The following is a 113,822-nucleotide window of genomic DNA, read 5'->3' on the forward strand; positions in this document are numbered from 1 at the left end:
AAACGAGACTAATTGCATCCAGTTTAAATTCTTTGGGGTATTTCTTTCTTATCGTCATTACTTTCTCCAGTTAAGTGCATTATCTCTTAACTGGGGTGGTCAAATCTATTAAACCACGTCATAGTGCCTCCTGAGGTGACATATACACCAAATCCGTTTAGGCTGTCATCGTAATATTTTTTTGAGCGCTTTGCCTGGTTTTTATAGGTTGGGAAATCGCTAAGTTCTCAGTATTTAAATTTACCGTGTCGTAACATGTCGAATATGTGTCGAAGAATTAGGTAAAACTGATTAAAAGAAATTCATATAGTGTGGAAATAGCTAAAACCCACAATTTTTTAATTCTTTATAAACAAGCCGTCGTTGTGAACGAAGTGAAGCAGTACAACATGTTAGCGAAGATTCCATCAAGATTGCTTTGCTTATGCTCGCGATGACGTTCCTTTATGCAATAAATAAATTGGGATCACAGACCTGAATCCGGACGCAAAAATTTTTTTACCGGCTCAGAGGATGGCCTAACTCCATTCCAAATATAAAAGGCTTCTGCAGCTTGTTCGACTAACATGCCCAAACCATCAACCGCCTGACATCCCATCGATTTTGCGTACTGAACAAAGGGAGTGATGCCTTGTTGAGTGTAAGTCAGATCATAACACAACGGACTGTTTCTCATGACGTCATCTGGCAAAACCAACCCATGTCCCTCAAGGCTGGCTGAAGTTGCATTAATAATCAAATCAAAAATCCCGCTCACATCATCCAGACTACTCACTCTGATTTGCGGGAAAGCTTGCTGCAGCTCTTGGGCTTTTTCAACAGTACGATTGGCAACTGTTATTGAATTGGGGTTCATTTCCAATAAAGGATAAAGAATGCCTCGAGTCGCCCCACCTGCTCCTAAAATTAATATATTTGTATTTTGCAGTTCAAACATGCGGGTTAAATCACAAACCAAACCAATTCCATCCGTATTATCTGAATGCAGAATGTTATCCTTCATCCACAATGTATTCGCTGCACCAGCTAATGAGCAACGAGGGGTGCGTACTTTTGCCAATTCAAATGCTCTTTGTTTATAAGGCAGCGTCACGTTAAGTCCTTTACCACCGAGGGTAAAGAACTCAATGACCTGTTGCTCCAATGAAAAATCCTCTCCTTTAATTTTTTCATAAGTTAGAGATATCTTCATTTGTTGAGCAAATTGCTGATGGATCACTGGCGACAAACTGTGTTCGATCGGATTACCTATAACTGCAAATCGTTGTAGCATTATTTGGCCTAATATTATTGTTCAATCTAATTAACCTACGACGAATTCATTGTTGCATCATGAATCTTGAATCCATCAATATCTTTTTTATTACATCAACTTTAGGTATTTATTGGCAGATACCCGTAGTCAGGGCCTCGTACACTCTAGAGTACCGTCAAGACCCTGAATCAATTACTGCTTCAAATTTGAACAATAACATACCAAAGCCTATTATTAATAATACCATAGAAAAAAAGGCTGATTTAAACCATGCCCAGTAAAATGAGCCAGCTGACCCAACATGCATTACTATACCAGTTGATCACAAGTGAAGAGCGTTATCAAAACTTCATGAATGCATCTTCAGACGCCATTTTTGTGCACGACTTAAATGGCGTTATACTGGATGTTAACAATGAAGCGTGCATCTCTTTAGGATACTCTCGTCAAGAACTCATCAATTCTTTTGTCTGGGAAATAGAGATTGCTATTACACAAGAAACAATCAAACAAAATATTATAAAACTAACTTATGGACCTTTTAATCTAGAAGGTCTGCACAGAAGAAAAGATGGCTCTACTTTTCCTGTTGATGTGCGATTAAGTATGTTTAGCACTATGGGGAAACAATTTGTATTAGCTATCGTTAGAGATATATCAGAGCAAAAACGAGCAGAAGCGACGATAAAAAAATTAACCCGTGCACTGGACCAAAGCCCGTTATTAATCGTGATTACCGACAAAGCAGGTACTATCGACTACGTTAACCAGCAAGTTATCAAGAGAACAGGTTATAATAATCACGAAATTGTCGGCAAAAATTTCCTGAATTTTAAATCAGAAAATGCGCCCCTGGACACGTATCAATCGATTTTAGAACATTTAACGAAAGAGAACGAATGGCATGGAGATTTATTAATCAAAAATAAAAAAGGTGAGCTTCTTAAGTTCACAGGAGTTTTTTCACCATTACGTGATGAAACGAATAACCAAATTATTCAATATTTAATTGTCATCGAAGAAGTGCCAAAGAAAAAGAATTCGAAATAATGCTTTTCAGAGAATATTGGGCCAATTTCCTGTCCTGCAATTGAACACTGATCAAAAAAAAACGAGTTTAATCCATTAACTATAAGAATCAACCCGATACTAGGGTCTGTTGACCATTCAAGTTTCGACGTCCCGCGACTTCTTCGCGGGATCCAATCCAATCTTTATAGGCGCAATATATTCTTGTTTTGCGCAAGATCTATCGATTCCACGAACAAGTCGCGGAAAGTAGGCTTGAACATAATGAAATATAAACAGCCCCTAATAATGGAAAATGTCTTAATCCATGGAGCAGTTTTATCAATAATTGAAAATAATGATTATTTTATGTAGACATAATTCACAAGCTTTGTTACAGATAGAACTGATTTAGCTCATCATCAACAGAGGATGTAAGTACAGGAGGACTTCATTTTTTCTTAAGTATTTTATGCATATAATCCAATTATTGATCTAGTCAAGCATTTAAATGGGGTTGCCTAATGGCTTTAAGTGAGAAAATAAAACTCGAAAGTTATAATACTCTGGTTCATTTATACCAGAGCAGATTGAATGAGACAGACAAGGAGCTACTGAATCATATAAATAATTATGCTGCAGATAATGATATACCTTTACATCTCCAAGGAAAGGCTATTACTGATTATTTAGTCAATCAAATCAAACTGGCGAAATCAGAACATAATGAAGATTTACCTGGAACGGCCAATCTGATCTATGGATTAGTTCTTGAGCACATGGATTCTCTCTCAAAATCAAATAGAAGCAGGCACAGCAACCAAGGGAGGTTTGATCTGTCAGGGCTTCATACGCGTTCTCCCAGAGATCAAATGCAAGATCATGACATGACCTTACTGATGCCCAAATCGACTGGCAATATTTCAGTTATGGCAGTACTTAATCGCTTTGATCACAGTTCAGCATTGGCTATCCAGGATGTTCTGGCCAGCGAACTATTCAATGAAGAAATTCAACACATCATCATCCCGGTTGGTCCAGGGCACTGGCGTGGTGCGTATTTAACCAAACCACCAGAAGATGGAGTTATATACGACCTTGAGCTATTTGACCCTTATGGCCGCTCCGGTGCATCAGCAATCAAAGACTACACACTAAACTTGTTAGAGCGATGTGGGATAAACAGAGAATTAATACGCATAAACTATTCAGGTCCTGCACACCCACAGGGAGATGCTTATTCCTGTGGTGATTTTACCTGTGCGTACAGTCACAAAAAAATGCAAGAATTAGGAGCACCAAAAGGCTCGTACAATAATAATCTCATTGCAACTCTTGATAACTTAGGTAATCAATATGATGCACTCCGAATGGCAACGCGTGCAGAGATTCAACTAATACTTGAAGGTCGACGTGTTAATCCATCACCGGTAGAGCCTGTTGGTTCTTCTGATGAAACGATAAAAAATCCGGAGCAGCCTGAATCTCCCGTAGTTCCAATATTGCCTCATTCAAGAGATGATGCAGTAAAACCTGAAATGGATCAGGGAACACATACAGCCAAGATCAAACCAGCTATTAAATCGAGTTCGGATGGCATAACAATTGAAATCACTAATTTGTCTTCTGGTGCCCGTATTGGCATTGAGGCAGGCAGCGTAGCCGGAGCCACTGGAATCGGAGCATTGATTGGTGGATTGATTGGTTTTTTTGCCTTACCAATAGTGGGCGCTCTCGTAGGTTCATTGGTAGGTGCCGGGATTGGTCTATTGTTGTCAACTGCAGCAGTCGGTTTAGGCCGCCTTTTATGGAGTAATGATGCAGGCAACCATCAAAAATCCTCATTAAAATCAGATAATAACGAGGCAGCAGCTTCCAAATCCAACTCTTGTGCAATGAGAGATCTCCCCAAACAGGAACTCGCTGCGGATCAAGAACCGATAATTAGCCCCCCTCTGTTTCAACCCTCATCCCCCCAAACACCCAGGGACGCAGACAACACGGTAGAAAACAGTCCAAATGGCCCAAAGTAATAGATATCACGGCTGTCCCATTAAAAATATGACGTCTTTCCGAGCGTAGCGAGGAATCTCCTGCAAGGTTGCACGATCCCATTACAATGCGGCCATTAAAATCATATCAAGAGTTGAGTCTGCCCAGCCAGCCATTTTCTGCAGGCGCCTAATGCTCATATCCTTAAATTTCTTTTTGGTATTTTATAACATGCTCCTGAAATATGCCGAACCATCGCCATATTTTCAGGAGCATGATCTTTGCGTACGCGAGAATCATCTTCACGTAATATAACGTCCAAGACCCAATGTAGACTGTTCTCGACAGCCTAGTAACTACGAATAGTCTGAGCAATTTGTTTAGCATTTGCAACCAAGCTGCTGATAAGGTAATGATAATTAATGCATTAATTCAGATTCTGCCAATTTGCAGGAGATTCCTCGCTACGCTCGGAAAGACGTCACATTTTTAATGGGACAGCCGTGTAATAGATATTAGGGGCTGTTGACTTTTCATTATGTTCAACCTACTTTCCGCGAGTTGTTCGCGGAATCGATAGATGGGGTGCAAAGCAAGAACATATTGCGCCTATTAAGAGTGAATTGGATCCCACGAAGAAGTCGCGGGACGTCGAAACTTGAATGGTCAACAGACCCTAAAATGGCTCAACGAATATTGTTCCGTTGAGCCGTATATCTACAACTTTTTACCCGTTAATAATCAGCGTTTTAGCTGATTACCAAACTCTTGTCGACCACTTCGCGCAAGTCACGAGACAAATCTTGTTTTGCTAACTGCTTTAATTGCTCGCTCATTAATACTTGTCTTGATTTATCATAACGCTTCCAACGTGTGAAAGGCGTTGCCAATCGAGCGGCGATTTGAGGATTTAATTTATCAACAATCAATAGCATATCGCTCAAAAATTGATAACCACTTCCATCAATCGCATGAAAATTACGAGGATTGGCCATACAGAATGCACCTATAAGTGAGCGCACTTTATTGGGATTTTTAATACTGAATTCAGGATGATTCAGTAATTGTTTGACATGATTTAGTGCATCAGGTAATTCTGAGACAGCCTGGAGAGCAAACCACTTATCCAGCACTAAATCATCCTGAGACCATTGCTGATAAAACTCATCAATAGCCTTGATCCGACTCCCCTCATCAGCTGAATTCACCAGTAAAGCAAACCCAGCAATTTGATCCGTCATTGTTTTGGCTGATGCAAATTGCTGTTTGCAGAACGACAGATTGTCCTTTTCATTCGCTTTCATCAACAGCCACAAACAGACATTTCGTAATTTTCTTCGTCCATAAGCCTGGCCATGCATTTGATGATCTTCTGCTTGCCATAATTGGTTATAAGCCTGTGTCAAAGAATCATACAAACGAATACCTAACTGTTTGCGAAAATAATCGCGTACTGCCTCAACCAGACTGACATCGACTTCTTTTAAAGAGGCAGCAACCTCTTCGAATCCAGGAGGAGTTAATAATTCAGCACGCAAATCGGCATCCAGTGATTCATCAACCAATACATGCTCAAATGCAGAGATTAACGGCTCAGGAATATGCCATTGAGTTGAGGGCCGGTTTAAACAGTCATCAATACAATTCAATACCAAACGCTGCGCGGCATCCCATTTGGCATAACCGTCAGTTTCGTACCGCAGTAAAAAGATTAAATCATCCTGAGTTAATTCATCCTTTAAACGAATAGGCGCGGAAAATTCACGTAATAGTGAAACCACTGGTTCTTCACTTAATCCAGCGAACACAAAACTTTGTTCATGTTCTTTCAATTCTAAAATATCCTTTTCAACAGGCATCATGTGCCCTTTTGAATCAAATAATGCAATCCGGATAGGAATATGGAATGGTTTTTTATCATGACTATCGGGCGTAGGCTGGCAGCTTTGCTGCATAGTCAATGTTAAACGTCCATTAGAGTAATCCGATTTAACCCGTACTTCAGGAGTGCCAGCCTGGCTGTACCAATGTTTAAATTGAGTCAGATTGACGCCATTTGCATCTTCCATGGCCGCAACAAAATCATCAATAGTGACAGCCTGGCCATCATGTCGTTTAAAATAAAGATCCATGCCGCGTCTGTACCCTTCCTTTCCTAACAAAGTGTGCTGCATGCGAATGACTTCCGCTCCTTTATTGTATATAGTGGCGGTATAAAAATTGTTGATTTCCTGATACGACTCCGGTCTTACTGGATGAGCCATGCTACCCGCATCTTCAGGAAATTGTTGGCTTCGTAATGCTTTTACATCCATAATTCGATTAACATCCCTTGAATTCATATCTCGGGAAAATTCCTGATCACGAAATACCGTTAATCCTTCTTTTAAACTTAACTGAAACCAGTCTCTGCACGTGACCCTGTTTCCTGTCCAATTATGAAAATATTCATGGGCAACGACTCCCTCTACATCAGCAAAATCCTGATCCGTTGCAGTATCAGGGCGGGCAAGAATGTATTTTGAGTTAAAGATATTTAATCCCTTATTTTCCATGGCACCCATGTTAAAATCGCTTACTGCGACTATCATAAAAATATCCAGATCGTATTCTCGACCATAGACCTCTTCATCCCATTTCATTGATTTTTTCAACGATTCCATGGCATGAAAACATTTATCTTCATTGCCTGGTTCAACGTAAATGCGCAAATCCACTGTTCGACCAGAACAGGTGATGAACTCATCACGAATACTTGCCAAATTACCAGCAACCAAAGCAAACAAATAAGATGGCTTCTTGAAGGGATCCTGCCAAACCACCCAATGACGGCCATCGGGTGTTGATCCTGAATCAACCAGATTTCCATTGGATAATAGAACGGGATAATGTGTTTGATCAGCAGTTATCCTGGTCGTGTAAGTAGCCAAAACATCAGGCCTATCTGGAAAAAAGGTAATGCGTCTAAACCCTTCCGCTTCACATTGAGTACAGAATAAATGATTGGAACGATAAAGACCGGATAGCTGAGTGTTATTTTGAGGTTGAATTCGTGTCACTATCTCAAGACTTACTTCATCAGGACACTGTTCAATAATCAATGCCTCATCATCCAGGGTGTAATCAGAGGGTTCTAGCAAACGGCCATTCATCTGTATCTGAACAAGTTCTAATTCATCACCATACAAGACCAGAGCGCCTTCATGTTGACGATTTAATGTGATGATGCTTTTAACTAAAGCATGGTCGTCATATAAGTCTACATTTAAATCTACAGTCTCAACTGAAAATACAGGGGCTTGGTAATTTTTCAAGTAAATGGTAGTGTCTGGCATAGTCATTGCATTCCTATAAAAATAACATATAGTTTATTGATTTATGTATCAAATTAATTTGTTTAGTCTACTATACTAAGAAATAAAAGATGTTATTAGTTGGTTTTACCAGCGATAAGAATAAAATGCAAAAAATAATAATAAAGAATCACGTTATATCCTAAACAAGGATAAGTAAAAGGGGATGGCACATGAATACACAAGATTTTTTAGCCGGCTATACCAAACGCTTTGTTGAGAACAAAGAAGAGGACATGAGTCTGGACGAGTACCTGGAACTATGCAAAACAGATCCTTCAGCATATGCCAACCCGGCAGAACGTTTACTTATGGCCATTGGCGAACCCGAATTGATTGATACACGCCATGATCCAATATTATCGCGTATATTTTCCAATAAAATAATTCATCATTACTCTGTATTCAAAGAATTTTATGGTATGGAAGAACCCATAGAACAAATCGTTGGTTTTTTAAAGCACGCGGCTCAAGGGCTTGAAGAAACCAAACAGGTTCTTTATTTACTCGGCCCTGTCGGTGGTGGTAAATCCTCTATTGCTGAGAAGTTAAAGGATTTAATGGAAAAAACTCCGTTCTATGCCATCAAAGGTTCCCCCGTATTTGAATCCCCCCTCTCATTGTTTAACCCACAGGAAGACGGAGAATTACTTAGAGAGAGATTTGGCATCCCGACACGATATTTACGCTATCTGATGTCCCCATGGGCAGTCAAACGGTTACAGGAATTTAATGGAGACATTAGTAAATTCAGGGTAATTAAAGTCAAGCCCTCCCGTCTGAAACAAATTGCTGTTGCCAAAACAGAACCCGGTGATGAAAACAACCAGGATATTTCTTCTCTGGTAGGTAAAGTAGACATCCGAAAACTGGAAGAATTCTCTCAGGATGATCCGGATGCATACAGTTATTCAGGTGGACTTTGCCGGGCGAACCGTGGTTTATTAGAATTCGTTGAAATGTTTAAAGCGCCCATCAAGGTGCTCCATCCTTTATTAACGGCAACCCAGGAAGGCAATTACAATGCAACCGAGGGATTATCTGCCATACCGTTTGAAGGAATAATTTTGGCTCACTCAAACGAATCGGAATGGCAAACCTTCAGAAACAATAAAAATAATGAAGCGTTTATCGATAGAATCAACATAGTCAAAGTTCCCTATTGTCTTCGCGTTTCAGAAGAAATCAAAATATACCAAAAACTCATAGACAACAGCTCTTTGGCTAAAGCCCATTGCGCCCCCGGCACTCTGGACATGCTGGCTCAATTTTCTGTATTAACTCGATTAAAAGAACCACAAAACTCAAGCATTTACTCTAAAATGCGCGTTTATAATGGAGAAAGTTTAAAAGACACGGATCCCAAAGCAAAATCCTATCAGGAATATCGTGACTTTGCTGGCGTCGATGAAGGCATGAGCGGAATTTCCACTCGGTTTGCATTTAAAATACTGTCTAAAGTATTTAATTTTGATCACACTGAAATTGCTGCAAACCCCGTGCATTTGATGTACGTCCTGGAAAGACAAATCGAGCAAGAACAATTTCCTCAAGAGGTTCACGAAACCTACCTGAGCTACATTAAAGAATATTTAGCCAGTAAATACGTTGAATTCATCGGTAAGGAAATACAAACGGCTTATCTCGAATCTTATTCTGAATACGGACAAAACATTTTCGACCGTTACATTACCTATGCTGACTTCTGGATACAAGATCAGGATTATAGAGATCCGGATACCGGCGAGATTTTCGATCGAGGATTATTAAATCTTGAGTTGGAAAAAATTGAAAAGCCGGCAGGTATTTCAAATCCTAAAGATTTCCGTAATGAAGTAGTGAATTTCGTATTAAGAGCAAGAGCCAATAATAGAGGCAAAAATCCTGTATGGAACAGTTATGAGAAATTAAAATCGGTCATCGAGAAAAAAATGTTTACGAATACCGAGGATTTGTTACCCGTAATTTCGTTCAATGCAAAAGCCTCTGAAGACGATAAGAAAAAACATGAGGAATTTATATCTCGCATGGTAGAAAAAGGCTACACACGAAAGCAAGTTCGGTTACTTTGTGAGTGGTATTTACGTGTACGTAAATCGCAATAAGGGTCTAATCCATAACTCAAATGTTATGAAACCAGTCAAGGTTGACGGTCTGAGAAAGAAATAGACTCAGACGACAGGAGAGCACTATCTCTCTCAGCCTTGACCAAAATAAACCTTACCCTGTGCAAGGTGTGGAGCAACTATTATGTCGCAACTGATTGATAGACGACAAAATGCCGGCAAAAAAAGCACGGTGAACCGCCAACGTTTTTTACGCCGCTACAAAAACCAAATTAAGCGAGCCGTTTCTGACGCCGTTGGCAAACGCAGTATTACTGAAATCGACCAAGGCGAACAAATTACCATTCCGGCCAAGGATATCTCTGAGCCCATGTTCCATCGCGGCCAAGGTGGACATGTAGAACGCGTCCTGCCCGGAAATGACAACTTTATTACCGGAGACCGCATAAAAAGACCTAATGGAGGCGGCGCTGGAGGAGATGGCGGCAATGCCAGTGATAGCGGTGAAGGCGAAGACAATTTCGTCTTTGAGCTCTCCCGTGAAGAATTTTTAGAACTCTATTTTGAAGATTTGGAATTACCTGATCTGGTTAAAAAAGAATTAGCCCGGATCAGCACCTATAAAACCGTCAGAGCAGGAGTTACTACCAGTGGGATTCCTAACAATATCAACATACTGCGTTCCATGAAGCAGGCGACTGGGCGACGAGTCGCTCTGGCCTCACCCTATAAAAGACAATTGCGAGAAGCAGAAAAAGAATTAGCGCACCTAAAATCACTTTCCAATCCCGATAAAGTTGAGGTATCCAGACTGGAAAGAGACATTGAGTTTTATAAGAAAAAAATACAAAAGGTTCCTTTTATAGACACAATTGATCTTCGATACAACCACCGCGTACGCATAGCAGCCCCCTCAACACAAGCCGTCATGTTTTGCGTGATGGACGTTTCAGGTTCAATGGATGAAGCAAAAAAAGATATAGCCAAACGGTTCTTTATCTTGTTGTATATGTTTCTCACCAAAAATTACGACAAAATTGAATTGGTATTTATTCGTCACCATACCTCGGCAAAAGAAGTTAATGAAGAAGAATTCTTTTACTCTCGTGAAACCGGAGGAACGGTAGTTTCCAGTGCCCTGGAATTATTAAATACCATTATAGAAGCACGCTACCCACCCCAGGCATGGAATATCTATGTGGCGCAAGCTTCCGATGGCGATAACTGGAATGCGGATTCACCTTATTGCCAGGAATTACTGCAAGAAAAGATTATGCCTTTACTCCAGTATTTTGCTTACATTGAAATTATGCCGCGCCATCATCAAAGTCTGTGGGAAGTATACCAACAGGTAAAAGAGCGATATCCTAACTTTGCAATGGAAAATATTGATAACGTAGCCGATATTTATCCAGTATTTCGCGAATTATTTAAGAGGAAAACGGCATGAAAAAAAAGCCTTTATCAACTGGTGCAGAATGGACTTTTGAGTTAATACAGGCTTACGACCGTGAAATTGCTCGAATCGCCAAAAGTTTTAATCTGGATACTTATCCAAACCAGATTGAGATCATTACCGCAGAACAAATGATGGATGCTTACGCTTCAGTAGGTATGCCTATAGGCTATCATCACTGGTCCTTTGGCAAACATTTTGTCGGGGTCGAAAAAAGTTACAAACGCGGACAAATGGGACTTGCCTACGAACTGGTAATTAACTCAAATCCGTGTATTTCCTACCTGATGGAAGAAAATACCATGGCAATGCAGGCACTGGTAATTGCCCATGCATGTTATGGACATAATTCATTTTTTAAAAGTAATTATTTATTTAAAATGTGGACCTCTGCTGATGCCATCATTGATTATTTGGTCTTTGCTAAAAAATACATCAGTGACTGCGAAGAACGACATGGTATCGATGAGGTTGAAGCGGTCATTGATGCCTGTCATGCCTTAATGAACTATGGTGTGGATCGCTACAAACATCCGACTGCATTATCCATTCAGGAAGAAAAAATTCGCCAGCAAAACCGGGAAAGTTACATGCAATCCCAGGTTAATGAGCTATGGCGAACAATCCCTCAGAGTAAACAAATTGATGAAAATGGGCAAAAAAAACGCTTCCCGGAGGAACCCCAGGAAAATATTTTATATTTCATTGAAAAAAATGCACCTCTTTTAGAACCCTGGCAAAGAGAAATTGTGAGGATAGTAAGAAAACTAGCCCAATATTTTTACCCTCAAGGGCAAACCAAAGTGATGAATGAGGGTTGGGCCTGTTTTTGGCACTATACAATTTTACATGCCTTATACGATGAAGGATTAGTGACTGATGAATTTATGCTGGAAATCCTGCAAAGTCATACCAACGTCATCATGCAACCTGCCTATAACAGTCCCTATTACAATGGCATTAATCCCTATACCTTGGGGTACCACATGATGCAGGATATTAAACGAATTTGTGAGAATCCAACTGAAGAAGATAAAAAATGGTTTCCTTACCTGGCCAATACTGATTGGCTTACCAGTCTGGATACCGCAATGAGAAATTATAAAGATGAAAGTTTTATTGCTCAATATCTGTCACCAAAACTGATACGAGACTTAAAATTATTCCACATAGTCGATGATGACCGCAGCCCAGAGCTCTATGTACATGCAATTCACAACGAACCTGGCTATCAACAAATACGCGAAGCCTTATCCAGACAATATAATTTGGGTTATTTAGAGCCGGATATCCAGGTTTATTCCGTAGATCTGCAAGGAGATCGTTCTTTAACCTTAAGGTACACCCAGCAAAATAGAGTACCGCTGGGAGAGACAACAGCGGATGTTCTAAAACATCTCCATAGTTTATGGAAGTTTCCTGTCATATTGCAGGCTGTAGATGCAGAAAACAAAGTAACCTCTGAATATACCTGTCCACCAACAACCGCCAAAGTGCCGAATTAGCAAGCACCACCGCATCAAACCGGTTTTTCCCGACCATGCTATTTGAGGAAAAACCGGTTTAAAAAATCCTGAATTCAGAGTGAACGCATATTTAGACGATGTTACTCAGTGCCAGTAAGCAGTTCAAATGATGCATCCAGGACTTTAATTCACCCCTGGTAATCCAAAGGAATGAATGTTCGCAGGAGAATCGTTATCTTCATCAGAATGCTCGCCAAAAAAGGTCTGAATTAAAGGCTTTTGAACATCTTTTCGGGGCGTTACATTTCCTTTTGCTTTAAAACTCAACCCTGAAAACTGCTCCTGCTGCAACAGATCATTAAGTTCTTTTAAACATTCTGTAATATCAAGAACACTCTTGCTTTGTGTCGTTGTATCTTGTGATTTTGCAGCAATGCTGTCAAGGCAAAGCTCAGTTAAAATCATCTGGCCAATTGTTTCTCTTATTCGAGGATCCTTGGTAACTGGAGCAAAAATCATATCCTGCAACGATTGTGACTCATCGTCTGTCCTGCTTTTCATAGAAAGGGGCGAAGACAGAGATTGTATTGCAGTAGGAAGAATTTTTAGATACCACATCTTCATAGTGGAATCGGTCAAAAGCTGAGCTTGTTCATAAATGATAGGATTAATGAACCGCAATAAAATTAAAGCCAACAGTTTACGTAACCGAGGCTCCTCTGCATTAGACTGTTCTTCTCTTCGTAACAAATCGAAATAACTTAAAGATAAAACTTTCTGAAGCAATGAAGGAAACATTTTGGGTGATAAAATTGCACTGACTACACTTGCAAATTTACTCTGAACCGTCTCAACATCCATGGGTTTTGCATCAAAACCTTCAGGAGTCAGGAGCATAGACTCTCGTTGTTTTACTTTTATTTGGGAGAAGAAAGAAGAAAGAGACAAAACAGATTCCCAAATCTTTTTCTTAAATTCATTACTCTTCTCATGGGCTAAGAACTGTTGTATCAGCATGGATAATAGTTTATTACCCCGACACCAGCTTTCATCCGTTTCTTCCTTTAATAATTCAGCAAATACTGCAAGAAGTTCTGTCTCTGAAAGATGAGCCGTTAAAAGAGCAGCGATCTGTTTATTGGATTTATGGCAGGCCTCATTAAGCACGCGCACTCCCCAGATTAATTTCTTTTTATCTTTAGCCTTAACCAGTGACAGTACAAAATGAGTTGCCTTTTCAAAATCGCAAGAAAAAAGCTCTTTAAAATAATCGGCTAATGAGACGTCATTCTGCGACGTTCTGCTCAAGGGTAACTTGGAAATTACAGCATGACTTGCTCTGCGTTTTGCAACTTTATTATCCTCTATGCCGGCATCAGGAGGATTTATTGATACGGACTCAACCAAGGAGGCTTTTGACGATGAAGCAGAACTGCTGGCGCTGCTGATTTTATTTGAACTATAAAAACTGATTGGCCGTGATGTAGAATAAAAACGTCTCTTGGACGAGATTAAATCATCTGATTTTTTAGGCCTTCTTTCAACTGAACTCTCAGATGCATTCGTTGTTCGTTCAGAACCATCTCGTTCTATCCGTCTCCTACGAGGTTGACTTGAAGTGTCTTCTAATTCATCCCCTAACTCAATGTGTTTTAATTTAACACTGCATTGATGATCACTATCGGATGCTCCAACACCTGCAAAAATCCGTGTTACTTTTTCCTGAATGTCACTGCCAATCACAAGATCGAGAAATACTGAGGGTTGAGCTGTACTATTCGCTCGAGGTACTGCAGGACTCATTCCAAGTAAAATATGAAATGCGCGTGATAACTCAAGTCTTAATTTTTGAAACTCCAAATCCGGCCATGTGCGAGATAATTTTAATTCTATATCGATAATTTCTAACAAAGGTGAAATAAAACAAAAATAAAATGCAGATCTCAAGTACAAATCCGGACTTGAATTTAATTCGTTAATCTTATCCTCTCTGACCGCGATATTGTTCCTGGCTACTGAAAGTATGTGTCTGAATTGAACAGCCAGATCCAGAGCCGATTCAAAAAGATCCTTAAAGAGCGGCATAGCGCGATTTACCTTGGCCTCCGACGTTAATGAATCAATACTGGTGATGCTGGTGTCCTCAATAAGCTTCGAAACAAACTGATCACTGATGTCATTGCATTTTTTATCTTTTTTAACCATCAATGACAAGATTTGAACCAGCATAGTCGAATTACGACAATATACCTGTGTTTGTTCATTTGCAAAAAATGCAGTCATTACCTGACGGTTGTCCTGATTATCTTCAATAAAAAAGTGTAACAATGCACTGGCCAATCGTTCATCCTGAATGCCATTAATGATTTTTATAAATTTATACAGGCCGTTAATATAAATGCCATGATAATTAAAATTTTGTAACGAAGGACTGTTTAATAATACTTGAGGTAATTTAGAACAACTGACTATTGTTGACTCAGCACTTCCAGAATCAACGGATAACTGCTCTGCCAATAAAGCACGAGAGCTCATAATGTCCTTTCTGGTCACCCCAAAAATGAGTTTAATCTGTGCATTAACTCTGGCTCTCACCGATTCCAAAACTTGATTTATATCAATCGATCCATCCGGGAGCCTAGGTATGTTTTTAAATTCCTTATCAGTGAGTATTTTGCCAAACTCTTTGGTTTGATAAAAAACGTCCGGTTCGTTAGAAAAAACACTGCCTAATAGTTGAATTAAATGAGCTGTGCTTTTTTTATAAGTTTGCTTAAATTGACTTCCGCTCATCGGCTTCTTCTTTTTCATAGAAAACTCATTCTCGGAAAGTTCCGCCAGCTCAAGCAAGCTTTTTGTTCCCGTTGACAGTTGAATGGAGTTTTTGAATTCTTCCAGTGAGAAGGCTCCGTTATTTAATCCAAATTTGATCGCTAAACGATGCGCTTCTTCGATCACAGCGAGTATTATTTGATATTTCTGCCTGGGGGTTAGTTTCATAAAGTACAACTCTTAAAATAAAAATTTTTAAATTATCAAACCCAAGTCAGCTATAAGACCAATAAATCTTATAAAGTGACTCGTGCATGAACTGTTTAATCCAACGGATACCACCTTTAATTTAACGGAAAGAATGAGCCTCCCGGAGTTAAAAAATTTCCGGGAGACCACAAAAATACAGCCTTAAGATGCCAATTCAATTGCCAACGCAACAGCCAGTTTGGCAAAGTTAGTCATATGATTCAGGTTTAAAAAATCCATAGTATCGGAAGAGCTGTGGATGTGAGGATTACGTGCCTCAAAATCAGACTCCGATGAAAATGCAGTAGAAATCCCCTCTTCATTCCAAGAGGCATGATCACTACACTCATAACCGCAGCTAGAATAATCTACCGGCACGTGAATGTACGTACTGATTAATTGAGCAATATACCGAGATAAACTTTTGTCGGTGTAATCAGTGTAAACCCACATTGTCGGATCGTCTGGATTGGCGCGATAACCGGTCATATCAAATTGAATTGCCGCATGCACTGGAATGGATTTTTCCTGAAAATACTCTACTACATATTGCGATCCAGCTAAATTACGAGTTCCCGCAGCGTACCAAATAATGTAAATTGGACGTTTAAAGGTCAACTTGGAAGCAAGTAAAACACGAGCGGCTTCCATAATCGTTGCAGAACCACTGCCATCATCAGCGCCAGGCATACGACCATCTGGGGTATCCATATGAGCACCGATGATTATTGCGGGAGCCTTGATATTCTTCCCAATGACTGTTACCAATGAAGGTTGCTTGTACCAGCCGGCTTTAACGAAGTATGTTTCGATATCGGTACGACCGTACTCAAGTGCCATGGCGTCAAAAGTAGCTTTTAACCAATTTGCCGCTTCAACTCCAGTATCTTTGGTTGCTGAACGATTAGTATATGAGGTCAGATGATTTAATGTAAGCCAAATATTATCTGGCACGACTGCTTTCAAAGCCGTATTGACTTCTTTTGTATGATTAATTTCGAAATGATTGTGTTGTGTTTTATCCGCTTCGCGAGACTGAGTTACTACTGACTCTTCCTGAGATGATTGAAACTCTGCAAAAATTGGATTACTTACAAATACTAAACTTGCAGCGATCGATAATATGAATTGACGCATTTCCTCTCCCATTTAATTGTTAAACCCATTGTGCCGCAAAATAAATGAACTCATCCCAAAATCCTTTCAAGAAAAACCTGTACCATCAAAGACTTATATGTGTTCTCAATGGCTATTAACAACCATGATCCCGGTAATTTCGTTTGATTTTACAATTACATGAGCAAATATACTACAATAAACCCAAAAAATATACCTAATACCCTAAAATAGTTACGTTCTATTTTCGAGGTAAAAAACAATAGCTTAAACAGCCAACGGGAGATATTTTAAGATAAGAGGATGACCCTATTGGGCCTGTAGATCGGTTATCCCCGCTTAACGGGGATAACATTAAAGTAATTTAGGATGTTCTGATTATTCTGAAGCCAGTTCGATCACAAACGCCAAAGCTAATTTAGAGAAATTAGTCATGTGTTCAAGGCTCAATAAAGACATGGTGTCAGAAGAGCTATGAATATAGGGGTTGTGTTCTTCAAAATTGGATTCACATGGGAATGCAGCAGGAACTCCTATATCTGTCCAGGATGCATGATCACTACAACCGTAGCCACAGCGTGAATAATCAACAGGAACCTGTACGTAGGTATCAATCAGTTTTGCAACATAATTACTTAAACCCCGATCAGTGTAGTCGGTGAATACCCACATGGTAGGATCATCTGCTTTCACACGATAACCGGTCATATCAAATTGAACGGCTGCTTTAACCGGAATAGAATGGTCCTGAAAATATTCCACTACATGCTGCGAACCAACCAATCCTCTTTCTTCAGCAGCATACCAGATGATATAAACAGGACGCTTGAATGTTGTTTTAGAGGCCAACAGAACACGCGCTGCTTCCATAACACTTGAAGAGCCGCTACCATCATCACCAGCTCCTGGCATACGACCATCCAGAGTATCCATGTGAGCACCAATAACAATACCTGGTGCCTTAATGTCTTTACCTATAACCGTTACTAAAGAAGGTTGTTTATACCAGCCTGTTTTCACAAAATAGGTTTCTGTATCTGTACGACCGTATTCAACAGCCATCGCTTCAAAAGTAGCCTTAAGCCAATTGGCTACTTCAACACCGGTATCCTTTGTTGCGGAACGATTGTGATAGGAAGTTAAATGGGTTAGCGTTTGCCAGATGTTATCTGCGACGACTTCCTTCAAAGCCGCGTTAACCTCTTCCTGATGTTTGATTTCATATACATCTTTTTTTAACTTACCCGGAGAAAGGGGTTTTAAAGCGTCCTGCTCCAGCAGAGTTTGTGCAGACTGCTTTTGAACAGCGAATTGTGTACCGGTAATTTTATGGCTGACGTTCACAAAGTGACCGCATTTTACTTGATCTGCTAATAAGACCAGTTTCTCAACATCACTGGATTGGATATCAATAATTTTAAATTGTTTGTTTTCTGCTAAGACATCATAAGGTACCGCAATTTTTGCAGCCAGGCATTGAGGTACTTGTAATTGCTCATGTGCTGGAATGCTTGCAGCAAAAAGTGAGTTTCCGGCAAATACTAAGCCTGTTGTTATACAGGTCATCCATTGGTTTAAACGCATATGCTCTCCTAATTTAATTTCACAAGACTTAATAAAAAATCCCGATTCAAGGCAAAAGGAATTTTTAATAATGAAGTTTAAATTAATTAAGTGACCTAATTAAAAATTACAAATATCCAAGAAATTGGGCATTTTTCCTAAGTCCTGTTTCAGTGACGATACTACATGATGAACAAAATGATGCAAGCAAACTTTTCAAAATCGTACAATTCACCTGACTCTTTGTGCTCTATTTTTGCACTTAATGCTATTGATAATCATTTTCATTTGATATACAGTTCAACTTCAAACAATTATGAACAAAGATATCGCAATGAAACTAAAAAAATCATTTATTGATCCCCAAAAAATTCCACTTAACCTGGCCTTGATACTTCTGACACTTGGAGCCAGCTTAAATCTTGGCCTTTTAAGCTTTAGTGGCATGTACGCTCTTATACCAGTCTTATCATACGCAATTGCAACATTCGGACTGTCTGTACTCTACGAAGGGGAAATATATCAACAAAATATCAAAGGCTCATCCAACAAATTGTTAAAAAAAAATTATCTTGAGAACAAGCTGGCAAAAGAATACTTGCTCAATCACCTAAATGAAGATGCCCATGATGAAGACTATCCTCAATTCTTCAAAGACTATAAAACGCAGCTCAAACTTCTTCGCTCCTTTGGCCACAAAGAATTGGATGAAGAAAGTAAAAAAAGCAAAAAACACATTGAAAAAACCCTTGCCGACATGGAAAAATGGTTTGCACGGCAGTTATTCTCGAGTAAAGAAAAACACAATGCAGCCGAATCCGAATATGCTTTAAAATTACGGCTTTGGCTCGCGAACCACCATCAAAATGAGTATCAACAACGACTGGAACAACGCCGCTTTCACTATAATATTGTAAAAGCGTTTAGCCTCCTGGCTGGTTTATTCATGGGTTTAGGCAGTACGTACCTCATTGTTGAAGCATTCACTATTATCCCGTTTTTTACTGCGATTCCCTTCGCTTTATGGCCAATAATGGTTCTTCCCATGGCAGCTATCGCTGGTGCCGCCTACGCTATGCTGACTTTTAATGCCATTACCGACATGATCAATAATAATACTGTTGTCAAATGGTATAACAAAATCAGCCAGGATTTAAGCCAGGGCTTAACTCTACGAAACGTATTCATTGCTTCAACCGCAGTATTTCTTGTTGGGTTGGCTCTAGCGCTTACAATATGTACTGCCGGAACCTGGTGGACGATAGCGACTAACGCACGCCCACTGTTTGACTGGATGAAAAAAATGCCCAGCTTTATCATGGGGGTTATTAATCCTGTAATTACCGGTTTATCCGCTATATTTTTCAACATACAAAATTCCGCTGAATCCCTGGAAATGGTTGACGAAGCATCACGGAGTAAAACACATTTTTTTGCAGGACTGTACGATTATTTTGTCAAAGGATTTCAAAATCTTATCAAAACCGAAAATTGGTTACAAATCATTAACCCATTTCGGATCATACTTAAATTAACGGTCACGCCATTACGTATCCTGTTTTTTCTAGGTCATCTGGTGAGCATTGCCTTGACATCGGATCGCATGCCTGGGGTTCCTCAAATAGTGTCCATTCTGATCGCCATAATCAGCGAAGGTTTTGAAGACGCACATTATTTTCTTCCCCAGCATCATGATCCTGATGATGAAATGGATGAACATGGGCACAAAGACATTAATGAACTACTTCAAGAACGAATGGATGAACATGGCGGACACGATCATAATATGGATATTCCGACCTGGCTTCTCAACACTATTGCATCACCACTTTATGCTCTGGCGGCTCTATGGGATTCGCAAGCCAGTCGACTGAATCAATCAAAGCAGAATGAACCATCCGACAATGAGGTTACCAGTCCGAAAACCAGAACTCCACAGGTTTTATCCTTCCAGCAAGCCTGGAACAAGCAACGAGGCATTGCCAAAGAACACCACGTTGAAATTGATCCTCAAGCCAAACGCCCTTCAAAACAATGGCAAGAAGAACATGCTATTGAACGAATTGAACGGTTTAAAACAAATCATCTCAAAAATGTTCTTATCGGTCATGATCAAGCAAATGCCAAAATCATTGAACTGGATAAATTAAAGGATGCTATTCGTCATCCCCAAAATGGTGAATCTCTGGCGGAAATACTAAAAGAAGCCAAAAACCAATCGGCTTATAACCAACACCGAATGTTTGCTCAAAAAGATGAAAAAACAAGAACCCAGGAATTTATTGAAGAACTACCAAAAAGAGTCAATGCGTTATAACAACCTTAAGTCATATATCCCGAGCAAAGCAAAAACACTCGCGATGCTCAGGATAATAGTTTTGTGGTCATTCTTCCCTTAATGGCCACAATCCCCATCAAGTCAGCAGGCTTTTTAAACCGGCTAAATGAGATTTGGCAATATGTTTAGATTTCTCTTCACAACGCTCACCCCCCTTACCAAACCACTCAAGATTATCTTGCGGCAATTCATCCAAAAAGCGGCTGGGAATGCAATCCTGAAGCTCACCAGCTCGACGCCGTTGTTTGGCCAGAGTAAAACAAAGGCCTTTTTGCGCTCGTGTAATGCCAACATAAGCTAATCGCCGTTCTTCCTCAATCTGATCATCATCGATACTGACTCGATGGGGCAACAATTCCTCTTCCATTCCTACCAGATAAACATAAGGAAATTCCAGACCTTTTGACGCATGCAAAGTCATTAATTGAAGGGTATCGTTATCTTGTTCATCTGACTGTTCCAAAATATCAATCAAGATTAATTTGTTCACTACATCAGCTAAAGTGTGCTCAGGATTCTTTTTCAATAACCTATCGACCCATTCAAGTAATTCCCATACATTATCCATTCTCTTTTGTGCTTTGGCAGGAGTATCACTTTGTTCGTAAATATGCGCTTCATATCCACTGTCCTCAACCATTTGCCTTAAATGCTCAAGAACCGATCCAGAAGACAAGCGCCCTTTAACCTGTTCTATCCAGGTCTTAAAAGTCTGTAAAGCCGCCCTGGGTTTTTCTGAAAGATGTTCACTCAAAGCCAGATGATCCGCGCCGGCATAAAGGCTCAATCCTCTTGATTGAGCATAGCGACCCAAGGCATCCAGAGTGGTGTCGCCAATACCTCGTTTGGGGGTATTGATCACGCGCACAAAAGCAGCATCGTCGGTTTCATTACAGAGTAATTTTAAATAAGCAAATACATCTTTTACCTCAGCCTTGGCAAACCAGGATTGTCCGCCGCTAATGCGATACGGAATTCCATAATTGCGTAATACTTTTTCAAAAATTCGGGATTGGTGGTTTCCCCGATATAAAATGGCATAATCACCGTAATTAGTCCGGGAACGCATTTTATGACTGATTAAATCAGCAACCACATGTTCCGCTTCATCTTGATCATCCCTGCAACTGATGACTCTGAGTAATTCTCCATGCCCCAAATCACTCCACAATTTCTTTTCAAACAAGTGTTGATTATTAGCGATTAAATGATTTGCTGTATGCAAAATTCGACTGGTCGAACGATAATTTTGCTCCAGTTTAATGATTTTAAGTTGAGGGTAATCTCGTTGTAATTGTTCCAGATTTTCAGGCTTGGCACCACGCCAGGCGTAAATAGACTGATCATCATCTCCAACTACCGTAAAATGGGCTCTAACGCCAACCAGTTTTTTAACTAATAAATACTGACTGGTATTTGAATCCTGATATTCATCAACCAATAAATGACGTATTTTATTTTGCCAATACTCCAATACGTCCGGATGCTCTGTTAGCAGACTCACCGGCAATCGAATCAAATCATCAAAATCTACGGCATTATACGATTTTAATGCCTGTTGATAGCGAGGATAAATCAATGATGCTTCTAACTGTACAGGTGTATCCAGGGGACAATTTAAGACCGATTCAGGGCTTAACAAATCATTTTTCCATCGCGAAATTTGCTGCTGAATTTGCAGCATGTACTCGCGTTCATTCGCTTTATTAGCAGTGAGAAAATGACGTAAAACCTGCAAACAGTCCTCACTGTCAAAAATAGAAAAACCTTTTCTTAACTCACATAAAGCGGCATCACGTTTGATCATACTTAAACCTAAAGTATGAAACGTAGCAACTTTCAACCCACGACGGCTTGATGACGGAAGGACTGTAGCAACCCGGGCGCGCATTTCATTTGCCGCTTTGTTAGTAAAGGTTACGGCACAAACAGATTTGGCGGAGTAGCCACAGGTATTGATTAAATAGCCAATTTTTTGAGTAATAACTCGTGTCTTACCACTTCCAGCGCCAGCAAGAACCAACAAAGGCCCATCAATATAATGTACTGCAGCCATTTGTTGGCTATTCAACATACTTTAATCTCGTGCAAAAAGAGGGCATTATCGCTTACCCTGACTTTTCGAATCAACTGTTAATTGCTGGATCGCTCCACATCAAACTCTTCTTCATTATCCGAGTCAATAAATTCATCCTTTTTTTCGATTTCATTGATCTCGGTAATCCCAAACAATAGTTTATCTATGGTCTTAAACAGTGGCATAAGCATGCTATTATTTTTCATAATAATTCCTCAGGTGTATTTAGGGGGTTTTTTAAGAATAGATCAAGACCACCGAATTTCCAGGAAATACTCAAAAAATAGTTTCAAAATGTATCTTAAAAAGAACCTAAGTAGCCATATAACGTCCTGGCCTGCAAATAAATTAAATCTCAGACTATTCCGCTCCTTAAAGCTCGCTGCACGGGTGTTTTTAATCACAGGATTGGCTATGAATACTCTGACCATATTATGTTATAATAGGCAAATTTGTGTAACGAGCTTTTCCAATGAAAGAATCAGATACATTACAACGATTCATTTTTGAACATGCCAATATCCGTGGCGAAATTGTCCATATTGAAAAAACATTTCAAACCATAATGAATCAACGTACCTATCCACCTATGGTTAAAAACTTATTAGGTGAGGCTATTGTTTCCTGCCTCTTGTTAGCCAGCAGTATTAAATTTGAAGGAAGTTTGAGTTTACAGTTTCAGGGGGACCATCGATTACCATTGCTGCTTGTGCAATGTGATCACGAATTAAACATAAGGGCTTTTGCCAAGTGCGCCGAAGATCTGGAAATTATCGATTACGCAACAGCATTTCTTCAAGGTCAAATGGTACTCACCATCAGTCAAAATAATCAAACCCAGGCATACCAAAGTATGGTACCGCTTCAATCGACATCGATGAGTGAAAATCTGATGGGCTATTTTGCGCATTCGGAACAAGTAGCGACACGCGTCTGGTTGGCAGTAAATAATGAGATGGCTGCAGGCATGCTGCTTCAGTTGATGCCAGGACAAGACACGCTGCAAAGAGAACAGTTTTGGGAATACGCCGTACAATTGGGACAAACGGTTAGCGAAGAAGAATTATTAACCCTGGACAATCAAACCCTGCTCTATCGGCTTTATAACGAAACTGATCTCAGAATATTTGAATCTCGATCTACTCGCTTTCAATGTCGGTGTACGAATGAAAAGATGAAGCAGGTGATTACTACTCTGGGCAAAGAGGACGCCGAAGCCTTATTGCAAGAACAAGGTGCGATTGAGATAAACTGTGATTTCTGCAATCAGAAATATACCTTTGATTCCATAGACGTTGCCCTGTTGTTTCATCAATAGACTGGTATCAAATTACATGCAAAACCAGCATATTTATATTAAAGTCATCTAAGATAACCACCATTAGTCTCAGTAGTGATTTCAGTCGGAATCAACACTGAGACTATAAATTGCTTCAATCAGATGATTACTGTAGTGTTAAGTCAATTGAAGATAAAATACCTTTGTCTTTTGGACTAAATTGCACGTATTCTCCGCGCATAGCCTGTAATATTTGTTGTAATGTAATGAATTGCGCGCTTAACTGAAAATACAAATCGGCTGACTCACTTTCCTGCAATTCACCTGCTGTTAAATAGGCAGCTTGCCCCATATCAGAAAAATAACTCAGGCTCACATGACGCTTTTTCGCAATCCCGGGAAAAAGTCCACAGAACAGAAGACTCTTATCCCCTACATCGCGCAATAATTCTAATTGCAGCTGTCGTGGTTTACGCATGGAATCAAGGAAATCAAGAGCCACAACCGATTCAATCAATTTGGGGCCTTGGGAAAAACGCATTAATAAAAAAACGAGATAACTTTCCGTGTTTTCGTTCAAAATTAATCGTGTAGACGCTTGAGCTTCATTAACCAAAGCATGCCATTGACTAATATCGGTGGGATGTAAAATTAGTTGTTTCATAAACTCCCCCTTTTTTTACTTCCTAATATTAGTCTAGCAAAGCTTGTACCAAAATATCAGAGAGATCATGGAATAAATGGTTAATATGCTGTAACTACGTGTAACGCATCAATATTTTATCTGCGATAAAAAAATGACGGGACTTTGTCATCATTTTGACAGAAGCGGGTTGCTCGGTTGAAGCGAACCCGCAGAGGATAGAATGACAAGAATTCCAAATTCAAATGGATTGATGCAATGCCTTCCATTCAGTCCAGGTTCCAGAATATCCCATCAAGGACTGACGAGAAAACTCATAGAATTTCTTCAGGAATGCAATTCTCTTGATATAATAAGGAGTTAGCTCTGGATCCCCACGATAAATTTCCAAAAGGTTATAATATGGAGAAATGGAGGCCTGACGTTCTATTATTTCCTCAAAACTGGCCTTGTCTGCGTTATTGAGCATATCAAACATCGCCAGGATAGTTGAAGTGCGTCCTTTGCCACCACGACAATGAACATGGAACCAGGTTTTTTTAGGCTTGCTACGGACCAAATTCAAAAATGCATCGACCTCCGAATCCCGGGGAGCACGGTGATCGGTAATAAACAGGCGATGGTATTCAAAACCCCATTTTGAAACATAGTATTCTTCATTTCTAACGGTTCCGACAGCCATGGATTTCCCATTGAAATACTGCTTCTGTCGATATTGAGGCACTGTTAAAATTCCGGGTATGGTTTTTCTAAAGCGTAAAGTCGCCAGCCAATTTTCTTGATCCTGCGCACTTTGGGCATTAGTTTTGCCAAGATTGAGCCAGTTATAATCACTAACAAGAGTAATCGCCCTTCCGTTTAAATAACCATGACTTTCCTGTCTTAAATCCAGTACGATGACCGGTTTGCCATTTTTAGGCCGGCGCATCGCAATATATTCAGCGATAGTCCGCCATCCCTTTTCGCTCGGTTCTTCACTTCCTGATAAATAAAGGTCATGAATACCCTGAACATTGCCGTTATAAGCATCGGCAATTGTTGCGACATCACGCATCCATTCAACGGAGGAAAATTGGGTTTTACTGTCTTGCACAATGCAAGGATTTTCTACGGTGGATTCACAGACAGCGGGTAATGGGGCAGAAAAAACACGTCCTTGTATTAAAAAAAACATCATTAATACAACTTTAAATCCTTTAAAGTCATTCATATTAAAGCCTTAAAAAAATGCAACTTCTCAATATCCATGAAATCATCATCCATAACGCATAACGTTCTTCCGGGCGGTGATACAGTGCTTTTTTAGGAGATCCTTCACTGAGCTCAGAATGGACAGGATTCTCAAAGGTACTGAGAGATTACTACAAAAAAACTCAATTCATTCTATTTAAATGTTTTTTCATCTTCAACATAATTTTTAGCCACTCAATTGAAAAAAATCCAAGGTTGAGACAAAAGAAATTGTTAATGAAGGAGTTACAACAACTTAATGACTTAATAAAAAATTTCTTTTAACGAAGGGATTGGGCGATTTCAGTAAGTCCTGATAGAATTAACACCCAGTATCGGATAGGATTTAGTCAGCAATTCGTGTATAATGTTGAAACTATGAACAAATACCCAGCTATTCCTTAACATTAATTCCAGCAATTCCCAACTAAAGGTTATTTATGATTGAACAGATTCGCAATATTGCCATTATCGCACACGTTGACCATGGCAAAACAACTCTTGTAGACAAACTACTTCAGCAAACTGGTACTTTAAATGAACGTGCGCCCAAGGTTGAGCGAGTCATGGACTCTAATGCACTTGAAAAAGAAAGGGGAATCACCATTCTTGCTAAAAATACGTGTGTTTATTGGAATGGATATCAAATTAATATCGTTGATACCCCGGGGCATGCGGATTTTGGTGGAGAAGTTGAGCGTATTCTCTCTATGGTTGACTGCGTTCTTCTATTAGTCGACGCTGTTGACGGCCCTATGCCTCAAACTCGATTTGTAACTCAGAAAGCCTTTGCCAGAGGCTTAAATCCTATTGTTGTCATTAACAAAATAGACAGACCTGGAGCAAGACCTGACTGGGTCATGGATCAGGTGTTTGATTTGTTTGATAATCTTGGGGCCAACGACACCCAATTGGATTTTCCTGTGGTCTATGCTTCCGCCCTCAATGGTTTTGCCAAACTCAATCTGGAAGACGAAGCAACGGATATGTCAGCGTTACTGCAAACTATTGTTGATAAAGTTGCGCCGCCAGATGTGGATCCGAATGGTCCCTTCCAAATGCAAATCAGCTCATTAGCCTACTCTACTTACGTAGGCACCATAGGCATCGGACGAATCACCAGAGGTCAAATTAAAGCAAAATCGCCTGTAAAAATCATAGATAAAGACGGCAACATGCGTAGTGGCCGCTTATTGCAATTACTTGGTTTTAAAGGGCTGGAGCGAGTTGAAATCGAAGAGGCTGGAGCGGGTAATATTATCGCGATAACGGGAATTGAAAACCTGAATATCTCCGATACCATATGCGATCCCAATACAGTAGAAGCGTTGCCTGCATTAATGGTCGATGAACCCACCATCAGCATGACGTTCCAGGTTAATGATTCTCCATTTGCTGGCCAGGAAGGTAAATTTGTCACCTCCCGTAAAATTCGCGAACGTCTGGATACTGAATTATTACACAATGTGGCTTTACGTGTTGAGGATTGCGAAGATCCCGATAAATTCAGAGTGTCTGGTCGAGGGGAATTGCATTTATCCATTCTGATTGAAAACATGCGCCGTGAAGGTTATGAGTTAGCCATCAGTAAGCCGGAAGTCATTATTCGGGAAGTAGATGGAGAACTGCAAGAGCCTTATGAGCGCCTGACAGTAGACGTTGAAGAAAGCCACCAGGGCACCATAATGGAGAAACTGGGTGAACGTCGTGGCGACATGCAAAACATGGTTCCGGACGGAAAAGGTCGAGTCCGATTGGATTATATTATACCGACTCGAGGCTTGATTGGATTCCACAATGAATTTTTGTCATGCACCTCAGGTACTGGATTAATGTACCACGTTTACGATCATTATGGCCCCGCGATTAAAGGCCGAATCGGCAAACGCACCAATGGCGTGATGATCGCAAATTGCCAAGGTACAGCACGTGGCTTCGCTCTGTTCAACCTGCAAGAGCGTGGACGCTTGTTTCTCGATCCTCAAGCTACCTGCTATGAAGGAATGATTGTAGGGATTCATGCCAGAGATAATGACCTGGTAGTGAATGTGACCAAAGAAAAGCAATTAACCAATATGCGTGCTTCCGGTACTGACGAGAACATCATCCTTACTCCGCCAATCAAGTTAACTCTGGAACAGGCTTTGGAGTTTATTGATGATGACGAACTGGTTGAAGTAACACCAAATTCAATTCGGTTGCGTAAGAAATCCTTAAAAGAGCACGACAGGAAAAAAGCATCACGTATTGCCAATAGTGAAGAATAATAACGAAATGAAACAAAAATTTAAGCGAGTCATACTCTATGCTCGTCAGCATAGAGCCAATCAAGGTGTAAGCGAAAGCTTACACCGACTGGTTGAATTTTTAACAAATCAGAACATCAAAATCTATCAGGATCAAGATACTACTGCCGGTTTCATGATGAACATCCCCATATTAGCTCGAGAAGATATGGGAGAAAAAGAGGATCTGATCATCGTTGTTGGTGGTGATGGCAGCCTGCTTTCTGCAGCACGAATGGCAATCCAAGTAAATACACCTGTAATTGGCATTAACCGAGGGCGTCTGGGCTTTTTGACGGACATACTGCCTCAGGACATAGAAACGCAACTGGGTGCTGTATTGAACGGTTCTTATGAAGAAGAACAACGGTTCTTGCTGCATACCCGAATTTACGATCAGGATAAAACCTATTTTGAGGGAGATGCGCTTAACGATGTGGTTTTAGGCAGGGGAAATGAAACCCATCTTATCGAGTTTGATGTGTACGTTAATCAACAACTGGTTAGTCATTATCGCTCCGATGGCATGATATTATCGACTCCTACTGGCTCTACTGCTTATGCTCTATCAGCCGGAGGCCCTATTATGCACCCCCAACTCAATGCTATTGTGCTAGTACCCATGTTTTCGCATAGCCTTAGTTCCCGGCCTCTCGTGGTTGACGGGGAAGCTAAAATTGAACTGCACATCAGCGAGTTTAATGAAACTGAATTACGGGTCAGTTGTGATGGCCATGAATCACGAATGGTTAAACCAGGTCAACGTGTGTCAATATACAAAAATGGCAATCAACTCCGCTTGTTACATCCACTGGATTACCATTATTATGATACATTACGTAGTAAACTTGGATGGGAATCAAAACATCAGGGATAAATCATGCTCACAACCTTGCGCATTGAACATTTCGCTATTGTTAAACAACTGGAACTGGATTTTTCAAAAGGCATGACCGCCTTCACAGGTGAGACCGGAGCAGGCAAATCCATCATGATAGACGCCTTAATGCTTGCATTGGGTGGTCGTGGTGATGTCTCAGTTATTCGCCCTGGTCAGGAGAAATGTGATATTACCGCTGGTTTTATTTTTGACCAATTATCAGAGCCTGCCCAGTGGTTGGCAGAACACGATATTTCCTGTGATGAAGGCGAACTATTTTTAAGGCGCATTATTTACGCTGAAGGACGCTCTAAATCCTATATTAATGGCCAACCTGTTCCACTGCAAAAGGTAAAAGAACTCAGCGAAAAACTGGTTCATATTCACGGACAACACCAGCACCAGACACTGATGCAACATCCAACACACAGACAGCAATTGGACCAATACGCCAATCACCCCAATTTATTGGATGAAGTATCTCGCTTATACAAACAGTGTCAGCATATTAAGCTGGAAATAGACCAGTTACAAAACCAGGAACAACAAGCCGACAGAATCAAATTATTGCAATTCCAAATCGAGGAATTAGCAGCCCTGAATCTACAGGAAGGTGAAATTGAGGCATTGCATCAAGAACATCAGATGCTGCATCACGCCAGAGAATACCTGGAGCACAGCCACCATATCAATACCCTGCTTAATGGCGATGATCAGCTGAATATCTGCTCAGGATTAAACCAAGTTATTCAATTAATCAATCAACTTCCTCAGGAACAAACTCAGATTAAGAATTCACTTGAACTGATTAACGGCGCCCTGATTCAATGCGAAGAAGCATTGGATGAAATGCACCAATTTAGCGAACGCGTCCAATTAGATCCACAGCGGCTGCACGAAGTAGAAGAGCGAATGAGCGCTATCCATCACCTGGCTCGCAAATATCATATTGACAGTCATGCCATAGCGGAACATGAACGCCAACTGCAAATGGAACTGGAACATTTACAAAATGCTGAGTGTCAATTAGCTCATTTACAATTGCAATTGAGCCAATTGACTAAATCCTATGATATTGCAGCACAAAAACTTACCGAATCTCGACAGCTCCATGCTAAAAAATTAGCTCAGGAAATAACTTCCAGCATTCAACAATTGGGTATGCCAAAGGGCTGGATAGAAATTGACATTTCACCACTGGAAAAGATGCAGTCTCATGGCCGTGATAAAGTTGAATATAAAGTATGTACTAATCCGGGCATGGAGCCTGATGTACTGGGCAAGGTTGCTTCTGGTGGAGAGCTGTCCCGTATTGGTCTGGCCATTCAAATGATCACCGCGCAAAGAGGATCGACGCCAACCCTGTTATTTGACGAAGTGGATGTCGGTATTGGCGGAGCTACTGCCGCACTGGTTGGAAAGATGCTCCGGAAGCTTGGAGAGCGATTACAGGTTTTCTGTGTGACTCACCAACCACAGGTTGCAGCATCAGCTCACAATCACTTCAGAGTAGAAAAACAAAGTGACAACAAACAAACAGTAACTCAAATTACACTTCTGAAATCAGATGATAAAGTTGACGAAATTGCCCGAATGTTAGGGGGATTAACCATCACCGAGCAAACTCGTTCGCATGCAAAGGAACTTTTAACTCAGAGCAATGACTGATTTTGTTGATCAATCATTGCACTTTTACTTTATTTTTGTGCCAAATCACCTTAATTTTAAAAAATATTAAAAATATTTCATAAAAAAACAGCACAAATAATAAAATAATGCTACAATGGTTGGGTAACAATTTAGGAAAATAACATGTCAGATAAAATTCGCGGTACAGTAAAATGGTTTAATGAGTCCAAAGGTTTCGGTTTTCTAGAAAGTGGCGGTAAAGATTATTTTGTGCATTTCAGCGCAATCCAAAGCAGCGGTTTCAAAACTCTTGCTGAAGGTGCAACTGTAATGTTCAAAGCTAGCAACGGACAAAAAGGTCCTCAAGCTGAAGAAGTTGAAGTAGTCTAATTCATTTATTTTACGCCTTGTTCGTGTTTAGATATTCTTATCTACTAATGAACAAGGCGTTTTTTTTGCTCTAAATTTCATAGCTCCCCAAATTCACAATATTCTGATATATTTTAATCTGCAACAATATGCGAGCCTTTTACTACAAAAAGCTTCAAACTATTGATTCTGTCAGGTGAGCAGAGCAGCGTTCTTTTAGCCCTGCCCGTATCAATATCACCAACCATTCACTTTCAGGAAATTGTATGGCGTTAAATAATTCAACTGTACTCATGGTGCCTCCGGCAAATTTTCAGTTTAATCATGAAACAGCCACAAGCAATACGTTCCAATCAGCAGCTCATATTGATGATAGCGAAAAAAAGGCCATGGATGAATTTAATGCCATGGTACTCAATTTAAGAGAGCAAGGGGTTCGGGTATTAATCCTGAAACAAAATAAACTATTACCCGATGCTGTTTTTCCCAATAACTGGTTTTCCACTCATGTTGATGCCGAAGGCCATAATATCCTGATAATTTATCCCATGCTTACCCCAAATCGGCAGGCAGAAGTTAACATCACGGGATTAACTAAAGTATTCAATGAGGCTCAGTACACGGTGGATAAGATCATTGATCTGAGAAATCATGACAATAACATTCTGGAGGGAACTGGAAGTCTGGTCTTAGATCGCAATAATCAACTGATTTATGCTGCTCTATCTCCCAGGACATCGCCCGTCATGGTCAATAAAGTTGCCGAGATTTTGAATTATAAACCGATTGTGTTTAGCAGCGTTGATGAACATGCTCATCCTGTGTACCATACTAATGTCATTCTAAGTATTACTCAAAATTACGCTATCGTCTGTTGGGAATCGATTAAAGATTCCCTTCAAAAATCTGCTCTGTTGCACAGTTTTAAAATAACCCAAAAGCACGTAATTGAACTATCGTATGATCAAACTCGGCATATGTGCGCAAATGTACTGGAGCTGATTAACAACAAGGGAAAAAGCATTTTAGTCTTATCCAATCAAGCAATGAATCATTTTAACAAAAAGCAATTGGAAACCCTGCAGCACTTTTCAGAGTTAGTGCCGGTTGATATTGAAACTATTGAAACTATTGGCGGTGGAAGTGCCCGATGCATGATGGCGGAAATTGTTTACTAATTAATTCAGCGCGAAGAATACCTGGAATAACATTCTTGTCAAAGAAATATCGAACCCCTACAATCCCAAATTCAGTGAACACTCTGCAATCTACTCAGTGAAGAGCGTTACCAATCTTATGAGGAGCTTACTTAATTTTCTCCAATAATAATCAAAGTGAGAATATTTTCATGATGAATAACAATTATTTCGATAGTCCCTTTAAAGGAATACCCTTATCAGAGCAAGTTACAAATCCCAACATTATTGTTGGACGACACAGTTACTATTCGGGGTATTATCACGGTCATTCCTTTAATGAATGTGCACGATATTTGCTGCCTGATGAGCCCGGTGTAGATAAGCTGATAATTGGCAGTTTTTGCTCAATAGGTACTGGCGTTTCCTTTATAATGGCAGGGAATCAAGGACATCGAATGGAGTGGGTTAGTACCTTCCCGTTTTTTTACACAGGCGATAAATACGCGCAAAATGCCATTGATGGCTTTAAAAATGTTGGGAATACAGAAATAGGGCACGATGTTTGGATAGGTGCAGAAGCGATGATTATGCCGGGCATCAAAATTGGCCATGGAGCTCTAATCGGTGCACGCTCGGTTGTAACAAAAGATGTTGAACCTTATACAATTGTTGCTGGTAACCCTGCAAAACCCATTTGAAAACGCTTTTCTGAAGAACAAATCAAACAATTGCTGACAATGGAATGGTGGAATTGGCCCGAGAGTCTGTTGGCCTCAGCCATGAAGTATTTATGCTCCACTGATATTAACGGGCTGTTTAACTTCTGGTTATCTCATCAAAAAGAAACAATAGAGTAATTGCTCAACCAGGCTCTTTATGTTTGGATCTGATGGTCTATCATAAAGAGTGGTTCATTGCATCTGCTAATATCAGTCAAAATATCATTAATGCTCCAAATCTGAAAAATAAACTAAATCCAGGGATACATTTTTAAAAATTTGTTCTTTTATCCAATTGATGAACATGGGCAACAAAAATATTCGATATAACAGGGTTCTCCATCTTAGTTGTATTTGGAGTTTATCAGACGGCACCATCAACTCCCTTCTCCCTTGAGGGCTACCCTGAGCTGTATAAAATATCCTCTTTATTTTTCATAACCCAACTGATAATATCTCCACACCTTGGCTCCTAACATTCGAGATAAATAATTTGACTCTTGTTTCAAATAAATTCGTCACGACTCATCTACCTGAGCCCCGCCAAACAATAATTGAAAAAGTCGTTATCATTATCCCAACTTATAATGAAGCCGCAGTTATAGCAGAAACAATTCATCAGGTATTTGATTATGTAGAGCCACTGAAAAGCCATGATATTCATGTGTTAATTTTTGATAGTGCCTCTAAAGATAGCACGCAACTCATTGTCCAAAACTTACAAAACACATACTCAAAACTTCATTTGAAAAGTGAATCAACAAAATCCGGATTAGGCTCCGCCTATTTGCAAGCGATGAATTATGCCCTGACAGCACTCGATGCAGACATAATCTTTGAGTTTGATGCTGACTTGTCACATCAACCTAAATACATTATCGGTATGCTGGAACTGATTAAAAACTGTGATTGTGTCGTAGGCAGCCGCTACATTAAAGGCGGAAGCATACCCAAGAACTGGGCGCTTCATCGAAAACTGTTCTCAATATTTGGCAATTACATCGCCCGTTCAGTGCTCACCCACAAGTATAAAGATTTCACAAGTGGTTTTCGTGCAACAAGGCGTCACATACTCCAAAAAGTATTACCTAAAAGCTTCCTATCGAACCAATATGCGTATAAATTGCAACTCCTCTGGTTGCTGCACAAAAATAACGCCAAAATTTGCGAATACCCTATTGAATTTATAGACAGGGAAAAAGGAGTCAGCAAATTACCTAAAAACTGCATCATTGATTCGCTTAAGGTAGTTTTTACACTTCGATTTTATGAGCTAAAGCGGTTTTTAAGTATGTGCCTGGTTGGCTCCATGGGTATGCTCATTCAATTCATGGTCTATAACGTATTGCGCGAATATCTTACTCCATACAACGCATCACAAATTGCGGTAATAGCGGCTATTATCAATAACTTTATACTGAATAACCGATTTACGTTTAGAAGCAACTCTTTTGTTGGCTGGTCATTTAAAATGAAGCGCCTGGCAGGCTTTGTCATTTACTCACTTGTCATGATATATCTGCAAAGTCATTGGATTAAATTAGGAATCAGTTATTTGGGTACCGGTACCTTGCAAGAGAATATATTATTAGCAACAGGGATAGGGCTTGGTTCTTTATTAAATTATTTTACCTATACTCGCCATATTTGGGCTGAACGAATTCCATCATAAATATTTATTGAGCGCAAAGTGTGGTTTTAGCAAGCAACCTGTTTACACCTTAACGTGCCAAAGGATAATTCGTGATAAAGAAATCCAAATTATATTTTTTTATTTATTTTTCAATTTTGCTAATCCTGGCCCCGTTTAGTCTACCTTCTTTTGATACTTATTATTATTGGGACTGGAGCCGTCATTTAGATTTATCCTATTATGATGGTTCACCAATGATTGCTTATTTGATCAAATTATCGACGTTATTATTTGGCGATACAGTTTTTTCATTAACTTTTTTAGGCATAGCAATCACTGCCCTAACCAGTTGGATTATATACATAACAGCGAGGCAATTTTTGTCGCAAACAGCCAGTTATGTCGCTACATCATTGTGGTTGTTTTCGCCGTTAATGACCTTAGATCTGTTACAGCAAACAACCTATGATACACCATTATGCTTATTTTGGTCGTTAACACTTTATTACGTTATTCACTATTTAAAAAATAATGAAAGCCGTACATTATATTTTATCGGTATCAGTATTGGCTTAATGTTATTATCAAAATACTCAGGAATTGTTTTAGTTTTAGCATTACTTATCTTTCTGATTTCCACTAAATATCGCTGTTTATTCAAAACCAATCACTTCTATCTTGCCCTCCTGATCGCAGTTATTTGTTTTAGCCCAGTTATCATTTGGAATTATCAACATGAGTGGCAATCATTTTTATATCAGTTAAAAATTCATCAACTCAAGGAGAATACCAATCACCTGAAGGCGATATTTCACTCCTTTTTTTGGATTATTTTACCTTCACTAAATATCATGTTACTCCCAGCTCTGTTATGTTGGATACATAAAGATTCAACAAAATACTCCGAAGCTAAATACGATTACATCAAACACATCATATTGCTATGTCAAATTATCTGCATCACGTTTATAGGCTTTTATCTATTTACTGCATATAAAGCAATTATCAGGGATAATTGGCTTACTCCATATCTGATTGCCAGCGCTTTGTTAGGGGGATATTGTTATCAAGAATATTTCTATCGTAAGTCTGTAGCTATTGTTCTCGTCGTATATACTCTGCTTAGCGTACTGATAGTCATAAATAACAGTACTCTTTATCGCATTATTCCAACAAAAAAATTAATTTATTATCGACTGATGCAACAAGTCAATGAGCAACTCAAAAACATTCCATCATCCATATTTTCTTCTGGATGGTTTGAGGCACGAATGTTGTTTTTTATTAAAAATAAACCCATTATCTATACTTTGGATTGTGGATCATTACAAAACCAATACTCAATTTGGAGTAAAGACATCAACCAAAAAATAGCAAATAAAACTGTTCAAGAAATTTTATTTATTGATTTAAGGGACAGAAGTGAATGTTTAAAAAAATACTTTGATCGATGCGAACAATTATCTGCTCAAACACAAATAACACCTAAAGACATATACTCAGTGTATGCGTACAAATGCACCAATAGGGCAGATTCCAGGGTATAGCAGATTTATTTACTATTCCTGACTCAAATGAGTTTTTCTTTCCTGCATGGTTTCAACACTGTTGATTACCGTCTGGTGACAAATTTCTTTCATAACGGGAATGTCCTTCAGCGGTACGCCTTCGTGTATGGTGTAGGCAATTAGAAAACTGTCCTGCCATACCTTTTCATTTTTTCTCGCCTTGGCCTTAACCCATAAAGCAATCCAGAGAAAATGAAATTGCCATTTATCCCGGTGCAATTCCATTTCTTCGATAAACACAGCATCCATCGCATCGGCTAATCGACACACCTTAACTCCGTCGACAAAACTGCTGTTATGATTCACTATTTTATCAATAAGCGGATTTTCTATATACCACGACTCAGTAAATTGTTTGTTTTTAAGCCAGGATTTTGAGCGTTGCAATGATTCTTGTATGGCCTCTTGTGTGAACGGAGTGATTTGTACACTAAGCTGTTCAAACAGGTATTCCAAATCCAGTTTCTTTGGTCTCAACCGAATTCCTGACAATTCCTGAATTTCCAGAAAATGCAAATAAGGAATGTCACCCTTTTCTACCGTTATAGCAAGAAAATGCTCAACCATTTGTTGAAAATAGGATGTGTCTACTTCTCGTAGAGTGACACTTTCAGCAAACGCCTGCTTATAATATTCGGTTACTTCGTTGGCTGGAATGATTGGTGTAATCCAGGCATCCTTTAAGCCCATCTCGAACTTTAATAATAAACCACAAAGCCGATTTTTCCGGTTTTTGCGGATATGGATGAAAATGCCCTGGGAACCGGTTCCATCGACTTCAGTTGCCTTGATCTCCATCCAGACGGGTTTAGGCTCCACTTCAAATACCACGCCTTTTTTACGTTGTATTTTAATCCAACGATCAAACATATTGTGATAACTCTCTGGATACCAATATTTTATAACCTGTAATCGTGAAAGGGATATAGAGGTCAAAGTCACTTTATCCATCACCTGATCCAGGGTCGCTACAGCAACCTCGCGTACTTCTGATTTTGGATGCAATAAAGTCAATAAAGCAATATCATGCCCTTCATCGATACTGTACAAATCAATGATCAAATCAGCAAAAAAGTCTGCTGGCATTGCATAACTTTGCGCAAAAAAATTTTCAGCAATATCAAAAGTTGACAGATCGGATAACTCATTAATTAAATCCCGAATGGAATCCAAATGAGACACCGGATCAATCTCATCTATATGGTCATCTTCCTGGTTGGCCAAATCAAAGTATGCGTCTTTTAAGTTCTGAGTCAGTTCTACATGAACCTCATAGAATGCATTTAAAACCGGCAACCAGAAACTTAAACTGTGTTTTTTGGTTTGAATCACATCAGCCAGATGATTCATCAACTGATTTAATGATTTTGAAGTGACTTTATTATGTGCATCGACAGCTGCTTGTAATTGAGCCACACAGATATCCAAGGCAAATACACACGCAGAGTAAACGGGGGGGCCCTCATGTATCAGATCTTCATCCAAATCATTTAATATATCGATAAGTTTCAGTGCATACTCAGGATGCTGGAAAAACAAGGCATATAGCTGCGGATCAGGATCGTCATTATGTTCAATTAATTCGGCCATTTCCGCAATCAAACGATGCAAAAGTTCAGGTTGATTCGTCATATATGTTTTGGTACCTGTCTTGGTTTTCCCTGTTCATCAATGGCAACAAAAACAAAAGTACCTTCTGTTACTTGATATTTCTCACTCTGAGTCGCTGGAAGTGCCCATACTTCAACACCTATAGTCATTGAAGTAGTTCCTTGCTTTATCAGCTCAACATGACAGCTGACTACATCACCCACATGCACCGGTTTCAAAAATGACATCGAATTTATAGCCACTGTAGCAACTCGTCCCTGAGCTATGTTTTTGGCCAGAACCCCGGCAGCCAAGTCCATTTGAGAAACAATCCATCCGCCAAATATATCGCCATTGGCGTTTGTACTCATAGGCATAGCCAAGGTCTGAATGGTCAGTTCACCTTTGGGTAACCGCGTCATTATTCTCCACCACGCTTTAATTTGGCTAAAGCATCAGCCATTGCAGTATTAAATACGGTTTTCTTCACTGGCTCTGATTTTTTAGCCGGTTCGGTTTTTTTCTTATGCTCCACCTTTTTCATTTCCGGTTGCTTCTTGGGTTGTGCTGTTTTTGCAGTCTTTTTAGCAGCAGGCTGTGAACTGTCATCCCCTAGTTTCATGCTTAAACCGATACGTCTGCGTTCTTTATCTACTTCAACAACTTTTACGGTGACAATATCGCCAGCTTTAACCACAACCCTGGGATCAGTGATGAACCTATTGGTCATTGCAGAAATGTGTACCAATCCATCCTGGTGCACCCCAATATCGACAAAGGCACCAAAATTAGTCACGTTGCTGACCACTCCTTCCAGAATCATCCCCTCATGAAGATGATTAATGTCTTCAACACCTTCTTTGAACTGTGCCGTTTTAAACTCTGGCCGCGGATCACGTCCTGGTTTTTCCAGCTCACGTAAAACATCTCGAATTGTGGGTAAGCCATAAGTATCATCAACGTATTTATCCGCATTTACACTTTGCAGAACTTCGCGATTACCGATGATGTGAGGAATATCCAGTTTCTGATCAGCAATGATTCGCTCAACCAGAGGATAAGCTTCGGGATGCACACAGGATGCATCAAGGGGATTCTCTCCATTCATAATACGCAGGAAACCAGCTGCTTGTTGAAACGCTTTTTCCCCCATGCGATTAATATTTTTCAATTGCTCCCGATTGACAAATGCTCCATGCTCATCGCGATACTGAACTATATTCTTGGCTAAAGTCTCATTAAGTCCTGAAACATGGGCCAGCAACGCGGCTGATGCGGTATTTACATCAACCCCAACAGCATTCACACAGTCTTCAACCACGCCATCAAGACAGCGAGCAAGCCTTGCCTGATTTACATCATGCTGATATTGTCCAACTCCAATGGATTTCGCTTCAATTTTTACCAACTCGGCCAAAGGATCCTGTACACGCCGAGCAATTGAAACGGCGCCTCTCAACGTTACATCCAAATCTGGAAATTCACGGGCCGCAATCTCGGAAGCCGAATAAACGGAAGCACCCGCTTCACTGACGATGATTTTAGTTAATTGCAAATCAGGATACATTTTAATCAGGTCAGCAACCAGGCGTTCAGTTTCCCTTGAACCGGTACCATTACCAATACTGATTAAGTTAACATGATGTTTTGCCGCTAATTTCGCTAAATCAGCAATGGATTGATGCCATTCATTTTGTGGAGCAAAGGGAAAAATGACGGTGTAATCGAGTAACTTGCCTGTAGTATCCACTACAACCACTTTTACTCCAGTTCTGATGCCTGGATCCAAACCTATAGTAATTTGAGGTCCTGCTGGAGCAGCAAGCAATAAATCGCGTAAATTTCTGGAGAATACTTTGATCGCTTCCTCATCAGCCATTTCACGCAAACGAGTTAACAGCTCCAATTCCAGTTTGGTAAACAATTTAACTTTCCAGGTCATGCGTACTGTTTCAAATAACCAGCTATCGGCTTTTCTCTGCTGATCGGCAATATTAAAATGTGCTGCAACCCGATTCTCTCCGTAGTTCAAATCCTGTTCTGGAAGAATGAGACTTACCTGCAAAACACTTTCACGCCGCCCACGGAACAAAGCAAGTGCACGATGAGACGGAATTTTCTTAATGGCTTCAGAATAATCAAAATAATCAGAAAATTTATTTACCGTTTCTTTCTTCTTGGAGCTGCCGACGGATTTAACGATCGCATGTTGCCATAAATACTCACGCAACTCATTGATCAAATCCGCATCTTCAGCAAAATGCTCCATCAAGATGTGTCGAGCGCCTTCAAGTGCTGCTTTAACATCTTCAACACCCAGTTCGACATTAATATACTGAACAGCCTGCTCTTCGGGATCAAGAGTGGGATCCTTCCACAACGTAAGAGCCAATGGCTCTAATCCTGCCTCGACAGCGATCTGAGCTTTGGTGCGTCTTTTCGGTCTAAAAGGCAAATACAAATCTTCAAGGCGCGTTTTGGTGTCCGCGGCCAGGATACTCTGCTCTAATTCAGGAGTTAATTTTTCTTGCTCCCGTATGGACTGCAGAACCACTGCACGTCGTTCATCCAACTCACGCAAATAGAGTAACCGTTCTTCCAGATAGCGCAATTGCACATCGTCAAGTCCTTCAGTCGCTTCTTTTCTATAGCGAGCGATGAAAGGAACTGTTGCTCCCTCATCCAGCAAACGAATAGCAGTCTCAACCTGCGACACCTTTACCTTAAGTTCTTGCGCTATAATCGCAGCTGACGCTAACATCTCTTGAGCCATTCACATCCCCGTAAAACATGGTAAAAAATCGACACATTATATACTCAACAGGTATTGTTGCGATATATAAAGCATCCAATATTAATCTTAAAAACTCCACTCATCCTCTTTCCGGATAAACGGGCGCTTTTTTAATACACCAAACCGTATCCTTTACTTTTTTTAATCCTCGTACAAAAAAATGATCCGAAGCATCCAATACGCGTGATATGCTGCTTAAACTGCGAATTTCATCACAGTTTTTATAAAGCGCTTGTACCTCTTCATCTGTAACGCTGTAGGGAGGTCCTTGCATCTCTTCTTGATTATATCCCATAGTTTTCAGCAAAATCTCCCCCTCAGGCTTTAACCAATTTAAACACACATTAACATATGCAGCTCGTAATTTGGCAGGTAATGCAATCAATGCCGCTCTGTCATAAATGGCATCTACAGGAGGTATAAAAGAAGAAGGTAGATTAAATATATCCGCAACCCAAATACTAAATTGTTCATTAAAATATTGAGTAATCTGGCCGAATTCCTTTTTATGAAACAATAAACCATGCTCATCAGCGAATTGTTGTACTGCCTGTTCACACAATTCGATACCAACAACCTGATATCCTTGCTGAGACAACCAAAGCATATCCAGGCTCTTGCCACATAAAGGAACTAGAACAGTGGCTGGTGGTTTAAGCTTTAATTCGGGCCAATACTTGACGAGGCCTGGATTGACCTCTTCTTCATGAAAAGCAGTGCGTCCCTGCTCCCATAGCTCAATCCAAAACTCCCTTCCGTTACTCACTCTACAGTCACCGATTTAGCAAGGTTACGAGGCTGATCAACGTCAGTACCTTTTGCTACAGCTACGTGATAGGCCAATAGCTGTAAAGGCAATGTATACGCTATGGGAGCAATCCAGGAACCGCATGATGGAACTTTAATCAATCGAGCACCATTCCCTTTCCAATCCTGAGAATCATCCACAAAGACAAACAATTGTCCGCCTCGCGCACTCACCTCATGTAAATTGGATTTTAATTTATCCAAAAGCTCATCATTTGGAGCAACCGCAACTACTGGCATGTCTTTATCGACCAAGGCAAGAGGACCGTGTTTTAACTCCCCTGCAGGATATGCTTCAGCATGAATGTATGAAATTTCCTTAAGTTTTAAGGCACCTTCCAGGGCAACAGGATACTGTACTCCCCGACCTAAAAATAAGGCATGAGCTTTATTCACAAATAAAGAGGATAATGCTTCAATTTCTTCATTCATCTTTAAAATTCGCTCACAGCATGCAGGTAATTCCTGTAGCTGACTTAACACGTCCTGTGCTCGATCATCATGACAAAGCGCAGCAGCCAACATCAAAAAGGCTGCCAGCTGTGTAGTAAAGGCTTTAGTCGAAGCAACGCCAATTTCAATTCCCGCACGAGTTAAAAAGACACAATCCGCTTCTCGTACCAAGGTACTGGTGGCAACGTTGCATATGGCCAGACTGGCTAAGTAATTCATTTTCTTTGCTTTATACAACGCTGCCAGAGTATCCGCTGTTTCACCTGATTGTGACACAGTGATGAATAAGGTATTTTCCGAAACAACCACATCCCGATACCGATACTCACTGGCAATCTCAACCTGAGTAGGTATACCAGCCAGGGATTCCAGCCAATATTTGGCAATCAACCCTGCATGGTAACTGGTACCACATGCGACGATATGAATTTGTTTGACTTGAGGAAATACGTGGGAAGCACGCTCTCCAAAACTTGCTTTAAGTACTTCGGGACTGTTAATACGCCCTTCGATAGTGTCAGTAAGCACTTTAGTCTGCTCAAAGATCTCCTTAAGCATGAAATGTCGATAAGGCCCTTTACTGACTATTTCTGAATCACTGGTCAGAGCATGAGTTACTCTTTCAACCAACTCTCGTCCAGCATTATAAATTTGTACCTGATGGGCAGTTATGCACGCGCTGTCCCCTTCTTCCAAATAAATGACCGATTGTGCAAAAGATCTTAAGGCCAAGGCATCTGAGGCAATAAAATTCTCACCGATCCCCAGGCCAACAACCAGGGGACTGCCCTTGCGAATTGCAACCAGCTCGTGTGGTCTTTGTTGATGAATAACTCCAAGAGCGAATGCTCCATGCATTTCTGATGCTGCAGTTTGTACCGCTAATAATAAGTTTTCATGCTGTATATAATGGTAATGGATTAAATGAGCAGCAACTTCAGTATCCGTCTCAGAGGTAAATTGATACCCACTTGCGATAAGACGTTGTCTTAAATGATCGTGATTTTCAATAATCCCATTATGTACCAAAGCAATTTGCCCATGAGACAAATGAGGATGTGCATTTTGCTCAGAAGGCTTTCCATGGGTAGCCCAACGAGTATGGGCGATTCCCGTATTACCAGCAATTGCTGTTTCTTGCATGGCATCAGCCAAATTTTGTACTTTACCTTGAATTCTAACTCGCTTTAATCGAGAGTTATTATCGATTACTGCAATACCAGCAGAATCATATCCTCTGTATTCCAAACGTCTTAATCCTTCCAGCAAGACTTTACTGATATCCCTTTCTGAAACAACTCCCATAATCCCACACATAACCCGCTCCTCATTCCGGAAACCGCTTTATAGATGTTCTATCTATGTATTTATTTATAGTACCTAAATTCAGCTTATGATTCATTTTCAATGACAGGTCATACTCAATTTAGATTGCGAAAAAACATTCCTCATCAAAGATGAGGCTGTCAATTAAAAAGAGGAATTATGCCATAAAGATGAGTAAATCACTAAAGCAATTGCCTGAACAATACTACAATTTTTGTTCAGGCACTATTTTGCTCTATGCTCGAGGGGATTCTGGCTGCTTACACGTTACAGCGTAACCATGCTCTTTCATTGCGGTACAGATTTCAAAAGCAAAATGTTGGTGAGCCCGCGTGCTTGGATGGATCTCATCCCAGAATAAATAATCTTCAGGCACATCACACACGTGATAATTGGTTTCGCCAGGTGCAAAATTATTCTCTTTATGCTGAAGTATCTGAGCGTATCTTAGAACAAAGTTATTAGCAAAGGCCGAACGTTCAAGCCCCTGGAACATAGGAAATTTAACATCGATGCATGCGTCGGTTACGTTGGCAAACCCATAGTTCTCCGGATTATTGACTGCTCTTTCCAGATATTCCTGGGTATTGATGAAGAAAATGTCGGCATCAGGATAAAGTTGTTTCCACTCATCAACACGAGCTGCCAATCGCTCATTATGTGTGTCAGAAGCAAAATTTAATAATTCCCTGTCCGCTGTTTTAACAAATTTTGGAGTATCTCCAGCATGAGGAACACCTAACACAATAATGCGTCTTGCTCCTGCTTGCGCCAGCTTCAATACAGCAGAACTAACACCGTCAACAATGTTATCTATATAGGCACTCATCACAGAGGAATCGTATTTATCCTCATACTGCAAGGCATTGATATAATCATTACCACCTGAAAACACAAAATACACCGTCTCATGACTTAATTTTTGGTGTTCTAATAAATAGGCCTGTACGGTTAATCCAAGGCTGGGGGGAATCAATTTTCCTACAATTAATGTTTTAATAATTCCCAAAGGATGACGTATCACATTCCAAACGGTGAGCTGAGTGTCATAGGTCGCAGCCCAACTTCCGCCAAAAGCCCGGTTTAAATAAACATCGTCATCATCTTTTTTAATGGACAACATGTCGGCCAGATATTCATTCCAGACACGACCATTAGAAAATCTGGATTTCCAATAAGGTTTACCTGGTAATATGGGTACTAATTTAACCTGGGCAATCAAATTAACGATATAAGGAGCCAAATCATGATCAAAAAAATCGGTCACAGCAAGAATGCCGGCATCCAGGACTACTTGCGGGACATAATAATCATTCGCAAACTCGATCATTTTATTGATAACAAAGATTTTAAAAGGAGCCACAATATAAGCAGGGTTTTCTTCGTTGCGTAAACTTTTAAGCAGATGAGTAGTATTTCCGGTATCAGATAAACTGTCCCCAAAGACAACCATAGATTTAACAGGGATGGATGCAGTACTAACTAATGGAATAAAAAATAGCAAAATACACAGCCAGCGACACATTCTCTTGTGATGATACATACCAATCTCCTTATAAAAGCTAGCAAACCCAATTTAACGTTAGCTTGATCCTAAGAGTACGATCGGTATGAAATTGTTGTCAACGCATTATGAAATTTTTAGAACAACTGGTTTCTAATAGTGCATTTAAATCATTCCTATTGATTAAATTGTGAGTAAATGTTAATTTTTACCAAATTTTTTTGTCATTTTTAGGTAGTCCCGTGAAAGAAATAGTCATTGCTTCATTTTATAAATTTATACCTCTGATTGATTTTGAAACCCTGAGAGAACCCATGTTGGCTAAAATGCGTGAAACGGGCATTAAGGGTACCATTATACTTGCTCATGAAGGCATTAATGGCGGCTTTGCAGGCACCAGAGAACAAATGGATGTTTTTTATCAATACATGCACAGTGATGCTCGTTTTGCCGACCTGAATTTCAAAGAGACATTTGATAATGAAAATCCGTTCGATAAAGCCAAGGTTAAACTCCGTAAAGAAATCGTTACCATGGGCGTTCAAAACGTGAATCCTGTTGCAAATGAAGGCACCTATCTTGATCCGCAACAATGGCATGAATTGATTCAGGATCCCGAAGTCATTTTGCTGGACACTCGTAATGATTATGAGTTTGAACTGGGCGCATTCAAAAATGCAATTAACCCTGATATTGAAAACTTCCGTGAATTTCCTGAATACGTAGAACGCCATCTGAGTGACAAAAAAGATAAAAAAATTGCAATGTACTGCACTGGCGGTATTCGTTGCGAAAAAACAACGGCATTTATGAAAGAACAAGGCTTTCAGCATGTATACCAGCTGCATGACGGAATTCTTAACTACATTGATAAAATCCCCGAAACGGACTCATTGTGGGAAGGAAAGTGCTTTGTTTTTGATGATCGCGTTGCGGTAGATCAAAAATTAGAACGTGTCTATCCGCAGCTACCACAAGATTACAAGGATGAGAGATACCCCAAATAAATTCGGACAGTTCGATACAATCCTGTTCAGACTTACTCTGCGAATTCCCAACACATGAGCTTGGGAATTCGTTTAAGATGAGCCCAAGAAACAGCATTCATTCAGGACGTTCGTTTTTTTCAAGGTTAAAATGGCATTTAGATAATATGGCTCGATAATCCATAGCATTAATGCAACCTGCATGTATCTCATCATACCTTTCAGTTATAATAGATTCTTTTTACAGTTCAGGTGTCTTATGACAACCAAAAAACAATCCGACTCCAGCATCGCGCTGAATAGAAAAGCCGGTTTTGATTTCTTCATAGAAGATCAATACGAGGCAGGCCTTGTCCTAGAAGGTTGGGAGGTTAAAAGCCTGCGCGCAGGAAAAATCAATCTCTCGGATGCCCATGTCATCATTAAATACGGCGAAGCTTATTTATTAGGGGCACAGATTCAACCATTGAAAACAGCATCGACTCACTCAATCCCCGATCCAATACGCACTCGCAAATTATTATTAAACCGCAAAGAATTAAACCATTTGATTGGCAGCGTTGAACGACAAGGCTATACCATCGTGCCTCTGTCTCTCTATTGGAAAAAAAATAAAATCAAAGTAAAAATAGCTCTGGCTAAAGGTAAAAAAGAACACGACAAAAGGGATACCATCAAAAACAGAGAGTGGCAAAGAGATAAATCGCGCCTCATGAAAAAGAATCATTAAGGAGAACGTTGATGCAAATAGGTCAAGAAATACCAAATTTTGAATTCCATGCAACGAATCAATTAAACGCTCATATTCATGACTATAAAGGTAGAACGGTGATTCTCTATTTCTATCCTAAAGATGCAACCCCAGGCTGCACTACCGAAGGCCAAGACTTTAGAGACGCTCATTCGAAGTTCCAGGCGATGGATGCTGTTCTGTTTGGTATATCACGAGACAGCCTGAAATCTCATGAAAATTTTAAAAGCAAATACAATTTTCCCTTTGAATTGATCAGTGATCCCGAAGAACATTTATGCCAACTGTTTGATGTCATCAAAATGAAATCTATGTATGGAAAACAAGTTCGCGGTATAGAGCGCAGTACCTTTATCATAGATAAAACTGGTGTTTTAATCCACGAATGGCGAAAAGTTAAGGTCAATGGACATGTCGAAGAAGTGCTGAACTATGTAACATCATGCTAACTCGCTCTATTCAGCTGTTTGTTGTTATTGCCTCTTCAATACTGACCTTGGTCGCCACTGATATTTTACTACCCAGTCTGCCTCAGATTGCCCAATCATTTGCTGTCCCCTCTAGCGAGGCAAAATTAATCATTTCAATTTTTATGCTAGGCCAATTTGCAACAGTGCTTGTTTGGGGAATCATTGCCGATCTAATAGGACGTAGGCAAACCTTATTAACAGGCATGCTGATTTTTCTTATCGCTTCAATACTGAGCCTTTATGCTCATTCAATAAACTTCCTCTTGGCCTGTCGATTCCTGCAAGGAACAGGGGCTGTAGTGGTTCCTGTTGCAGGCTGGGCTTTAATCCAGGATCTATACCCCAAAGATGAAGGGGCACGGATTATGTCCTGGATTGGTACCCTTGTCGCAATGCTTCCTCTTTTTGCACCGGCAATCGGTGGTAAAATAGATGTACTTTACGGCTGGCAAATGAATTTGTATGGGATTGCCCTATATTCTACAATTTTGTGCATTTTGATGCTTATTTTACTAAAACGCTCAGCCAATAATAGCAATAGTGCAGCCCATGAATTAAAAGAAACATTGCTTATTTACAGCAAGATATTAAAAAACAAAACCTTTATTTCCTACATTGCTCTTTTTGGTTTGTTGAACTGTGGCGAATGGTGTTTTCTTACTGTGGCTCCTTTTTATTTCGATCACATTCATATCTCTCCGGATAAGATGGGTATTTTACTGATGCTTACCTCAATGGGATTTCTTTTTGGTTCCATGCTGGCATCCAGGTTATTCAGCCTTCTGGGGGTAGACAAAACCTTTTCATTAGGAATACACATCGCATTAGCAAGCAGCGCCTTACTGCTTGTGGGCAACTACCTCGGATGGTGTGACTATCAGATATTTAATGCCCTTGATATCAGCATGTATATATTTAGTTCCGCACTTCTGTGGGGGGGATCTACGTCGAGAGCATTACAGTGTTTTGATGAATTTCGTGGTTCCGCTTCAGCGGTTCGAAGCCTAATCCTGTTGTGTTTCTCCGCGTTCGGCACCTATTCAGGAAGAGTGCTCAACCATGAAAGTTTACTTCCAACGGGAATTGTTCTCTTGATTTTAGCCTTGTGTGCCTTATTTGTGTTTCATAGTAAAGAACTAAAGGCAGAACGGCTTAACACTGAAGTGGTCTATTAATTATAGCTGAAAAATCTTAAACAATTGTTCCTAAACAAAAAAATATAATTCTTGACGTCTTTAACTTACCTCCTCACAATGAAGATAGGCCAATAGTTCAAGCGACACAATATGAATCCAGACGCCTTAATTGATCTCTCAGGTGGTATGGTACAACTTGAATTATAAGAAATACTATTTTAGCTGACAGGGTGACCCTATGGATAATACCAATATTGGACTAAAGCTGTTCGTGCTTGATACAAATATATTAATGCATGATCCCACTGCAATTTATCAATTTGACGAGCACGATATTTATTTACCAATGGTGGTTCTGGAAGAACTGGATAGCCACAAAACGGGTACTTCAGAATTAGCACGCAACGTTCGTCAAACAAACCGCATGCTGGTGGAATTGATGAGTAACGCATCACATGAACAAATTGTGTCCGGTCTCCCTATCCCCAGTTTCATCCGCTCCAATAAAGGAAGCGTAAGCGGCAGATTATTTTTTCAAACGGATGAATTTGATCAAGTAGTACCATCCACTCTGCCGGGGCACAAAGTAGATAATACCATCCTGGCAACAGCATTAGGCTTACAAAAAAAATACGCGGGCAAAAGACAGGTAGTTATTATTTCCAAAGACATTAACTTGCGCATTAAAGCAGGAATTCTGGGAATACCAGCTGAAGATTATTACAACGATCAAGTGCTGGATGATGTGAATCTTCTGCATCGAGGACTGCATATTCTGGACAACGATTTTTGGGATACTCACGCCAAAGACATGGCATCCTGGCAAGAAAGCGGAAAAACCTTTTACCGGGTCAGTGGCCCCTTGGTCAATGAGTGGAATCCTAATGATTGCATCTGTACACAAGACGATGAATTTCAGGCCTTGGTAAAAAAAATAGACGGTGAACATGCCGTAGTTCAGTTGGTACGTGATTACACCCAGGCAAAAAATTCAGTTTGGGGTATTACCGCACGTAATCGTGAACAAAATTTTTCTTTAAACTTACTGCTCGATCCGGACATCGATTTCGTAACATTGCAAGGCTCTGCTGGTACAGGGAAAACATTACTGACCATTGCTGCCGGACTGACTCAAGTCTTGGATCAAAATCGTTACAACGAAATTTTAATGACTCGGGTAACCATCCCTGTGGGTGAAGATATTGGCTTTTTACCAGGAACCGAGGAAGAAAAAATGACCCCCTGGATGGGTGCATTAATGGATAACCTTGAAGTACTACATGGCTCTCAGGTGGGAGGCAGTTTTGGCCGTGGAGCAACACAAGATTTATTACAAAATAAAATAAAAATTCGTTCTTTAAATTTCATGAGAGGACGTACTTTTTTAAATCGCTACATCATCATTGACGAGGCACAGAACCTGACCTCAAAGCAAATTAAAACTCTGGTAACTCGTGCAGGTCCGGGCAGTAAGATCATTTGTCTGGGGGATATTAAACAGATAGATACACCGTACTTATCGGAAACTACTTCGGGATTAACTTTTGCGGTGGATCGATTCAAGCACTGGGAACACAGCGCACATATGACTTTAACCCGTGGAGAACGATCAAGGCTTGCATTTTATGCCGCGGAGCATTTATAGTACGTGTTTTACGAGGATTAATCATGACCGATCAAGCCATCACTTTTGATGATGTTTTACTTGTTCCCTCATACAACCACCATGAATCCAGACGTGTCGTTGACACGTCTAACACGGACCGATTGGGCAAACTGAGCTTAAATCTCCCGGTGATCAGTTCCAACATGGATACCATTACTGAAAGTACCATGGCAAATTTCATGCACAACAAAGGTGCTATGGGAGCGTTACATCGCTTTATGTCTATTGAAGAAAACATTCAAGACTTCAAAAAATGTCATGGCAACGTTTTTGTTTCCGTAGGCTGCACTGATGCGGAATTACAAAGAGCCGAAGCATTACGTGATGCAGGTGCTGATTATTTTTGCGTTGATGTAGCTCATGCCCATGCAAAATACGTCGGTAAGACGCTGAAAAGTTTGCGCAAATTGCTGGGCGACCGCTGCATCATGGCAGGAAATGTTGCCACCTATGCAGGTGCCGATTATCTTGCTTCCTGTGGCGCAGATATTATTAAGGCAGGTATTGGAGGCGGTTCAGTTTGCAGTACGCGAATTAAAACGGGATTTGGAGTTCCGATGCTTACCTGCATCCAGGATTGTTCACGTGCCGATCGCTCTATTGTCGCGGATGGAGGGATTAAAACCTCCGGGGATATAGTCAAGGCACTGGCCTTTGGAGCTGATTTTGTCATGATTGGTGGAATGTTAGCAGGAACCACGCCAACACCTGGTGATGTCATTCAAAAAGAAGATGGCTCAAAAGTCAAACGCTACCGCGGTATGGCATCCAGAGAAGCGCAGGAAGCATTTTTAGGTCAAATGCACGAATGGAAAACTGCTGAAGGAGTCGCAACAGAAGTTCCATTCAAAGAAAATCCTGATGGAATAATTGCTGATATCGTAGGTGGCTTAAGATCGGGTCTAACCTATGCTGGAGCAGATACAATCAGTGAATTACAGCGAAAGTTAAATTATCTGGTGGTAACCCAGGCAGGTCGTATAGAAAGCTTGCCTCATAAATTGCTTGAGCGTTAACAGTATATGAAATCAAGCTAACCGGATCATTCATGCTCAGGTTAGCTTGCTGTTTTATTGCAAATCTCCATAACATAAAATGCTCTGTTTAAAACATGCAGGGAACTCATAATCCAAATTAAATATTCATTGCATTGCCCAAATCTTCTGTAGGTTCCATATCGGGCTGTGTTTTATTAGCCTTCGATGATTCTTGACTTTTTTGATCATAAGCAGAGGTATCTGCCAATTTTAAAGGTTCTTCTCCCTTCGGTGAAGGGGAATCTGGAAATGGGGTCATTGCAGACACAGACTCATTCTCTGCCGATACATCGGCACTTTGCTCCTGTTCAGAAGTGGGGACATCGCCAGAAGGATTGACACTAACCTCATCAGTAGGTTTATCACTGATCGCTTCAGTAACTTTGGGGCTGACCTCATCATTCGGTTTGACACTGACTGTATCAGAAGGTTCGATACTTACCTTTTCTACAATGGGAGGATTATCCTCATTACTACGCCCCTGAGATGCTGTTGACGACTGTTCAGATGAAGGAGTGGGTTGTTGATTTACTGGCTCGTTTCCTGACTTGGAAAAAGCACTCTTAATTTTATCAACAGCGGCATCAGCTCCTTTTTGAGCCAGATTTCCTGCAATGTTTCTAATGGGATCGTATAATGCGCTATTAATTTTGGAAGCAGTTCCATAAAGCTGATTAAACAACTGCATCATGGGATCCTCTGATTTTTTCGCTTGATCTTCTTCTTCTTGCTTTTTCTTCTTTCTTTGATTTTCAGCGAACTGATCTGCAGGGGCTTGTGCCAGCTTGCTCAACCCTTCTTTAGCTTTTGAAGCAATGGCTGCACCTTTTTTTGCAAAATCAACTGCTTTATCTAAAAAACTGGGACCTGAATCAGGGGCTGGTGTTGGGGAAGATGTTTTGGAAGCACCTGCTGTACTCGTTGTAGATGTTGGTTCGGAGCTTTGTGGAGTATTCTCGGCCATATCAAATTACCTATTTAAAACTGATTTACCTAAATTATAGTAGCTAAACAGTGATTTGTATTTTTTAATCACGAAATTAACTTTTATTTAACAATTAAATTTGATTTTCACCATTCTGAACTTTTTAATGGGTAATGCATTGAATCGGTCTCAAAGGTAACTCATGTTGCATAGCTCGGTTGAAATGGGCGAACTGCTGAAGGAAGGATTGATCTGTATTCGGGGATTCTGTATTTTGGTGAGGATGAAGAAAATCTCAAAATAACCAAGAGATTGGATCAAGATGACTGGCCAACTCACTCTATAACCAATAAGAGTCTATAAGGCCATAACCAGTTCAGGATTCTGAGCTATAACCTGTGCCGCTTGCTGTATTAATTGAGCGGTATTTATATCATGCTGCGATCCGCTGATTTTTTGATTGTATGCTTTAGCTTTTGCATCATAAAGATCGAAAACAGTAGAAGATTCTAAAGGCTCGTTTGCACTATCAGCAGTCATTGGAGTTAAATTCATCTAAATCACTCACTAAAATTATGTATTATAAAGCAATTATATCAAAATAAGTTCTATAATAAATTAAAGACTCGATAAAAATAATGCTGTTTCACCATCTTAAAAGCAGGTAAGCCATGAACGATAACGACTTTCGCTACATGAGACGCGGCAAACAACTCTCAGGGTTAACGAAGGAAGAACTGACCCTTCTTAAGCCCATCAACCAACGAGGAGTGAGGTTCGAGCGTGCTTTACTTGTACTGCATGGTTTTTCATCTTCACCCGCAGTTTATCGCTATATTATTCCAGAATTAAAGCACTACGATGCTATTGTGTGCCCGGTTCTTCCGGGTCATGCGGAGAGTATTGAGGCATTTTCTCACTCCAAAGCATCCGAATGGTTATTGACAGCACACCATGCCTGCGAAACACTAACTAAAGAATATAAGAAAGTCGATGTATTAGGCCTGTCATTAGGAGGTTTATTAGCTTGTGAACTCAGCCAGCGTTTTAACCTGAATCATCTCTTTCTTCTGGCACCCGCTTTAAAATTGCACATGAAAATAAACTCCATGCTCAAGCTAGCCCAGATACTAAAATATTTTGGATTTCGTCATCTACGTAATGCAGCAGGAAACCTAAAAACCGACGAACATGCTGAAATTGCCTATAGAAAACTTCCAATAAATTCTATAATTGAAATGCTGACTCTGGCTCAACAATATGAATGGGTTCCACCCACCTGTCCCGTCGATCTGTTTCTGGGCGCCTTTGATGAAGTCGTTGCATCAAAAGAAGTCGAGCAATTGTTTTCATCACTACCCAATGTCACCATACATTGGTTAAAAAATTCCGCACATGTATTACCATTGGACAGTGATTTCCAAGAAATAATAAAATGCATTAACAGGGTTTAGATAGTTCAACTGATCCGATGGAGCTTCAGAACTTTACTGCACAGGATGACAGAGGATACTCAGTACGACAATCCGAAAGGATTGCCATACTCATCCTATTGCGCTAAGGGAATTGTTTGTTATAGCGATTAAAGTCTTCTCTATCAAACTGACTCCATTCCCGCAAATCAAGTACAGAACCATTATAAGCCATAAAATCAGCTCGAGTTGTTGGAATATTAAAATAATAGATATCACTGGCATCTGTCGCCAGATTGCTTTGATGATTCACCGCAGAAATTTCCGCAACCGATTTATCATGGGTCTTCACAAAGCTTCGTTGAGCGCGTAAATAGCGTCCTTTAAACTGCGCAACACCCCACAGCTCGACATCAAGTTTATTGACTATTCCAGCCAATTGTACTCTAGCAGCACTTTTTGCCCGAATGATCAAATCGTTGCTTTTTACCCAATACAGGCTTAACCAGGCATCGCCATCAATATCAAGCTTGGCAAGATTAGCAAATCCCGTTAATTGAACTTTGGGATTTCCTTTTAAATAAACTTGCAAATTACGGCTTGTTAGACCATTAATTTGTGTTAGCCCACTACCAACTACTTCCAGGCGCTGCAACCCTATAGTTCCTGCCAATCGGGTTGTACCCGGATTTGAAATGTACAGATTTAAGTAACTGGTATGCAATCGGCTACCGCGTATAGAGCCAGCACCAACATATCGAACACCGTTTAAAAATTTGCCGCGAATGTCTGCATTAACCGCACCAAAACGTGGAAATCCTTTGCCTAAAGCTAAATATAAGGTTCCGTTGGAAACCACTGAAGTGACCTGAGCCAAATCTCTGGGATCTCCTGTTAATAGAACTTGAGGCTTTTTATAGCCAGTATGCAAATGAATGTTCATTTGTCCCTGAACATCCACCTGGTTAAAAGCAGGAACCTGCCGGTGCTGGTTCATACTGCTGCTTGGATAGTGAGTTACTGGAGCAGGCGTCTTTTGCCCATTATGAACGCAGCCAGCCAATAAAAAGGCCATTAGAATCAATGAATAATACCGCTTAAGCATAATCTTCATTCCTATTTCAATAATCTCTCTACATTAGAGTAAGTTATAGCAATGTGCAAGGCAGTATCCTGATTAGTCACAGGCCAAATGAGTATTTGGCCCCCTAAAGCTAATACCAGCTGTCTTTACTAAAATCTGAAATAGTGACATTGCTGGAGCACGAATCATGATATTGATGATCAGGAGCCTTGTTAATTAAGGATGCCACAGACTCATTAAAAGGAATTAATGACGGTAATTGAATAAATACATCAACCAGATAACCGTCTTTACACCCCAAATAAATTTTGCCGGCGTTGTTTGAGCCAAAAGCCAGGCTGATATGTTCTCGTACCAGAGCCAACTGTACCGTCTTACCTTTGTGTCTCGTTAAAAATTGGCCAAAGACAGACTCATCTACTTCGCGCGCTAACTTCATTGCCAATGAAAAATAATCATCCGGTTTTAACACCTGGCAACTACCGTGTTTGTTCCATTCATGTCGCTCTAAACAACTGCCGTATTTATAACTGGGCATGAATATTTTAAGTTGTTCATCAACTGATGCAGACAAATTCAAAGGTGTATAATCACAATGATTGGCGCGTGGTTTCACATCACAAAAGCCATATCTTTGACCACAATTTTCCTGGTTGGGCCATAATCCATGCAAGGTCAAATGATTGGCCTGATAGGAGTTTACCATTAATTTCCTGCATTCAGGCTTACCGGCTTCATAGCCATAAGTTTGACAAAATCCAGGTTGAGAGCTTAGAGCTAAAACATGTGAATCGGCCATACCGGATCTGGAATCACATTTTTCGGTATTGCGCTCGGTATACTCTGTAAGGCCACAATCGGCACTGACCCAGCGTAACGTATTATGATGTTCGGGAATAACGACGCGTAACCAATCCGGTGGGCTTTTATTAATTTCTTTTAATGGATACTGCTGATGAATTTGTACCATTAAATTGTCGGGATTTGTTTTTTTATTCTTAGAAAGGTAAGCAGGGCATGTTTTCGTTGCTTGGAAAGTACCACTTACTGCATTTAAGGCGTTTACATTAACAGAAAAAGCAAGGAACAACAGGGTGAGGAACTTTATCATTATGCATCCCGACCATAGTTTGGTAAGCACATTATACCTAAGTCCTTTTCGAAAGCCAGCTTTAAACTATTCTGTAATCAAATTTGATAAATAAGGATTTTTTTCCATCTTCTTCAGTGATGTAACCAAGCAAATCTAAACCAATTGTATCGTTAATGAGGTTAAAAATATTTACGAGTGGGCGAAATTCTGTATTAAAATTTTATCAAAAAAACAGTTTGTCGATACCAAAACGATGAAACGGTGTCACTTTTCTATCTATTTCACACGATTCAGATCTTGTAAAATTTCTCACTCTTGCCGCAGCACGGACGCAAACAGCTCGAGTGAGACAATTTAAGAAAAAGCGCTTTTATAAAGCAGTTACTTCCTCAGCTTGCAGCCCTTTCGCACCTTTAGTCACCAGGAACTCAACTCGTTGACCTTCCACTAAAGTTTTACGCCCTGCACTGCTGATAATGGATCTAAAATGAACAAAAACATCATCCTGACCATTATCCCGACTAATGAAGCCATACCCTTTATCATCATTGAACCACTTAACGTGACCAGTTTCTTTAACAGACATTTCTACTTTCCAATTAAAATTAAACACAAACCTGTGATCAAATTCAGGAAACAAGGCGAAGCTTTTAGCGGTATTAATTCGAATTGCTCAGAACAGCCCAAGATTGAATCCCGCGAAAACCAACATGTTAACTGAAAATCATTAGCTCACAAGTAATTAAAATTATAATATGATGTTCTACAAATAGCGAGGAATATGTACAACTTCTTTATAAATGATGCAGAGTTACCAGGCCTTTAAACTACAAAGGTCTGGTGAGATCATGACGTAACTTAAAGAATACTGCAGCGGCTTTTTTCACTCATTTCTTTATCAAGGTTATTGAGTGGTGAAAACACCGGAGCCGTAAAAAACTGAATTCCCCTCATTACATTTTTAAACGAGAAATTCTCTTCATACGTGGGCGAAGGGGTAAATAATTCGCTCATTGTATCGGTTGCTTTATTGCCGACACTGACCACATCCTCAAAGCCACCTAAAACGTAGGATCCCAAGTAAATAGTATTCCCTGTTTGCTGTTCTTTATCCAGCTCCAAACGAACCTCCCACGGCAGAGTAGACATATAGTCTTCCCAAATTTTTTCTTTAATAACCTCTACTTCAGTTACGCCTTCAATAGACTTTAGTTCCTCTATCAACGCAGCATGATCAAAAGTAAAATCATTATGATTTGGAGGCAAATTTACATAAACAGTACATAATCGGCCATCATCTGGTCCTGTGCGATTATCTCGGGTAGTAATGAGAGCCAAATGACCAAAACCGGCTTCATCAAGTCCTTGTGGGAAATAATATTGGTGCGGAGGTAAGCCCTTGATCTTATATACAGCAACAGGATATCTATAAAATTCCAATTGTTTCACACAGTTTGTTTCAGTTTCAGTTAACTCCATCCCCAGGGAAGGCCAATTTTTAGGAGAAGTAGCTAAAACCAAAGCATCTGCAATTTCTGTATATTCTATACCATTTTGTACATAATTAACGGTAACTTGATCCGAATTCCGGTCAATATGAGTGACATGAGCATTCAGGCGAACATCAAAATTCCGGGCAATCTGTTGCATCAGCAGCTGAAATCCCCCGTGTATTGCCAATAATGCAGGTTGTTGGACTATGTGTTCCACCAAAGCAAGCTCAGGCAGTGTCATTTTACCGAAATACTCAAGAACACTATAAGTAGGGCAATGGGTTATAGCACCATAACCAAAACCAGGCACGAAGGGCTTGGTCAAAAGAGGAACATGTTTCATTTCTCTTAACGTGCAATACTCAGTAAATGGACGTTGTAACTCTTCTGGAAGTTGTTTTTTATTTTGTTTTGCGTCTTGATAAATATCATAATCTTCATTAAAAGTTGACATCTCACTAATAAGTTCTTTAACAAAGACTATTTTCTCAGCAAAAGATAATCCATTATATTTTTGTTGTATTTCAACTGTTTCCTGTTCCATTGGCACCATGGTTTCGTAAGTGAGGCCATGCTCGATTAAAGCATCAATCACTACCCCATAGTTAGATGCTACAGCCCCGGCTCCCAGTTCAGTTTTCAGCTCTGGATGATTAGGGTCGGAATAGGTACGACACTTACCACCCACTTCACCCTCGCGCTCCAAAAAGAGCATTTCTATACTCACATGGTGTTCGTCGGCTATTTGTCGAAGCTTGCGAGCACCAAATAAAGCGCTAGGCCCTGCACCAATAAAAATCACTTTAGAGGGAAGTTTTTTCATGACAATCCTTGTTCATTTAACTTAATAAAAAATCCATTCATCTTTGAAGTGGAATCATTTCGCTACCGATTTATCATAAAAAAGGATAAACGGCGCCCTGCTCCATATACATCCAATCAATATGAAGCACAAATTAAATTAACATAGGAATTAGGGAGTTAAAACCAGGGGCTATTGAATACTCCGGAGAAACATCACCCGAAATGCACTATAAGCCCCTCTTGCCCTAAAATGGATTGATAGGTGGTAATACATTAGAACTCTGCTTTTTATCGGCATTTGATCGTTTAAGAGCTATTACGGCTCGCAATAACTCATCGCCTCGCCATAAAATTTTCTCATCACTTTTATATAAAACCTGTGACAGTAGATGAATCTGTTTTTTTAATTGAGCATCTCTAACCAGCTTGGTCAAATCAGAAAGATTCAGTAACGGAGCATCAGGCCATTGCACCTTACCCCATTTTAATAATGCATCACGTGCTTTTTTCGGATTGCATTCAGTACATGCTTTATTTAATTCCGTAAAAGCCTTCCTGACTTGTTTTTTAGGGGAATGACGGTTGTGTTTTTGCCATCCCCACAATCCTAAAGTGATGACCCATGCAAAAGCAAAGAGAATGGCGACAATCCACCCCCAGTTAAATGAAGCCTGTGGATATGAATCAATTACTCGACCTTGGTTCCCTGTCGTTGGCATTACGGAACTGTTTTGGGATTCGGTTTTTTCATTGCTGGTCGCTAAAGAAGGAGTAATATCAAGACTTCGAGGCGCCAGAACCGCAACTTCATCCTTACCCGTTTCCGTATTAAACCAGTGGAGGCGTAATTCAGGGATGGTAATTTTTCCTGCTTTATTAAACAAATAAGTTACTTTAAACTGGGTACTGCCTACCAACTCACCTTGTTTTACCTGATTTTTATCAGCACCTTTTTCAGGGTACACACTAAACGCATCCATTTCTTCAAAATCAAGGGTGGGCAATAGCTGTGCGGGAATGGATACCCCTTCAAGCGTTACTGTGCGGGTTAATGTGCTTCCTTGACCAAGGGTCTGATTCGAATTTTCATACTGCTCACTTAATTTAACCTGTTTTGCAGGTAACCATAATTTACCCTTATATTGAGAGGGAATAGGCTGTACGTTTAGCTTGATTGTTTTATCTTCAACTTTAATTCGCTGAGGATTGATATCATAAATCAAGGCAGTAAACTTTGGAGAAATGATATCCAAAGTACCGCTTTTTTGCGGAAAAATCGCATAATTTTGTTCTTCTACAACATAGTTAACATTATTTTGTACGGTTTGATAGCGCTTGGCATCCCCTAGCGGAATTAACAGGGCATTATCTACTTGTGGCCCCTGATATTCGGCATCCAGAAGTCTTTTGCTGTTGTATAACTTAACGGTATAAATGATCTGTTGATTCACATAAGGTTTCTTTTCATTCACACCTGCCGTCAAAACAACATCTTGTTGCTGCGCGGAATTGTTTTGAAAATCCTGATTAGTCTGACTGCCATCTACATTAATAGTAATAGGATTGCTTTTATCCAATCCCAGTTTTATTGCAGGAATAGTTAATATGCCTGGCTTTAAGGCTTTTAACGAAATAATCCATTGACTGGCCGTTTGAGCCTGACCATTAATAAGTATGTAGTTAACATGACGTTCCGTACCGTAAATGGTGAAGTCCTTTTGCAACACGGTCAAATCTGGAACACCCCCATTTTGAGCACTGTCATCAGTTATGATTAATTTAAAAACATCACCCAAGGCTACCTGGGATGGTTCAACTTGCACCTGAATTTCCGCAAAAGCAAACAGCGCATAACAACTTAACAATACCGATATTATTATTTTTTTCATTGGTACCACCCACGTTCTCTTCGTAAATGATCTCGTAAAAACTTTTCTCTCAGCAAACCACCTGGATCGTCAGGAATCAGCCGTAACCATTGCTGTTTTGCTTGTTGCTTTTCCTGCTCCGCTTCAGACTGAGCATCACCTTCCTGCTGATCCTGATTTGTTTTACTTTGATCTTGTTTGTTATTTTGCTGATCTTTGTTTTGCTGATCTTTGTTTTGCTGATCTTTGTTTTGCTGATCTTTGTTTTGTTGATCTTTGTTTTTTTGGTTCTTATCGTCCTTATCTTTATTTTGTTTTTGCTCTTTATCTTTCTTTAACAATTCTTCTAACAATTTACGGTTATACAATGCATCCTGATTATCAGGATTAATTTTTAACGCTTTGTTATAGGCATCTATAGCCTGTTCGTATTGTCCCATATGTGCTAACGCATTGCCTTGATTGTAATAGCCCTGCTCATTATTTAATTCTTTAAACAATTCAGCGGCCTGCTCATAATCACCGGCACGATATGCGGCTGACCCGATCCAATCATTTCGTTCAAATGTCTCTTTTGCTTTCTTAAACTGCCCTTTTTCCATCAAATGCTGGGCCTGTTGATCGGGTGTATACCACAAATCAGACCAGCTAAATGCTTTGGCTTGCAAGGAAGAGAGTAGAATCATTAAGAATATCAAACAGCGGATCATACGGCCACCCTCTGCAACCAGCCTCGTCGAAATACAGGTAACAAGAACATTAAGGCAGGAATTAAAAACCATCGTCCCTCATCTCGCCAAAGTGGGATGTCATCCTCTTTGCTTAATGCATACTCCTCATTTCCAGTGCTATTAAGCCATAGGTCCAAATCACGCGAATCAGAGGAGTATCTTAATAATTGACCATTACCCGCATTGGCAAAATTTTGAAACAAGGGATTTAATTTACTGTCTGCCCTAACAGGTAAAATTGAAGAATGAATACCGGATTGAGCCAATTTTTTGGCTTTATTAATGGCATCAGATGAAGGCGTGTCGGCAGTTAAGACTAAAATTTGGCCGTGTTGGTACCCAGCCTGGCTAATCAATTGACTGGCCTCATTTAGGGCACTAACCAAATTTTGTCCACCTACTGGCATTACGTCCTGGGTCAAAGAAGATAATAGAGAAGATATGGTTTGCCCATCATCAGTTAACGGAGAAACGACAAAAGGTTCTCCTGTAAAAACAATCAATCCAAATTGCCCAACGTCCTTACGTGTCAATACATCGTGCAATTTGAATTTAGCTCTGCTGAGTCGATTGGGGGTCAAATCATCTGCCATCATATTATCAGACATATCCAATACCAGAACTCGGGGTTCTATAGGTCTGTAAGTGGGAACCGGTAATTTAACCCAACTGGGTCCAGCTATGCTGATAATCATGAAAAAAACACTCAACAATAATAAAATCACCGAGAATTTTCGCGTTCCCTGACGTTTACTTTGAATTAAATGACCCAGCAAATGACTGTCGCATACCTCTCCCCAGGCATGTAGCCGGGGAGTTTGCCGCCATAGAACAAAAGCTAAACCGATCAAAGGGATTACCAATAATAGCCACCATGGCCTCAAAAAATGAAAATCCGCCATCATAACTTCAGTTCCTCCCTGGATCTAAATAGTGCCTTCATGTTAAGAACCCATTCGGCTTTTCTACCCATCCAATAAAAACTTAATAATAAAGCCAATCCAACAAACCAGGGATAATATTCTTTTTGTGGACGGACTGTAGCCTGCTCCTGCTTGACGGTTTCCAGTTGGTTAATGGTCTGATAGATGGCTTGTAAAGACTCGGTATCTGTTGCTCTAAAATAACGTCCGCCCGTCATATCGGCCATTTTCTTTAAAGTGTCTTCATCAAGATCAGCAGTCACGTTCTGATTAAAGAAATCCATGCTTAACGCTCTGGGATCTGCCTCAGAACCTAATCCGATAGTATAAATTTTAATTCCATCATCACGAGCTAACTCAGCGGCTTTTAATGGAGCTAAAACTCCCGAATTATTTGCTCCATCTGTTAAAAGAATGATCACCCGACCCTCTTTGGGCACTTCATCCAATCGTTTTACAGCTAGGCCCACAGCATCTCCGATTGACGTTGTTTTTCCTGCTAAACCTGCCGTTGCATCCTCAATGCGCATTAGCACACTGTGCTTGTCATAAGTAAGCGGAGTTTGCAAATAGGCGCGAGTTCCAAAAAGAATCAAGCCAATTCGATCACCCTTTCGATCCTGTACAAATTGCTCTGCAGCTCGTTTCACAACCAATAAACGGCTGGCTGGACGACCATGCAAGATCATGTCATTAATTTCCATGCTTCCGGACAAATCAAGTACCATCATGATGTTGTAGCCCTCTCTGGCTACTGGTTTAGGCTCACCAACCCAACGCGGACCAGAAAGAGCCAATACAAGCAATAACCAAACTAGAGCAGGGATGATTAATAATTTCTGGGCTGAAACAGATCGCTTTTCCTGTTCCACGATTCCTGCCATTGCTTCAAAAAAGGGGACTTTCAATGCAGTAGGCACTGTAACTGTGACTCTGGGTAACAGATACCAGATCACCACAGGTAAAGGCAATGTAACAAGCACCCAGGGATTCACGAGTTCAAACATGGAGCCCCCCGTTGTTTAATCCATTGCTCTGCACAAGTAAATAAAGGATCCAGATTCACAGACTCCGCCGTTTTAAATGGCGACTCCAGAAGCATGGCCTTAACTTGTTTAAAATCAATGTTTTTACTGGATTTATTTAAAAAATCGATCCAATCGTCACCATGAATACTGGCCACTTCAGCTCTCGGGAAATACACTAAAGCAACTCGTCGTAATAACTCTGAAATTCGCGCACTGGCGATTTGGACATTTCGATCCTTGAGGTAATTTTCTTTGTAAATATGCAATAAACCAAGTGCCTTGCGTTTTGCCAAACCGTTAATATGTCGTTTATAGGACCAATACGCGATACCGATGATAAGCAAAAACATCATACTCATCAGCACATACCATCCTGGAGCCAAGGGCCACCATCCTATGGGATCTGGTAAATGGATGTCCTTTAATTGAGCCAAGGGATCGGTTTTAGCCACGAGACCTCCTTGGAAAAGTCTGGCGCACCAATTGAGTCAGATTTGTCTCGGAGGTAGCCTGTACGTATTGAATTTGCAAGCGCTTGAATTGTTCTCTTAAGTATTCAACTCTCTGCTGACAATACTGTTCATAAGCAGAACTTACGGCAGATAAACTGGTATCCAGTATTATTTCATGCTGGCCATTAGTCATCGCATACTGCTCTGGCTTGGGTGGCGCTAACTCTAGACGGTCACAAATATGGTACGCCAGGATATCATTATGGCCACGCAATCGATTCAGATGCTTTTCACATTCTGCATCCATAGTATAAAAATCACTGATTAATACCAAAATACTTCCCGGCCTTACTACCCGACGCAATCTCACAAGCGCATCACTTAGCAGTCTGGGTTTTTCTTCCCGTTGTGCTTCTGTCTGTGCAGTGTATTGGCTCAGTGATGCCAACAAAGGCAAAACACCAGAATCACGGCCACGCGGAATAAATTCACTATGTTCTGAAGCTGAAAAAAAGAAACCGCCTACCCTGTCTCCTTGTTTAATGACAGTCCATGCCAGAATCGCTGCCAATCGTGCAGCAACTACTGATTTAAAAGCGACACGAGTACCAAAAATCATGGATGGATTAAAATCAACAAGAAAAACGACTGGCCGCTCACGTTCTTCCTGATAAATTTTTACATGAGGCCTGCCTGTACGAGCAGTAACTCGCCATTCCATATGACGAATTTCATCACCTGCCTGATAATTTCTCACCTCGGCAAAATCCATTCCACGACCACGCAATTTGGACAAATGAGAACCAGAACGCAAAGCCCTGCCTTCAGGTTGATATTGAATCGATTGAGCATAGCGTCTCAGATCGATTAATTCATTTAACTCAGCAACAACACCATCTGCCATAAAAACCTCTAAGGAATAGCAACCAAGCGTAATAGCGAGTCAATAAAATCATCGCTGCTCACTCCCTCAGCCTCAGCTTCATAACTCAACAGTATTCTATGCCGCAACACATCATGGGCAACGACATGAATGTCATCTGGAACGACATAATCTCGCCCCGCAAGCCACGCGTGTGCTTTCGAACACCTATCTAAAGCGATAGTGGCACGAGGACTGGCGCCAAAGCGCAACCAACGACCCAGCTCGTCACTATAGACGCCAGGATTTCGCGTTGCAATCACCAACTGCACCAGATAATTTTCCAATGCCTCGCTGGTATGTACTTTTAATACCTGCTTTCGTGCTTCAAATAAAGTGCTTTGCTGCAATTTGGGAAATTGTTCGTGTTTCACCACAGCCGCCCCCAATGCTTCTTTGCGAGTCAAAGCAAGAATATCATGCTCAACCTGAGCATCAGGATACCCAATTTTAACGTACATTAAAAAACGATCCAGCTGAGCTTCCGGCAAAGGATAGGTACCCTCCTGCTCAATTGGATTCTGCGTCGCCATGACTAAAAACAACTCAGGAAGAGGGTATGTTTTACCACCAATGGTAACCTGCCGCTCAGCCATTGCCTCAAGCAAGGCGGATTGGACTTTTGCAGGGGCACGGTTAATTTCATCTGCCAAAATAAGATGATGGAAAATAGGGCCGGGTTGAAATACAAAAGAACCATTTTGCGGATGATAGACATCCGTTCCTGTTAAATCACCGGGCAAAAGATCAGGAGTAAACTGAATACGATGAAAATCACCTTCAACCCCATCAGACAACTCTTTTACCGCCCTTGTTTTAGCCAGACCGGGTGCACCTTCAACCAATAAGTGTCCATCAGCAAGCAAAGCAATTAAAAGCCGGGAGATGAGGCCTTTTTGACCCAAAATCCGCGAATTAAGGTGATCACTTAACCGCAATATCTGATTCTGCACCGTGTCTACACGTTTATCGTCCAGTTGCTCCATTACAATTACCTTTCGAAAAAAAGCTTATCCTAACGTGATTCAATCCAGATGCCAAGTAGCTATCCCAACCACGGCATCAGCCAACCTATTCCAATGGCATTATATAAAAGCAACATGGAACAATCACTATTCAGTCGTCCATAAAATGGGCTGTCAGTAGGGTTGATTAACAATAAAATGCCCACAAACCAAGATCACTATCTGCAACCTTAGGCGTTTCATTTAAATTAGGGGCTGTTGACATTTCTCTATATTCAAGCCTACTTTCCGCGACTTGTTCGCGGAATCGAGAGATCTTGCGCAAAACAAGAACATATTGCATCTATAAAGATTGAATTGGGTCCCGCGAACAAGTCGCGGGACGTCGAAACTTGAATTGTAAGCAACGCCTAAAAACAAAAATGAACGGTCACTGATAATCACTATGAAGCTCAAGGGGCATCATCGCCTGAACCCGCTCGTATAAAGAAATTATTTTTTCGCAAAATACATGAAGCTGTTGCGTATTTTCCCATAAATCATAGCCAATTCCTTTATTGAACACCTGTTGTCTTGATAAAGTTTTGAGCAGAAAAATCTCTTGGGTAGAGAATCCCAGATGGATATTTAACTCCACCAGCTCCATCAGATTTTTATATTCCTTGATGGGTCGATGATCATGCAGACAATAAGCTTTAAAAGTCAATTGAAACGCCTGATACATCAGCGAAGTTATAGGGGCAAATGAATCCAGAGAATCCTCATTCCTGATGATTCCCTGTGAAATCTGTTGGAGCAAATAATCGGCAGAATAGGCATGTTGAGTCGCTATGCTGACTAATTCCAAAGGCGATAAATAACGCTTGTCCATCTGGAGTCTCTCCTGTTCCAAAAGGTACGGAGTAATCAAATCCCTATTACGTCGATGATGACTACTTCTTAGTATTAGATATGTGATAAAATGAGGCTGATTATATCCTTTAATTTATTACATGCACACAATTATTAATAGCCCATTTCAAATAGGTTCCCTTAAACTCCCTCATCGACTCATTCAAGGCCCATTAGCTGGCTACAGTTGCGCGCCATTCAGAGAATTGTTTCATCAATACACCCCGCCGGCGTATTGCGTATCAGAAATGAGCTCTGCTCTTGATGTGTTACACAAACATGCCGATCACTCTCGTTACATTTATCGGTCACCGAATGAAACCGTACTGGCTTATCAAATCTCTGGAACTGATCCCGATGTATTGGCCCAGGCTGCGATTAAACTACAATCCTGTGGTGCTGACTTAATTGATATAAATTGCGGATGTCCCAAAACTAAAATCCGCAAGAAAGGGGCAGGCAGCGCTTTACTGGATAATCCGGAGAAGCTCATTAAAATCATCCAGACAGTACGTAAGTCACTATCCATTCCTCTTACAATAAAAATTCGCATTCAAGGTAATGAAAACGATGTACTTTTGGCCCAACAGATTGAAAAAGCAGGCGCTGACGCACTCATCGTACACGGAAGACGCTGGATTGATGATTATGACATTCAATGCAATCTGCACCAGATTGCACAAATAAAACAAAAAATCAATATTCCGGTGATTGCCAATGGAGACATCTGTACGCAAAGCAACTTGTATGAAGCATTAAGAATCAGTGGCTGTGATGGCTTTATGATCTCTCGCGCAGGCAGCGGACGCCCATGGTTGTATCAGGAGTTACTGGAACAACGTACTGTGCCTATCAACAGCACTGAGATCATACAGATCTTTATGACCCATTTACATGGTCTCAAAACACTTGAAGATGAGTATAAATCAGTTCTACAAAGTAAATCGCTGGTACGCTACTACTTCAAAAACTTGCTGGATATCCCACAATTGAATCGATTTTACCAATTGAATTCATTAACAGAAATTAATGAATTTTTGCTTGAAAACGTCACTCGAAACTAAAAATAGTTAGCTCATTTTTTACCCGATCAGGCTTCGTCCTCCATCCACGTTTAAAACCTGCCCCGTTATAAATGGATTTTCAACCAGGGCCATTATTGCCTGAGCAATGTACTCAGGATCCCCATGACGTTTTAAAGGCGTTTTATCAACGATATTTTGTTGTTCCTTTGTACTTAAACTGTTTGCTTCTTCTGGCCAGGCAATAGCTCCGGGCGCTACTGCATTCACTCTGATAGAGGGTGCGAATTCGCGTGCCAGGCTTCTGGTTTGCATTTCAAGCGCGGCTTTACTTTGGCAATAAACTGAATAACCTTTAAGGGGTTTTTGGGCATGAATATCCGTCACGTTAATGATAGTTCCGGAGTGTTTGCTTAGTAAAGGACGCGCTGCGAGACTCAGTAAAAAAGGAGCTTTTACATGAATATCAAACAATTGTCGCCAATCGTCTTCATTGAATAAATCTGAATCATTTTTGATAAAAACCGATGCGTTGTTGACTAATAAATCCAATCGGCCAGCCCACTCGGATACTGTAGTGATGATCGCTGATGCAGCCCCTTCTTCAGTGAGTTCTCTTTGAATAACGATGGCGCTATTAGCTCGTATATGATTTAAATCAGCAGCCAATGCGTTGGCATCCTTCAGAGAAAAACGACAATGAATCACAACCTTATATCCTGCTCCATGAATTTTTTTAACAATGGCAGCACCTATTCGCCTTGCGCTTCCAGTGATCAATGCCACCTTTGCTTCTTGTTTGTTGTTCTGATTCACGGTATGGTTCCCCTTTTTTTACATAGTTTAATCGATTATGAGCTTAATACATACACTGCATACTCAGCTTAAGGAACAAAATGAATTGCCTTTTATAGAATTCATGCAACTGGCTTTGTATGCTCCGGGAGAAGGTTACTACAGTTCAGGATTACCCAAATTGGGAAAGCAAGGTGATTTTATAACGGCCCCTGAATTAACCCCCTTATTCGGCAAAACACTGGCCAATCAATGCAAACAAATTCTCACATCAATAGAACAGCCTATACTCTTTGAATTTGGTGCTGGCACCGGAGCGCTGTGTAGTGACATTTTAACTCATCTTGAACACCTGAATTGCTTACCCGAAGCTTATTATATTCTGGAAGTCAGCGCTGATTTAAGGCAACGTCAGCAAGAATTGGTTCAACAAAAAATCCCTCATCTGGCTCACAGGGTTTCCTGGCTTGATCACTGGCCTGAGACTCCATTTAATGGCGTTGTATTGGCCAATGAAGTACTGGATGCCATGCCGGTAAATCGGTTCATGCTCAAGGGCAATGAGATTTTCGAGAGTTATATTGCCCTGGACAAAGACGGTGAGTTAATAGAGCTCTTTAAACCCTGCCAAAACGAGCGGTTATATCATTACGTTAAGAATAATCTACCGCAACAAACCACGGAATACGTATCCGAAGTAAATCTGTTTATAGAAGATTGGTTGGCCAATATTTATAACATGCTCAACCATGGCGCTGTCTTTTTAATCGATTATGGTTTTCCTCGACACGAATACTATCACCCCGACCGAAATCAGGGGACATTGATGTGTCACTACCAGCATCATGCTCACCCAGATCCTTTACTTCATCCTGGTGAGCAAGATATTACTGCTCATGTTGATTTTACTCATGTTGCCGAAGCCGGACAGCAGGCTGGATTTCATATTGCCGGGTATACCAATCAAGCCTCTTTTTTGCTGGCTAATGGTCTGCTAAGCTTTATTAATTCGCTGGAAGATGAACGGGAACAATTCCGGGCAAAACAAGCCATAAAGCAATTGACTGATCCCAGTGAGATGGGGGAGTTATTTAAAGTCATTGCCTTAACCAAAAATCTGGACATTGATTTGAATGGATTTCTTCTAAACGATAAACGAGTGAGTTTATAAAATGAAAAAATACCTGACTACGGTGGAATTACAAAAAGAATCCATGAAATTTTCCGCAGGACACACCACGATTTTCTCGGCAACGGAACGAGAACCCTTGCATGGCCATATGTATGGGGTTTATCTGGCCTTGTCGACCTGGGTTGAAGAAAATGGGATGACCTTTGATTATCGCTATTATAAAGAACGCATCCATAAATTATGCCGTCAATTGAATCAGACTTTTTTAATGCCGCAATTCTCTCCATTTCTGGAGTATGCAGAGGATGCAGAATATTATTATTTTACTTTTAACGGTAAAAAAATTCCCTTCCTGAAAGAAGATGTGACCCTGATGCCATTAACTAATATTACCGTCGAGGAACTGTCACGCTGGTTTGTTAATGAATTAATAAAAGAGCATGAAGAACTGGACAAACATCGTATTGATAAAGTGGTTGTCAAAGTATTTTCTGCTCCAGGACAATCTGCCAGTCATGAATGGCACAGAGATTAGATGAAGGCCGTTTATCAAGTCTGTATCCCACATACCAGTCGTGATTTTTTTGACTACGCGGCAGAGAATATTAGACCGTGTATAGGAGCAAGGGTTTGGGTACCATTCCGCAACCAGACAAAATTAGGGATTGTTGTTGGTATCAACTCTTCTCAACAGCCGTCAACGTCTTTAAAGAATATCAATGCCCTAATTGATGAACACCCGATACTTGAACAGGACCTTCTGGAACTGTGCCGATGGATAGGCAATTACTATCAATCGCCACTTTCAGAAGTACTCCCTTTGGCTTTGCCTAAAAAATATCGATTGGGTCAAGCCTGTCAACTACCTACGGGGGATTACTATCAATTAACTGTTCCAGTTGAACATGCACGAAGTAAAATTTCAACCCGCTCTCGCAAACAACAGGAATTGATTGAGTTGCTCAATAAGCATCAAGAACCTGTTTCCAAGCACTATTTAACTAAAAAGGGCTTTAATTCAAACCAGCTATTAGCTTTGGTCGCAGCCGAATTGGTTGCATTATCGCAACAGGTTATTCTACCCGAGCAATCCGATCAGATCTGTTCCCCACCATTAACTCTGAATCCGGAACAAGCCGTTGCCGTATCAACACTTGTAGAACATCTGCATTCTTTTCAGTGTTTTTTACTGCAGGGAATAACGGGAAGCGGGAAGACGGAAGTTTATTTACAAGTAATAGAGAAAGTTCTGGCGCAAGGTAAACAGGTTCTCGTCCTGGTTCCCGAAATCGGATTAACGCCGCAATTATTATCACGGTTTACCGCGCGATTTAAAGAACCCATTGCCGTGATACATTCTAATTTGAATGAAACGGAACGACAAATAGCCTGGCAACTGGCTAAAGAAAATCACGCTAAAATGATTATCGGAACCAGAGCCGCTGTATTTACACCCATGCCCGAATTGGGATTAATTATTATTGATGAAGAACACGACAGTTCATTAAAACAAATGGAAGGGGTGCGCTATTCAGCCCGGGATACTGCATTAATGCGCGCCCATTTAGCCAATATTCCTATTATTCTGGGTTCCGCCACTCCCAGTCTGGAAAGCATGCACAATTGCAAACAAAACAAATACACCTTGCTGCGTTTGAATCATAAAGCCTTATCGACCACGCCCTTACATTATCAATTAATCGATCTACGCGCTCAGACCTTGCAACATGGATTAGCGACTCCAACATTAAAAATCATTGAAGAACATTTAAAGAACAATAATCAGGTGCTGGTGTTTATTAATCGCCGGGGATTTGCTCCAGTATTACTGTGCCATGAATGTGGATGGATGGCAGATTGTAAAGCCTGTGACAGTCATTTAACTCTTCATAAACAGTCTGGACAATTGCTTTGCCATCATTGTGGATTAACACAGAGAATGCCTGTTCATTGCAAAAAATGTCATAGCAAAGAATTGATTCCGATTGGAGCTGGCACACAAAGAATTCACGAATTTTTAAGTACCTGTTTTCCTAAAATCAATATGGTACGGATTGATCGCGACGTCATTCGTAAGAAAAATGCTTTGGATGAGCAACTTGATAAAATATCCAACGGTGAGGTTCAATTAATTGTGGGTACCCAAATGTTAGCTAAAGGGCATCACTTCCCACGCTTATCGTTGGTTGTGGTTCTCGATGCAGATGCAGGATTATATAATCAGGATTTCAGAGCCATGGAACATTTAGGGCAATTATTAACCCAGGTTTCAGGACGGGCAGGACGAGCAGAACACCCTGGACAAGTAGTGATCCAAACTCATTTGCCCAATCATCCTTTGCTCAATTTACTTATCAAACAAGGCTACGATCACTTCGCTGAAGCCTTACTTACTTCCCGTAAAGAAGCAGAATTACCACCTTTTCACTATTTAGCGGTCATCAGAGCCCAAAGTAAAACCATTAGTACTGTATTAAAATTTTTACACGCCACTAAAGATCACATTCAAATGAGCCCTGTCACGGTAATGGGCCCGGCACCAGCGCCGCTCCCCCGTAAAGCCAATCAGCATCGTATGCAATTATTGATTAAGTCTCCCTCAAGAAAAGCTTTAAAAAGTTCATTGACGCAATTACGCGAGTGGTTAACAATAAATAAACTGAGCAATGGCGTTCGCTGGAATGTGGACGTTGATCCTATGGACCTATCATGACTGACCCTAAAATTACCGTTCATCAAAAAACCTTTAATATCGCATGGGGCGATATGGATGCATTAGGACACGTGAATAATGCCCGATATTTTGATTATTTTCAGGAAGCACGTATTGAATGGTTAAGAGAACTTAACATAAAAATGACAGAACAAACCGGGCCAGTGGTCATTCATGTAGCCTGTACCTTTTTAAAGCCCGTAATTTATCCTGCTACAGTCTCCATCATAAGCAAGATACACAGCCTCGGCAATTCCAGTATGCACATGGATCATGATCTGTTTCAGGGTGACGTTCTCATGGCGCAAGGCGTGAGTAAAATTGTCTGGGTCGATTATTTAAAAAATAAATCGATACCCTTGCCCGATTTATTTCGCACCTTTACAAAATAGGAACACTCCTGACTTTGTGCCTAATCAGCAGATTTCGCTTGAATACACCATACCAGCGTTACCCAGGAAGGAACTTACATACTCAATCCATCAGTGGAATTTGAACGTCGTAGTTGATGATCATGAATGTGTTCACGCTCAGGTAGAGGTAGCGATCTACTGAACAGAGTTACATCTCCAGCATCAGTAGTAAATAATTTGACCGATGATTTTTCCTTGCTCTGCGCCTCATCCAGTTTTTCAACCAGTTCAATTTCCAGCAAGTCTTTTTCAATATCACTGATTTGAAGGGTTATATTACCTAGAGACCAATTCAGTGACTCTTCCGCCTTACCAAAATCAGAAACAAACTGTACATCAAGCTCCAAAGTACTCACCTGCCTTTTTAATTGCTTCAGTTCTGTTCGCTTTTGGTCTAAAGTGTTATCGAATGTAGCTTCTATACCCTCTTGCAATTGCGTTAATCCATCCGTAATTTTGTTAGTAGCTAGCCGAGTCTGTGTAATGAAAGCGAAAGTAATCAGTGAAAAGCTGATAAAAGCTAATGCAGCGCCAAAATACATGGTAGGAAGTAATAATCCACAAACAATGATAACTCCTGTAATCGCTAAAATGGGCAGCCCTGCTACTGCAGCAAACACAGCCAAAGGTTTTAATGTTTTGTAATTGCTTTCAAGACGATTAAGTGCCTGCACTTGTTCGTTTATTTTTTCCTTTAAATCTGCAATTTTTTTAACAATAGCCTCCCCATTACCATCATGCTGAACCAATTGATGAAATTTATTTTTAGCTTTTTGTATTTTTTCACGCTGCTCTGTTAAAATTTGAATCAAATAATGTTGTATTGCCTTAACATTTGCAATATTCACATCAAGCTCATTCACCCAGCTTGTTAACTCGGAATTTTTTTGCTGATTTGTTGATTGTTGAATTTCTGTTACTAGCTTCGATTTTAATTTAATCTCTTCAATCGCGGTAATTTTTAACAAGTCTTTAACAAGAGGAGCTATTAAATCCGCACCCTGATATGGGGCTGGAACGGTGATAATCTCATCACCCGTGATCGTCATAAGAGATTTAGAGATAGAAGACAAATCAAGTATAAACTCCAAATGACTCTTGGCAGCCTGTACTGTGCCACGAAATTGTTCATTCCAATACATCAGTTTCGCTTTAAGAACATCTTTTCTGGAACCCAGCGATGGCATTGGAGTTGAAGAATAGAAAATCGAATTCATGCGCTGCATTAAAAGCACGGGTTCTTTAGACCACTGCAATTCATTCATTAACGTTAAATCGGACTTGATTTGAGCCAGAGATATTTCTCTGTTTTGTGCGTCAAAAAATCGAACGCTCGTGTTATTAATTTCATCAGCGCTAGCCTGTTCAAGAAAGCTCTTAATGTCATCCCTAAAATAAATGTTATTGTCATTCGCCTGTATAAATTTACTTGCTAATTGCGGAACAGAAGGGCATATGATTTTGCCATTATTGGTGACCAACTTGATCAAATCCGAATGGTGCAAACGATTTAGAAAGTCATAAAAAGATTGGGCATTTTTAAAGCGTATCGGACTGAGCATCATCTATAACTCCAGAGCATAACAGCACTTTTTGCATAACATCAAAGAACTTAATCAGCATAAAATGTACAACTTTAATACAACGACCAAGATAAGTCAAATTTTATTTATCTTGATCATGATTAAATCGCAATGACAATTAATCTGTCGCTTCATTTTGGACTGCTTAACACATTAAATGTCGTCTTTGAGATCGTAAAGGGACAAAGACGAAAATTCATAGCGAATATTAGGGGCTGTTGGCATTTCATTCTTTTCTGGCCTACTTCCCGCGGAAGTCGTGGAAAGTCGAAACCTGAATTGTCATCAGGCCCTGGAAAAGAAGAATCTACATGTTTTTAGATAGAATTAATTAGCAAAAAAAACAATCGAAACCATTTATATCCATACCGCTTAGTGCATCACTAAATGATATTAGCGATCATCACAAACGGTGTAATAGCCATGCTTATATGGATTAGACCGTCCACGAAATTCATAATCACGACAACGTTGACCATGATTATCGGTATAGCGTTGTTGCAATCGAAAGACAAAATCACCAAAATTCATATCCTGCTGCCACTCTTGAGCATCTCTCTGCTTTTGCTCCTCATCCATTTTATTTAAAAATTTACTCAACTTACTGGTGTACCCAGGAGCACAACACAAAGAAGTAAACAGAAAAAGGAATAGCAAAACATTCTTCACGACACTGACTCGCATATGATCATTAAAGGCAATATTAAATCACATATGACAATTAAAATCCACGCATATGGGCAAAATAAGCACGGCTGTCCCATTAAAAATATGACGTCTTTCCGAGCGTAGCGAGGAATCTCCTGCAAGGTTGCACGATCCCATTACAATGCGGCGATTAAAATCATATCAAGAGTTGAGTTTCCCCAGCCAGCCTTTTTCTGCAGGCGCCTAATGCTCATATCCTTAAATTTCTTTTTGGTATTTTCTAACCTGTTCAAAATAATATGCCGAACCATCGCCATATTTTCAGGGGAATGATCGTTGCATACGTGAGAATCCTCTTCACGTAATGTAACGTCCAAGACCCAATGTAGACTGTTCTCGACAGCCCAGTGACTACGAATAGTCTGAGCAATTTGTTTGGCATTTGCAGCCAAGCTGCTGATAACGTAATGATAATTAATGCATTAATTCTGATTGTGCCAATTTGCAGGAGATTCCTCGCTACGCTCGGAAAGACGTCACATTTTTAATCGGACAGCCGTGGCAAAATAAACATATTATTAACCAGCCCCTTGAGACAAGGGGCTCAATTCAAACCATCTAAAAACGCTCAAACAGCAATGGGGGCTTTTATCGCAGGATGAAATTGATAATTTTCAAACTCAAAATCTTCAAATTGATAGTCGAATAACGACTCTGGTTTCCGCTTAATAGTTAAAGAAGGGAGAGGAAATGGCTCTCTGGCTATTTGAGTTCGTGCTTGTTCCAAATGATTCAGATATAAATGACAGTCCCCTCCTGTCCAGACAAAATCGCCGACGTCAAGTTCACACTGCTGCGCGACCATATGAGTTAACAAGGCATATGAAGCAATATTAAAAGGAACACCTAAAAATACATCTGCGGAACGCTGATACAATTGGCAAGATAATTTATTATCCGCCACATAAAACTGAAATAAAGCATGACAAGGCATTAGTGCCATTTTATCCAGTTCACTTACATTCCAGGCACTGACGATTAAACGTCGAGAATCTGGATTGGTTTTTATCTGCTGCAGGATTTCACTCAATTGATCGATAGTCCGACCATCCGCAGTAGGCCAACTTCGCCATTGTCTGCCATATACAGGTCCCAAGTCACCATGAGCATCCGCCCATTCATCCCAGATGGTCACACCATGTTCATTTAAATAAGCAATATTGGTATCGCCTTGTAAAAACCATAATAATTCGTGCACTATGCTGCGCGTATGAAGTTTTTTTGTAGTAACTAATGGGAACCCTTGTTGCAAATCAAAACGCATTTGATACCCAAAAACAGACAACGTACCAGTACCTGTCCTGTCCGTTTTTTCATGACCATTTTGCAAAATATGCTCTAACAACTGCAAATAAGTTTTCATCGTTTAGCCCGCCACCATATCCAAAATCCTAATAATAGCATGGGAATGGATAATATTTGCCCCATAGTCAACCAGCCGAAGGCTACAAAACCCAATTGAGGATCGGGTTCGCGAAAACACTCTGCAATCAAGCGGCACAGGGCATACCCCATTAAAAACACAGCGGATACCCTGCCCGTACGACGCGGCTTTGAGGCATAGCACCAGACTAAAATAAATAACCCTATACCCTCTAGCCCAAACTCATAGAGCTCTGAAGGGTGGCGAGGCTGGTTGTCTACGTGACTGTACACAATTGCCCAAGGTACCTCAGTTACCCGCCCCCATAGCTCACCGTTTATAAAATTGCCAATTCTTCCTGCTGCTAATCCGACAGGAACCAGAGGGGCAACAAAATCACCAACCTCCAGAAATGTTTTCTTGTATTTACGAGCAAACATCCAGACCGCAATCAGTACGCCTATTAAACCTCCATGAAAAGACATACCTCCTTCCCAAATTTTGAATAATATCCAGGGTTGATGAATTAATTCCTGGGTATTATAAAAAAGCATATAGCCTATGCGCCCCCCCAGAATGACACCCAGCGCAGCATAAAATATCAAATCACTGAGCTGCTCGGAGGTCCAATTCAGCTTATAGTGCTTTATTCGCCAATAACCCAGTAACCAGGCACTAACAAAACCGATCAGATACATCAGGCCATACCAATGCACTTTGATGGGACCCAGAGTAAAAGCAACGGGATCAAGATTTGGAAAGGTGAACATTATGAATTATATTCCTAATAAAATAGCATTTTGGTAGCCGTTAAAATTAATATCACGATGAAACCATATCTTAATTGATTCACCGGCAAAACATAATTTAATTTAGCACCAAAGGGTGCAATCAAGCTACTGCTTAACCCGACCAAAAGAACGGCAGGCCAATAAATATATCCGGTTGTATAAGGAATTGCAGTCATTTCATTCTGACCGGTGATCATTGATATCAAAGACCCTATCAAACCAACAATCAAAGTACATAAATTGGAAACAGGGGATATTTTTCGAATAGCTACGCCGCTGTATTCTAGATAGGGGACAATTAAAACGCCGCCCCCCACACCAAGTAATCCGGAAATCACACCAATAACGGAACTAATACATCCATTAACCCAATAAACAGGAAAGTGACCTAAACTTGGAAAATGCTTCATAAAGAGCATTCTTAAAATCACCAGAATTAAAAAAAGACCAAACACCATTTTCAGCCAGTTGGTAGGCACAAAATCGGATGTAATGACTCCGCAAATAACTCCAAAAACAAGCCAGGGCCATATTTTGTTAAACAGAGGCCAAAGGATTTCTCCAATTTTGTAATGAACCCTTAGTGACGATAAGGAAGTAAATATCATAACAGCCAAAGAGGTACTGGCGGCAACGTGCATAATACTGAGTTCAGGGATCAACTGATTGTATTGAAATACAAAAACGAGTCCTGGAACGACAATGATCCCCCCACCGATACCTATTGCTCCGGACATTACACCAGCAAAAGCACCGATTAGAACATAGACCAAGTTACCAATAACAACGTGTGATAAAATCATGATTTTCCAGCTCTGATTAGTCCGCCTAAACCCTCATCCTCCAAAGCCTTTTGCAAATGGAATCGAATTTCAGCGGGATGCTCAAACTCCAGTACTTCTGCCAGTATCTTACGAGCATTTGCAATGGCAAAATTACGAATCACCCACTTTACCCGTGGTAAGCTGGCAGAGTTCATACTCAAAGTATCAAAGCCCATAGCAATTAATAAAATTACGGCCAAAGGATCACTGGCCATTTCACCGCAAATGCTAACCTCAACCCCTGCTGCATGACCACCTTCTACCACTTTGAGTAAAACACGCAACATGGCGGGATGCAAAGCATCATAGAGTCCTGCGACCCGAGCATTATTACGATCTACAGCCAACAGGTATTGAGTCAAGTCGTTACTGCCAACTGAAATAAAATCAACGCGCTTAGCCATTTCTCTCGCCAGATAGGCAGCAGCTGGCACTTCAATCATGACTCCCAGTTTCGGTTTTTCTATGGCACAACCTTCCTCTAGCAACTCTTCAAATGCCTGTTCGATAAGATAAGTCGCCTCCTCCACCTCACTTAAGTTGGTGACCATAGGCAGCATAATTCGTAAATTATTCAATTCTTCACTAGCACGCATCATGGCACGGACCTGAACCAGAAAGACATCCGGATGGTCCAGAGTAATACGTATGCCTCGCCATCCCAGATATGGGTTCTCTTCTTCCACAGGAAAATAAGGGAGCACTTTATCGCCCCCAATGTCCAGGGTTCGCATGGTTACCGAGCGAGGAGCAAAGGCTTTTAGAGTCTGTCTGTAAATAATGGTTTGTTCATCTTCTGAGGGAAAACGATCTCGGCTCATGAACGGCACTTCGGATCGATACAAACCGACTCCTTCTGCGCCAACGCTCATGGATAAACCAGCATCCATTGCCAATCCTGTATTGACCTGGAGCGAAACGCGATAACTGTCCGTAGTTTCTGCAGGCTTGTCTCTCAAGCTGACCAGACTCTGATTTAATTCATGTTCTTCCTGCGCTAACTGTTTAAATTCAGCCAATATTGCTTTGGACGGGGAGACATAAACATGGCCATAATAACCATCTACAATCAACGCCCGGCGAGAAACCAGTTCAACTTTTAATCCACGAAGCCCCATTACAGTTGGAACGCCCAAAGCCCGAGCTAAAATGGCTACATGTGAATTATTAGAACCTTTTGCGGATACAACGCCTGCCAATTGCCCCTCAGGAACTTCGGCAAGAGCCGCTGCAGTCACTTCTTCACCGATTAGGATAGTGCGTTTTGGATAGACAATTTCCTCTCGTTGAGACCACTGTAATTCAGCCAGAACCCGTCGGCCCAAATCACGAAAATCACTGGCACGCTCACGAAGGTAATCGTCTTCCATACTCTCAAACTGAGATACATGTTTTTTTATAACGGTCGCCAAAGCAGCTTGAGCGCTGATTTTCTCATCACGAATTACATGCTCTACTTCTGCACCCAGACTGTCTTTATCCAAAATTCGCAAATAAACGTCAAATAACGCATGCTCTTCCTCAGCCACAGTAGCCTTCATACGCTTGCTTAAACGCCTCATGTCCTCTCTGGCTGATTCCAAAGCCTCATAAAAAGCACTGACTTCATCATCCAATTCCTCTACAGGATTACGAGGTACCGCATCAATATCTGCCTGAGGGTATACCACTACAGCCGTGCCAATACCAATGCCGGGCACACTACCTATTCCGGTGAGTGCGGTCTGGCTAACTTCTACCTTAGGTTCCGCTCCTAGTGGTCTAGGCTGGGTCAATTCCGCTAATTCACCGGTTGCCTCGGCGTGAGCAATGATACCGCCAAGCTGTGCAGCCAAGGTAATTAAAAAGGATTCTTCTGCATCATCAAAACAGCGCTGTTCTACCTGCTGAACAATCAAAACACCATAAAGCTTCCTGTGCTGAATAATAGGCACGCCCAAAAAGGCATTCAGATGTTCTTCACCTAACAATGGATTATGGTAAAAGTCAGGATGCGTTGGCGCATCTTTCATATTAATGGGCTCTTCACGTCGACCTATTAAACCAATAAGGCCGCTATCAAGAGCAATACGTACACGAAATTCGGCTTGTTTGTTGAGTCCTTCAGTGGCAATTAACACGTATTCCGCATGTTTATTATCGATAAGGTAAACGGATACGGCCTCAGCATTAATGGCTTTATGAATCCGTTGCACCAATATACCAAGTGCCTCAGTTAAATGATCGGCAGTGGTGACGTCTTGAACTATCCGTTTAAGTACTTTTAGCATCTATGGCCTATGATTACCTCTTTTCCGTTTCATACCGTAGGGCGTACGGCGAATTTTTAATAAGGGTTCCAATTCCTTTAAAGCTTGTATATACACTTGTCTCTTAAAAAAGATAACCTGTTGCTCTGGCTCATGAAAATCAATCCAGCGCCAACTATCAAACTCAGGAGAATCGCTTAAATCCAATCTAACTTTCTGCTCACTGGAAATGAGCTTTAATAAATACCATTTTTGTTTCTGGCCAATGACCAAGGGTTCACTGCCATGACGTAAATATTGTTTTGGAAGTCGATACTTAAGCCAACGTTTGGTTGAACCAATAACCTCTACATCATGCTTATCCAAACCGACTTCTTCATGCAGCTCCCGAAACATCGCCTGTAAAGACGTTTCACCTGCAGCCAATCCACCTTGTGGAAATTGCCAGGCATCATGTCCACTGCGTCTACCCCAAAATACTCTATCCGAACTGTTGACCAGGATAATTCCTACATTCAACCTGTAACCGGCACGATCAATCACCATGATGTCACTGCTTAGACTAAACCGTTAATATCCTGATTTTTCCACAAAGTACAAGACCTTGGCAATTAATTCTGAAAATATTATTGAAATCCATGATCAGAACACACATATTGTACCTCTGAATACCTGTTTTGTGCGGCTAAACCATTGGGTTTCGGGTATAACAAATATAAATTTCCGCTACTGTAATAGCCCGAGCGCTCCTCCGGTGCTAAAATGATTTGGTGTACAGCAGCTTCGCCTTGAATATGACGAATCAAATCCCCCAGGGCTATATCGGCGTCCTTTAACATCGCGAGCTTCAGATGCTCCATTTGATCCTGCATGGTTAATGAAAATTGGGACAGTTCCGTGGATAAAACAACACAATATTCAGGATTCAACGACAATGCCCCTCCAATCACATAAGCATAGCTGTAATATCGGGCAACCAGTTCACTGAGCAAACCTATCACAAAAGGACGCCAACCGTCTCCAAGCCAGGTCTTGTCGGGATAGGCCGTTGTTGCATCAATTAATTTTAATCCGGTACCATTAATCGCCTGACAAATTGCAGCCAATGCACGTTGCATTTGTTCTGCAAACGGCTCTTTCCAGGCATTCACCTTGATGTGTTGTTCTTTCAGTCGAACTTGAATGGACAAAGCACGCTGATAATAAGCTCTTAAATAAATACCGTAATCAGAATCAGACGAAGGTCCCGAATAATATTTTTGGGTTAACTCATTCACTTCATGGCGAAAATGTTCGTATTCTTCGGTCTTAATATGAGGATTGTTCAGTATTGTGGAATATATCTGCTCAATGCCAATACAAATTCTACACGCGTTCAAGGCAATGGCCAGTTTATTCATGAATTCGACTGTATCTGGCTTTAAACCCTCTGAATACTTGAATTCAAAAAAATCGCTGTCTTCTTCTAATATCAGGCCTAAACCGGACTCCTGGATGGTTTGGGTAAATTGGGCCAGAGTATCAAATTTTTTCTGAAGAAATTGCTCATTCACCGGCACCTGATCTACATTTTTAGCAACGCGCTGAGTGACTTCCAGGACTTTGTCTTGATTCATTTCATTAAAGAAATGGCTGACTACACTGGCTAACATCGTTGCAGTAGCGTTCTTGTAGTGTTCGTACCTGGCCACAACCGGATCTGCAACTGCTTTTATTTGTTGTTGCAAATCGACCACACTTGTTGAATCCCATCTGCTCAGCATCATCCTCTCCCTGACATCCTTCCTGGCTTTAATTTCTACATTGCAGCTCTAGAGCTGTCAAGTATTCTCAGGGTAAAAGATGAAGAATTGTTTTTTCGCTATCTCGAAGAAAGGGCGATATAATTGAAACAAATAACTTAAATCAATTCCCATGAACAAACGCATATTAATCATCAATACGGGTGGAACCATCAGCAGTGTCAAAACACCCAATGGGTATGAACCTTCACCAGGTTATGTAGAAAAAGCCATAGCCCAAATCCCCACATTGAAACATAGGGACATGCCCGCTTACGTCATAAAAGAATACCAACCATTGCTGGACTCCTCGAATATGACGGTCCATGAGTGGAATCGAATTGCAAGCGATATTGCTCATGAATACGATCATTTCGATGGTTTTGTCGTTTTTCATGGCACCGATACCATGGCTTATACTGCCTCCGCTTTGTCGTTCATGCTGGAACATTTAGGCAAGCCTGTCATCGTAACCGGCTCACAAATTCCTTTATCCGAAGTACGTAATGATGCCATAGATAATGTCATTACCTCACTTTGGTTGTGCGCTCATCAACCAATCAACGAAGTATGCATTTATTTTAATCAGCATCTGTTACGCGGCAACCGGTCACAAAAGATAAGCGCCCAGCGTTTTAATGCATTTGACTCACCCAATTTTCCGCACCTTGCGACTATTGGTATAGACATTGAGCTTCACCAGCATCTATTGCAAAAACCACCACAAAAACCGTTTCGCTTGCAAACCATCACCCCCCAATTTATAGCCAATTTTCGTTTGTTCCCAGGTTTTGCAACCGATGTCTTGGCCTATATCTTGAATCAACCCTTAAAGGGGTTAATTCTCGAAACTTATGGCGCCGGGAATGCACAAAACAACGATCCCCGATTTTTAAATCTTCTTACAGAGGCTTGTAATCGGGGCGTAATCATCATTAATTGTACCCAATGCCAACATGGTCATGTTGAAATGAGTCACTACGCCACAGGACATACTTTAAAACAGGCCGGGTTAATCAGCGGCCACGACATGACCCCTGAAGCAGCTCATTGCAAACTTCTGTATTTATTGAGTAAAAATTTGGATAGTGCTCAAGTTAAAGCGCTGATGGAAACTGATTTATGTGGTGAACTGCATCACACATAACGGTTAAAGCAACGATATAACGAATCAAGGTATTAGGATAGGCCCCAATACCTTAAATAAAATTGAATTATTTCATTGCTCTACTAATGGATAAATGCTCTTCCTCTGAGGGTTTAAATTCAAGTTCTGACATATCATGTACCTCGCTTTCAGCGAAATTGAATAATTTCCCAAACCGTCCTTCACTGGGGTTAAATAATGTAGTGGGTACTTTAACAGAGAACACTCCACCTAAAGAAAGGAATGGAATACCGAAACTGGAACTCGACTCAGGAGTGATAATGGCTTTATTATCCATTGATAAATCTTTAAGTGCATCAGTTGCTCTTTGCTTTCTATCAACAAGTCCATGCTCTGGACGAATTCGTTCATATAAAGATTGGATTCTTGATAATACAGCCTCTTCCTTTCTCGCTCGAATTTCCGCATCTTTGTTAGAAGGCTTAAAAATTTCCTCACCCAAATAACCCGCTGCAGTGTAATAAATGATGTGTTCAGGGGTATTATAAAACTGATGATTAATTAACCTCAGCTTAACCGAACCGGCTGAAGATGAAGCCTCCGATTTATTATATTTGTCCAGTTTGCTAAAAAGGGCATTGGTATGAAAAATTAAATCGCTCATCATTTTAAGCGTTTCACCCTCATCCCGAGGTTTATTATGCGCCTCTTGTTTATCTTGAATCTGTACACGAGCATCCTCTATCCATTTAGTAATGGTTTTAGAATCAGCCTCATCATCTCCAGTACCAATAAAGCTAACTATCTTTTTTTCCAAAGCATCAACTATATTTTTTTTCTGTAACGACAATAATTGATTGTAAATACTCGGGTAGTTCGCTTGAGACTCCAATGTACTCGACATTGCATTTAATTGTTCTTTAATCAATTTAATTAAAACAGTTAGAAATATTGTCATTGCTCTACTCCTTTAACGGCAACTTATTTATTATACTAATCCTTACAACAATAACTTTGAAACAGACTGCTTAATTCAACTCCTATTTATGCAACCTAACCTAGGAAATCACAAATCTCATGAATTTACAAATTATTATTTTAGCTGCAGGTCAAGGCAAAAGAATGTATTCCGATACACCTAAAGTCCTTCATCAATTAGCCGGAAAAGCAATGCTTGCCCGCGTAGTTGAAACCGCACAGCAACTCAATCCTGATGCAATCCACGTTATTTATGGCCATGGTGGTGAACTAATAAAGAATTCACTCCCTGATTTACCTGTGCATTGGGTACATCAGGCAGAGCAGCTGGGCACTGGTCATGCCGTAATGCAAGCGCTACCTCATATACCACCTCAAGCACAAGTCATTGTGTTGTCTGCTGATGTTCCTCTCATTCAGGTGGATACCCTTCGAGCACTGCTTGAATGCAGTAAATCAACACACTCACATCAATCCGTTCTCGCACTCCTGGTTGCAAATCTCGAAGACCCAAGTGGTCTTGGACGCATTATTAGAAACAACCAAGATGAAATTTATGCCATTGTAGAAGAAAAGGATGCAAATGAGCAAGAAAAGAAAATAAAAGAAATATATACGGGCATATGTTGCGCTAAAGCAGCTGATCTGGAAGTATGGCTACCCAAACTAGGCAACAATAATGCGCAAGGCGAGTATTATTTGACCGAAATTATTGCTTTAGCAGTTGAGAATCAAACGCCGATAACCTCATTAACTGCCCGAAATAATTTTGAGATCCAGGGAGTTAATAATCGTTTGCAATTACAGCAGCTGGAAAGAATATGGCAAAAGCGTGTTGCGGATCAATTTCTGGAGCAAGGTGTTGGATTGGCAGACGCAAACCGCTTTGATCTGCGTGGCGATCTGGTTTGCGGTAAAGACGTTTACATTGACATTAATTGTGTCTTCTCTGGCACCGTCGTTCTAGGGGATGGTTGCATTATAGGCCCTAACTGCAGCTTAAAAGATGTAACCCTGGGAGCGGGATGCACCGTCTACGCAAACAGCGTGCTGGAAGGATGTCAGATAGCGAATAATTGTGATATTGGCCCCTTTGCACGGCTTAGAACAGGCACTCAATTGGCAGCACAATGTAAAATTGGCAATTTTGTTGAAACCAAAAAAGCCGTATTTGATGAAGGTAGCAAAGCCAGTCATTTAAGTTACCTTGGTGACGTGAACATAGGAAAAAAAGTCAATATTGGTGCAGGAACCATTACGTGTAATTACGATGGGGTAAACAAACACCAGACCATTATTGAAGATGGAGTTTTTGTTGGCTCGGATACGCAATTGGTTGCCCCTGTTACCGTTGGCAAAAATGCCACTATCGGAGCCGGAAGCACGATTCGCAAAAATGTGCCGCCAGATGAATTGACATTAACTGAATCGCGACAAAAAACATTGTATGGATGGCAAAGACCTACGAAAAAAACCTGACATCTGCGCTGCCAGCCGGAACGATCCTCTTTTTTAATAAATAATCCTCATAAATGTTATCGAGATCTCACTAGAATCTCGATAACATTTGAAATTGTATCAAAAAAACTGAAGAGCTAATTGCTATTTTCCGCCTTCGCGGGAATATAGCTTGAGAAGAGAAATAAAATTACCGAGGGCAATTAAACCGGTTATCCATGACACGGTACATCGGCGTGAAATTTTTTTTCAACATATTACACAACCAAAAAATAAGTGGTAATGAGATCAAAGTCATCAATAATTTATATTGCCAAACGTTTATTGCTAAATTCAAAATCTGCTCATAGGAATAGATACCTCCAAACAGCACGCTGTAATCAACAAGACATAACAAAGAACTGGCACAAACATTAGCTATTAAAACCCTTACAGGACGACTGAGTTCCCATTTCAGAAATTTTAAGTAGTGCATCAACATAGCGTTGCTAATAAACGTGACAAATAACGATAAAGAATCTGCAGGTAATCTTCTGGGTAAAATATAGTAATAAAATGGATTCAAATTATAAAAAGTTGGCGATGGAAGAGCTACTATTCCCATTAACAAAGTATCAAAAGCCAACTGAGTCGCGATTAATGCCATAGCAAATTTTAAATTCGCTTTATACCCCCATATTTCACCGATTACTGTGCTTACTATCATAGTAATCGGAAAAAAAATACAACTTGCCGCAAGGATACCGTCTTTGGTAAATGACACGATACGGTATTCACACGCAAGACACATCAACATAACGACAACAGCAGAACAAAGAAGATAATGATAAACAGGCGAGGGCTCATTTGAATTATCATCAATCCGCTCGGAATTGAGTTGGTTTTCATCCAAGATAAAAGACAAATAACTTATTCCAATAATCAACAATACCAGTGAGGCGACCATGAATGAATCAATAAAAATCTGTTTGAAACTATGAGCATGAGGTGCTGAAAAAAGTAAATAAAAATCCATGGTAAAAAAACCAATTCCTCCAAATAGTGCAAGAATAACGCACTGTTTTGGTGAAGACAGGATGGAGCTTGATTTGGTGCAGAATAATAAATGGGGTAAATAAAAACTTAAAGCAAAAGAGATCGTAGTTGCGAAAAATTTTTTGGGGATGTCTTCAAATACAATCTGATATACAGGATTGTCGTGCATGAACTCAGCTGCAGGCAGGTTAACCAGCACATAAACACCAATGCAATAAATATACAGGGTCATTAAAGAGATATTCAGCACATGGCGCTGCTCTTTAAACGTGCAATGCCTTAATGTGAATAAATACACCCCTGCAATTAAGGGACAAAGCAAACTGCTCATGGAACATACTAAGCCCTGAAGAATAATAATTTTAAACGATACGTTAATTAATAAAATCAGGCAGGTAATTACACTAACCGACAGAAAAAGGAACCCTGGGGTGTGGTGTAAGGACAAGGATTGCTTCATACTCAGATTTTTTCCATTATATAACACGCGCCCCTATCTTCACGAACTCAAGCAGCCATACAGTATTTAATAAGCCGCTGCATTGACCAATCCAGGAAGGATAAGCTTGATTATGTACTATCAAACAAGTGCTTTTTATTAAGCTAAGCAGTTCGTCAATATAACACCATAGTCTTTGATATAGCAAGCAGAGCAAATTAAGTAACCTCCTATCCATTCATGACAGGTCGACTACACCCCGGAAATCCTGTTAAGCTAAACAATACAATTGTAACTACTCAATAACTCAGGGAGTTTTGTCATCCTGCAATCAGTGAAGGCTCTCAAAATAAAGCCACTGTTCAGATGGTTCACTTCGTTCGAGATGACACTTCCAGGACTTACTGAGAAGGTACGTAGATGCTGTTATTTTCCAAAATTCATCAAAAGCGAGCATTAAATGAGCAATCACAAAAAACATGCGTCCTCCAAAACAGGATTATTGCCAGGCACTGCCGTTTATGTAGGCGAGCACCCACCCAAACCAACTCAGATCAATGTTCATATTTATAATACTCAAAGTTATAAAATGCTCAGTACTTTTCATGCTGATAAAATAAATTCGGCGCTGAATGAAGGAAAACATGTCTGGATCGATGTGGCAGGATTGGAAAACAGCAAAGAAATTACCAAAATATGCAGTGAATACAAAATTCATCCCCTTGTGATTGAGGATTTACTGAACACTCGACAAAGACCTAAAATTGATATTATCGAAGATTATTTGTTCATTGTTTTTAAATTATTGGAAACACCAAAAGACCAATTAACCTATTCTACAGAACAGTTCAGTTTAATTATCAAACAAAATTTGTTAATCACATTCAGAGAATCGCAAAATTATGACTTATCCCCTCTTTACAAACGACTCAGTGCAGAACACTCACTGGTTCGCGAGCATGGAAGCGATTATCTGACTTATCTTATCATGGATTATATAGTTGATGATTTTTTTAATTTTGTTGAAGAAACGTCCACCCTGCTTGAAAAAATAGAGGATCAATTAATAAAAAAACCGGAAACCATAGAACTACAATCACTTTATATGACCAAAAGACGCACCATCACACTTAGAAAAACAATAGCTCCATTACGGGATATAGTGCATCTCTTGCTAACCAATGATGAAGGATTTATAAACAATCGCTACAATCTTTATTTTCGCGATCTCTATGATCACTGTATTCGCCTTGTAGAATCTATCGATCTGCATCGTGAAATGTCATCCAGCATGCTGGATATATACCTCTCAACTTTGAATAATCGAATGAATGAGACTATGAAAATCCTCACTATGTTTGCCAGTATCTTTATTCCATTAACTTTTATCGTTGGGGTTTATGGAATGAATTTCGAATTCATGCCAGAACTGGGATGGCGTTATGGTTATCCTGTAGTCCTGACCTTGATGACCATTTTAGCTATTTCAATGTTATTTTACTTCAAACGTAAAAAATTATTTTGAAGCAGCTGCCCATTGCATGCTGCCTCAAACAATTCAACCGGGACCTACATATAATACCCAACAGGTTGTCTCTCGATTTTTGCAGACTCCTCACGACCTCTCCTGGTAAATAAACTTTCAGCAGAAAACGGTACGCTGGCGCGTTGCTTTAATTGCTGATTGGGTACTAATAGCTCGGCAGAAATTACTTCCTGCTGTTGAGTCCGAGTCGAAATCAATTGATCTGGAGGCTCGCTTGGTTGTTTTTTCTCTTCTATTGGAACAGGCTCCAGTCTTCTCTCACCTGGCAAATCAATGCCGCCATGAGGAACCAATTGCACTTCGCCCTTAATATTGTTCCGCTCCAGCCAGGATTTTAAAGCATCCATAAAATCCCAAAAATCTTCCTCTTTACTCAGCATGATCAAAAACTGCGTTAATCTTTTAGGTATTCCGAATTTAAGATTTATCGCTACAGCCACTGCTTTGGGAGGAACCCATCCTAAGGTTGTTTTGGTTTTACTTTCCTTATAGCTCAATATTATTTTAACGGTATTTAAACTGCCTTGTTGTATTCCATGCCAATATTTCGAAATGATGGGATCGTTTATAAAATCACGCCAACTTTGAAAAATAGTTGGCGCAGCCAAGGCACGTACTGAATTAAATGATTTACTAAAAAATCCTGGAGCCGTTTTAATTTCCCGCTCCTTATCGCTGTTTAATAATGAAGTACCGTATTTCAAAGCGGGAGATAACGGTATTAAAGGAGGGGCACCTTTTACCGGTTTAAAATCAATTGGTATTCTTTTCATTAAGCCAGCAAAGATCACATCCGCTATAAAACGACACACTCGCTCATAAATATTCAATGGATCGAACATCAAAGTCGCATCTTTATCTTCTACTAAAGGAATAGCCATATGCGCTGCGAGATTAACATGCAATAAAAGCAATAAATGCTTCATTGTGCGATGAAACAGAAACGGGGGAACTCCAACCGTGGATTCCAGTATGTAATCCATGATCATCGTTGATGCTTCATAGGTCAAGCCTAAAGCTAAAACAGATTCCTGCATCATCGCCTTGTGCCGTTCACAACGCTCAGGCGTTACCAATCGTGTAATATAACGCCCGTTAAAAAAGATTCTAATCCCTTGAGACGTTGTTTCCCCAACGTAAGGAATACAACTTATAGCCCAGGTGATTAAGTCATTGGCTGCCAGGATAAAAGGCTCTCTTAGTATCCCTTTTGTTTTTCTCTTGAAATTACAATCCAAATCTTTACATAAAGTGGGAGGAGTTATTACTTTGTTTGAATTAAATGCAGAAGGACCGACTGAATCCAGGATGGTAATGCGCATCAAAGATTGTGCCCCTTCCCGGTAAGTATATGCTTTAACGCCATAATGGACTAATGATAATCCCGCTAAAAAAGCCGAGTAAGGCGTAAACCAGGGATCTGCATCATGACCTTCACGGAAATAATTTTGAACTGAGTTATTAACACAATTCAGAGCAACAATGCGTAACACATCATGTACAGCAATGTAAGCCATACCATTGACAATGTTTCTTGCTGCGGGATTATTGATTAATGTTGGAACAGCTTTTCGCCAGGCCAAGCCTTGTTCCAATATCTGAAAAGTTGTGTTTGTTGTATAGGTAAACACACTTGTTGTAATTTTTGATATTGAAGTATTATTCCAAAGCCATTGGGCTCCATCTTTCAATTTAGTGCCTACAGCCTTAACTCCATCAACTACTGATGACCACCAGCTCATAACGCTCTCCTTGCTACAGCAGAACTTCATTCTAGGGCTAATAAATTAGAAATACCAGTTTTTTAAAAGGTCATTTTGCTGAAAATTGAAAAAAAAATTTTGCCCTGAGAAAAAGCACTCTATAAAAATCCTTTTCATATAGATAAAATGCTCAAGCTCAAGTAAGGCATTGAAAAGATATTTTTAATTCGGCTTCGTATGTCTTTGGCAATCCTTCTCGGTGATCGGAATAAATGGGGCAGTTACCAATATGGAATAACAACTTCTTTTATCGTTTATCAAAACACCTCATTCCGTAACATGAACTCATTAGAAGCCATTTTAGAGTGTTTTAGGGTCTGTTGACAATTCAAGCTTCGACGTCCCGCGACTTGTTCGCGGGATCCAATTCACTCTTTATAGGCGCAATATATTCTTGTTTTGCGCACGATCTATCGATTCCGCGAACAAGTCGCGGAAAGTAGGCTTGAATATAATGAAATATCAACAGCCTCTAGTATTTTTATCTTTATATTCACATAAATCTTTAATAGGACAAGTACTGCATTGAGGATTACGTGCGGTACATACATAGCGACCATGTAAAATTAACCAATGGTGTGCATCATGTAAAAATTCAGGTTCAACATTTTTTAAAAGCCCCTGCTCTACGGCTAGAGGAGTTTTGCCCTTTGCCAAACCAATACGATTGGCTACTCGAAATATATGCGTATCAACAGCCATAGTCGGTTGTCCAAAAGCGGTATTAAGAACCACATTGGCAGTTTTACGGCCTACTCCTGGTAATGATTCCAAAGCGTCTCGTTGATTCGGCACTTCACCATGATATTGGTTCATCAGGATGTCGCAAGTTTTAATAATATTTTGCGCCTTACTGTTATACAAGCCAATGGATTTGATATAGCCTTTCAATCCCTCCAGCCCCAAATCCAGAATACTTTGCGGGGTATTAGCCACAGCATACAATTGTTCTGTTGCTTTATTCACACTCACATCAGTCGCTTGCGCAGAAAGAATTACCGCGATTAACAATTCAAAGGGGGATTGATACTTCAGTTCCGTTGTTGGATGAGGATTCAGGTTGCGAAAACGTTCAAAGATCTCGCGTCGTTTTTGCTTATTCATCACATTTTTTTCGCTTTAACGCGAGCCAGGGCCTGTTGAATGTAATCCTGTTTCGCCTTTTTATCATCCAGATGATCCTTTGATTGCAGTGCTAATTGGCGCTTTTCTCGATAAATTTGTTGCTTTTCATGCTCCTCTCGCAACAAACGTGCTTGCCGGGCATGATAGCGGTCACGAGCTCTGTCCTTGTTGTATGCTGGCTCTTCAAGCGTCTTCATTTCAATACAGTCCACCGGGCAGGGTTCAACGCATAATCCGCATCCTGTACATTCATGAGCAATAATCGCGTGCATTAATTTACCACTACCAATAATTGCATCAACAGGACAGGCCTTGATGCATTTAGTGCAGCCAATACACTCTGCCTCACGAATCACCGCAACAGAAGGTTGGCGAGTACGTTCAGCGATCTCATCTAAATAAGGCGCAGGATCAACATGCAACAAAGCACCCAAAGCCTTTACCGTTTCAGCTCCTCCCGGAGGACACTGGTTAATCAGGGCAGTACCTTGAACCAAAGCTTCCGCATAGGGCATGCAGCCAGGATAATTGCACTCACCGCATTGCGTTTGTGGTAAAAGCGCATCAACCTCCTTGACTGATGCCATTATTTCACCTTCATGCCTGGAAGCGCTCCTGCGTCGGGTTGTAATAAGTAAATTCCTTTACCATCACCTGCAGCCAAAACCATCCCTTCTGAAACACCAAACCTCATGGTACGCGGTGCTAAATTAGCGACCATCACCGTCAAACGGCCCACTAAATCTTCCGGTTCATAGGCACTTTTTATCCCTGCAAAAACCTGTTTCTGGCAATCACCTAAATCAAGTTTCAAGCATAATAATTTATCTGCGCCTTCAACAGGAGAAGCTGAAATAATCTTTGCTATCCGCAGATCAATTTTAGCAAAATCATCAATACTGATCGTATTCTCTTCGGTCGTCGTTTTTTGTTCAACTACTGGTGCAGTCATCAAAGACTCCTTGGTTTGAGACAACATGGCATCAATTTTTTCTTTTTCTACTCGAACCATCAAAGGCTGGAAGGTATTGATTTGATGATCCAGCAACGGCTGATTAATGGAATCCCAAGTCAACGCGTCACAATTCAAAAACTGTTCTGTGGCCTGAGCCATCATAGGTAATACCGGCTTAAGGTAGGTTATCAAAATGCGGAATAAATTTATCCCCATGGTGCAAATCGCATGAACGTCGGCCAAACGATGTTCCTCTTTAGCCAGAACCCAGGGCTTATTGGCATCGATGTACTGATTGACTTTATCAGCACAATCCATAATCTGTCTGATAGCACGTGCATAATCTCTGGATACAAAAGAATCAATTACCGTTTCTTTAACTGCAAGCAATTCAGCGTATAATTGTGGCTCAGCCAACGAGCTGCTTAAATAATTATCAAAGCGTTTGTTAATAAATCCTGCACAACGGCTTGCTATATTAACTACTTTGCCAACCAGATCCGCATTCACTCGGTTAGTAAAATCATCAAAATTCAAATCAATGTCGTCAACCCGTCCATTCAATTTAGCAGCAAAATAATAACGTAAATATTCGGGATGCAAATGCGCAAGATAGGTTCGAGCCTCGAGGAATGTACCCCGTGACTTGGACATTTTCTGCCCATCCACTGTTAAAAATCCGTGCGTATAAACCGCTGTAGGTGTGCGGTGACCGCTTGCTGCCAACATGGCAGGCCAGAACAGGGCATGAAAATAGACAATGTCCTTACCAACAAAATGGTATAATTCAGTTTTTGAATCTTTATCCCAGAACTCGTCAAAGGAAACACCCTGCTCATCACAGTATTTTTTAAAACTTGCCATGTACCCTATAGGAGCATCCAGCCAAACATAAAAATATTTATCCTTTGTACCAGGGATTGGGAATCCAAAATAGGGCGCATCACGGGAGATGTCCCATTGTTTTAATCCAGCCGCAAACCATTCTTCCAGCTTATTGGCCACCTCTGTTTGCAAATGTCCATTAGCAGTCCATCGTTTTAATAAGGTTTCATATTTTGGCAAATCAAAAAAATAATGCTCTGAATCCTTTTCTATTGGTTTTGCACCTGAAATTGCCGATACCGCATCTATCAAATCGGTTGGAGAGTATGTTGCGCCACAAACCTCACAATTATCTCCATATTGATCCAGAGCACCGCATTTAGGACAAGTGCCTTTAACATAACGATCAGGCAGAAACATTTTTTTCTCAGGATCAAAAGCTTGACGAATCGTTTTTTTAATAATATCGCCACCGGCCTGTAACTGTTCATAAATAGCTGAAGCCAACATCTGATTTTCAGGAGAGTGAGTCGTGTGATAACAATCGTAATCAATAGCAAAAGCGTTGAAGTCACTCTCATGACTTAACTTGATCTGGGCAGTCAACTCCTCGGGGGTAATGCCCATTTGCTCCGCTTTAAGCATAATAGGAGTCCCGTGCGCATCATCACCACAGACACTAATGCATTGAATACCCAGCATTTTATGAGTACGGACCCAAATATCCGTCTGGATATGTTCTACCAAATGTCCCAGATGTAAATGTCCATTAGCATAAGGAAGAGCGCTGGTCACCAGCATTTTGCGTTGTGTTAACATAGATCTCGAATACTCATCAGTAGAAAAACGGGTAATTATAACGCAAAGACAGATTAAATGCTGCATGCAAATGCTCGATAATCACGGCTGTCCCATTAAAAATATGACGTCTTTCCGAGCGTAGCGAGGAATCTCCTGCAAATTGGCACAATCTGAATTAATGCATTAATTATCATTATCTTTTAAACTCTTTTTTTACAAGGAATTTAATGATGTCACCAGAAGATGTACCTGGATTTTTATATCATTTCGACAAATATGATTTTAATGGCCGCATTTTAACGGGATCGTACAACCTTGCAGGAGATTCCTCGCTACGCTCGGAAAGACGTCATATTTTTAATGGGACAGACGTGGCTCGACAATTCTGGACTTCCCATCAATTTTTTCTAAAAAAATAAGTCATGTTCACCGCTTCACGAGTATAAAAGAATGTATTTCGTTCAGTATGACAACCCGGATCAAGTTTTATTTTCAATAATTTGCTAATATCAAACTAATTCATTTTGTAAAGCGAATTACCATGACCAACAAACCACGCCTTATTATAGGTATCAGCGGCTCTTCCGGGATAATCTATGGCATCAGGCTACTGCAGGTGTTACGGCAATTATCCGTAGAAACCCATCTGGTAGTCAGTAAAGCCGGACAGTTAACTCGAGCCTATGAAACAGAACTCAGCTCTGCTGAGCTTAAAGCCCTGGCTGACGTATATCATCCTTGTACCGATGTGAGTGCCAGTATTGCCAGCGGATCATTTAAAACCATGGGGATGATTATCGCCCCATGCTCAATGAAAACCCTGGGCGAAATTGCTCATGGAGTTAGCAGTACCTTGCTCACCCGCGCTGCTGATGTTGTTCTGAAAGAACGCAGAAAATTGGTTTTGATTCCTCGAGAAGCACCGTTGCATCTTGGTCACCTTAACAATATGGTCAGCATTACACAAATGGGAGGCATCATATACCCGCCCGTTCCAGCTTTTTATACCAAACCGCAAAGCATAGCCGATTTGGTGGATGAAACCGTAGGCAGAGTATTGGATTTGTTTGATCTGGAAAGTGGTTTGCTCAAACGTTGGGGCGAAGAATAAAAAACGCGGCATCAGCCGCGCTTCTTAATGACTGCACGATGTACTAATTAGCATCCTGCTGCATTGGATGCATTTTCGACTGTATGCTCACCATTTAGTGGTCCAGTTGGTTGTGCAGACGTAGTTTCTTTTGCGAAAATTGCTGGAGTAAATATTGGCGCTTCATCAGAAGAGTCTGGTTTCAATAAACTTGAATCAGCATTAGTTTGAGTAGACATCAAACTGGACATGGGATTGTTTTTTGTATTTATTGAATCCACATCACCAAGTCCTTGGTAAGCCGAATTGTCTTGAAAACGATTTGACCCTTGAGGTTTAAAAAAGAAATCTCTAATGCCAGTGATTGTGTTAATAATAGCAGCACTGACATAAACAACAGCGCTGGTTGCTGCAGTCGCAAGACCACCAATAGCGCACAATTGAGCAACATAACCAGCACCCACAAGAGAAGCAATAGAAACACCACCAATTGCAAAATTAGCAACGGCAGAAAGAGCGGCAGGCCAAAATGCAACAGAAAGGACAGCAAGACCAGCAGTAGCTAGTGAAGCCCAAAATGCAACAGCTATCGCTTTTTGATGATTGGCGATAAAAGCTGATATGCCCCTTGCAACAGCTTTGGTCGCATCAAGAATGAAATTACCAATTATTTTGAACGCATCAACAATCACACTAAATAAGCCAGGCCGTTTTGCTTCTTCACCATCAGCGTCTATATAAGTAGTTCCTAATAATAAATCGGTCATACCAGAAAGAGCCCTGGCAGGAAGATAAAATACACCTGTTGCAAAATCCTTAAATGTCATTTTGTTACTCCAAAGTTAAAAACCAAAAGGATTGTAGCAACCATGTCCCAGGTTGAGAATCCAAAACGTGCAGGATGTTGTAACAAAAGTGTAAATTGAACTGGTTCTTCTTTGATCGAATATTAAATATATTTACCTAAAAGGCAAAATTAATTGACCGCAATTAATCATAATTGATGAAATAATTTTACAATAGTACATTTTATGCCAACAAATGCTCTGTTGAGCTCACATCCTAAAGCTATGGCCAATTTTTGTGACCATTCTCTCAAGCATAAAGCGCAAAACGTTGGGAATACATTGATGAATTATCAATGCACCGCACTAACATTCAACCCAGATTCAGACGGCTGTTTGATTCTGTAGAATCGATAGCATGTTCAACTAATAAAACCCTGTCGTCTGCATCATCAGAAGAATTATCGGAGCTCAATTCATAAAACTCCTCGTCATCATCTTCTTCAACATAATCATACGAATCAGGTTGAAAATACTGATTAAAATAATTATAGGTTCCCGTCGTAAGGATGTCCGTTTCGTGCTGTTCCTCATGCGTAAATAAAGCGTACAGATGAATTCCAATAGTAGTCAATTGTTTCACGACCATTATGCCTGGGGCAAGCACGCCAGCGCTGATCCCGACCATGATGGCGCTTAAAGCAAGCGCAGCGAGTGGGGAAGGCAAAGTCGTCAAAAATGCCAATGGAGTGATGCCGAAGATAGTTATAGTGGAAAAGGCAAACATAACCGGTGGAAAGATGACACTTAAAATGCCGGCGAGTAAACCGACGGTCAATGATGAGAGAAACAGCATCGTCAAATAAGATTTATTTCTTTTAAACCATTCGTTTATTATCGACCACATAGCATGACCTCAGCACAAAAAAGGGGAGATTGTATCATTTCTTGCATCTAAATGAATTAATTATGACCAGCGAGTTGGTAAATCGTCGGATCGTCTATTCCAGATCCAGAAAAACCCCGTTTTCTGAAAGTGCAACTATCACATAAACCACAAGCCTCGCCCTTGTCGTTTGCCTGGTAACACGAAACCGTCATTCCGTAATCAACACCTAATTGTATCCCCAACTGAATGGTTTCAATTTTACTTAAATGCTGTAAGGGAGCATTAATACGAAATGAGTCCCCTTCAATACCCGCCTTGGTAGCCAAATTTGCCATATGTTGAAAAGCCTGAATAAATTCAGGCCGACAATCCGGGTAATGAGAAAAGTCGACTGAACTGGCACCTATAAAAATATCTCTGGCACCGATGGATTCAGCTAGACCCAATGCCATTGATAAAAATATCGTATTTCGAGCAGGCACATACGTAACCGGTATTTTTGGACTGTCCAGATAATCAGGAACATTAATGGTTTGATCTGTTAACGCAGAACCACTAAATAATTGGGTATCCAGATGGACTATCTTGTGCTCGACCACATCATAATGCTGCGCTATCCTCGCAGCAGCCAGTAACTCAGCAGAATGCCTCTGACCGTATGAAAAACTAAGTGCATAACAGGCAAAGCCCCTGGATTTTGCCAGAGCCAGACAAGTGGTTGAATCCAGCCCACCAGATAACAACACAACTGCTTTATTCATAAAATAATACCTCGTCTACTTTGAGCATTGCCTGCTCTTAAAATTTCCTGTTAAAATGCTGGCCAATTATGCCACAACTTGGAATGTGATGACGACTACTCTTTTTCCTGTAATTCTTGCTGGAGGTTCAGGTACGCGGTTATGGCCACTGTCCCGCCAGAACTTCCCAAAACAATTTCTCACATTAAATGGTGAATACTCTCTATTGCAACAAACCATGAGAAGAGCGACCAGTTTACATTACGAGCGCATCACCATAGTGAGTAATGATGCTCATTACTTTCTCTGCCAGGAGCAACTGCAGGATTTTGATACACAGACTACTTATTTACTGGAACCTTGTGTACGCAATACCGCGCCTGCAATTGCCTGCGCTGCTCATCATTTGGTGCGTACAGCAGGTCATGATGCGATCATGCTGGTCTTGCCGTCAGATCACTGGATAGCTGATGATCGTGCCTGGAAAAAAGCGATGCTCGATGGTGCACAATATGCCCTTGAACATAAGGCAATTGTCACATTTGGCATCGAGCCTGATAGCCCAAAGACAGGTTATGGATACATTGAGTCAGGATTGGAATTAAGCGAAAAGGTGAAACAAGTACTAAGCTTCCGAGAAAAACCCGATGCTCAAACTGCTGCCGAATTTATTGCTGACGGCAATTATTTTTGGAACAGCGGGATGTTCGTCTGTACGGCTGGCGTTTATCTGGAAGAATTGAATAAATTGGAACACAGCATCCATCAATACAGTGAACAAGCCTTGATTCACGCTCAGCACCATCATGATTTTGTACGACTGGATCTAGAATTATTTTCCCAATGTAAAGATGAATCGATTGATTATGCGATCATGGAAAAAACAAACAAAGCAGTTGTTATTCCTGTAAGCATGCAATGGAGTGATCTGGGCTGTTGGGCTGCTGTTGCTGATGCAAATCAGCCAGATGAGCACGGAAATACAATAACCGGCAAAGTCATCGCACAAGACAGTCACAATTGTTTAATTAACAGTGAACACTTACTCGTAACAACCGTAGGAATTAACAACCAAATCATTGTAGCAACCAGTGACGCTGTTCTGGTTGCCGATAAACAATACTCGCAACAAGTCAAAGAATTGGTTAATTCATTGCGCAAGGAACATCACCACTTGACTCAGGATCACCAGCGGGTAAATCGTCCTTGGGGTTACTACGAAATTTTAGCCGAAGGTGTTGCCTTTAAAGTAAAACGCCTCATGCTAAAACCAGGAGCAAAAATATCCTTACAAATGCATCAGCATCGAGCAGAACACTGGGTCGTAGTCGGTGGAGAAGCGGAAGTGATTAACGGGAAACAAAAAATTCAATTGTCTGTAAATCAATCCACTTACATCCCGCAAAATACGCTGCATCGTCTGAGTAATCCGGGAAATGCTCCACTGTATGTAATCGAAGTACAAAGCGGAGCCTATCTTGGTGAAGATGATATAAAACGTTTTGATGATGTTTATTTAAGAAGAGGTGTTGAACCATTACCGGCTTAATAACATTCTTAACTTAAATGAAAATGATTGGCGCATCCTGCTAACTGAAGGGACTTAGCAGACCAGAAGGTTGCCCTAATCATACTCACAAAACAAGCACTCGCACCAATTCAGTAAATCGCTGCAACCCTAATGCACTGGAAAATAATTCAATTCAACTCATTACTGCCTTCAATTGAGCAGTTGTACTTAATCACTCTATTTTACGCAAAATTTAGTATCAATACTGTAAATCTGCAAATAATCACCTTGTTTTTAAATTAAATGCTATGTTATAAAAAAATACACTTCTGTTCTATTTTTAGTATAATTAACAGGTAGTCACCAAAAAACCCTTAATCCTAGAGGTGATGTTATGGCAACAAGCAGCTTAATTCTCGAATCTTACCGTCAAACCGTTGATATGGATAAGATGGATAAGCGACGCCGTAACATAATGGTTGAGAATCTCATTGCCTATAATAAAACACAGAGTGGCGTGGATTTTCTAACCCCACTGAGTTATTACCTGTCTATGTTGGAACATACTGACGAAGTCATGTTTTCATACATGAGTCAGGAAAAAAAAGATATTCTTCTGCGCGATTTACAAGTCACTTATTTATTGTTACTTGCTCAAAAAAGACATGAAACAACTCATCAGAAAACAGAGAATGTCAAATCCTATAAGGCCAGTATTAAACGATGTCAGCAACTAATTGATGCCCTCAACTATCAAAAAGTGTGCGAGGAACAACAAATTGATCCAGCGCCCGAACACGGCTATGCCACCGATGGCTATCCAGTAACCTATTCATTTATTGATTTAGGACAATGGTTTGGTGAAAAAATGGATGAAATCTCCAGCCGTGCAACCAAAACTATCAAGGAAGCGATGGGCTGGTTTAATGAAAAACGTCTCTACTGGGTATGGGGAGGCGGATTTTTAAAAACGGTGCTTGAATTATTACCGCCTGATTTCTTTAATGTTTCAGATGCAACAACCGTAGCCAAATCACCCGATCCTTATACTGGAGCACTAAGTTGGGCCTTGTATTATTTTCGCGGCTCACTCAATTTATTTTTACTCCTTAAACACACCATTAAAGGCCCCTGGATGAGTGAAGAAGAGAGTAGCACTCCATGGACACAACGATTTCTTACCCAATGGAATCAGAGAAAATTTACTCTTCTCAACGATTTTGTCTGGGCAACAGGAAACTGTCTTTGCTACTTTGTTCTGACTGGAAAAGGAGCATTAGGAACTTGGGGGGATTTTTTAACTATAGCGCTCCTGGCTTTTGATATTGCACTTGCTGTATGGGACTTTGAAGAAAACAGAACTCAGTTCCTCAAGGAAATGCAGGAATATGATCGAGAAATCGGGGAAATAAAGGAATTAATCAAAAAAATTAACGAGGATCCTGAGGCTGATGAGACCGAGCAAAAAAGGCTTAAAGAGTATTATCTGCAATTGCAGGGTTTGGAAAAAGCAAGAAGACAGTGCCAGAAAGACTGGAATTATCAAAATATAAACCTGGCTGCCAATATCGGTTATGCTGTTGGTTTAATGCTGGCCTTCACATTGGTAGCATTACCCTTCCTGCCGATAACAGGCCCTCTATTACTTGCCTTAAGCATTACAGGAACCGTGCTTTGTTTTGCATTTACGGTGATTAATAATGCCGTCAAAGGAGGCATAGAAATTTACAAAGCCTATGAATCCAAAAAAGAGGCGCAACAGGATTACAAAAATAAATTAGCTGAATTCCATGAATTGTTATTAAAGAATCCTGATTTGGATGACAATGAAAAGAAATTAATGTTCCTGGAAATCAAAAAAACTCTGGCGGAAACAGAATATCAAAAGCAAATGATCGTATTTCAAACCATGCATCTTGTTCGATCACTGATCATGGAAACATTTATTCCGGCCTTTATTTTTGTTAATCTGGTTTTCTTACCTATGGGAATTGGGCTAGCCTTTTTGGGCGCGGCATTTGTTCTGGCGATATGCACTAATTTATTGATCAATAAACTGTTTACACCTGAAAAAATGGCGCTTAAAGAGTTTGATGAACTTGAATACAAAGCCTTTTGTGCCGATCCCGACCATTGGGGTAAGAAACCCTCAAAAGGATCACAGGGTTTCTTTAAACCAGAGGAACATCCATCCCCTCCTGTAAAGCAAGTTTCTGATGAGACAGAGGATGACCTTACCGACGAACAACAACCTCTTCTGGAACCTAAACCAGGCCCCTGTAATGGCCTTGACTAAATAACAATTGTCCCACTTAAAAAATGAATTTGGTTGGGACAATTGCTAAAAAAGTGTATAATTGCTCTTTTTGTTACACAATAAATGGTCAGACATGAATCTTCAACAGTTATATGATGTCATTGTAGTCGGTGGCGGACATGCGGGAACAGAGGCAGCTCTTGCAGCAGCTCGTATGGGCATGCAAACCTTGTTACTCACACATAATATGGACTTGCTCGGTCAGATGTCGTGTAATCCAGCCATTGGCGGAATTGGTAAAGGGCATCTGGTTAAAGAAATTGATGCTCTGGATGGAGCAATGGCCAAGGCTGCTGACAAAGCAGGAATTCAATTCCGCATACTCAATGCGTCCAAGGGACCAGCCGTTCGTGCCACACGAGCTCAGGCTGATCGGGTTCTTTACAGACAAGCAATTCGAGAACAATTACAAAACCAGCCCAATCTGACCCTGTTTCAACAGGCTGTTGACGATTTACTAATTGAAAGCGGGAAAGTTGCCGGTGTGGTAACCCAAATGGGCCTTACCCTACGCGCTCGTGCAGTGGTACTCACCGTAGGGACCTTTTTAGGCGGAAAAATTCATGTTGGAATGAGTCAATACGCAGGTGGTCGTGCAGGTGATCCTCCATCCATTGAGTTAGCAAACAGCCTGCGTGACCTGGAACTTCCTGTTGGTCGTTTGAAAACGGGAACTCCTCCGCGAATAGACCGGCGTTCACTTGATTTCAGTCAGATGACCGTGCAGCCTGGTGACAGTCCATTACCCGTATTTTCCTACATGGGCTCAGTCAGTGATCATCCAGAACAAGTACCTTGCCATATAACACACACTACAGAAGCAACTCATGACATCATTCGTAACAACCTGCATCAATCACCGATGTATGCGGGGGTTATTGAAGGGGTTGGGCCACGGTATTGCCCTTCAATCGAAGACAAGGTAGTTCGCTTTGCTGATAAACTATCCCATCAGATTTTTGTCGAACCAGAAGGATTGACTACCGAAGAAATCTATCCGAATGGCATTTCAACCAGTTTGCCTTTTGAAGTCCAGGTTCAATTTGTAAGAACGATAAAAGGATTTGAAAACGCGCACATTACCCGGCCAGGATATGCCATAGAATATGATTATTTTGATCCCCGTGGACTGACTTCGTTTCTGCAAACCAAAGCAGTACCCAATTTATTTTTTGCAGGACAAATTAATGGCACTACCGGTTATGAGGAAGCAGCAGCTCAAGGAATCATTGCCGGGATGAACGCGGCCCTGCAAGTACAAGGAAAAGATTTGTGGTGTCCACGCCGTGATGAAGCTTATATTGGCGTGCTGATTGACGACCTGGTTACTTGCGGAACTCAAGAGCCCTACAGAATGTTTACCTCTCGAGCAGAGTATCGCTTGCTTCTTCGTGAAGATAATGCAGATTTGCGTTTAACAGCCAAAGGTCGTGAGTTGGGATTGGTCGGTGACGCCCGTTGGGAACGCTTTTCCAGCAAAAGAGAGTCAATTGAAACGACTCAGTCGTTATTGCATGAAACCTGGGTTCGTGTCGGTCATTATGACGCATTAAAAGATATTCTTGATAAACCCATGCAGCATGATAATCGAGCGTCCGAATTTTTAAAACGCCCGGAAATCAATTACCAGCATTTATTAATGCTTCAAGATTTGAACTTGCCTCAATTACCTGCTGATGTTACTGAGCAAATTGAAATTCAAAACAAGTACGCCGGATACATTGAAAGGCAAGAACAGGATATTGAAAAATTACGTAAATACGAACACACAGCGTTACCTGAGCATCTCGATTACACTACTGTTACCGGGCTATCAAGCGAAGTAATGCAAAAATTGGCTAAAATAAAACCCACTTCGTTAGCCCAGGCAGGTCGTATTTCAGGAGTTACTCCTGCTGCTTTGTCGCTCTTATTAGTACATTTGAAAAAAAATCGGCTAAGCGCATGAATGATGATTTAATTCTTAAAGACATACTGGATAATGGACTGAAACAATTTGGTCTAAATACACTGTGTGACCCATTATGGCAGTATTTGCTTTTGTTAAAAAAGTGGAATACAGCATATAATCTGACTGCGGTTCGCGAGCCTGAGGCGATGATCAGCAAACATTTACTAGATAGCCTGGCGATTTTGCCCTGGCTAAAAGGCAACCGTATTCTGGATGTCGGAACTGGCGCAGGATTACCCGGTATTCCTTTGGCTATAGCCAATCCGGATAAGCATTTTGTCCTTCTGGACAGCAATGGGAAAAAAATCCGGTTTTTAACTGAAGTAAAACGCCAACTTGACTTAAAAAATCTGGAAGTTGTACAATTTCGAGTCGAAAACTACCACCCAGCTCAAGGTTTTGATACAGTAACAAGTAGAGCATTCAGCAGCCTGGAACAAATGATTTACTGGACGAAGCACCTTATTGCCAATAATGGAATTTGGCTGGCAATGAAAGGACGATATCCAGATACTGAATTAAACATGATTCACCAAACATACCAAGTCGAGAAGTATACCGTTGACGGTGTTGATGGTGAACGCTGCTGTGTCATTATAGATAACACAACCAAGGAATAATTATGGCGAAAGTCATAGCCATTGCCAATCAAAAAGGTGGAGTGGGTAAAACCACTACTGCCATTAATTTAGCAGCGTCTTTAGCTGCGAATCGTCAGCAAATATTGCTTATTGATTTAGACCCTCAGGGTAACGCCACTATGGGTAGCGGCGTTGATAAAAATCAGTTGGTTCATACCACAAATGATGTATTGTTACATGACTGTCTTGCAGAACAAGCCAGTCTTTCAACGGTCTGTGGTTATGACTTAATCCCGGGTAATGGCGATTTAACCGTAGCTGAAGTCAGCCTGATGGAGCGCAACCATCGAGAAACTTTTTTATATAAAGCCCTGCAACCAATAAAAAGCAATTACGATTTTATACTGATTGATTGCCCACCCGCTTTAAATACATTAACAATAAATGCCTTTGTCGCTGCGGATTCAGTGTTAATTCCCATGCAATGTGAATATTATGCCCTGGAAGGTTTGGCCGCGTTATTATCGACTATTGAACAGGTAAAATCTTCAGTAAATCCTCGTTTACATCTTGAAGGGGTTCTTCGTACGATGTACGACGCTCGAAACCGCTTGTGCGCTGAAGTTTCCAAGCAATTATTAGAGCACTTCCCGGCAAAAATCTATAGGACAGTAATTCCGCGTAATGTTCGACTGGCTGAAGCACCCAGTCACGGATTACCGGCTTTACACTATGATAAATCATCACCAGGCGCGGCAGCATATATGGTGCTTGCCTCTGAAGTGATTAGCAAACAAACCGTAGCAGGCTAATTTGGGGTAATTTATGACAGTAAAACGCAGTAGCTTAGGACGTAACTTATCCGCCTTATTAAGTCAATCTGGCACGACTCTGCTTAATGATAAACCACAAACTGATAACCTTAAATTAGCAGTTAACTGTCTACAGCCTGGAAAATATCAACCTCGTGGGGAAATGGAACAAGCACCACTGCTTGAGTTGGCTGAATCGATAAAAAAGCAGGGCTTATTACAACCTTTATTGGTGCGTGAATTAAGTAATGGCCGCTATGAAATCATTGCTGGAGAACGGCGCTGGCGCGCCAGCCAAATTGCTGGACTTACCGAAGTACCTGTCGTACTGAAGCAGGTTGATGATGAAACCGCTATGGCGATGGCTTTGGTGGAAAACCTGCAACGTGAAGATTTAAATGCCATGGATCAAGCAAGAGCCATGCACCGGCTTACCAGTGAGTTTGCGCTGACCCACCAACAAGTTGCCGATTTACTGTGTAAATCGAGAACCGCAGTCAGTAATTTTCTCCGCCTGCTCTCTCTTTCATCCTCGGTAAAAAAACTACTGGAGCATGGTGATATCGACATGGGACACGCTCGCGCCTTACTCATGCTGGATGAAGAGCAGCAAAGTCAGGTTGCGCAATTAATCATCGCGAAAAATCTATCTGTGCGAGAAACTGAAAAACTGGTCGAGCGAGTTAAAGCAGGAACAATAGAGCAAAAAACAGATGAAGAACCTGCTCCGCTCTATAAAGAAAAAATAAGTGATTTGGCACAACACCTGCAGACTCAAGTCAAGTTAAAACCAGGTAAAGCAGGAAAAGGCTCATTGGTCATTCACTATGAAAACGCCACAACCTTACAAAAAATATTTGAGCAATTGATGAGTTAATGGCATTGCTCAATCGCTCATAGTTCAGATAACGGTATATTCCTGATGGAAAGTCATTTTAGTTCTCGACTTTCCAAATGAATTCATTCAAACCGAAAGAGTCTTAATATTGCCTTAATGATTTAAGATTAAACTTGTCTGGGTAGTAAAACCAAGGTTCTTGCAGGAGTACTTAATGCCTAAAATTCATAATTTTTTCTCAAACACTAAAATTTTTGTTAACCAAAAAACACCAGATCCGAAAAAGAATTTTTTTGAAAATTATTCCGATCATCTCGATTTTATGATCATTCATTTTCAACAAAAATTTATTAAATTAAAGAATATAGACGATCTGGACGTTGCTTTGGAATATATAGGTGACGAGGCCATCAAACGCCTTAAGATGTTTGATCCCCTTCGTGATGGACATGACTATTTTGATGAAGTCGTTGGAGCTACAGGCCTTCCAGCCCTTGGCATCATTGCCTCAATTGCCAGTTTAGGAACCGCAATATGGGAAAGTGCTCAAGCATTAGCCATTGAAATGGGGATTAAACGCAATGATCGTGAAGACCATCTGGATATTGCTGCTGGCTATCTAATTCTCTCAGCTGCAGCAATTATTATCGCTATAGCCAGCTTTGTTAAATCTGCGATAAGTCTAATCACACGACCTTTAGTAACCGCTTTATCTGGATACGCTGAGCAAGATGAAGACCGTTTTCATAATGAAGACGCGCTTATTGGCAAATCCTTTAGATAAGGTATTTGTTTAAAGCATAATCTTTTGAATCATCACCAGACATTACTCGTGCTCGGTTCTTTTTTGAGAGAGCACTAAAACTTGAATTTAGAGTCATTAGTGCCAATGCATTTCCAAAAAGACCATCCGCATTGGCATGTAAGTACTGACTAGCCAGGAAAAACTGTACCTGACCATTTTTAACCTTACAAACAAGCAGCATAAAACCTTTAAATTCATTAATCAATAGATTAGCGTTTCCCATTACAGCCTCCATAACATTCCACGCCAAACTGATTGTTATAATTTATTAATTTTTGAAGGTCCTCTGGATTTTTTCCTTCTTTCAGACTTTTTAATTGGAGCAACTGTCTCTTGATCGCATATAGCCCACGACCAACGGATTTGATCGCAGAACCAGGATGGCTGTGCTAAAACATGGGATCCCACGGTCACAGCCGCGGGAATTCGCATGATATGTGAGTGCATGCAGCATTTCGAAATCCCGCGGCGAAGACCGCGGGAACCATAAAGTAAAACCGGACTGGTTTGTGAAGATGTGTAAAAGATTCAGTTGCTCGCAACCAGGCTAAATTTGCAATTCCACGGTCAACGCCTGAACGTAGGTGAAGGGAGTAATTATCAACAGACTCTGATAATATGATTATTTTCTGCCCATACCTTTTAATTTATCACTAGAAGATAGAATTTCTTCTTCACTTTGTCCGGAGCCCTGCTCTATGACTTTAATGGCAGATTCAACTCGACCACTCATTTCTCCTAATTGTTGGCGGAAGAAATTGATACGCTGAGCAAAATTACCGTGAGACTTTTCTTTACCGTGCTTAGAATTCAATGTCACATTTTCTTGATATGCCGTATCGATGAGTTTATTGATTTTCTCATTAACCGCTTTCATACTCTCTAAAGTATTTGCCGAATTGATTTCTTGTGATAAATCAACCAAACCTTCAGATAATTTTTTGGCTATCTCCTCTCTATCCTTAGTCAGTGTTGAACCTGTAATATAATCTTTTAATTTATATAAAAATTTCATAAATGAAGAGGATTGATAAGCCTCAAGATCCATTTTAGCTGATTGGACTATTAATTTCAGGCGAGCAAGATATGAGTTACACAAATCACCCGCATTGATCTCACGAAAGCGACCAAACTGTTTGCTTTGTGATACATCTATTTTTAAATGTCTTTCAATAATTTTACTGGAAGAAAAAGTTAGTACCTTAACATCAGAGATATCCACGCCTTGTTTTCTGAAATAATCTAACGTTTTATACATGCTATAAAGACTTGGTCTATAATGCCCGCTATGCTCCGTTATGGAAATTAACTTGCCATTTTTAATTTCAATTTCACCGGCTGAAACCACGGGAACTCCTGCGTTCATTGATGAATGAGCAATACCTGTTTTATCATGGTCAATATGTTGAAAAATAGATAATTCACCATTCACATTTAGTGTAAATGCAGCAAATCCTTCCTTGCCATGGGAGATGCTTTTTTGAGTATCAAGTACCTCACCACCAGCGTTATAGAACGCACCTTGTCTAATTACAGCCCTCAGCATGTCACGTTCTTCAGGATTGAAAAATTCCGTTTTTTGAAGGTTTACTCTTCCATGTTTCAATTTTAATTGACCTTTATCCTTTAATTTTGAATTTGGATTAACATCCAATATATCTTTCTTTTGAATTAATTTATCGACTTCTTCAATATGAGTAACGCCTGTTTTTTCGGTTTGTTTTAGATCTGATTTAATTTTTTCACTAAGAACAATTGGAGATTTGCCAGGAATAAAATCAGGATTATCATTTTTACGTAATTCTCTCTCCAACATTAATCTTTCCAAGGTTTCGTTTAAACTTTCCAGGATATCCTGATCTTTTAAATCGAGTACAAAAATCATGTAGTTTTGTGCGATAAGTCTGTCGTCCTCAGTGCGATTATCGTCTTTATAAATTTCCCAGGCGTGATCCAACCGGTGTGCAAGTGTCCCACTCCCATTGTATAAATCTTGTCTTAACTGCTCTTGACGTTCAGTCATTTTTGACATTATATGAGTGAAGGCTTGATAACTTCTTGCTTGCTTATCAGTGATGTGATCCAATTTTATGTTGAATTTTTCTACTAAAACACCTTCTGCTTTTTTTACTCGGTCGTTAGCCTCTTCTTGACTTTCAGTATCTTCATTTCTCGGTGTAATGTATTGAATATAAGCTTCGTCAATCACCTTATTCCTTCGATCAAGGCTCGTTGCTTTACCCAAGCGATTTTGAAAGGATTTCAAGCGACTTCTTGCGCGTACAGTTAACTCATCCTCTCCTTCTTTAAGTTCCCGAACTAAATTAGGTTCGAGTAATTCCTCATGCAATTCTTTTCTTTGTAAAATCGCTGTATTATAGTCAATCGTCTTCTCTACAGCGCGTTCAAAAGCATCATCATTTTCAATCTTGAACAATTGTTCCAATGTAAGAGAATTAAACCCTGGCAAGTTTTTAAATTCATCTTGCACTTCTGGTAGCTCTAAAACACTGATAAATTCATTTAAACTATGGCCGCCATAATAGAACGTCATATAAGATATAAAGGATTTGAAATAATTTCTTAATTGTTCTTCAATCTCATTAGCATCTTTACCTTTTGCTTCATACACGTATTTTTTGTCTCTAAACAATTGAGCCATGGCTCTCACTTGTATTAACATAGTTCCAGAAATGGAGTTAACAAAAGGAGCTACTTTCGTAGCAAATGTTCTATCAGGGATCAGATGTTCTTTCCCATCATCCATATAAGTACTGTTATCTGCTGGCCTACCATAGCGAGCTGGCGTTTCAGAATGCAATTCATCATCTCGTCTTAATGGCATATAGGATCTCATAATGCCCAGAGTGTTGGAACGAACCGTTTGTACATGACCAGTAACAGTGTCTTTTCTGGCTACTCTACCGCGATTTGGCGGGTCAAAAACATAATCTTTTTTAGAATACAAATTAAGAGGATAACGACTATTATTCTTTTTATTATTAACTACTGACATGGCTACCTGAGAACACTGGGCCAGAAGCGTCATTTTATCTTTTCTTTCTTGCAATATCTCTTCTGGTGATTTTTTACCTTTACCTGTTTCAGGTTTTAGAGATTGAAAACTGGTTGGATCTTTTAAAGCAAGAATTCCTTCTCCATATTCCTTTTGTGTCCCGGACAAGTTTTCGATGCTCCTTTTGGTAACGCCATAGACATATTGCAAAAGATATTGTTTTGTGGATTCACCCAGTCTAATAAACATACTCTCAAAATGTCTCTTTAATCTTCTGCTATCTAAGGAATCAAGAGAATCTGATAAGGTTTCGTGACTTAATTGACTTTCAAAATAACGACGAACAGGATCATCATTAATAGCCGCTCTGTCATCAGTTATCTCATAATTTGATAACGTATCGTCTTGAAGCAATTGATCCAGTGTCTCAGCATCTTTGGGAGATCGAACACCAGATAAATAAAGAGATTTAATCTTGTAATAAGTTTCTGTGTTGCTTTCGTCGTTGCGATATTTTTGAGCCAAAATTGTTAGGGCTTGAAATACTGTAATTTTCATAAGGACCACCCGAAAAAGAATAAATATCGATTCCCCAATATAATTATGGTCTATTTTTGTAGTTATTGGTTTATTTATATATTTATTGGGCTGTTTATTTATAGATTATCAAACGCACATTAAGAAATTATTAATGATATTACTTTGTGCAAAAAATTAGTGCAAAAATTGGGGTCTATTGACAATAGCTCCATTAGCCCACGTTCATTGCTTTATGCACTGAACGTAGACTAAGGGTCGAATTAAAAGCAGCTTCATTCTAAGTAATTCATCAGTCAGCTATAAAAACCTTTGTGCCGGAACCAGATGTTCCTCATCTTTATTCGCATCGTTTTGGGTTGGTGAAACTTTATATAACGCATATACAATTAAAACAACAATAGCAACTGAACTCACTAATAATCCCAAAAACATTACGGGATCAACTTCTGTTGTAACAGATAAATTTGGTCCCAAAGTGTTAGCAGCTTGAGCATTTATTTGAGAAAACATTGATGCAGCACCAATTGCCAAATTTCTTTTACTAAAAAATGTTGGGGAATAAGAAGTTGAGGTGCAACCTAAGGTTTCTAAACGATTAAAATGTTCTTGTAAAAAAAACACTTGAGTTGGGATGATTTCTACTATTTGTTGTTGATCGAGCAACCTAAAATCTTGCTCAAGAGCGTCATAGTCATCATTCCAAAAAACCGTGGAGACAATCACGTTTGCTATTGAAGAGGCTGGTTTAATGATGTCATTTTCACGACAACGCCATTCGATTTTATAACCGCCACCATGAAATACAGGCGGCTTTAGTTTAGAAATAGTCCCTCCATGATAAGGGGCTACTAACTGATACATACTTGCAAAAGGCCCCCATTTACTTTGGTCATGGAACTGTTTAATGGAGTCTTCAATACTCAAACCTAAATGTAAACGCAGATGAAGCTGACGTATATCCACTCCAGTTCGAATTTGATACATTTCCGGCGCAACGCCCCCTGGAGCTCGTGCTGCAACTTCCAGAAAAACCAGTTCATTATTCGACGTTTTTTTAAATACCTCTAAATGCGTCACTCCATCAGGAAGTATTGGAAAATGGCTTAATGCTTCCTCAGCAAATTGTTTTAAACGCTTATAGTCTTCTGCACCTGGATTCAGGGTCATTGTTGCCAATGCTTTTCCTGAAAGAGCATCCGCATTGGGATGTAAGTACTGACTAACCAGAGTAAACTGTACCTGACCATTTTTAACCACTGAATCACAGTGAAATAAAGTTCCATCGATAAACTCATCAATTTCATAAACATCGCTACTCTCTGATGCTTTATCACTCCACGCTCTTAATGCTTCAGTATCCTGAATAAACGCTGTATTAAGACTGCCAGCGCTATCAACAGGCTTAGCAAACATTGGAAATCCCAGTAGCTGTTCAATTGATTGCAGGTAGGTTTCAGGATTATGTTTATAGGCTTCAGAATCAAATTCAGTGTAATTTGGTAGTTTAATCCCCTTAGGCCCCAAATGTTTTTTCATCAATAATTTATTACGAAAATTTTGAATAACATCTATACCCGGTCCTTGTATATTAAAGATCTCTCTATAATGATCTCTTAATTGAGCAACGAGCTCTAATTGAAATTCATGTAAGGTAGCTATGTTGGTTTGATCGCCCATTTGATAATATTGAGCAAATATTTTATCCATTTCCTGTTTTGCGTGGACAAACTCAAATTGTTCTAATTCAATAATGGCAGTGAATCTTTTTTTAGCCTGCGTGCTTAGTGAATCAATACTGCCTCTTTCACTAATAAGCACTAAAATTATCTCGGGGTCTTGTTCGTTTATTAGACTATCCCAATCAACCAAAGATAAAGCAGATTTTTGTTGTATGATAAAAGAGATTTTACTCATTAATACTCCATTATACAGATTGTGTTCCGTTATTTAATAACAATATGTCGTCTTTTTAATCAATGGTACGGTGTTGATGAAGCGCACTCGCCCAGTTTAGAAATAACCAGTTTATTAATTCCTTTTTTTTAGATATCCAATAAAAAAATCCAACAGGACAGTTACACAGAACAATTTACAGGATCAAGATGTTTTCTTAAAAAAATTCTATCATGACCGTTTAAATAATTTTTTATAGTCCCGATAGGTTTATAACCTTGCTTAATATAAAACTGTTCCGCTTGAAAGCTAAAAGTATCTAAGGTGGATTCATAGATGTTATGTTTAACCGCCTCTATTTCTACTTGTTTAAGCAACATAGTACCCAGGCCCGCCCCCCTGTGACGTTCATCAACCCAAAGCACATCTACATATACTGATGTGGGAAATGAGTAGACAGTGGCACCTGCAACTATCTCATTGTTCTCATTTTTTGCATAGATGGAAAATCTCTGTGGTTGCCCACCTGCGAATGATTCATTGTATCGGCGTATCCCTTCACTAATCACTCTATTTTGTTTTTCTAGCACCTTGCTGTCAGTAACCAGTTCAAATTGATAAGACATTTATTTTATCCCAAACTATTTATCTTTTATTTTCAATAAGCATATCTCGTTATATGACTCAAATTACTCATAAGATTTTAAGCGCAGTATTTTTTAAAAAACTCGATTAAATTTGAATTTATCTGATTTGTAATATTCTTACCGTCACCAGTTCCTAGAAAAGAATCTGGCGTATTAGAGATATTTTTTAACAAAGACCCGATGATTGTTTGTTTTTGAAGCAATGAATAATCACAAAAACTAAGATGTTTCGAATATGTAATATTTTTGGATGGTCCAATAATAACGAGATGTTCATATGGGCGATTTAGTTTTGCTTTGTAGTTAGTGGCGATATTTTATCATCATCTAATAACATTTCGTGTATGTAAATTTTTGCACCTGGCAGCATTGAATTGTATGCATGCTTGAGAATGTCCTTACAGTACTCTAATGGCCAATCGTGCACGATTTGGCTTAATAATATTCCGTCAAAACCAGTAGGCCAGTGTTCTTCATTGAAAAAATTACCTGGATGAATGGCTATTTTCTCTAATAATTTAGATTCTGATATATATTTTTTAGTTTCATCGCAAACAGCAGGAAGTTCAAAAACTGCGGCTTCACTTTCAGGGTACTCTTGAATAAATGTGATGCTAAAACAACCAGAACCGCCACCGACATCTAAAAGTCTTTTTGTGGATTTAAACAAACCACTCTTAATAGCTCCTACGGATGGTGCCAAAATTGTAGCATGCATTTTTTTTGTAAAATTACTTGCTGCTTCTGATGTAATTGAACCATCCTTCCACATATCAGTGAATGTTTTTCCCTCAAAATGTAATTGATTTGAGCCTGCTCTTATCGCTTCAATAATTTTCTTGTGTTCATCTCGTTTTCGTTGTGCTTCAAGTATTGATCCCCAGTAAAAGGGGCTTTCTGGAAGCAGGTAGGCTTTAGCTGTTGAAGTTAGACTAAACTTATTATTATTTTGATGAAGTAAACCAAAGCAGACTAATGGTCTTTAGCTAATATTTCAATCGATCTACAACTTAAACGTAGTTCTTCAGCTAATTCTATTAGACTTAAGCTCCCAATTATTAAATGCTCAAACAAAGCTAATTCATCTGCAACAGTAAGGATAGGTAGATGATACATCGACATCCATATATCCCACATAAATTTATCTTGTACATCTGGAAGCTTAATTTTATTCATATTTGCTCTAAGTATTGTTCAATAAATTAACGAGCCTGGGGTTAATTCCATAAAGGACTTATGATAGGTAGTCCAGTGCCACTATGGGTTAAAGCGGCTATCGAAGGGATAATGTTTAATGTATCTTTGAATCTTACTAACTCTATCAAAGAATCACAATCTTTTGATTATTAATAATAAAATAAAATTTGTTAAAGCAGATAAATTTTGGCTTATTTAGGTATTATGTGATTCGGTAAAGCTCAATAAATCCAAGAAACATATTACCTGCCTTTGAATGTATAGATGAGTTTGAGCTTAAAATTAATACGGCAGAATTAAATGCTGAGCAAGCCACTGAAATTATAGTGGTAAACCTAAATCTTGACGATGAAGTGAAGTAGATGGCCAATTACATTTTTGATTTTGATGGCACAATAGCCGATAGTTTTTCTTTAGCATGTAGTATTCTGATGAATCATGCGGAATATCTTGGCTGCAAGCAATTAAGCACGGCTGAATTACTTACTTTAAAAGATATGCATGTGCGTGAAGTGCTGAAATATTTGGAAGTGCCGTTTTGGCGGGTAGCGCTATTTGTTAGAAAACTTCGAAAAATAACTCATGAACGTGCTGATGAAATTAATATTTTTCCAGAGTGGCCAATGATTTTAAAGCAACTCAGCTTAAACCATAAAATTGGACTGATAAGTAGTAATTCACATGAAGCAATAGAATTTGTTTTAAGAAAGCATCATATTCTTAACCTGTTTGATTTTATTTATTGCAATAAACCATTATTTGGAAAAAAACGATGTTTAAATAAACTTATCAAACAAAAAGCTTTCAATCCTACAGAGACTTATTACGTAGGTGACGAAGTGAGAGATGTTGAGGCAGCTCAGGCAGTCAAAATAAACTCAATCGCTGTTAGTTGGGGATTTAATTCAAGTGACAGACTCAAACAAGCAAAGCCCAGTCAGTTGATAAGTAATTTTGGTGAGTTAGAAAGCATCGTACTTGACGAATAACATTGGCCAAAATTAACCACTTCCTCCCGCCTTTGAGTTCGGAATATACTTACTAAGGGGAGCCAAGCGCACTAAGGGTTTTGGCAATCAAGCTCGATAAACAATACTTAGCAAGGGACACTGGCGGGACACTAAATAATAACAAGCACTTACAATTGGCAACATGTAACACGGCCAATTTCATTTTAGTAAGTTAATTACCAAAAACCTGGGATAGTACCTTGAGGACTGTCTAATAAATATAAATCACATTCTGTATTTGAACAGTTTTTATTTTCATTTAAAGAAGCTATCCAATTATATTTATCTATAAGACTAAACCCTGCATAGTTTTGTCGAGTGGCATCTGGGAATGTGGGCTCAACAGGTACCATACAAAAACACCCATTAAATTTCATTGCCTGGCTACCGAATAATTGTTTTTTGCCTATGCTGTTTAGGTATCGATCAATGGCTAGGGCAGAGAATTGTTTTGCATCAACGACGCCAAGTTCCGAGGCTTTTAAAGCCCATATAAATGCTTGATAAAAATGATCGGGAGTATCACCATGTTGATAAATTAATGCTGCATGATCGTAATCCTGTCCGACATGAAAACAACCTTCACCAAAAATCTCAC

95 protein-coding genes and 1 pseudogene are annotated in these 113,822 nt (G+C 40.2%); 41 read left to right on the forward strand and 55 right to left on the reverse strand.

All coding sequences use genetic code 11. The annotated features are described in order from the left end of the window. Positions 1-466: 466 nt before the first annotated feature. Positions 467-1,273, reverse strand: coding sequence for a shikimate dehydrogenase (gene aroE, locus ELY21_RS07760; RefSeq protein WP_127108430.1), 807 nt, complete (start codon positions 1,271-1,273; stop codon positions 467-469). Positions 1,274-1,332: 59 nt separating this feature from the next. Here aroE and ELY21_RS07765 point away from each other — a divergent pair, with 59 nt between their 5' ends. The 3 genes from ELY21_RS07765 to ELY21_RS07775 all read left to right on the forward strand — a co-directional run bounded on the left by ELY21_RS07765 (position 1,333) and on the right by ELY21_RS07775 (position 4,296). Beyond that, positions 1,333-1,536, forward strand: a complete 204-nt coding sequence (locus ELY21_RS07765) for a hypothetical protein (RefSeq protein ID WP_127108432.1) — start codon at positions 1,333-1,335, stop codon at positions 1,534-1,536. Continuing rightward, entirely contained in the window at positions 1,526-2,305 is a 780-nt protein-coding gene (locus ELY21_RS07770; RefSeq protein ID WP_127108434.1) for a PAS domain-containing protein, read from the forward strand. Before ELY21_RS07765 ends, ELY21_RS07770 begins: the two co-directional genes overlap by 11 nt. A gap of 482 nt (positions 2,306-2,787) precedes the next feature. Beyond that, entirely contained in the window at positions 2,788-4,296 is a 1,509-nt protein-coding gene (locus ELY21_RS07775) for a DUF456 domain-containing protein (protein ID WP_127108436.1), read from the forward strand. Positions 4,297-5,004: 708 nt separating this feature from the next. Here the strand turns inward: ELY21_RS07775 and pepN are convergent. Next, entirely contained in the window at positions 5,005-7,590 is a 2,586-nt protein-coding gene (pepN, locus tag ELY21_RS07780; RefSeq protein ID WP_199741673.1) for an aminopeptidase N, read from the reverse strand. Between the two features lie 191 nt (positions 7,591-7,781). On the opposite strand from pepN, the gene ELY21_RS07785 reads away from it, so the two are divergent. The 3 genes from ELY21_RS07785 to ELY21_RS07795 all read left to right on the forward strand — a co-directional run bounded on the left by ELY21_RS07785 (position 7,782) and on the right by ELY21_RS07795 (position 12,635). After that, complete coding sequence (locus tag ELY21_RS07785) at positions 7,782-9,713, forward strand: PrkA family serine protein kinase (protein WP_127108440.1); 1,932 nt, start codon at positions 7,782-7,784, stop codon at positions 9,711-9,713. A gap of 145 nt (positions 9,714-9,858) precedes the next feature. Further along, a complete protein-coding gene (locus tag ELY21_RS07790; protein WP_127108442.1) occupies positions 9,859-11,124 on the forward strand; it encodes a YeaH/YhbH family protein in 1,266 nt (421 codons plus the stop codon). Beyond that, positions 11,121-12,635, forward strand: coding sequence for a SpoVR family protein (locus tag ELY21_RS07795; RefSeq protein WP_127108444.1), 1,515 nt, complete (start codon positions 11,121-11,123; stop codon positions 12,633-12,635). The genes ELY21_RS07790 and ELY21_RS07795 overlap by 4 nt, the downstream gene beginning before the upstream one ends. Positions 12,636-12,779: 144 nt before the next feature. Here ELY21_RS07795 and ELY21_RS07800 read toward each other — a convergent pair whose 3' ends face one another. From ELY21_RS07800 to lapA, 3 genes are all read right to left on the reverse strand, one after another. After that, positions 12,780-15,596, reverse strand: a complete 2,817-nt coding sequence (locus tag ELY21_RS07800; RefSeq protein ID WP_127108446.1) for a hypothetical protein — start codon at positions 15,594-15,596, stop codon at positions 12,780-12,782. A gap of 183 nt (positions 15,597-15,779) precedes the next feature. Next, positions 15,780-16,754: a M28 family peptidase gene (locus tag ELY21_RS07805; RefSeq protein WP_233588687.1), complete on the reverse strand. Its 975-nt coding sequence runs from the start codon at positions 16,752-16,754 to the stop codon at positions 15,780-15,782. Positions 16,755-17,111: 357 nt separating this feature from the next. Then, entirely contained in the window at positions 17,112-18,317 is a 1,206-nt protein-coding gene (gene lapA / locus ELY21_RS07810) for an aminopeptidase LapA (RefSeq protein ID WP_127108450.1), read from the reverse strand. 313 nt (positions 18,318-18,630) lie between these two features. On the opposite strand from lapA, the gene ELY21_RS07815 reads away from it, so the two are divergent. After that, positions 18,631-20,613, forward strand: a complete 1,983-nt coding sequence (locus ELY21_RS07815; protein WP_127108588.1) for a hypothetical protein — start codon at positions 18,631-18,633, stop codon at positions 20,611-20,613. A gap of 97 nt (positions 20,614-20,710) precedes the next feature. On the opposite strand, the gene ELY21_RS07820 is transcribed toward ELY21_RS07815, so the two are convergent. Both ELY21_RS07820 and ELY21_RS15720 read right to left on the reverse strand, forming a co-directional pair. Next, on the reverse strand, positions 20,711-22,708 hold the full coding sequence (locus tag ELY21_RS07820) for a UvrD-helicase domain-containing protein (protein ID WP_127108452.1): 1,998 nt from the start codon (positions 22,706-22,708) through the stop codon (positions 20,711-20,713). 59 nt (positions 22,709-22,767) lie between these two features. After that, positions 22,768-22,917: a hypothetical protein gene (locus ELY21_RS15720; protein WP_165482377.1), complete on the reverse strand. Its 150-nt coding sequence runs from the start codon at positions 22,915-22,917 to the stop codon at positions 22,768-22,770. Between the two features lie 266 nt (positions 22,918-23,183). Between ELY21_RS15720 and hslO the strand changes: the two genes are divergently transcribed. Further along, positions 23,184-24,029, forward strand: coding sequence for an Hsp33 family molecular chaperone HslO (hslO, locus tag ELY21_RS07825; protein WP_127108454.1), 846 nt, complete (start codon positions 23,184-23,186; stop codon positions 24,027-24,029). Positions 24,030-24,156: 127 nt separating this feature from the next. On the opposite strand, the gene ELY21_RS07830 is transcribed toward hslO, so the two are convergent. Together ELY21_RS07830 and ELY21_RS07835 are read right to left on the reverse strand one after the other, a co-directional pair. Next, entirely contained in the window at positions 24,157-24,654 is a 498-nt protein-coding gene (locus tag ELY21_RS07830; RefSeq protein WP_028382749.1) for a hypothetical protein, read from the reverse strand. A 220-nt stretch (positions 24,655-24,874) separates the two neighbouring features. Then, positions 24,875-25,843, reverse strand: a complete 969-nt coding sequence (locus tag ELY21_RS07835) for a tyrosine protein phosphatase (protein WP_127108456.1) — start codon at positions 25,841-25,843, stop codon at positions 24,875-24,877. A 460-nt stretch (positions 25,844-26,303) separates the two neighbouring features. Between ELY21_RS07835 and typA the strand changes: the two genes are divergently transcribed. The 8 genes and pseudogenes from typA to ELY21_RS07875 all read left to right on the forward strand — a co-directional run bounded on the left by typA (position 26,304) and on the right by ELY21_RS07875 (position 36,064). Continuing rightward, a complete protein-coding gene (gene typA, locus ELY21_RS07840) occupies positions 26,304-28,130 on the forward strand; it encodes a translational GTPase TypA (RefSeq protein WP_127108458.1) in 1,827 nt (608 codons plus the stop codon). Positions 28,131-28,137: 7 nt separating this feature from the next. Continuing rightward, positions 28,138-29,025 (forward strand): NAD(+) kinase, encoded by an 888-nt coding sequence (locus tag ELY21_RS07845; RefSeq protein ID WP_127108460.1) that lies wholly within the window; start codon positions 28,138-28,140, stop codon positions 29,023-29,025. A 3-nt stretch (positions 29,026-29,028) separates the two neighbouring features. Next, positions 29,029-30,696, forward strand: a complete 1,668-nt coding sequence (gene recN / locus ELY21_RS07850) for a DNA repair protein RecN (protein ID WP_127108462.1) — start codon at positions 29,029-29,031, stop codon at positions 30,694-30,696. A gap of 144 nt (positions 30,697-30,840) precedes the next feature. After that, a complete protein-coding gene (locus ELY21_RS07855) occupies positions 30,841-31,047 on the forward strand; it encodes a cold-shock protein (RefSeq protein ID WP_028382754.1) in 207 nt (68 codons plus the stop codon). Positions 31,048-31,292: 245 nt separating this feature from the next. Further along, complete coding sequence (locus tag ELY21_RS07860) at positions 31,293-32,204, forward strand: arginine deiminase-related protein (protein ID WP_233588688.1); 912 nt, start codon at positions 31,293-31,295, stop codon at positions 32,202-32,204. Between the two features lie 173 nt (positions 32,205-32,377). Continuing rightward, a pseudogene (gene catB / locus ELY21_RS07865) lies at positions 32,378-33,022 on the forward strand (type B chloramphenicol O-acetyltransferase). Between the two features lie 412 nt (positions 33,023-33,434). After that, positions 33,435-34,556 (forward strand): glycosyltransferase family 2 protein, encoded by a 1,122-nt coding sequence (locus tag ELY21_RS07870; protein WP_233588690.1) that lies wholly within the window; start codon positions 33,435-33,437, stop codon positions 34,554-34,556. A 71-nt stretch (positions 34,557-34,627) separates the two neighbouring features. Then, positions 34,628-36,064, forward strand: a complete 1,437-nt coding sequence (locus tag ELY21_RS07875; RefSeq protein WP_127108466.1) for a glycosyltransferase family 39 protein — start codon at positions 34,628-34,630, stop codon at positions 36,062-36,064. 12 nt (positions 36,065-36,076) lie between these two features. On the opposite strand, the gene ELY21_RS07880 is transcribed toward ELY21_RS07875, so the two are convergent. The 6 genes from ELY21_RS07880 to plaC all read right to left on the reverse strand — a co-directional run bounded on the left by ELY21_RS07880 (position 36,077) and on the right by plaC (position 44,598). Beyond that, the gene (locus tag ELY21_RS07880; protein WP_127108468.1) at positions 36,077-37,717 is read right to left on the reverse strand and encodes a hypothetical protein; all 1,641 of its coding nucleotides are present in this window, start codon (positions 37,715-37,717) and stop codon (positions 36,077-36,079) included. After that, positions 37,714-38,097, reverse strand: a complete 384-nt coding sequence (locus ELY21_RS07885) for an acyl-CoA thioesterase (RefSeq protein ID WP_028382759.1) — start codon at positions 38,095-38,097, stop codon at positions 37,714-37,716. The genes ELY21_RS07880 and ELY21_RS07885 overlap by 4 nt, the downstream gene beginning before the upstream one ends. Next, entirely contained in the window at positions 38,097-40,448 is a 2,352-nt protein-coding gene (locus tag ELY21_RS07890) for a Tex family protein (RefSeq protein WP_127108470.1), read from the reverse strand. Before ELY21_RS07890 ends, ELY21_RS07885 begins: the two co-directional genes overlap by 1 nt. A gap of 100 nt (positions 40,449-40,548) precedes the next feature. Then, positions 40,549-41,235, reverse strand: a complete 687-nt coding sequence (locus tag ELY21_RS07895) for a thiopurine S-methyltransferase (protein ID WP_127108472.1) — start codon at positions 41,233-41,235, stop codon at positions 40,549-40,551. Beyond that, the gene (gene glmS, locus ELY21_RS07900; protein ID WP_127108474.1) at positions 41,232-43,046 is read right to left on the reverse strand and encodes a glutamine--fructose-6-phosphate transaminase (isomerizing); all 1,815 of its coding nucleotides are present in this window, start codon (positions 43,044-43,046) and stop codon (positions 41,232-41,234) included. The genes ELY21_RS07895 and glmS overlap by 4 nt, the downstream gene beginning before the upstream one ends. Before the next feature lie 244 nt (positions 43,047-43,290). Then, positions 43,291-44,598 carry a lysophospholipase/glycerophospholipid:cholesterol acyltransferase PlaC gene (gene plaC, locus ELY21_RS07905; protein ID WP_127108476.1) on the reverse strand — a complete coding sequence of 436 codons (1,308 nt, stop codon included), beginning with the start codon at positions 44,596-44,598 and terminating at the stop codon, positions 43,291-43,293. A 203-nt stretch (positions 44,599-44,801) separates the two neighbouring features. On the opposite strand from plaC, the gene ELY21_RS07910 reads away from it, so the two are divergent. The 6 genes from ELY21_RS07910 to ELY21_RS07935 all read left to right on the forward strand — a co-directional run bounded on the left by ELY21_RS07910 (position 44,802) and on the right by ELY21_RS07935 (position 50,584). After that, complete coding sequence (locus ELY21_RS07910) at positions 44,802-45,566, forward strand: rhodanese-related sulfurtransferase (protein ID WP_127108478.1); 765 nt, start codon at positions 44,802-44,804, stop codon at positions 45,564-45,566. Between the two features lie 238 nt (positions 45,567-45,804). Further along, positions 45,805-46,275: an SsrA-binding protein SmpB gene (smpB, locus tag ELY21_RS07915; protein ID WP_028382765.1), complete on the forward strand. Its 471-nt coding sequence runs from the start codon at positions 45,805-45,807 to the stop codon at positions 46,273-46,275. Positions 46,276-46,286: 11 nt separating this feature from the next. Continuing rightward, positions 46,287-46,745 carry a peroxiredoxin gene (locus ELY21_RS07920; protein WP_028382766.1) on the forward strand — a complete coding sequence of 153 codons (459 nt, stop codon included), beginning with the start codon at positions 46,287-46,289 and terminating at the stop codon, positions 46,743-46,745. Then, entirely contained in the window at positions 46,739-47,941 is a 1,203-nt protein-coding gene (locus tag ELY21_RS07925; protein WP_127108480.1) for an MFS transporter, read from the forward strand. Before ELY21_RS07920 ends, ELY21_RS07925 begins: the two co-directional genes overlap by 7 nt. A 199-nt stretch (positions 47,942-48,140) precedes the next feature. Then, the gene (locus ELY21_RS07930; protein WP_127108482.1) at positions 48,141-49,547 is read left to right on the forward strand and encodes a PhoH family protein; all 1,407 of its coding nucleotides are present in this window, start codon (positions 48,141-48,143) and stop codon (positions 49,545-49,547) included. A 23-nt stretch (positions 49,548-49,570) separates the two neighbouring features. Continuing rightward, the gene (locus ELY21_RS07935) at positions 49,571-50,584 is read left to right on the forward strand and encodes a guanosine monophosphate reductase (RefSeq protein ID WP_127108484.1); all 1,014 of its coding nucleotides are present in this window, start codon (positions 49,571-49,573) and stop codon (positions 50,582-50,584) included. A 118-nt stretch (positions 50,585-50,702) separates the two neighbouring features. On the opposite strand, the gene ELY21_RS07940 is transcribed toward ELY21_RS07935, so the two are convergent. Continuing rightward, positions 50,703-51,569: a hypothetical protein gene (locus ELY21_RS07940; RefSeq protein ID WP_127108486.1), complete on the reverse strand. Its 867-nt coding sequence runs from the start codon at positions 51,567-51,569 to the stop codon at positions 50,703-50,705. 318 nt (positions 51,570-51,887) lie between these two features. Beyond that, positions 51,888-52,085 carry a hypothetical protein gene (locus ELY21_RS07945; RefSeq protein WP_127108488.1) on the reverse strand — a complete coding sequence of 66 codons (198 nt, stop codon included), beginning with the start codon at positions 52,083-52,085 and terminating at the stop codon, positions 51,888-51,890. Positions 52,086-52,201: 116 nt separating this feature from the next. Between ELY21_RS07945 and ELY21_RS07950 the strand changes: the two genes are divergently transcribed. Further along, positions 52,202-52,984, forward strand: a complete 783-nt coding sequence (locus tag ELY21_RS07950; protein ID WP_127108490.1) for a carboxylesterase — start codon at positions 52,202-52,204, stop codon at positions 52,982-52,984. A 103-nt stretch (positions 52,985-53,087) separates the two neighbouring features. On the opposite strand, the gene ELY21_RS07955 is transcribed toward ELY21_RS07950, so the two are convergent. From ELY21_RS07955 to ELY21_RS08010, 12 genes are all read right to left on the reverse strand, one after another. Continuing rightward, positions 53,088-54,047 carry a GIN domain-containing protein gene (locus ELY21_RS07955; protein ID WP_127108492.1) on the reverse strand — a complete coding sequence of 320 codons (960 nt, stop codon included), beginning with the start codon at positions 54,045-54,047 and terminating at the stop codon, positions 53,088-53,090. A gap of 109 nt (positions 54,048-54,156) precedes the next feature. Beyond that, complete coding sequence (locus ELY21_RS07960; protein WP_127108494.1) at positions 54,157-55,137, reverse strand: ribonuclease T; 981 nt, start codon at positions 55,135-55,137, stop codon at positions 54,157-54,159. Positions 55,138-55,489: 352 nt separating this feature from the next. Further along, positions 55,490-55,705: a cold-shock protein gene (locus tag ELY21_RS07965; RefSeq protein ID WP_018578299.1), complete on the reverse strand. Its 216-nt coding sequence runs from the start codon at positions 55,703-55,705 to the stop codon at positions 55,490-55,492. A 272-nt stretch (positions 55,706-55,977) separates the two neighbouring features. Beyond that, a complete protein-coding gene (locus tag ELY21_RS07970; RefSeq protein ID WP_127108496.1) occupies positions 55,978-57,435 on the reverse strand; it encodes an FAD-dependent oxidoreductase in 1,458 nt (485 codons plus the stop codon). Positions 57,436-57,661: 226 nt separating this feature from the next. Next, on the reverse strand, positions 57,662-59,305 hold the full coding sequence (locus ELY21_RS07975) for a BatD family protein (protein WP_127108498.1): 1,644 nt from the start codon (positions 59,303-59,305) through the stop codon (positions 57,662-57,664). Continuing rightward, on the reverse strand, positions 59,302-59,994 hold the full coding sequence (locus ELY21_RS07980; protein ID WP_127108500.1) for a tetratricopeptide repeat protein: 693 nt from the start codon (positions 59,992-59,994) through the stop codon (positions 59,302-59,304). The genes ELY21_RS07975 and ELY21_RS07980 overlap by 4 nt, the downstream gene beginning before the upstream one ends. Beyond that, positions 59,991-60,920, reverse strand: a complete 930-nt coding sequence (locus ELY21_RS07985) for a VWA domain-containing protein (protein ID WP_127108502.1) — start codon at positions 60,918-60,920, stop codon at positions 59,991-59,993. Before ELY21_RS07985 ends, ELY21_RS07980 begins: the two co-directional genes overlap by 4 nt. Next, positions 60,917-61,945, reverse strand: coding sequence for a VWA domain-containing protein (locus ELY21_RS07990; protein WP_127108504.1), 1,029 nt, complete (start codon positions 61,943-61,945; stop codon positions 60,917-60,919). Before ELY21_RS07990 ends, ELY21_RS07985 begins: the two co-directional genes overlap by 4 nt. Beyond that, a complete protein-coding gene (locus tag ELY21_RS07995) occupies positions 61,930-62,418 on the reverse strand; it encodes a DUF4381 domain-containing protein (RefSeq protein WP_127108506.1) in 489 nt (162 codons plus the stop codon). The genes ELY21_RS07990 and ELY21_RS07995 overlap by 16 nt, the downstream gene beginning before the upstream one ends. Next, a complete protein-coding gene (locus ELY21_RS08000; protein WP_127108508.1) occupies positions 62,411-63,322 on the reverse strand; it encodes a DUF58 domain-containing protein in 912 nt (303 codons plus the stop codon). The genes ELY21_RS07995 and ELY21_RS08000 overlap by 8 nt, the downstream gene beginning before the upstream one ends. 8 nt (positions 63,323-63,330) lie before the next feature. Beyond that, a complete protein-coding gene (locus tag ELY21_RS08005) occupies positions 63,331-64,326 on the reverse strand; it encodes a MoxR family ATPase (RefSeq protein WP_127108510.1) in 996 nt (331 codons plus the stop codon). A gap of 409 nt (positions 64,327-64,735) precedes the next feature. Then, the gene (locus ELY21_RS08010; protein ID WP_127108512.1) at positions 64,736-65,176 is read right to left on the reverse strand and encodes a hypothetical protein; all 441 of its coding nucleotides are present in this window, start codon (positions 65,174-65,176) and stop codon (positions 64,736-64,738) included. Between the two features lie 121 nt (positions 65,177-65,297). Here ELY21_RS08010 and ELY21_RS08015 point away from each other — a divergent pair, with 121 nt between their 5' ends. Continuing rightward, positions 65,298-66,260: a tRNA-dihydrouridine synthase gene (locus ELY21_RS08015; protein WP_127108514.1), complete on the forward strand. Its 963-nt coding sequence runs from the start codon at positions 65,298-65,300 to the stop codon at positions 66,258-66,260. An 18-nt stretch (positions 66,261-66,278) separates the two neighbouring features. Here the strand turns inward: ELY21_RS08015 and ELY21_RS08020 are convergent, their stop codons facing one another. Next, on the reverse strand, positions 66,279-67,034 hold the full coding sequence (locus ELY21_RS08020) for a pteridine reductase (RefSeq protein ID WP_127108516.1): 756 nt from the start codon (positions 67,032-67,034) through the stop codon (positions 66,279-66,281). Between the two features lie 37 nt (positions 67,035-67,071). Between ELY21_RS08020 and ELY21_RS08025 the strand changes: the two genes are divergently transcribed. The 4 genes from ELY21_RS08025 to ELY21_RS08040 are packed head-to-tail and all read left to right on the forward strand — an operon-like array spanning position 67,072 to position 71,250. Next, a complete protein-coding gene (locus tag ELY21_RS08025) occupies positions 67,072-68,184 on the forward strand; it encodes a class I SAM-dependent methyltransferase (protein ID WP_127108518.1) in 1,113 nt (370 codons plus the stop codon). Between the two features lies 1 nt (position 68,185). Then, on the forward strand, positions 68,186-68,680 hold the full coding sequence (locus ELY21_RS08030; protein WP_028382787.1) for a 6-carboxytetrahydropterin synthase: 495 nt from the start codon (positions 68,186-68,188) through the stop codon (positions 68,678-68,680). Beyond that, on the forward strand, positions 68,681-70,858 hold the full coding sequence (locus ELY21_RS08035; protein ID WP_127108520.1) for a primosomal protein N': 2,178 nt from the start codon (positions 68,681-68,683) through the stop codon (positions 70,856-70,858). Then, positions 70,855-71,250 carry a thioesterase family protein gene (locus ELY21_RS08040; RefSeq protein ID WP_127108522.1) on the forward strand — a complete coding sequence of 132 codons (396 nt, stop codon included), beginning with the start codon at positions 70,855-70,857 and terminating at the stop codon, positions 71,248-71,250. Before ELY21_RS08035 ends, ELY21_RS08040 begins: the two co-directional genes overlap by 4 nt. A 74-nt stretch (positions 71,251-71,324) precedes the next feature. On the opposite strand, the gene ELY21_RS08045 is transcribed toward ELY21_RS08040, so the two are convergent. The 9 genes from ELY21_RS08045 to ELY21_RS08085 form a co-directional block, all read right to left on the reverse strand. Next, the gene (locus ELY21_RS08045; RefSeq protein WP_127108524.1) at positions 71,325-72,836 is read right to left on the reverse strand and encodes a hypothetical protein; all 1,512 of its coding nucleotides are present in this window, start codon (positions 72,834-72,836) and stop codon (positions 71,325-71,327) included. Between the two features lie 411 nt (positions 72,837-73,247). Then, positions 73,248-73,523 carry a hypothetical protein gene (locus ELY21_RS08050; RefSeq protein ID WP_127108526.1) on the reverse strand — a complete coding sequence of 92 codons (276 nt, stop codon included), beginning with the start codon at positions 73,521-73,523 and terminating at the stop codon, positions 73,248-73,250. Positions 73,524-73,678: 155 nt separating this feature from the next. Continuing rightward, positions 73,679-73,981: an ISAs1 family transposase gene (locus ELY21_RS08055; RefSeq protein WP_127108528.1), complete on the reverse strand. Its 303-nt coding sequence runs from the start codon at positions 73,979-73,981 to the stop codon at positions 73,679-73,681. Between the two features lie 149 nt (positions 73,982-74,130). Next, entirely contained in the window at positions 74,131-74,925 is a 795-nt protein-coding gene (gene thyA, locus ELY21_RS08060) for a thymidylate synthase (RefSeq protein ID WP_127108530.1), read from the reverse strand. Next, on the reverse strand, positions 74,922-75,695 hold the full coding sequence (lgt, locus tag ELY21_RS08065) for a prolipoprotein diacylglyceryl transferase (protein ID WP_127108532.1): 774 nt from the start codon (positions 75,693-75,695) through the stop codon (positions 74,922-74,924). Before lgt ends, thyA begins: the two co-directional genes overlap by 4 nt. A gap of 14 nt (positions 75,696-75,709) precedes the next feature. Then, positions 75,710-76,519: a sulfite exporter TauE/SafE family protein gene (locus ELY21_RS08070; RefSeq protein WP_127108534.1), complete on the reverse strand. Its 810-nt coding sequence runs from the start codon at positions 76,517-76,519 to the stop codon at positions 75,710-75,712. After that, positions 76,516-78,810, reverse strand: a complete 2,295-nt coding sequence (gene ptsP, locus ELY21_RS08075) for a phosphoenolpyruvate--protein phosphotransferase (RefSeq protein ID WP_127108536.1) — start codon at positions 78,808-78,810, stop codon at positions 76,516-76,518. The genes ELY21_RS08070 and ptsP overlap by 4 nt, the downstream gene beginning before the upstream one ends. After that, positions 78,811-79,332: an RNA pyrophosphohydrolase gene (locus ELY21_RS08080; protein ID WP_199741677.1), complete on the reverse strand. Its 522-nt coding sequence runs from the start codon at positions 79,330-79,332 to the stop codon at positions 78,811-78,813. Positions 79,333-79,415: 83 nt separating this feature from the next. Then, positions 79,416-80,555: a hypothetical protein gene (locus tag ELY21_RS08085; protein ID WP_127108540.1), complete on the reverse strand. Its 1,140-nt coding sequence runs from the start codon at positions 80,553-80,555 to the stop codon at positions 79,416-79,418. A 148-nt stretch (positions 80,556-80,703) separates the two neighbouring features. Here ELY21_RS08085 and ansA point away from each other — a divergent pair, with 148 nt between their 5' ends. After that, positions 80,704-81,717 carry an asparaginase gene (gene ansA / locus ELY21_RS08090; RefSeq protein ID WP_127108542.1) on the forward strand — a complete coding sequence of 338 codons (1,014 nt, stop codon included), beginning with the start codon at positions 80,704-80,706 and terminating at the stop codon, positions 81,715-81,717. A gap of 67 nt (positions 81,718-81,784) precedes the next feature. On the opposite strand, the gene ELY21_RS08095 is transcribed toward ansA, so the two are convergent. Beyond that, positions 81,785-82,636, reverse strand: coding sequence for a hypothetical protein (locus ELY21_RS08095; protein WP_127108544.1), 852 nt, complete (start codon positions 82,634-82,636; stop codon positions 81,785-81,787). 119 nt (positions 82,637-82,755) lie between these two features. On the opposite strand from ELY21_RS08095, the gene glmU reads away from it, so the two are divergent. After that, a complete protein-coding gene (glmU, locus tag ELY21_RS08100; protein ID WP_127108545.1) occupies positions 82,756-84,135 on the forward strand; it encodes a bifunctional UDP-N-acetylglucosamine diphosphorylase/glucosamine-1-phosphate N-acetyltransferase GlmU in 1,380 nt (459 codons plus the stop codon). A 169-nt stretch (positions 84,136-84,304) separates the two neighbouring features. On the opposite strand, the gene ELY21_RS08105 is transcribed toward glmU, so the two are convergent. Further along, positions 84,305-85,609 carry a VUT family protein gene (locus ELY21_RS08105; RefSeq protein WP_127108547.1) on the reverse strand — a complete coding sequence of 435 codons (1,305 nt, stop codon included), beginning with the start codon at positions 85,607-85,609 and terminating at the stop codon, positions 84,305-84,307. Positions 85,610-86,048: 439 nt separating this feature from the next. Here ELY21_RS08105 and corA point away from each other — a divergent pair, with 439 nt between their 5' ends. Further along, positions 86,049-87,113 (forward strand): magnesium/cobalt transporter CorA, encoded by a 1,065-nt coding sequence (corA, locus tag ELY21_RS08110; protein ID WP_127108549.1) that lies wholly within the window; start codon positions 86,049-86,051, stop codon positions 87,111-87,113. A 44-nt stretch (positions 87,114-87,157) separates the two neighbouring features. Here the strand turns inward: corA and ELY21_RS08115 are convergent, their stop codons facing one another. From ELY21_RS08115 to metG, 4 genes are all read right to left on the reverse strand, one after another. Continuing rightward, a complete protein-coding gene (locus ELY21_RS08115) occupies positions 87,158-88,876 on the reverse strand; it encodes a hypothetical protein (RefSeq protein WP_127108551.1) in 1,719 nt (572 codons plus the stop codon). A gap of 483 nt (positions 88,877-89,359) precedes the next feature. After that, a complete protein-coding gene (gene nth / locus ELY21_RS08120; protein WP_127108553.1) occupies positions 89,360-90,001 on the reverse strand; it encodes an endonuclease III in 642 nt (213 codons plus the stop codon). Further along, positions 90,001-90,609: an RnfABCDGE type electron transport complex subunit B gene (locus ELY21_RS08125; protein WP_127108555.1), complete on the reverse strand. Its 609-nt coding sequence runs from the start codon at positions 90,607-90,609 to the stop codon at positions 90,001-90,003. The genes nth and ELY21_RS08125 overlap by 1 nt, the downstream gene beginning before the upstream one ends. Then, complete coding sequence (gene metG, locus ELY21_RS08130) at positions 90,609-92,621, reverse strand: methionine--tRNA ligase (RefSeq protein ID WP_127108557.1); 2,013 nt, start codon at positions 92,619-92,621, stop codon at positions 90,609-90,611. The genes ELY21_RS08125 and metG overlap by 1 nt, the downstream gene beginning before the upstream one ends. A 209-nt stretch (positions 92,622-92,830) precedes the next feature. On the opposite strand from metG, the gene ELY21_RS08135 reads away from it, so the two are divergent. After that, the gene (locus ELY21_RS08135; protein WP_127108560.1) at positions 92,831-93,022 is read left to right on the forward strand and encodes a hypothetical protein; all 192 of its coding nucleotides are present in this window, start codon (positions 92,831-92,833) and stop codon (positions 93,020-93,022) included. 122 nt (positions 93,023-93,144) lie between these two features. Beyond that, positions 93,145-93,714 (forward strand): UbiX family flavin prenyltransferase, encoded by a 570-nt coding sequence (locus ELY21_RS08140; protein ID WP_127108562.1) that lies wholly within the window; start codon positions 93,145-93,147, stop codon positions 93,712-93,714. A 47-nt stretch (positions 93,715-93,761) separates the two neighbouring features. On the opposite strand, the gene ELY21_RS08145 is transcribed toward ELY21_RS08140, so the two are convergent. The 3 genes from ELY21_RS08145 to queC form a co-directional block, all read right to left on the reverse strand. Then, positions 93,762-94,520: a hypothetical protein gene (locus ELY21_RS08145; protein WP_127108564.1), complete on the reverse strand. Its 759-nt coding sequence runs from the start codon at positions 94,518-94,520 to the stop codon at positions 93,762-93,764. 331 nt (positions 94,521-94,851) lie between these two features. Continuing rightward, the gene (locus ELY21_RS08150) at positions 94,852-95,385 is read right to left on the reverse strand and encodes a hypothetical protein (protein WP_127108566.1); all 534 of its coding nucleotides are present in this window, start codon (positions 95,383-95,385) and stop codon (positions 94,852-94,854) included. A 56-nt stretch (positions 95,386-95,441) separates the two neighbouring features. Further along, positions 95,442-96,128 carry a 7-cyano-7-deazaguanine synthase QueC gene (gene queC / locus ELY21_RS08155; RefSeq protein ID WP_127108568.1) on the reverse strand — a complete coding sequence of 229 codons (687 nt, stop codon included), beginning with the start codon at positions 96,126-96,128 and terminating at the stop codon, positions 95,442-95,444. Between the two features lie 88 nt (positions 96,129-96,216). On the opposite strand from queC, the gene ELY21_RS08160 reads away from it, so the two are divergent. The 7 genes from ELY21_RS08160 (at position 96,217) to ELY21_RS08190 (ending at position 104,900) form a co-directional block, all read left to right on the forward strand. Beyond that, positions 96,217-97,656, forward strand: a complete 1,440-nt coding sequence (locus ELY21_RS08160) for a mannose-1-phosphate guanylyltransferase/mannose-6-phosphate isomerase (RefSeq protein ID WP_199741674.1) — start codon at positions 96,217-96,219, stop codon at positions 97,654-97,656. A gap of 355 nt (positions 97,657-98,011) precedes the next feature. Continuing rightward, a complete protein-coding gene (locus tag ELY21_RS08165; protein WP_127108572.1) occupies positions 98,012-99,913 on the forward strand; it encodes a hypothetical protein in 1,902 nt (633 codons plus the stop codon). A gap of 94 nt (positions 99,914-100,007) precedes the next feature. Further along, entirely contained in the window at positions 100,008-101,882 is a 1,875-nt protein-coding gene (gene mnmG, locus ELY21_RS08170) for a tRNA uridine-5-carboxymethylaminomethyl(34) synthesis enzyme MnmG (RefSeq protein ID WP_127108574.1), read from the forward strand. Further along, complete coding sequence (gene rsmG, locus ELY21_RS08175) at positions 101,879-102,505, forward strand: 16S rRNA (guanine(527)-N(7))-methyltransferase RsmG (RefSeq protein WP_127108576.1); 627 nt, start codon at positions 101,879-101,881, stop codon at positions 102,503-102,505. Before mnmG ends, rsmG begins: the two co-directional genes overlap by 4 nt. 2 nt (positions 102,506-102,507) lie before the next feature. After that, the gene (locus tag ELY21_RS08180; protein ID WP_028382812.1) at positions 102,508-103,278 is read left to right on the forward strand and encodes a ParA family protein; all 771 of its coding nucleotides are present in this window, start codon (positions 102,508-102,510) and stop codon (positions 103,276-103,278) included. Between the two features lie 13 nt (positions 103,279-103,291). After that, a complete protein-coding gene (locus ELY21_RS08185; RefSeq protein WP_127108578.1) occupies positions 103,292-104,155 on the forward strand; it encodes a ParB/RepB/Spo0J family partition protein in 864 nt (287 codons plus the stop codon). 175 nt (positions 104,156-104,330) lie between these two features. After that, complete coding sequence (locus tag ELY21_RS08190) at positions 104,331-104,900, forward strand: hypothetical protein (RefSeq protein ID WP_127108579.1); 570 nt, start codon at positions 104,331-104,333, stop codon at positions 104,898-104,900. On the opposite strand, the gene ELY21_RS08195 is transcribed toward ELY21_RS08190, so the two are convergent. The 6 genes from ELY21_RS08195 to ELY21_RS08220 form a co-directional block, all read right to left on the reverse strand. Beyond that, positions 104,893-105,144 (reverse strand): hypothetical protein, encoded by a 252-nt coding sequence (locus tag ELY21_RS08195; RefSeq protein ID WP_127108580.1) that lies wholly within the window; start codon positions 105,142-105,144, stop codon positions 104,893-104,895. The genes ELY21_RS08190 and ELY21_RS08195 overlap by 8 nt on opposite strands. Positions 105,145-105,543: 399 nt before the next feature. Beyond that, positions 105,544-108,495: a hypothetical protein gene (locus ELY21_RS08200; protein ID WP_127108581.1), complete on the reverse strand. Its 2,952-nt coding sequence runs from the start codon at positions 108,493-108,495 to the stop codon at positions 105,544-105,546. A gap of 279 nt (positions 108,496-108,774) precedes the next feature. Next, on the reverse strand, positions 108,775-110,391 hold the full coding sequence (locus tag ELY21_RS08205; protein WP_127108582.1) for an acetyl-CoA carboxylase biotin carboxylase subunit family protein: 1,617 nt from the start codon (positions 110,389-110,391) through the stop codon (positions 108,775-108,777). 161 nt (positions 110,392-110,552) lie between these two features. Beyond that, the gene (locus tag ELY21_RS08210; RefSeq protein WP_127108583.1) at positions 110,553-110,996 is read right to left on the reverse strand and encodes an N-acetyltransferase; all 444 of its coding nucleotides are present in this window, start codon (positions 110,994-110,996) and stop codon (positions 110,553-110,555) included. 307 nt (positions 110,997-111,303) lie between these two features. Further along, complete coding sequence (locus ELY21_RS08215; protein WP_127108584.1) at positions 111,304-111,924, reverse strand: methyltransferase; 621 nt, start codon at positions 111,922-111,924, stop codon at positions 111,304-111,306. Positions 111,925-111,989: 65 nt separating this feature from the next. Continuing rightward, positions 111,990-112,193, reverse strand: a complete 204-nt coding sequence (locus tag ELY21_RS08220; RefSeq protein ID WP_127108585.1) for a hypothetical protein — start codon at positions 112,191-112,193, stop codon at positions 111,990-111,992. A 383-nt stretch (positions 112,194-112,576) separates the two neighbouring features. On the opposite strand from ELY21_RS08220, the gene ELY21_RS08225 reads away from it, so the two are divergent. Next, the gene (locus tag ELY21_RS08225; RefSeq protein WP_127108586.1) at positions 112,577-113,203 is read left to right on the forward strand and encodes an HAD-IA family hydrolase; all 627 of its coding nucleotides are present in this window, start codon (positions 112,577-112,579) and stop codon (positions 113,201-113,203) included. A gap of 197 nt (positions 113,204-113,400) precedes the next feature. On the opposite strand, the gene ELY21_RS15595 is transcribed toward ELY21_RS08225, so the two are convergent. Continuing rightward, the coding region (locus ELY21_RS15595) for a hypothetical protein (RefSeq protein ID WP_199741675.1) at positions 113,401-113,822 on the reverse strand (422 nt) is incomplete at its 5' end.

It is taken from the genome of Legionella sp. km535 (genome assembly GCF_003990085.1).
GTDB classification, from domain to species: Bacteria; Pseudomonadota; Gammaproteobacteria; order Legionellales; family Legionellaceae; genus Legionella; species Legionella moravica.

Excerpts from the sequence above, each read along its gene's own strand:
- recN (WP_127108462.1), top strand. The coding sequence starts at position 29,029 with ATGCTCACAACCTTGCGCATTGAACATTTCGCTATTGTTAAACAACTG.
- ELY21_RS08145 (WP_127108564.1), bottom strand. The coding sequence starts at position 94,520 with ATGACATTTAAGGATTTTGCAACAGGTGTATTTTATCTTCCTGCCAGG.
- ELY21_RS08000 (WP_127108508.1), bottom strand. The coding sequence starts at position 63,322 with ATGGCAGATGGTGTTGTTGCTGAGTTAAATGAATTAATCGATCTGAGA.
- ELY21_RS08195 (WP_127108580.1), bottom strand. The coding sequence starts at position 105,144 with ATGGGAAACGCTAATCTATTGATTAATGAATTTAAAGGTTTTATGCTG.
- ELY21_RS08005 (WP_127108510.1), bottom strand. The coding sequence starts at position 64,326 with ATGGAGCAACTGGACGATAAACGTGTAGACACGGTGCAGAATCAGATA.
- ELY21_RS07805 (WP_233588687.1), bottom strand. The coding sequence starts at position 16,754 with ATGCGTCAATTCATATTATCGATCGCTGCAAGTTTAGTATTTGTAAGT.
- ELY21_RS07920 (WP_028382766.1), top strand. The coding sequence starts at position 46,287 with ATGCAAATAGGTCAAGAAATACCAAATTTTGAATTCCATGCAACGAAT.
- corA (WP_127108549.1), top strand. The coding sequence starts at position 86,049 with ATGAGCAATCACAAAAAACATGCGTCCTCCAAAACAGGATTATTGCCA.
- ELY21_RS08125 (WP_127108555.1), bottom strand. The coding sequence starts at position 90,609 with ATGGCATCAGTCAAGGAGGTTGATGCGCTTTTACCACAAACGCAATGC.
- ELY21_RS07990 (WP_127108504.1), bottom strand. The coding sequence starts at position 61,945 with ATGTTTGAACTCGTGAATCCCTGGGTGCTTGTTACATTGCCTTTACCT.
- ELY21_RS07880 (WP_127108468.1), bottom strand. The coding sequence starts at position 37,717 with ATGACGAATCAACCTGAACTTTTGCATCGTTTGATTGCGGAAATGGCC.
- thyA (WP_127108530.1), bottom strand. The coding sequence starts at position 74,925 with ATGAAAACTTATTTGCAGTTGTTAGAGCATATTTTGCAAAATGGTCAT.
- queC (WP_127108568.1), bottom strand. The coding sequence starts at position 96,128 with ATGAATAAAGCAGTTGTGTTGTTATCTGGTGGGCTGGATTCAACCACT.
- ELY21_RS08085 (WP_127108540.1), bottom strand. The coding sequence starts at position 80,555 with ATGATGCTGAGCAGATGGGATTCAACAAGTGTGGTCGATTTGCAACAA.
- ELY21_RS08140 (WP_127108562.1), top strand. The coding sequence starts at position 93,145 with ATGACCAACAAACCACGCCTTATTATAGGTATCAGCGGCTCTTCCGGG.
- ELY21_RS07950 (WP_127108490.1), top strand. The coding sequence starts at position 52,202 with ATGAACGATAACGACTTTCGCTACATGAGACGCGGCAAACAACTCTCA.
- lapA (WP_127108450.1), bottom strand. The coding sequence starts at position 18,317 with ATGCGTTTAAACCAATGGATGACCTGTATAACAACAGGCTTAGTATTT.
- ELY21_RS07885 (WP_028382759.1), bottom strand. The coding sequence starts at position 38,097 with ATGACGCGGTTACCCAAAGGTGAACTGACCATTCAGACCTTGGCTATG.
- ELY21_RS07955 (WP_127108492.1), bottom strand. The coding sequence starts at position 54,047 with ATGCTTAAGCGGTATTATTCATTGATTCTAATGGCCTTTTTATTGGCT.
- ELY21_RS08185 (WP_127108578.1), top strand. The coding sequence starts at position 103,292 with ATGACAGTAAAACGCAGTAGCTTAGGACGTAACTTATCCGCCTTATTA.
- ELY21_RS08070 (WP_127108534.1), bottom strand. The coding sequence starts at position 76,519 with ATGATTTTATCACACGTTGTTATTGGTAACTTGGTCTATGTTCTAATC.
- lgt (WP_127108532.1), bottom strand. The coding sequence starts at position 75,695 with ATGTTCACCTTTCCAAATCTTGATCCCGTTGCTTTTACTCTGGGTCCC.
- ELY21_RS08210 (WP_127108583.1), bottom strand. The coding sequence starts at position 110,996 with ATGTCTTATCAATTTGAACTGGTTACTGACAGCAAGGTGCTAGAAAAA.
- ELY21_RS07835 (WP_127108456.1), bottom strand. The coding sequence starts at position 25,843 with ATGAATGACTTTAAAGGATTTAAAGTTGTATTAATGATGTTTTTTTTA.
- ELY21_RS08180 (WP_028382812.1), top strand. The coding sequence starts at position 102,508 with ATGGCGAAAGTCATAGCCATTGCCAATCAAAAAGGTGGAGTGGGTAAA.
- ELY21_RS08190 (WP_127108579.1), top strand. The coding sequence starts at position 104,331 with ATGCCTAAAATTCATAATTTTTTCTCAAACACTAAAATTTTTGTTAAC.
- ELY21_RS07855 (WP_028382754.1), top strand. The coding sequence starts at position 30,841 with ATGTCAGATAAAATTCGCGGTACAGTAAAATGGTTTAATGAGTCCAAA.
- ELY21_RS08200 (WP_127108581.1), bottom strand. The coding sequence starts at position 108,495 with ATGAAAATTACAGTATTTCAAGCCCTAACAATTTTGGCTCAAAAATAT.
- hslO (WP_127108454.1), top strand. The coding sequence starts at position 23,184 with ATGAAAGAATCAGATACATTACAACGATTCATTTTTGAACATGCCAAT.
- ELY21_RS07795 (WP_127108444.1), top strand. The coding sequence starts at position 11,121 with ATGAAAAAAAAGCCTTTATCAACTGGTGCAGAATGGACTTTTGAGTTA.
- ELY21_RS07945 (WP_127108488.1), bottom strand. The coding sequence starts at position 52,085 with ATGAATTTAACTCCAATGACTGCTGATAGTGCAAACGAGCCTTTAGAA.
- ELY21_RS07935 (WP_127108484.1), top strand. The coding sequence starts at position 49,571 with ATGACCGATCAAGCCATCACTTTTGATGATGTTTTACTTGTTCCCTCA.
- pepN (WP_199741673.1), bottom strand. The coding sequence starts at position 7,590 with ATGCCAGACACTACCATTTACTTGAAAAATTACCAAGCCCCTGTATTT.
- ELY21_RS07800 (WP_127108446.1), bottom strand. The coding sequence starts at position 15,596 with ATGAAACTAACCCCCAGGCAGAAATATCAAATAATACTCGCTGTGATC.
- ELY21_RS08105 (WP_127108547.1), bottom strand. The coding sequence starts at position 85,609 with ATGAAGCAATCCTTGTCCTTACACCACACCCCAGGGTTCCTTTTTCTG.
- ELY21_RS07765 (WP_127108432.1), top strand. The coding sequence starts at position 1,333 with ATGAATCTTGAATCCATCAATATCTTTTTTATTACATCAACTTTAGGT.
- ELY21_RS08115 (WP_127108551.1), bottom strand. The coding sequence starts at position 88,876 with ATGAGCTGGTGGTCATCAGTAGTTGATGGAGTTAAGGCTGTAGGCACT.
- ELY21_RS07940 (WP_127108486.1), bottom strand. The coding sequence starts at position 51,569 with ATGGCCGAGAATACTCCACAAAGCTCCGAACCAACATCTACAACGAGT.
- ELY21_RS08205 (WP_127108582.1), bottom strand. The coding sequence starts at position 110,391 with ATGAGTAAAATCTCTTTTATCATACAACAAAAATCTGCTTTATCTTTG.
- ELY21_RS07790 (WP_127108442.1), top strand. The coding sequence starts at position 9,859 with ATGTCGCAACTGATTGATAGACGACAAAATGCCGGCAAAAAAAGCACG.
- smpB (WP_028382765.1), top strand. The coding sequence starts at position 45,805 with ATGACAACCAAAAAACAATCCGACTCCAGCATCGCGCTGAATAGAAAA.
- ansA (WP_127108542.1), top strand. The coding sequence starts at position 80,704 with ATGAACAAACGCATATTAATCATCAATACGGGTGGAACCATCAGCAGT.
- ELY21_RS07890 (WP_127108470.1), bottom strand. The coding sequence starts at position 40,448 with ATGGCTCAAGAGATGTTAGCGTCAGCTGCGATTATAGCGCAAGAACTT.
- ELY21_RS07985 (WP_127108502.1), bottom strand. The coding sequence starts at position 60,920 with ATGATGGCGGATTTTCATTTTTTGAGGCCATGGTGGCTATTATTGGTA.
- ELY21_RS07970 (WP_127108496.1), bottom strand. The coding sequence starts at position 57,435 with ATGAAAAAACTTCCCTCTAAAGTGATTTTTATTGGTGCAGGGCCTAGC.
- metG (WP_127108557.1), bottom strand. The coding sequence starts at position 92,621 with ATGTTAACACAACGCAAAATGCTGGTGACCAGCGCTCTTCCTTATGCT.
- mnmG (WP_127108574.1), top strand. The coding sequence starts at position 100,008 with ATGAATCTTCAACAGTTATATGATGTCATTGTAGTCGGTGGCGGACAT.
- ELY21_RS07830 (WP_028382749.1), bottom strand. The coding sequence starts at position 24,654 with ATGAAACAACTAATTTTACATCCCACCGATATTAGTCAATGGCATGCT.
- ELY21_RS07965 (WP_018578299.1), bottom strand. The coding sequence starts at position 55,705 with ATGTCTGTTAAAGAAACTGGTCACGTTAAGTGGTTCAATGATGATAAA.
- ELY21_RS07770 (WP_127108434.1), top strand. The coding sequence starts at position 1,526 with ATGCCCAGTAAAATGAGCCAGCTGACCCAACATGCATTACTATACCAG.
- ELY21_RS08040 (WP_127108522.1), top strand. The coding sequence starts at position 70,855 with ATGACTGACCCTAAAATTACCGTTCATCAAAAAACCTTTAATATCGCA.
- ELY21_RS08150 (WP_127108566.1), bottom strand. The coding sequence starts at position 95,385 with ATGTGGTCGATAATAAACGAATGGTTTAAAAGAAATAAATCTTATTTG.
- ELY21_RS08025 (WP_127108518.1), top strand. The coding sequence starts at position 67,072 with ATGAGCTTAATACATACACTGCATACTCAGCTTAAGGAACAAAATGAA.
- ELY21_RS08045 (WP_127108524.1), bottom strand. The coding sequence starts at position 72,836 with ATGATGCTCAGTCCGATACGCTTTAAAAATGCCCAATCTTTTTATGAC.
- aroE (WP_127108430.1), bottom strand. The coding sequence starts at position 1,273 with ATGCTACAACGATTTGCAGTTATAGGTAATCCGATCGAACACAGTTTG.
- glmU (WP_127108545.1), top strand. The coding sequence starts at position 82,756 with ATGAATTTACAAATTATTATTTTAGCTGCAGGTCAAGGCAAAAGAATG.
- ELY21_RS07845 (WP_127108460.1), top strand. The coding sequence starts at position 28,138 with ATGAAACAAAAATTTAAGCGAGTCATACTCTATGCTCGTCAGCATAGA.
- plaC (WP_127108476.1), bottom strand. The coding sequence starts at position 44,598 with ATGTATCATCACAAGAGAATGTGTCGCTGGCTGTGTATTTTGCTATTT.
- ELY21_RS07860 (WP_233588688.1), top strand. The coding sequence starts at position 31,293 with ATGGCGTTAAATAATTCAACTGTACTCATGGTGCCTCCGGCAAATTTT.
- ELY21_RS07815 (WP_127108588.1), top strand. The coding sequence starts at position 18,631 with ATGAAACTAAAAAAATCATTTATTGATCCCCAAAAAATTCCACTTAAC.
- ELY21_RS15720 (WP_165482377.1), bottom strand. The coding sequence starts at position 22,917 with ATGAAAAATAATAGCATGCTTATGCCACTGTTTAAGACCATAGATAAA.
- ptsP (WP_127108536.1), bottom strand. The coding sequence starts at position 78,810 with ATGCTAAAAGTACTTAAACGGATAGTTCAAGACGTCACCACTGCCGAT.
- ELY21_RS07925 (WP_127108480.1), top strand. The coding sequence starts at position 46,739 with ATGCTAACTCGCTCTATTCAGCTGTTTGTTGTTATTGCCTCTTCAATA.
- typA (WP_127108458.1), top strand. The coding sequence starts at position 26,304 with ATGATTGAACAGATTCGCAATATTGCCATTATCGCACACGTTGACCAT.
- ELY21_RS08010 (WP_127108512.1), bottom strand. The coding sequence starts at position 65,176 with ATGGACAAGCGTTATTTATCGCCTTTGGAATTAGTCAGCATAGCGACT.
- ELY21_RS08220 (WP_127108585.1), bottom strand. The coding sequence starts at position 112,193 with ATGAATAAAATTAAGCTTCCAGATGTACAAGATAAATTTATGTGGGAT.
- ELY21_RS07930 (WP_127108482.1), top strand. The coding sequence starts at position 48,141 with ATGGATAATACCAATATTGGACTAAAGCTGTTCGTGCTTGATACAAAT.
- ELY21_RS08160 (WP_199741674.1), top strand. The coding sequence starts at position 96,217 with ATGACGACTACTCTTTTTCCTGTAATTCTTGCTGGAGGTTCAGGTACG.
- ELY21_RS07980 (WP_127108500.1), bottom strand. The coding sequence starts at position 59,994 with ATGATCCGCTGTTTGATATTCTTAATGATTCTACTCTCTTCCTTGCAA.
- ELY21_RS07975 (WP_127108498.1), bottom strand. The coding sequence starts at position 59,305 with ATGAAAAAAATAATAATATCGGTATTGTTAAGTTGTTATGCGCTGTTT.
- ELY21_RS08015 (WP_127108514.1), top strand. The coding sequence starts at position 65,298 with ATGCACACAATTATTAATAGCCCATTTCAAATAGGTTCCCTTAAACTC.
- ELY21_RS08165 (WP_127108572.1), top strand. The coding sequence starts at position 98,012 with ATGGCAACAAGCAGCTTAATTCTCGAATCTTACCGTCAAACCGTTGAT.
- ELY21_RS08030 (WP_028382787.1), top strand. The coding sequence starts at position 68,186 with ATGAAAAAATACCTGACTACGGTGGAATTACAAAAAGAATCCATGAAA.
- ELY21_RS07820 (WP_127108452.1), bottom strand. The coding sequence starts at position 22,708 with ATGTTGAATAGCCAACAAATGGCTGCAGTACATTATATTGATGGGCCT.
- ELY21_RS08035 (WP_127108520.1), top strand. The coding sequence starts at position 68,681 with ATGAAGGCCGTTTATCAAGTCTGTATCCCACATACCAGTCGTGATTTT.
- ELY21_RS08095 (WP_127108544.1), bottom strand. The coding sequence starts at position 82,636 with ATGACAATATTTCTAACTGTTTTAATTAAATTGATTAAAGAACAATTA.
- ELY21_RS08135 (WP_127108560.1), top strand. The coding sequence starts at position 92,831 with ATGATGTCACCAGAAGATGTACCTGGATTTTTATATCATTTCGACAAA.
- nth (WP_127108553.1), bottom strand. The coding sequence starts at position 90,001 with ATGAATAAGCAAAAACGACGCGAGATCTTTGAACGTTTTCGCAACCTG.
- ELY21_RS07960 (WP_127108494.1), bottom strand. The coding sequence starts at position 55,137 with ATGATAAAGTTCCTCACCCTGTTGTTCCTTGCTTTTTCTGTTAATGTA.
- rsmG (WP_127108576.1), top strand. The coding sequence starts at position 101,879 with ATGAATGATGATTTAATTCTTAAAGACATACTGGATAATGGACTGAAA.
- ELY21_RS07775 (WP_127108436.1), top strand. The coding sequence starts at position 2,788 with ATGGCTTTAAGTGAGAAAATAAAACTCGAAAGTTATAATACTCTGGTT.
- ELY21_RS08225 (WP_127108586.1), top strand. The coding sequence starts at position 112,577 with ATGGCCAATTACATTTTTGATTTTGATGGCACAATAGCCGATAGTTTT.
- glmS (WP_127108474.1), bottom strand. The coding sequence starts at position 43,046 with ATGTGTGGGATTATGGGAGTTGTTTCAGAAAGGGATATCAGTAAAGTC.
- ELY21_RS07785 (WP_127108440.1), top strand. The coding sequence starts at position 7,782 with ATGAATACACAAGATTTTTTAGCCGGCTATACCAAACGCTTTGTTGAG.